Consider the following 96,952-nt stretch of genomic DNA (forward strand, 5'->3'; position numbering starts at 1 on the left):
CCCGGTCGGGACCGCCATTTATGTTTTGGCTCGGTAGCTCAGTCGGTAGAGCAGAGGACTGAAAATCCTCGTGTCGGCGGTTCGATTCCGTCCCGAGCCATATTTTTTTTTGGAAAGCCGGCTTAGCTCAATTGGTAGAGCAACTGACTTGTAATCAGTAGGTTGGGGGTTCAAGTCCTCTAGCCGGCACCACTTAGGGGCATAGTTTAAAGGTAGAACAGAGGTCTCCAAAACCTCCGGTGTGGGTTCAATTCCTACTGCCCCTGTTTTGAAAGATATGGGCCTATAGCTCAGCTGGTTAGAGCGCACGCCTGATAAGCGTGAGGTCGATGGTTCGAGTCCATTTAGGCCCACCATATTCCGCAGTAGCTCAGTGGTAGAGCTATCGGCTGTTAACCGATCGGTCGTAGGTTCGAGTCCTACCTGCGGAGCCATGGCCCGTTGGTCAAGTGGTTAAGACACCGCCCTTTCACGGCGGTAACACGGGTTCGAATCCCGTACGGGTCATACAAAAGAGTCAGCAATTAGCTGGCTCTTTTTTCTTATGAAAATTTTCTCCTTTTTTATAAGGTAGCATCGATCTGAAATTCCCTTTATTTCATAATAAATAAAGGGAATTTGGAAAAGCTATAGTATGTATAAAAAGGAGGGAATAGAAATACATGACAACAGTTAGAGAATGTATGAGTACTGATATTGTACAGTGTACACCGCTAGATAATGTATATGAAGCCGCTGTGAAAATGAAAGAAGAGGACATTGGAATGATTCCAGTTGTAGAGAACAATCAAGTGGTTGGTCTTGTTACAGATCGTGATTTAGTTGTCCGTGGAATTGCTGAGAAACATCCTGGGTCTAATAAAATTACAAATGTTATGACTACTGGAATTGTTTACGTTTCTCCTAATGATCCTATTGAAAAGGCTACAGAGTTAATGGCACAGCATCAAATTAGAAGATTGCCTGTAGTTGAGAATGGGCAGCTTGTTGGGATGCTAGCGCTAGGTGATTTAGCAACAGCAGAGAAAACAGATGATCAAGCAGGATTTGCTTTAAGTGAAATTTCCGAGCATATGGAATGAAGTGTTTTTTGTCTAGAAAACACACTGCATTTAGATGCTAGAGAAAATGGAAAAGTGGATACGTTTTACTAATACCGATATAAAATTACGTTGTTAATAAAACGTATCCAAATGTACATAGGAAAAAGTTAGCGAAGTATATCTGAAGAATGACAGACATTAAGTTCATTTGAAATTTTGATTAACAATTGCTATTACTAATTTTTGTTAAGTTTAAAAATGATATAATGATAGATATAAGATTAATAATGATTTTTGAATATATTAATATTAGTAACTTAAACGATTAAGATTTCATATATAAATGGAAACGGAGGAGAAATGATATGAAGGATGTGCAGAGTAATCCGAATTGGAATTTGGTTACAGATGTCTATGTGGAACCAAATAATTTTGCGGATTTACTTTCTTTACTTGTACCAGATCATCCAAAAGGCGAAGGAAAAGAGCGAACAATTTTAGCCTGGAAAGAAAAAGAATTTTATAAACAAGAAAATTTAGCCCCGTTTATTTTATATGGAATGAATAAGGTGAAGGATTTGCCACAGTTTCATAAAGATGAAATCCCAACTTTAGTTCGCATTGTTCGTTTGTGTCAGGAGATTGGTTGGTATAAGGAAGCTTATACATTTATGGTGAGCCATAATTTAGAGGGATTTGTACATACATCTATGGAATATGAGACGTGGGATATTTTAACACAAGTTGTGGCATGGAACTATTTAATCATAAAATATCGTATAGGAAGACTAGAAGATTCGGATATAATGATATGGGAAAGAATTAAATTTAATGAAGAATGTATTGAAAAATGTGAGAACATATTATCACATAAAGAAGTAATGGAACTGACATTCTTTTATATTTGTAAACAGGCAAAACTATTGTCTAAAGAAGAATTAGATCAAGAAATGATGAACTTAGCGATATACTGTAATACATACGTTTATGACCTATACATATATGACTTATTAAAAAAATATCGTAAGTGTACAGACTTTTTAACATATTATGGACCAAGTCGCTCTGTTGTTGCATGTCAACGGGCTGTAATTGCTCAAATTTCTGACCGCCTTAATCCGTTAAAAACAACTCATGTAGACGATTATCTTTATGTAATGAAGGAAATGATGGAGCATATGTCGTTTGAGTTCATGAGCCGATACGAGCACTTCATTGGAAAACTATTATCCTATGTACCATTCTTTGAAATGATTCAAGTTCCGCAACATGCATATTATTGTGAAGAGTTGATGTATGTTTGCAAAGGAATTGAATATAAGGAAGAAATTTTACGGAATTATATCTTTATACAATTACATGATTGTTTGCCATCATTTATTAAACAATTTCTAAAGAATAAGCGCTATGCAACGATCCATGATATTTTATTTTATTGGTGCGATAATGAACAACGAATGGGATTAGAAAGGAAGTATAACTTAAGCTTTATTTATGAACGATATGCGTGCGGATAAAGAGCAGTTTTTTATAGTGTAGTATGAAAAAAAGATCTCATTTCAAAAATGAGATCTTTTTTTCATAAATGTAGAAAGGTGTTCTAAGCTTCTTGCTGTTTTTTACCGTTTTGCTGTTTTTTTCGGTGTTCAGGAATGTAGATATATTGGGAAATAATGATTAGCACTCCCATGAAAAATACAGGGAGTATAGCAGCCATATGAAAACCACTATAAATAATATTGGTTTTCAAGCCACTCATCATAATAAGTGCAGTATATATATGAGAAATTTTTTTCTTTAGTCGGATCTTGAATGTTTCCATCAATGACTCAATCGCAACAAATGCAATGACAATGCTTAAAAAAACAAGGTTTGTGTTGTAAATGACTAAGCAACAGATTAGACCGAGAAAAGCTAAATATTCGATTATTAAGGGAATATTAATGTTACGTGGCATATCGGATTATCGAACCAAATAAGGCAGTGGATTGACTGCATTGGTCTTTTCAAAATTCCATTCACCATTATGTAATTCAAAATGGAGATGCTGGCCGAATGAATGCCCTGTATTCCCCATATATCCTAATAAGTCCCCAGTTTGAACTAAATCCCCAACTTGCACTGAACGGTCTTTCATATGAGCATAAACGGTTGTATATAGTTTACCTTGAATATGGTGTGCTATAAATACGACATTTCCATAGCTAGCAGAGTAATAGGACTTTATAACTCTCCCTGCAGCAGCTGCATGAATTGGAACATTACCTGGTGCGGTAAAATCTATACCATAATGCATTTGTTCCCAGCGCACATCAAATGTCGAACTAAGTGTTCCTTTAGTCGGAAATTTAAAAACAGCAGGAATAGAAGGAGCGGTTTGTCGCGTTTGTGGTTGTTTTTGAATGATATAATGTTTTGCTACAAATCCATAAGTTGTTCCGAAACGGATTTTATACCAAGTACCGACTGTTTCCACAATTTTTATTTGTGTTCCATTTTGCAAAGAGCCAATCACGGCAGTGTTTGTTCCGGCACCGCTGCGGACTTTTAATGTAGGGGTAGCAACATAAAAGGAAGGTTCCTTTTGCGTAGTAATTCCTTTAACTAGCGGTTCTGATGTATGAGAGACAAATTCTTTTTTTACATATCCCACTTGTTCATTATATGAGATTTTATACCAATCCCCTGTTGTTTCTTGTACAGAGATGAATGCTCCATTGGGTAATCTATCAATAATCGAGGAATTGATAGTGGGTTTAGAACGAATGTTTAAAACGTTGGCATTTACGATATAATGGTTTTTTTGTTCAGTAGAGTGAGTCAATGAACGGTTTTGTTTTTTTAAGGAGTTCGTTTTATTACTTGTGCCTATCTCGTTATCTGAATATAATATTTCTGAGTCAGATTTTATATGTTGAATGTGTTGAGTAGGTAATTGTTGAGCTGCTACAGTACGTGTATCTACTTGATTTATGGATGGAAGTAGAGAGGTGACTGCGACAGTAGTTGCTGTTAAAGCTGTAGCTTTCTGTTTCATCTAATATTAGCCCTCCCATAGATGTATTAATATATCTTTTATTATAGTATAAAGGTATAATATTTTGTGCGTTATTCACATAACTGTAATATGATATGTGAAAAAATAACAATTTTTTAATAGAATCGAAATATATTATAAGAATAACAAGTAAATAATTATGATACATATAAAGTGATACTTTCATTGGTGTGTATCTTTATCCATAACCAATCTTGATTTTTGGAAGGATCTATTTCCCATGGGAGTGTTACTGCTCGTAAATAGCGGGATAAATCGAACTTTTTGCTTCCTGTTTTTATGTTGTATAGGGCAGGAAGAAGTGAAAACAGTTGCTGATGCCTCATGACAGTGTTATACTGACAATGTTAATTTTATATTATGCTAGGAGAGCTGGTGTTGCCAGCTGAGAGTAAGACCGAGAGTCTTTTATCCTTTTCATCACCTGATCTAGATTATGCTAGCGTAGGGAAGCAATTCGGACATGAACATTCAGTCCCCGTTTCTTTGCGCAGAGAAACGGGGCTTTTTTATTTGATAATTGAATAGTAGAAACCACTAGGGGTGCTTTATGTGCTGAGAGAGGAATTGTCCTTAACCCTTACTGACCTGATCTAGATTATGCTAGCGTAGGGAAGTGGAGCAACGAATAAAAATATTTTTATTTGCCATAACCACTTCTTATATAGAAGTGGTTTTTTATTTTAATAAATAGATATAAAGGAAGGGGAAATATAAATGAAATTTTGTGAGAGGTTATTTGAAACTGTACAGCCTGTTTGGGAGAAAAGTCATAACCATCCGTTTGTAACTGGAATGGGGGATGGTACGTTAGAAAAAGATAAATTCCAATATTACATCATACAAGATTATTTATATTTGCTAGACTATGCAAAACTGTATGCAATAGGAGTTGTAAAAGCAACGAATCCGCAGGTGATGGGCAAATTTGCAGAACAAATAGATGGTATTTTAAATGGAGAAATGACGATTCATAAACAGTATGCAAAACGTCTTGGTATTTCTATACAAGAGATGGAAGAGGCAAAGCCATCTGCTAAAAATTTAGCATATACAAATTATATGATGTCAGTATCTCAAAATGGTACGCTTGCAGAGTTAATTGCGGCTCTTCTTCCATGTATGTGGAGCTATTGGGAAATTGGAAAACGCTTAAATGACATTCCTGGAGCAAGAGATCATGAATTTTTTGGTGAATGGATTCAAGGGTATAGCTCAGAAGAGTATGGCAATCTTTGCACTTGGCTAATGGATTTATTAAATGAACTAGCTGAAGGGAAATCTGAACAAGAGCTCGCTAGATTAGAAGAAATTTTCTTATATTCCAGCCGGTTTGAGTATCTATTCTGGGATATGGCGTATCGTAAGGAGATGTGGGGTTTTGAAGAGCAAGAGCATACTACAATTTCATAATGTTTCCTTTCATTATGATGAAAAGCCAATCATAAACGGTCTAGATGCTTCCGTGCAAGAAAGAGAGTTTGTTAGCGTTATTGGGCCGAGTGGCTGTGGCAAAAGCACATTGTTTCGTTTAATTACAGGATTAGAAGAACCGACGGCTGGAAAGATTCAGCTAACAGAAACAACGAGTCATCCTGTAGGGTATATGCCACAAAAAGATATGCTCTTGCCGTGGAGAATGATTATTGAAAATGCGGCATTACCGTTAGAGTGTCAAGGAATAAAGAAAAAAGAAGCGCATGTAACAGCCAAAGGATTGTTAGAGAAATTTGGTTTACTAGGATATGAGAACAAGTATCCGAAAGATTTATCAGGTGGTATGCGGCAGCGAGTATCCTTTATTCGAACATTGTTAACAGGCGGGGACATTTTATTGTTAGATGAACCGTTTAGCGCATTAGATGCCTTAACGAAGGCAACGTTGCAAGAATGGTTGTTTGAACAATGGAAACAGTGGAAAAAAACAATTTTATTTATTACACACGATGTGGAGGAAGCACTTTTTCTTTCTAATCGGATTTTAGTTGTGACAGAGCAGCCTATAACAACTTTGACGGAACGTACTGTACCACTTGGACCAGATCGCACAAGGAAAGATTTGCATAAACCTGAGATATTAGCTTTAAAAGATGAATTGCTTAGCATGCTACAAAGGCAGGTGCTCGTATGAAGCGTGTGACAGAGTTATTGCCTGCATTGATTTTAAGCAGCATACTGCTCATCGCTTGGGAAGTGGGGGCTAGGATTGTAGATGAGATGTATATTTTGCCATCTCCTACTGCAATTCTAGCTAAAATATGGGCGCTACGAGATATACTACTTACAGTTCATCTACCGGCAACATTATATGTTGTCTTAATCGGTGTTGTTATTTCTATTGTACTAGGTGTGGGACTCGCGATGGCAATGAATGCGAGTAAATGGATAGAAAGAGCTTTTTATCCGTTATTAGTCGCTTCACAAACGATTCCGATTACTGCTTTAGCACCACTATTTGTTTTATGGTTTGGATATTCAATTTGGAGCAAGGTAGTTGTTACGGTTTTAATTACATTCTTCCCGATTGCGGTTAATACGTATGACGGATTACGTAGCACGAAAAAGGAATGGGAGGAGCTTTTAGTAACATACGGTGCAACGAAAAAAGATATTTTTCTCAAGTTAAAGTTACCCTCTGCGCTCCCATACTTTTTCTCTGCTTTAAAAATTGCTGTTCCGCTTAGTGTAATTGGTGCAGCGATTGGGGAATGGCTCGGAGCACAAGCGGGCCTTGGGTATTTTAGTAAACGAATGATGACGCAGCTAGACGGAGCGGGCGTATTTGCACCGATAGTATTGTTATCATTACTCGCTATTTTCTTTGTATTACTTGTTTCTATATTAGAAAAGAAATTCATTAGTTGGAGGAAACATTCATGAAATTATTCAAACGCATCTTTGTGTTTACATTATTAGTTGCAATGATTGCAGGGTGTTCTAGCAATTCATCATCAGAGAAGAAAAAGGCTGAGAAAGAAGTAACGGTTATGCTCGATTGGTATCCAAATGCAGTGCATAGTTTCATCTATGCGGCAATTGAAAAAGGATACTTTAAAGAAGAAGGTATAAAGGTAAATATTAAATTTCCATCTAACCCGACGGATCCATTAACGTTAGCAGCAGCAGGGAAAGTAACAGTTGGCCTATATTATCAACCAGATGTTGTTATCGCGAGAGCAAATGAACAAATTCCAGTAAAATCAATTGGAGCTGTCGTTCGCTCTCCATTAAACCATGTTGTATCACTAAAATCAGCAGGCATTCAGTCTCCGAAAGATTTAGAAGGGAAAACAGTTGGTTATTCTGGAACACCTTTAAGTGAGGCATATTTAAAAACAATGGTTAAAGAAGATGGTGGTAATCCTGAAACTGTAAAAGTAGTAGATGTTGGATTTGATTTAGTTCCAGCGTTAATTACGAAAAAGGTAGATGCTGTAACGGGGGCGTACATTAACCATGAAGTTCCAGTTATGCGTCATGAAGGGCATGAGCCAGCGTACTTTAATCCAGCTGACTACGGTGTACCAAATTATCATGAACTTGTTTTTGTTACAGGTGACAAAACATTGAAAAAAGATAAAGAATCATTGCAAGCATTTTTACGTGGTGCGAAAAAAGGATTTGACTTTATGAAGAAAAATCCAGATGAGGCACTTAATATTTTATTAGATCATCAAGAAAAAGAAAACTTCCCACTTGTTCCAGAAGTTGAAAAAGAAAGTATGAAAATTTTATTAGAGAAAATGGAAACGAAAGATGAGCCATTTTTATCAGATTCAAAAGAGTCATGGGAAAAACAAAATAAATGGTTGAAAGACAAAGGAATGACAAAAGAAAGTGTTCCTGCTAATGAGTTATTCGAAAACATTTTAAAGTAGGCGAAGGAATATGAAAGATGAGCTCCATGTTATCTCAAATGGTCAGATGACATTCGAAGAGTTGGCGAATGTAGCGATGCAAATTGAGAGTGAGATTGATTATTTGCATATTCGTGAGCGTGAGAAAAGTACGAAAGAGTTGTATGAAGGTGTGGAGAGTCTCTTAAAAAGAGGCTTTCCAGCATCTAAGCTCGTGATGAATGATCGGATTGATGTTGCGATTCTATTACATATCCCTCGCGTACAATTAGGATATCGAAGTGCCGATATTAAGTCTGTGAAAGAAAAGTTTTCGTATTTGCATGTTGGATATTCTGTGCATTCTTTAGAAGAAGCGATAATAGCTTTCAAAAACGGCGCAGATTCACTTGTTTATGGCCATGTATTTTCGACGGATTGCAAAAAGGGGGTCCCGGCAAGAGGACTAGAAGAAATTTCAGATATAGCAAGGCGGTTAACGATACCAATTACGGCTATTGGTGGGATAACGCCTCAAAATACAGCAGAGGTTCTTAAATCGGGTGTGAGTGGTATTGCTGTTATGTCTGGAATTGTAAGTGATCGTAATCCATATGAGAAAGCAAGATTGTATAAGGAAACAATAAGAAAGTGGGCGGAAAATCATGAGTAAGAAGTATGATGTAGCCATTATTGGCGGTGGTGTAATTGGTAGTTCAGTTGCACATTTTCTAGCAGAACGAGGTTGCCAAGTTGCAATTGTTGAGAAGCAAAGGATTGCATCTGAAGCTTCAAAGGCAGCGGCAGGTTTACTTGGTGTACAGGCGGAGTGGGATGCGTATGACCCACTATTTGAACTTGCTAGGAAAAGCCGTGAAATATTTCCACAACTTGCAGAAACGTTACGTGAAAAAACGGGTATTGACATTGGGTATGAAGAGAAAGGTATCTATCGTATTGCTCAAACTGAAGATGAGAAGAGAAGAATACTAGATATTATGAATTGGCAGCAAGAAACAGGTGAAGAATCATATTTTATGAATAGAGATGAGCTTCACGAGAAAGAACCATTTCTTTCTTCATCTATTATAGGTGCTGTATATTATCCAAAGGATGGTCATGTTATTGCCCCGGAACTTACAAAAGCATTTGCACAGTCAGCAGCTATTTCTGGTGCCGATATATATGAACAAACAGAAGTGTTTGATATTCAGATTGAACATAATCAAGTGACTGGAATTGTTACAAGCGAAGGATGTATTTCTTGTGAAAAGGTAGTCATTGCAGGCGGTTCTTGGAGTACAAAACTCCTTCATTATTTTGATAAAGACTGGGGTACATATCCTGTAAAAGGAGAAGTAGTCGCTGTGAAGAGTCATAAGCCATTATTGAAGTCTCCTATTTTTCAAGAACGATTTTATATCGCACCAAAACGCGGGGGACGCTATGTGATTGGAGCAACAATGCACCCTCATACATTTAACAAATCTGTACAACCAGAAAGTATCACTTCAATACTAGAGCGTGCTTACACAATCTTGCCAGCTTTGAAAGAAGCGGAATGGGAAAGTGCGTGGGCGGGGTTACGCCCGCAATCTAATCATGAAGTCCCTTATATGGGAGCACATGAGGAAATAAAAGGGCTGTATGCTTGTACGGGGCATTACCGCAATGGAATTTTATTAAGTCCTGTTTCTGGTCAATATATGGCAGATGTAATAGAAGGAAAGCAAGGGAATGATTTATTAGATTCGTTGCTTTCAAAGTCATTTTAGCTAAATGTAAATAAAAAACTACCTTTTTTAGGTAGGAGAGAGTATCCAGCCATGCATAGAAGCGGTCAGGTCCTTTTCCTGCCCCATGCCAAATGAAAACAAAGAGAGAAAACGAGAGCAAACCACCTTTTGTTCTTTATAGCCATGACTTATATGCTTGAAAAAACAAAATGGATTTATAGAAAGGGGATGGAAGTTTGGACTTAAAAATTAATGGTAAGCAAGTAGAGGTGCCGGGAAGTGTTAAGACAGTAGCAGAATTGCTTACGCATTTAGAATTAGATACAAAGATTGTTGTAGTAGAACGCAATGCAGATATTTTAACAAAAGAAGACCATCAGGATACATCTGTTTTTGATGGAGACCAAATTGAGATTGTAACTTTCGTAGGAGGCGGTTGATTATGTTAAACATTGGACCATTTACATTCAATTCTAGACTTTTATTAGGAACAGGGAAATTTTCAGATTATGATGTACAAAGAAAAGCAATTGAAGTATCAGAAGCAGAAATTTTAACATTTGCAGTACGCCGTATGGATATATTTGATGCACAGCAACCCAATTTATTAGAAAAAATTGATGTGAAAAAATATACATTACTTCCAAATACAGCGGGAGCGAAAAATGCTGAAGAAGCAGTTCGTATTGCAAAATTAGCAAAAGCTTCAGGGCTTTGTGACATGGTAAAAGTAGAGGTTATTGGGGATGACAGAACGTTATTACCAGATCCAGTAGAGACTTTAAAAGCGTCTGAAATGCTTTTAGAAGAAGGGTTTATCGTTCTTCCTTACACATCAGATGATGTTGTATTAGCTCGTAAGCTACAAGAACTTGGTGTTCATGCGATTATGCCTGGTGCATCACCAATTGGTTCAGGACTTGGTATTGTGAACCCATTAAACTTAAGTTTTATTATTGAACAAGCAACTGTACCAGTAATCGTGGATGCAGGTGTTGGTAGCCCAGCAGATGCTGCGTTTGCAATGGAACTAGGAGCAGACGGTGTGCTATTAAATACAGCTGTATCTGGTGCGAAAGATCCTATTAAAATGGCGGAAGCAATGAAACTAGGTATTCATGCAGGACGTTTAGGATTTGAAGCAGGGCGTATTGCACGTAAACGTTGTGCAACGGCAAGTAGTCCTTTAGAAGGAATGAGTGTAGTTGAATAATCGATATTCTCGCCAAGAATTATTTTCTCCAATTGGAGAAACAGGACAGCAAAAGATCGGAGAAAAGCATGTACTAATTATCGGTGCAGGAGCGCTTGGTAGTGCGAACGCAGAGATGCTTGTGAGAGCTGGCGTTGGCCGTGTAACAATTGTCGATCGTGATTATATTGATTGGAGTAATTTACAGCGTCAGCAGTTATATTGTGAGGAGGATGTGAAAAATAATCTTCCGAAAGCCGTAGCAGCGCAAAGGCGTTTGCAGGCCATTAATAGCAATGTAATTGTAGAGGCTTTTGTTCAAGATGTAACAGCAGAAGAGTTGGGAGAGCTTGTTACAAATGTCGATGTAATCATTGATGCGACTGACAATTTTGAAACACGATTTATTGTAAATGATATATCGCAAAAGTATTCAATTCCGTGGGTTTACGGAGCATGCGTAGGAAGCTACGGCCTTTCTTATACGATTTTACCAGGAAAGACCCCGTGTCTCTCTTGTTTATTACAATCCATTCCACTTGGCGGAGCGACATGTGATACAGCAGGGATCATTTCACCTGCTGTATCTATTGTTGTTTCTCATCAAGTAACAGAAACGCTTAAGCTTTTAGTTGAGGATTACGAATCACTTCGGGATGGGCTCGTGTCTTTTGATGTATGGAAAAATGAATATTCATGTATGAATGTACAAAAGCTAAAAAAACATAATTGTACATCGTGTGGTGCAGAAGCTATCTATCCTTATTTAAATAAAGAGAATACATCGAAAACGGCAGTTTTGTGCGGGAGAAATACAGTTCAAATTCGTCCACCGTATAAAGAGAAACTTGATTTTGGTAGATATAAAGAAATATTGAAAGATCGTGTAGCTGATTTCATGGTGAATCCATATTTATTATCATTTTCGGTTGAAGGTAAGAGACTTGTTGCGTTTCAAGACGGCCGGGTTCTTGTACATGGCACGAAAGATATAGTAGAAGCAAAAACGGTTTATCATCGTTATTTTGGATGAAAAGGATGAGTGAAATGAAAGTGAATAAAGCTTTAACAATTGCTGGATCTGATAGCGGCGGCGGTGCAGGTATCCAAGCAGATTTAAAAACATTTCAAGAGCTAGGTGTATACGGAATGACAGCTATTACTGCGATTACAGCCCAAAATACACTCGGCGTTCAAGGTGTATACCCTGTTGCACTCGAAGGCATCCAGGAACAATTACATTCAATTGGTGTAGATTTAACGCCGGATGCTGTGAAGCTTGGAATGTTATTTAATAGTGAAATTATTCAGGTCGTTGCAGAGAATATTAAAAAGTTTGGCTGGAATAATATTGTGCTAGATCCTGTTATGATTGCAAAAGGTGGTGCATCGTTATTACAGCAAGAAGCGGTACAAGCATTAAAAGAGTATTTATTGCCACTTGCAACAGTTGTGACTCCAAATGTACCGGAGGCCGAAGTATTAACTGGGATGGAAATTCATAGTATTGAAGACAGTAAGAAAGCTACAAAAATGTTGCATGAATTAGGAGCAAAATATGTTCTTATGAAAGGTGGACATGCGGATTATCAAGGAAAGGAAGTCATTGACTTCTTATTTGATGGTGGGCAGTTTATCGAATTTAGAAGCGAGCGAATTGATTCTAAACAAACACATGGTAGCGGTTGTACATTTGCATCTGCGGTAACAGCAGGGCTTGCAAAAGGATATGAAATGGCAGAAGCAGTACGAGAAGCGAAACAGTTTATTAGTATAGCAATTGAAGAGCCGTTACATATCGGAAGTGGTCATGGACCAACGAATCATTTTGCTTATAAAATGAAACTTTAATCAGTGGGGAAGCAGGAGCTAGCAGGCTCCTGTTTTTTGTCGTTATTTGTTGTATGGTCGATAACCTTTGTCGGATCGCCGATATATTGAAAAAATCGCTGATAGATTTTGATTTGCACCGATAAAATTTCATTTACTATTTTTTCTACTACGCTATGGCTAAAAATCCTATTTCTTCTGTTCAATGGTTATAATAACCAGCTTTTTTTATTATTTACTTTTTCCAAATTTAGGAGTAACATATCAGCCAGAATTACATTTTTTGTAACGCTGAGTCCAGCATATGGAGCGGAGGAACCAAATTGTGCATGGTCACTAGGGGTGAATCTTTCATGATGAAAGTAGGGCTACTCTCAAAGTCCGAATCCGACAGCTAACTTCGTAAGCGTATTGGGAGAGGATGGTGCATGAATGGATACATCGCTTCATCGGTCTGATTAGTATAGGAGAATATCAATCTATATTTGAATTCTTTTTATACTAAGGAGGATGATGTACATGGATGAGGGAAAAGAAGTAACGCTCATTTGTGTAGGAGAAGAAAATAAAGTAAATAGTTTAAGAAAGTTAATATCTTTTCAAAGGGATTTAATCATTTTTACAGCAAATGAACAAATAGCAGATGAAGTGCGAGCGTGTGGCTTTGAATCAACGTATTGCTGCAATACAGGACTAAATATAACAAGTGTTTGCAGTGGAATAAAAAAAGTAATCTTACTAGGAGATGAGCTTCCGATCGTTAGCTTTTTTACCGAACGTATTCGTTTTTCTTTTCAGGCGCCTATTACAGTTGTCACAAGAAATAAAAGATATCCAGTCAGGCTCTATCAAACAATTGGAGCTAAATTTGTAGTGTTTACAAATTGTGATAATATTTCTTTTTTATTTTTTGAATAGGGCGGGGAAGTGATGATGAAAGTGTTATTACGTGAGGATATAGCGAATCGTTGGGCGGTATCAGTAGAGCGAATTCAAGAATTGGTTGCACTAGATCCTATTTTTCCAAAACCATATATGATATTGCTATCAGAAGAGAATTTGTATTTAGAAACGGATATTATTGCGTATGAAATGTTGCATGTGGAATTAACACGAGTCTATATTCGTGGGCGAAGTTTGCGTACATTTTTATAAAACAAAAAGAGAATGAATTTAGGGTATTACTATAACGGTACCCAAATTCATTCTCTTTTTATGTTTCCTATTAAAAGTCGATTTTGATGAAAATAAGAGAAAAGACAAGGAAACAGATGATAAAATATTAAACTTAATCAATGTAAGCGTTTAAATGGTTGGATTTTTTCTAATTTTAGGTAATTCTACTCTTTACAAGTCAAATATAGAGGAGTATATTTACATTCATAAATTGTTTATAAAAATTTCCAAAAACAACCTGATATCGCTGAGTCCAATTATTTGGAGCGGGGGAACCAATTTTGTGCATTGTCACTTGGGGTGAATCTTTCATTATGAAAGTAGGGCTACTCTTTAGGCCCGAATCCGACAGCTAACCTCGTAAGCGTTTAGAGAGGAGGTTTACTTTTGTGTTGTTCATTTTTGAACACTGAGTAGAGCCCCAGTGTTCTTTTTTTGATGGATAAATGGTAAAATTTGACATTTTAGAAATGAGGGATTGGGATGTTAGATGGAGTGATGATCGGAATCTTTGTTGTATTAGTGGCATCTATGATGGGGCTTACAAGTTGGTCAGATAAAGTTGTGAAAGAAGGGAAGCAATCATGATGATTGCCTTATCAGTTATTGTAGCAGCGATTACTGTGTATTTAGTTTATGCGTTATTAAATCCGGAGAAGTTTTAAGTAGGAGGAAAAAGCGATGATGGTATGGGTGGCAGCTATCGTAACGATATTATTGTTTGTACTACTAGCGAAACCGATGGGGGCTTATTTAGAAAAAGCGTTTCAAGGTAGTAAAAAGTTAGATAAAGTGTTTGGGCCAATCGAGAGACTTATTTTTAAAATGGGTGGTATAAAACAAAATAATCAATCTTGGATACAGTACGCATTAGCGATGCTGTTAACAAATGGATGTATGATTCTATTTGTTTATCTTGTTTTCAGATTACAAGGTATTCTCCCATTAAACCCAAGCAAAATAGAGGGTATGGAACCTACACTTGCGTTTAATACAGCAATTAGCTTTATGACAAATACAAATTTACAGCATTATAGTGGTGAAAGTGGTTTATCTTATTTATCACAAATGATCGGGATTACGTTTATGATGTTTACTGCACCAGCGACAACGTTAGCTTTAGCAATTGCATTTATTCGTGGTCTAGCAGGTAAGGAACTAGGAAATTTCTTCGTTGATTTTGTTCGAGCAATTATACGTGTATTAATGCCAATCGCATTTGTTATGGCACTTATATTCGTAGCACAAGGAATGCCACAAACATTTAGTGGCACTGCAGTAGCGCATACACTTGAAGGTACAAAACAGATGATTCCGCGCGGTCCGTTAGCATCTTTAGAATCTATTAAAATGCTAGGAAATAACGGTGGTGGGTTCTTTGGAGTTAACTCGGCACATCCTTTTGAGAATCCAACTGCAATTACAAATGTACTACAAATGATGCTTATGATGTTGATTACAACATCGCTTCCATTCACATATGGAAGAATGATAGGTAGTAAGAAACAAGGAAGAATTTTATTTGTATCAATGCTTATGATGTTTATTATTGGATTTGGTACAGTTGTAACGGCTGAATTACAAGGAAATCCAGTATTAAATCATTTAGGAATGGATCGTACAGAGGGGAATATGGAAGGAAAAGAAGTTCGCTTAGGAACAGTAATGACATCTTTATTCGCGACAGTAACAACTGCTTCTGAAACAGGTGGGGTTAACGCGATGCATGATACATTTACACCGATTGGCGGGATGTTACCACTTGTGAATATGCTACTAAATACAGTGTTTGGCGGTGTTGGAGCAGGATTTATAAACGTTATCATGTATGCGATGATTGCGGTCTTTATTTCAGGTTTAATGGTCGGACGTACACCAGAGTTTCTTGGTAAAAAGCTAGAAGGAAAAGAAATGAAGTTAATCGCAGTAACATTATTATTCCAACCATTATTAATTTTGGGAGCATCAGCGATTGCTTTTTCTACAAATTTAGGAACAGATGCAATTACAAATTCAGGATTCCATGGTATTACACAAGTAATCTATGAATTTACTTCATCGGCAGCAAATAATGGTTCTGGTTTTGAAGGATTAGCAGATAATACACCGTTTTGGAATATTTCAACCGGACTTGTGATGTATTTAGCTCGTTTCTTCGGCTTAGTCACAATGCTTGCAGTGGCAGCTTCATTGAAAGAGAAAACATTAGTACCGAAAACAGTCGGAACATTCAGAACAGATAACGGTTTATTTGGTGGGATTTTCGTTGGCACGATCTTTATTGTTGGTGCATTAACATTCTTCCCGGTATTAGTATTAGGACCAATTGCAGAGTTTCTAACTCTATAAGAAAGAAGCGAGGGGAATAAACATGAGACCAGCTATGGCGAAAGAGAAGCATATACAAGCTGTGCCATCTCCAAAACGAGAAGATGGTGAAGTAAGAAGTGCGAAAACAATGGATCGTGATATTGTATCAAATGCTTTAAAACAATCCGTTGTAAAGTTAAATCCGAAGCAAATGGTTAAAAATCCAATTATGTTTGTTGTAGAAATTGGCTTTTTCATTACATTGATTTTATCAATTGTGCCGAGCTTATCAACAAACGTTCCGTTATGGTTCAATATAACAGTTACACTCGTTCTTTTATTTACAGTTCTCTTTGCAAATTTTGCAGAAGCGTTGGCAGAAGGACGAGGAAAGGCACAAGCTGATTCGTTAAAACAGTCGAAAAAAGATGTCTTTGCTAATATTGTAAAAGAAAATGGAGAGGTTACGAGAGTTTCAGCATCTAGTTTGAAAAAGGGTGACATCGTTCTTGTGAAACAAGGCGAGATGATCCCAGGTGATGGAGAAGTTATACGCGGTTTAGCATCTGTAGATGAATCCGCTATTACAGGGGAATCAGCCCCAGTAATGAAAGAAGCAGGCGGAGATTTTTGTTCTGTGACAGGCGGAACGATGGTTGTGAGTGATGAAATTACGATACAGATTACAAGTAATCCAGGTGAGTCGTTTTTAGATAAAATGATTTCGTTAGTCGAAGGAGCAACACGTCAAAAAACGCCAAATGAAATTGCGTTAAATACAGTACTAACGAGCCTAACATTAATCTTTTTAATTGTAGTTGTCACACTGCCGTTATTTACGAATTATTTAGGTTTTCAAATTGATACATCGATTCTCGTTGCCTTACTTGTTTGTTTAATTCCAACAACAATTGGTGGGTTATTATCTGCGATTGGGATAGCCGGGATGGATCGTGTCACAAAGTTTAATGTACTTGCAATGAGTGGGAAAGCAGTTGAAGCAGCAGGTGATATCAATACGATTATCTTAGATAAAACAGGTACCATTACATTCGGTAATCGTATGGCACATACGTTGTTACCTGCCGGAAATGAAACAATTGAAAAATTAGCAAAATGGGCAGCGCTTAGCTCTGTATTAGATGAAACACCAGAAGGGCGCTCCGTTATTGAGTACGTAAACTCAAAAGGTCTTTCTTACAATGCGTTAGAAGCAGAAACAGGAGAATTTGTTCCATTCAAAGCAGAAACAAGAATGAGTGGTGTTGATTTAAACGATGGAGTGAAGGTAAGAAAAGGAGCAGTTGGAGCGGTCGTTGATTGGGTACAATCCCAAGGTGGGACGATTCCGAAAGATTTACATCAAAAGGCAGATTTGATTGCAAAAGAAGGTGGCACACCACTTGCGGTTGCAGCGGGAGATCGTATTTTCGGTTTAATCTATTTAAAGGATACTGTAAAGCCGGGTATGCGTGAGCGATTTGAGCAACTTCGTCAAATGGGGATTAAAACTGTAATGTGTACTGGTGATAACCCATTAACGGCGGCAACGATTGCGAAAGAAGCGGGTGTAGATGAATTTGTAGCAGAATGTAAGCCAGAAGATAAAATAGCTGTTATTAAAGCAGAGCAAGAAAAAGGAAAATTAGTTGCGATGACGGGTGATGGTACGAACGATGCACCGGCACTTGCACAGGCTGATGTTGGTCTTGCGATGAATAGTGGTACAGCGGCGGCGAAAGAAGCAGCGAATATGATTGATTTAGATTCCAATCCAACGAAAATTATTGAAGTGGTAGCAATTGGGAAACAGTTATTGATGACGCGTGGTGCATTAACGACATTTAGTATCGCAAATGATATTGCGAAGTATTTTGCGATTATACCTGCAATGTTTACAGTGGCAATTCCGCAAATGGAAGCATTAAACATTATGGGGTTACATTCGCCATTTTCAGCAATTCTTTCAGCGCTCATTTTTAACGCAATCATCATTCCGATGTTGATTCCACTAGCAATGAAAGGAATTTCTTATAAACCGATGAGTTCCAATGCATTGCTTTCTCGTAACTTATTTATTTACGGTTTTGGTGGTGTACTTGTACCATTTATCGGTATTAAACTCATTGATTTGGTCGTTGGACTATTCATTTAATAGAGAAGGGGACATACTCATGACAGAAAAACAAAGTTTCTTAGGACCCGTCGTTCGTTTAACTGGTGTGCTTGTTGTGTTATGTGGATTGATTTATCCAGCTGCGGTAACTGGGGTTGCACAAGTAACGATGAAGGATAATGCAGAAGGAAGTTTAATATATGATAAAGGTGAAGTAATTGGTTCTAAATTAATCGGTCAAGAATTTAAATCTGCAAAATATTTTCAAGGGCGTGTATCCAGTATTGAGTATAAAGCAGAAGGTTCTGGATCTAATAACTATGCTCCTTCTAATCCGGAATTACTACAACGTACAGAAAAAAGTATTGAAAAATGGAAGGAAGATAACCCTTCTGTACCGGTAACAGAGGTGCCAATGGATTTAGTGACAAATTCAGCTTCAGGACTTGATCCACATATTAGTCCTAAATCAGCATATGCACAGGTGGATCGTGTTGCGAAGGAAACAAAAATTTCAAAAGATAAATTGAAAGATATGATTGCTTCCCATACAGAAGGTCGTGCACTTGGTTTATATGGGGAAGAGCGTGTCAATGTATTAAAGCTAAACATAGAAGTGCAAAAGCTAACAAAATAATAGATAAACTACCTCAATCTATATCGATTGAGGTAGTTCGTTTTGTAAGGATGTGATAAGAATATGTACGCTGAAAATGATGAACCGACATTTCAAAGAAGATCACCAGAGGAATATTTAGAGGAAATAAGGAGAATGAATCAAGGAAAACTGAAGTTATACGTGGGAGCGGCACCGGGTGTGGGAAAAAGTTATAAAATGTTATTTGATGCACGGGAAATGAAAAAAGAAGGTACTGATATTGTAATAGGTTTAATTGAAACACACGGAAGAAAAGAGACAGAGGAAGCAATTGCTGATTTAGAAAAAGTCCCTTTGAAAGAAATAAAGTATAAAGGAAAAGTATTTTATGAGCTTGATGTAGAGGCAATTATAAAACGAGCGCCTCAAGTGGTGGTTGTGGATGAATTGGCACATAGCAATATACCGGGATCAAAACGTAAAAAGCGTTATATGGATGTAGAGGAATTGTTAGATGCTGGAATATCAGTGTTATCAGCGTTTAATATTCAACATTTAGAAAGCGTTCATGACATTGTAGAACAAATTACGAATGTAAAAGTGCGAGAGCGTATTCCAGATTTTATTTTACAAAAAGCAGATGAAATTCAACTTGTTGATGTAACTCCAGAAGTGCTGCGGAAACGATTAATAGATGGAAAGATATATAAGGAAGAAAAAATTCAACAAAGCTTACGAAACTTTTTTACAGTTAATAATTTAGGGGCTTTACGCGAGCTGTCACTTCGCGAAGTTGCAGATGATATGGATGATAAAATTAGCCAATCAGTAACAGAGCCCATTGGTGTAAAAGAAAAAATTCTCGTTTGTGTGCAATATAGTTCAACGGCAGAGAAGTTAATAAGGCGTGGTTGGCGTATGGCAGATCGGTTAAACGCTGAATTATATGTATTAAACGTTGAAAGAGAAAAGATAGAATCATTATCGGTAAGCAAAAGACAAACAATTGATGAATGGAAGTCGTTGACGAATCAATTTTATGCGACGTTCTTGCTAGAAGAAACGAAAGGAAGAAAACCTGCAGATGTCATTATTGAAGTAGCGAAGAGATTGCAGGTCACTCAAATTTTACTCGGGCAATCGGCAAGAACAAGGTGGGAAGAAATTCGAAAAGGTTCCATTGTAAATGAAATTATGAGAGAGACGCAATATATTGATATTCATATTGTGGCGGATCAGAGAGTATAAATTATTTTTTGAAATAAAGGTCTATGTATCCCCATTTTGTATCCCTATAAATAGGTAACTGAATAGGATAAAGTGAAACTTCCATCAGTGGGGGGCTTCATCCCCACTGATGGTTAGTTGAACCAATCGGGCTTTTACGGGCAGTTATCCCCCACCTATCTTCTTCGTTTCTCTCTGAATATTAAGGTGGGGGTCTTACTGCCCGTTAATGCGGGATAAAAGGTAAATGAAATCATGAGAGGAGCATGAATATGTACCGTAAATCATGGCATCACTATCAATGGGGAAATCCAATGCATAGCAACTGGAATTATAACAATTGGATGTATAATTGGAATCATTATTATTGCGATAGGTACAATAACAACTGGAATCCGTATTACGGAAGCATCAGATTAACAGATTATGGGCCAAAACCATTTGTAGTGAATATTAACCAAGCTACTAAGCAAAATAACACGTATCGCACGGCTTTATGGACGGGGAAGAATTTACAAGTGACTTTGATGAGTATTAATGTTGGAGATGATATCGGTCTAGAGGTCCACCCGACAACTGATCAATTCATACGTATTGAAGAAGGTCAGGGACTTGTTCAAATGGGTGATAGCAAAGATAAATTAGATTTTCAGGAAATGGTCTATGACGATTATGCGATTATGATCCCTGCTGGAAAATGGCACAATGTAACCAATATGGGGAATATACCACTTAAAGTTTATTCTATCTATGCGCCGCCAGAGCATCCATATGGTACAGTCCATGAAACAAAAGCAATTGCCATGTCTACTGAAGAAACCCGCTATTACTAATCAACTAATAGGTGTTAGTGTTCAACAAAATGTATCTTAAAACGATTAAACTTTTTATAAAAAAACTTAAACTTGCATAAGAAGAATCCATTTTGATCAATCTTTTTTTAAATGGATTCTTCTTATGTACTTTAAAATAGGAGTTTGTGAGCTGTTCTCGGACACGCTCTTTTTTGCCTGTTATTTAGCCTTTTGAATTTCTGCGTTTCTTGTAGGATGATGAGCTAGTTTTTTCATCGCATATAAGACCACGATTAGAAAAAAAATTGCCCCTGTAAAGAAGATCCAAAAGTAATTTTGATTAAATAGTAGAAAACCACCTACAATTGGCCCTGTACCCATGCCAATATAACGAATAAAGTTATAAATTCCAATGGCAGTTGCTCTTTCTTCTACAAATTCTTCTGTCAATAAAGTGGTATGTGTCGGCATGGATAACCCCATGCTAAAACCGTATAGGGATGTGACAAGAAGAACCAGAGGAATACTTAGATCGTATGTGAAAGAGAATAGAATGACGCATATGATATTGAAAAAGCTAGTAATCAGTAAAGATTGTTTTGTAGGAAGGAATCTTTGTAAAAACTTGTAGCAATAGCTTCCTAGCATAATGAATAGGGACATTGGTACAAACACCATTCCGATTTCATCTGCGTTTAGATGGAATAGATTTGTTAATAAGGCGGGTAAAAAAACGAGAAAACAAAAGTAAATACAAAACTGCATAAAACCAATGAGAGCAATAGAAAAACCAATCCTGTTTTGTAAGATGCGCCAATAATTATTTGTTGCTTTGGACTTTTTAGGTATAGATGGTTTCGTTTCGGGAAGCAATATAATATTGATAAGTAATAAGATTACACTGATTGTGGATAAAAAAAGAAAAATAGATACGTGACCGTTTATACTGCCGAGGTAGCCGCCCATGAGAGGAGCTACTGCAGGCGCAAGAGCAAGTAACATTTGATAAAGGCTCATTGCTTTTCCGCGCTCTTTTCCGTCAAATAAGTCACCGATAATAGTAGCAGCTACAACAGGAATGGCTGCTATGCCTACTGCTTGAACGGCTCTGAAAATAAGAAATATATAAATATTTGTTGTAAAAGCGCAGCCAATGGAACCGATTGTACTAATAAATAGACTAGGAATTAAAATATATTTTCGTCCCTTTGCATCAATGAATGGCCCGTAAATAAGCTGCATGATGGCAAGGACAAAGGTGAAAAGTGAGACGGTTAAATTTACAAGATAAAGAGAGGTGTGAAAGGAATCTTGAATCATTGGTAAAACAGGCGTGTAAATATTTTGGGTAAAAGAACCTAATAAAGCACTAATACAAACAATATATAAAATGGAGTTTAATCTTGATGAAGATAATGTAGATTTCATAATAAACCCTCCTTATTTTGTTTCTTTGGAAACTAAATAAATTGTAACATTATTTTCTTACTTGTAAAGATAAAAAAATGATTTTAAAATGGTATATAGTTAAATTGTTTCCGCAGAAACTTATAAAGTATTATGGAGGGGATCGGATTTGGATCGTACATTAAGACAAATAGAAATACTTTCGGATATTCGTACACTTGTTCATAAAAAAGAAGAGCATATGAAGGAAAAGAATGAGCGGTTTCTTCGTGATACAGATGTAAGCGGGATGTCTCTATCAGAACTACACGTAATTCAATGCATAGGAGCAAAAGGTTTAATGAATGTGACAGCGATTACGGAAGAGATGGGAATGACAAAGGGAGCCATTTCTAAAATTTGTACCAAATTGTTTCAGAAACAATTTGTTGAAAAGATGAAAATGCTAGATAATCAAAAAGAAATATTTTTCCGTTTAACAGATAAAGGGAATGAAATTTATATAGCACATGAGACACTTCATCAACAAGCTGAAGAGAAGTGGCTATTACTTTTAAATCAGTATACAGAAGAGGAATTGTCATTGATTCAAAGGTTTATAAAGGATGTCGGAGCGCATTTAGAAAAGTAGAGGAATAATTTTGGCTCGCATGAAGTCTTCTGAATATGGTTTTTGGAAAGACTCATATATAATAGAAAGAGATACTTAACAAGATGAATAGTTAAAGAGTCTAGGTATATAAATGGAAATTCTAAAACTATTCTTTTAGGGTGATAGAGAAGATCCGCCGGTGGATAGAAGCGGTCAGTGCCTTTTTTGGTCCCATGCCATGTAAAAACAGAAGGAGAAAATGAGTAAAAGTCTCTTTCTGTTCTTCATAGCCACAATGTATATGTTAGAAAATCGAATTGGATTTATATATAAATGGAAATTCTAAAACTATTCTTTTAGGGTGATAGAGAAGATCCGCCGGTGGATAGAAGTGGTCAGTGCCTTTTTTGGCTCCATGCCATGTGAAACCAAAAGGAGGAAACGAGTGGAGGTCACTTTTTGTTTTCGTAGCCACGACTGATATGTTGGAAAATCAAAATAGATTTATCCCGCATTAACGGACAGTAAAACCCCCACTGATTAAAGTTTCACTTTATATAAAGAGGAGAGAAGGAAATGCTTGAAAATACGGGTTTAGTATTAGAAGGCGGCGGTATGCGTGGCGTATATACGGGTGGAATACTAGAGTACTTTATGGAACAGGATTTATATTTTCCATATATTATTGGTGTTTCAGCAGGAGCTTGTCATGCGGCGTCATATATTTCAAGACAGAGAAACAGAAATAAGACAGTAAACATTGATTATGCAACACATCCGAAATATTTATCCTATAAAAATTTATGGAAGAAACGACAGCTATTTGATATGGATTTTATTTTTCGTGAAATTCCAGAAAAGCACGTACCATTTGATTTTGACACATATTTTAATAGTACAGAGCGTTTTCTAGTAGGAACGACAGATTGTGAAACAGGTAAGCCAATGTATTTTGAAAAAGAAGGTACAAATGAAGATGCGTTGACGTTATTACAAGCATCTAGCTCATTGCCATTTATCGCACCTGTTGTAAATTATCGTGGTAAACAATTATTGGATGGCGGCATTTCGGACCCAATTCCAGTTCGGAAAGCGCAAAACGATGGCTATAAGAAATCAGTTGTTATTTTAACGAGAAATCATGGATATGCTAAGAAAAAATCAAAATTTGGATGGATTGCAGCGAAGGGTTATAAGAAATATCCTAACCTTGTTAATACGATGTTGTCACGTTATGAGGTATATAATGAAACACTTCATTATATTGAGAAAGAAGAGTTATCGGGTAATTTATTTGTCATTCGTCCAGAAGTGCCACTTCAAGTAGATCGGATGGAAAAAGATCAGCAAAAACTGCAAAATTTATATGATCAAGGATATAAGGATGCAGCGAGACAGTTTGCGGATCTGCAGGCGTTTTTGCGGAGTTGATGGATGTGAAACCTTTTTAAGGGGTTTTTCACAAATGAATAAGGAATATGAGAAAAGCATTGGTTCACATAGTTGTGAGCCAATGCTTTTCTTCATTAATGCGGTAAGAAAATCAATTGATAAGCGAACAAAATACCAAATACGTATACAAGTGGATGTACAGCACGGAATTGTCCTTTTGCCATTTTCATAAGTGGATATGAAATGAATCCAAGTGCAATACCTGTTGCAATGCTTGATGTAAGTGGCATGCTTAAGATTACTAAGAATGCAGGGAATGCTTCGTCAAATGTATCCCAATCGATATGACGAACAGATCCCATCATTAAGCTACCAACGATAATTAAGGATGGAGATGTAATCGCTGGGACACCTGAAACAGCACCTACTAGAGGCCCGAAGAATGCAGCAAATATAAATAACACAGCAACTGTAATTGTTGTTAAACCAGTGCGTCCGCCAGCTGCCACACCTGCAGATGATTCAATATACGCTGTTGATGGTGTTGTTCCGAACATCGATCCAATTGTTGCTGAGAAAGAATCAGATAAAAGAGCTCGTCCTGATTTTGGAAGTTTCCCGTCTTTCATAAATCCACCTTGTTGGGCAACGCCAAGTAGTGTACCTGTTGTATCGAATAATGTAACAAGGAAGAGCGAGAATACAACGCCATATAATCCATAATCAATAACATCAGAAATAGCTGTAATTGGATTAGAAACAATAATTCCTTCTGGTAATCCAGGCATTGATGTAACGCCGTTTGAGAATGTTAATTGTCCTGTGAAATAAGCGATAATACCTGTTAATAACATTCCGAAGAATAGTGCTCCGTTTACATTTAAAGACATAAGAATAAGTGTGATCCCAAGACCAGCTAAAGCTAGTAGTACTGGAGCAGAATGAAGGTCTCCAAGTCCAACTAAGTTTGATTCATGTTTCACTACAATTCCTGTCATGCGTAAACCGATAAAAGCAATAAAAAGACCGATACCAGCAGTAATTGCATGCTTTAAGTTATCAGGAATAGCTTCCATTAATTTTGTACGGAAAGATGTGAATGATAGCAAAATTAAAATCATACCTGCCACGAATACAGCAGAAAATGCAATTGTAAATGTCATACCTTCATGCGCTTTTACAACAGAGTAAGAGAAATAAGCATTTAGTCCCATACCTGGTGCGATTGCAATTGGTAAGTTTGTAAAGATTGCCATAAATAATGTTCCGACAACAGCTGCAATAATTGTCGCTGTAAATGCTTGTTCAAATGGAACACCTGCATCACCAAGGATGATAGGGTTTACGACAATAATATATGCCATTGTTAAGAAGGTAATGATACCTGCCATAATTTCAGTTTTAATAGAAGTTTTATGTTTTGAAAGGTTAAACATATAAACATCCTTTCTGTTTACGAATAATAATCACAACAGTTATATATAATATTCGTTTTTAAAATGTTTTGCAAGAGTTTTGCAAAAAAAAATGATAACAGTTCATATTTTATGTCTTAATTTCGAATGTTAATCAAGAAAAAGTACGGATAATTCGGTTTTTTACGTATAAGTACTTTTTTTAATTGTGTATATCATAAGAAAGAGAAAGAAGAAGGAGCTGGAATGTGTATGTCTGAGCAAAAAAAGTTTTTAACATTACCACCACAACATCAAAATAAACAACCGGGGATTGAATCGATTATGAATCCTCTTCCGAAGTATGAAGATCCTCATTATCGAGGGAGTGAAAAATTAAAAGGAAAACATGTGCTTATTACAGGAGGAGATAGTGGAATTGGAAGAGCGGTATCCATTGCGTTCGCAAAAGAAGGAGCGAATATAGCGATTGCTTATTTAGATGAACATGAAGATGCAAATGAGACAAAAAGTCTTGTTGAGAAGCAAGGCGTGAAGTGTATCTTACTTCCGGGAGATTTAAGTGATGAACAACATTGCCAACAAGTTGTGAAGGAAGCGGCCTCGGCGTTAGGAGGGCTAAATATTGTTGTGAATAATGTCGCACAACAATATCCACAGCAAAGCTTGGAATACATTACAGCGCAGCAACTTGAAAAAACATTTCGTATTAATATTTTTTCTTATTTTCACGTTACAAAAGCTGCACTCGCGCATTTAAAAGAGGGGGATGTAATTATAAATACGGCTTCTATCGTTGCGTATGAAGGGAATGAGCAACTCATTGATTATGCTGCAACAAAAGGGGCGATCGTTGCTTTTACTCGTTCACTTGCAAAATCGTTAGTTCAAAAAGGGATTCGTGTAAATGGTGTTGCACCAGGACCGATTTGGACACCACTTATTCCGGCAAGTTTTGATAAGAAGAAGGTATCTGAATTTGGAAGTAATGTTCCGATGAAGAGACCTGGACAACCATATGAATTAGCACCTGCATATGTATATTTAGCTTCAGGGGATTCAACATATGTATCAGGACAGATGATTCATGTAAATGGTGGTGTAATTGTAAATGGATAAAAAGAAGAAGAAAGGAGATTTGTACTTTCATTCATAAGAATAGAAAGCATAGTAAAAGCTAACATTATGCCATCATATATTATGGTCAACTTTAAAGGGGAATGCTTGGGGGGATATGAATGAAAAAAGTATGTTTCGTTGTAATACTCTTTTTCTGTCTACCAATGAGCGCTTTTGCCAGTAGCGACCATTTAATACTTATTAACCTTACGACAAATCAATTATCTTTTTTTGAAAATGGAAATTATATAAAGACCTTTCCAGTTACAACTGGAAAGCGTCAAACGCCGACACCTGAAGGGACATTTTGTATTATTAATAAATATAAAAATAAAGAATACCATCGTAAGAAAATTCCGGGCGGTGCACCGAATAATCCGCTTGGAACAAGGTGGCTCGGTTTAAATGAAAAAGAATATGCAATTCATGGTACAAATCGAGAAGGAACCATTGGGAGAAGGGAATCTAATGGTTGTATTCGTATGCATGATCGCGATATACAATGGTTATATGAACGGGTATCTTTACAAACAAAAGTGATTATTTCACAGTTTTATACGTCTCCTGAATATGCAGCACATCAGCTTGGATATCGTGTTACAAGCTGGAATGGTCGTACAATAGAGGAAGAACAAATTGGAACGTTAACACTTGTGGATCGTATGGAGATATTTTGGCAGGAGCCTAATGGTCAATTTACGAAAGTAAAAACAGTATTACCGAATGAACGGTATGCCGTCTATTCTCGAGGGAGAAATGGTAACTATTATATAGGAAATAATTTGTATATTATGGATGAAACAGGTGAGAAAGTTCGTTATGAACAAGTTCCTTATTCTGTTTTAAGTAATATTTATAAACGTAAATATAATGTGCAGTAAAAATTATTGTAAATGTGATAGCTTATTTATTGATTATTAGCGTTCACCAATCGGGCTTTTACGGGCGGTTTATTTCCCACCTATCTTCTTTAGCCGCTAGAGCTGGACCTTGCTTTTGTGAATTTTGAGGTGGGAGTATGACTGCCCGCAAATAGCAGGATAAATTAGCCTGCCCAATCGCAACTATTATGTTCTTGTGAATATAATACAGTACAGATTGGGGGGCGGCGTATTATGAGAAAAGGGAATAGTCAATTTGCATTTAAAGTTTTTTTGTTAACGAATTGCTTATTTATTATTTATTTGTATATCTCATTTATGTTTAGTCTGTACATTCCCTATATTGATTTATTACTTTTTGTTGGCTTTATTTGGTCCTTCGTAGAAGCGAGAGATGGAGAAGATGGGATGTATCGTAGGATAACGTTGTTTGGAACAGTTTTTATATTGATTGTGTATATAACAATAATGCATGATGCATGGAAATATGGGTTTGTTATGATGTAGAAGCATATCTTTGATGGTATGCTTCTATGTCGTTAATACATATTGAGGCAGAGAGAAAACCCCCATCTCAAAAGGAGATAGGGGTAAGTATTAATATTTCGGTTGAAACGTTTGACAGCATGTTTCAACGCTTGTTGTGGCAGAACTTTCAAGTGTTTCACCTGTTAAGGCAGAATTTGTATAAGAGTCAGTATCTGATTGATTTGTGTTTTGATCATCAGGCTGAACAAAGATTGAAGTTGCCTGACAAAAGTTCCCTTGTCCCCAAAATGAACAATTGGAAACAGAACATCGTACTTCTGGCATGAAAATCCCCTCCTTATACATTAGTGTGAGAGTTTCCCGACGCTTTCATGTATAGAAGGAGTTTCCTTTTCTCGTTACTTCTTGTTTTCTTTAAACCATTTTTCAAAATCTTCTTTTGACTGTTCGCCGTGAATACGACTTACTTCTTTACCATCTTTAAAATGAATAATTGTTGGCGTTCCTTCAATTTTGTACTCATCCCAAGTTGGGTTGTCGTTTAAAATATCAATAACTTTCATATCAATGTTCATGTCTTTCGTCATTGGAACAACAACAGGGGTAACTTTTTCACAATGTACACAACCTGTTTGATAAAAATAAATTGTTTGTTCCTTTTTCTCTTCGTTATTTTTACGGATCTCATCGGAAGAAATTTTATTTGTATAATAACTTTTTTCCTTGTTAGATTCCATTTTCGTTACAGCGAAAATAGCTGCAAATAAGACGATAATGATACCGCCGAAGATAAGCATTTTTTTCATAATTTCATCTCCTTATTTGTTTTTGATTACAATAAGGCTACAAATTGCAATCGTGATAAATCCGATAAGTGCTAAAAACGGGATTGTGACGAATCCAAACCAGTTTATGTATTCTCCCGTACAAGGTACGCGGCCACAAGCTGCTCCTGCTTCTGAGAATGCAGAAACTTTTTGAATCGCATAATGATAAAGTGAAATACAGGCACCGATACTTGCAATTGGTAAAGAGTATGTCGCAATGCGGTAGTCTTTTTTTACAACTGCAATGCCGAGCCATAAAACAAATGGATACATAAAAATGCGTTGATACCAACAAAGTACACAAGGCTCAAACTTCATAATTTCGGAAAAATATAAGCTTCCGAGTGTAGCGATAAAAGACGCTCCCCAAGCAGTAAACAATGCATATTCGCGTTTTGTTTCACGTGTCATGTTTTTTACCTCTCTTATAATAGTTACCTACTAAATTATAGTACGGATTGGACAAAAAAATAAAGAGAAAAAGTGTTAATTAAGAGAAGTTTTATGAGGAGAAAAGTTGGAAATGAAAAAAACAAGGTGTATATACCTTGTTTTTTAAGGGTGATTTACAGCTTTTGTCACATTGAAAAAATTTTGAATGGCTTCTGCATTCGCTTCTTGATTTATTTTTAAAACGGAACCAGCATGTGGAATCAGAGCAGATTCGTATTCTTTGTCGATTGGAATTCGCATCGTTTCCATTGTAGTAATGGGCTGAAATAGCATGTGATTTCCGATTGTAAATAGAGCACCTATATCTAAGTTTGTTTTTACATAAGGAGAGAGTTCATGTGCCATACTTGGTAAGCTTAGTACCCCATCCATAGAATGAACTTTATTAGTAAGGGTGTGCTTTAACGCCTGAAGCACTTCTTGTTGCCGTTTCACCCGGCCAAAATCACTTTCAGTATCATGACGAAAGCGGGCATACTTTAATAAATCTTTTCCGTGGAGAGCTTGTAAACCTGGTTGTAAAGATAAGCCCATATCATCGATTATTGTCTGTGTCACATTGACTTTAATTCCTTCGGGGGCAATTGTATCTACAATTTTCACAAAGGCTTTAAAGTCAATTGTAATGTAATGAGATACGTTGATTCCGAAATTATGTTGAATTGTCTGTCGTAACAATTCAGGCCCGCCGTAATAATAGGCAGCATTGATTTTATTATATTTTTTATCATAAGAAGGAATTTCTACATAACTATCTCGCATAATGGAAGCGAGTTTTACTGTATTTTCTTTTTTATTGTACTGGGCAATCATAATTGTATCAGCACGAGCTTCTCGTTCGCCCCGTGAATCGCTACCGATAATTAGTATATTCCATACGTTTTTTTCCTGTTTTGCTCCTTGAAACGAATGGGGGTTATTTGTTTTTTCACAGCTAATAAGCAATATAATCATGCAGAAAAATACGGGTAAGGATTTATGCAAATGATCACGTCCATCCACTATTGATATATGTATTATGAGTAAAATGGTGGAAAAATATTCAAAAAGCGCTATTCTCGAGAGAGAATAGCGCTTCATTTACATTTGCATCTGATCTATTTCTTCTATATGTGACTTTTGTGAGGCGTGGTCAATATATTGAAATAGAAGTTGCAATTGTTTATCCACTTCTGGTAGTTCTTTTCCATATTTGTAAGCATGTAAAAAATGCTCGATTCGTTTAGAAAATAATTGATCATCAGTTTGTACCATTAAAACAAGCAACTTATCCCAATTACAACAATACGTGTAATAGAGAGCTTTATCGTAGTCGTTATATGTTTGCATTGTGTACCCTCCTTACTGAGGAGTTACATATAGTGTGTGACAAGTGAGGAGAAATACACTTGAAAGAATTTGTTAAGGAAAATGTTATGTGAAAAATAAAAAACGAGGAATTTCCTCGTTTTTACGATTTTGGCATTGGGGTAGGCGTTGGTTTTGCGTAGCCTTCTTTATATTTATTATCAATGTAATTTCGAATTTCAAGAGTGGATTTTCCTTTTTTCTGCATCGATGCAGATTCGACTGCAATTTCTAAACAGTTTACACAGGTTGTTGCATGAGAATCCCAAACAACTTCTCCATTTGGTTTAATTTCTTGGATAAAACAGTTTTTATTATTTTTATGTCCAACACTTTCACCACAGCCGCAATAACAAGGTATCCAATTTAATAATTCGGCATTTTTTCCTGCAATAGCATAAATGTCTTTCATTTGAGGATCTAGCTTGTCCAAAAATGTTGGGAGTGTGTCAACGCCTTTTGTTGTTTCTTGGATGTCACCTTGCTGCGTATGAGAAGCGTGTTCTTCTTTATGTTCAGATATTTCTTTTTTGTCTGCGCCGCCGCATCCAGAAAGCGTAAGACTGCTTATTACAAGTAGAGAGAATAGATATTTTTTCATCTGCATTTCTCCTTTTATTTTTGTATTAGTAAAATTGTACCAAACTCTCTAATGCTTTCCTACGGTGAAGTTTGATTACGTTTATTTTTCAAGCGCCATCGAATGGAATGCCATAGAAAAAGGAGAGGGATATAGACATATACAATGTACATACCCGTTTGGGATAAAACTGTATTTAATGTGTTGATACTTTCTCGGTTTGTAAAAAATAAGGAAGCGATGTATACGGCAACGGTAAAAAAAGGAAGTGTGATTTTAAATGGGATATGGAATGAACGCTTCATAGACTGACAAGAGGACCATATTGTTAAACAGAGATTCGGTAAAATGATAAGAAACCATATAAAAATAATAATATATTCAAACCGCTGAATAAAAGGGACTTTAATAATTTTTAACATTGTTAACGTAGGCCAAATTGTATGCTTTAATAATCCTTCACTATAGTACATAAAAGAGATAAGCGCTAAAAGTACATAAAGGATGGTTGTGAAAGCAATGCCACCATGTGCCCATCTTTTTAAAGATTTTCCTTTTTCAATAAGTGGATAAAAGAAAAGTAGCGCTTCAAATCCTAAAAATTCTAAAGCAGAGTCTTTCGCTGATTTCGCAATATCTAAAGGTGAATGGGTAAAAATTGGTAGAATATTACGAACGTGTGCATATTTCATTGGGAAAATTAAAAAGAACAATACGAAAATAGGTAGTACAATTCCCCAAAAACATATTCCGGTTACAGAACGGAACCCACCTTTTATAATATAGTAAGTGACTAATAAAAAGATTAAAGTTAGTTTCCATAATTCAATGGTCGGGAATACCCAAACTTGAATTACTTCGATATATGTACGAAGGACAGTGAGACAAAATAATAAAAAATAAATCGTAACAAGCAAAGAGAATAAGGAACCAATCCATTTTCCAAAGCATGTTGTATGAATATTGATTAGGTCGTTATCTTTTTCCAACATTTTTAGCATACAATATAATACAATGTGAGTTGCAATTCCTGCAAGAATAAGGGAAATCCAAGCATCATAACCGGCACTTTTTATAATAAGGCGTTGGTAACCTAAAACTCCGATTCCAACTTGAAGAGAGTGAATCAAAAAAAATACTAAGTAAGGGGAGACAGTTATTTCTTTACTGTTTGTATCCATCTTATCACCTCACTATTCTCCGATACCAGATTGTACAACGTTAACATCAGCTTCAACATTAATATCTATAGATGGATACATTGCTTGAATTTGTTGTATGGTCCATTTTCTTGATTGACTTCTAATTTGGTCGCGTATTCCTAAAGGGTCTATTTTTTTTTGCTGAAATTGCTGAATCAATTTTTGAGACTGATTTTTAATATTTTGCTCTACTTGATTTTTAACAGATCTTATATTTTCCTTTTTTGATAAATCAATCCAACTAGGAGCGTTTTTTATTAATCCATTCAATTTTAAACGGATAGTTACTTTAGGCGTAGCGCCTGTTTGATCAACATAATGGACACTTTTTCCGGATAAATTTTGTGTTACGACAAGACCTTTATGATTATCTTTTTTTATTTGAGTTTCATAACGACCATTTTTAGTCGGATTAAGGAGCAATTTTACTAAAAACGAGTCTTTTTTATCGGTATACATCACCACTTTATCCTCTTTTAAAAAGGCAAGACCTTTTACAGAAACCGAGTGATTATCAGCGATTTGAATGTAAGGAAGAAATGGATCACATACAAATGAATAATAATCATATAAAAAAATATTCAAAGCTGTCCGAGGAATATTTTCATTCATTATATTTTGTTCAAGTAAGTCAGATAGATACAATGAACCGTTTGGTGTGACATATTTTAGAAGTTCTTCGACTGAACCATCTACAAGTGCTAATTGTACATCTCGTCCAATATTAGGATCGCGTTGTAAATTGTTGATGATTTCATCAATTCCATGTGAACCAATAGATTTTCCAAATAACACGACACGCATTTGCCCTAAAACAACATTGTGAGGTGATTTTGCATTCAAATGAGAAGCAATCGTTTCAAGAGATCTTGCAGTGGTTGACTGAGTTTTTGGTTTTGTTTTTACACCAAGCGTGTAGTCAGGGTATAAGATAGCGCCTTGGAATTTTTTGTCTTTTGTTATATCGAATCCAGCTACGTGAATGATTCTTTGCGAATCTACTATATTTGTTTGCGTACAAGCAGTTTGGAAGCATAACAGCACCGTTAGGAATAAAATTAGAATGTTTCTCATTTTTCTCCACCATCACGTTTTTGTTTTGCTTTGTTTGGGTTATAGCGCCAATTTGCTTTTGGTCGCAGAAAAGAAGGGCGCTGGGCCGTTTGACTAAACGGCCAGCGGATGAAACCTTCTGCTGAACCTAAACCACGAAATGGATATAAGGGTAATAAGTAAGGTGATCCAAGTGATTTTAAATGTAGCAGATGTGCCAATATAAAAACAAACCCTATAATAAGACCAAGTCCTCCGAAGGCACCCGCTAAAAGGATGAGTGGGAATCGAAGTAAACGAATGGTAGTAGACATTTTCACAGTTGGTGTTGTGAAAGAAGCAAGTGCGGATAAAGCCACAGCGATTAATAGAATTGTGCTTGTTAAAGCAGCTTCAACAGAAGCTTGTCCGATTACAATTCCACCAACAATACCGATTGTTTGCCCAACTTTTGTAGGTAAGCGGGCGCCGGCTTCGCGCAATAACTCAATTGTAATTTCTAAAAAAAGTGCTTCTAGAATTGGTGGAAAGGGTACATTGGCTCTCGAAAAAATAATGGGTCCTAGCAAATCCGCTGGAATCATTTGATAATGAAATGTTAATACAGCTGTATAGATTGCTGAGGAAAATAGAGAAAATATAGCTCCAAAAAAGCGAACCAATCTAAAGAATGAGCCGATCATCCATGGCAAATAGTAATCCTCTGGTGAAATGAAAAAGTCTAATAGTGTTGTCGGTCCAGCTAATGCATAGGGAGAACCATCTGTTAAAATTAACACTTCACCATTGATTAAAGCAAATACAGCTCGATCAACTCTCTCTGTTGGTAAGAGTAACGGAAAAGGTGAGTTACTATTATCACTAATAAATTGTTCAATCATTGTTGCATCAAAGGGGACATCGAAATCAATGTCCTCTAGACGTTGTGTAGTAGTGTTAATATGTTGCTCATTCGTGATTCCGTCTATATAGGCCACTACAACTTTCGTCTTGGATATAGATCCAACAACAATTTCTTTGAAAATTAATTGCTCTGTTACAATAGCGCGACGTAATAAATGTAGATTCGTATCAATGCTTTCCACAAAACCAATTTTCGGTCCAATTACGCTATATTCATTTTCTGTATCGTTATATAAACGCTTACCAAGAACGGTACTTTCTGCTCGAAGTAGGGCATATTGTGCAGGCTGTGATATATTTTGTAGTTTCATGAGCACATATCCGCCCAATAATTTTTCACGAATATCATCAATGGAAGGAGAGATGATAATGTCTTCAATAGAGACGATGTTCGTCAAGTCGGCGATGTCTTGGATTTGTTCTAATTGCTTTTTGACAGGTACTAAAATATATCGTTTAATAATAAGTTCTTCTACGACAGATTTATAATAAAAAAGACATAGTGCATCGTTTTCTGTAATGCTATAAGAAACAAAATCAGTAGATTCCTTCATCGTATGAATGAATTTTGGAATGGTACAGCCCGTTTTTTTGTTTTTAGCTTTAGCATTTTTTCGTGGTAAGCCGAACATAATTTTCACCTCTCCCCCATATATGGAATACTCTTGTTATTGTTTGGGGTAGGCAAAATTTTATACAGGAAACATAAAAAAGCTGTCCAAAAGTTATACACTGTGTATCTTTTGAACAGCTTTTTCTATATTCGCTGAGAGAGGGCAAGCAGTTGTTCCCGGCCTTTAGAAATATGCGGGTGAAATTGAATTGTTGCATTTTCTCGCGTTTTTTTCACATCTTGAATCGCGCGCTGTAGTAAAGAATCGAGTTGTGAATGAGATGGTAGTAGTTCTTTTGCAATGGCGGTTCCAGCAACGGTTCCTTGGGCCATCGCAACCTTCGCGCTTTCAATTCCTGTAATATTACCAGCAACATACAAGCCAGGAAGCGGTGTAGCCATTGTTTCATTATGAAGTGGAACATGTCCGCCAAGTTCTTCGATGTAATGAAATGGGCATCCAGCGACCCCTGCTAATTCTGCTAATGGATAAAGTCCTCCAGCAATACAGACAAAATCAACAGGACGTATTTCTTCCGTTCCAGGAATGATATCCCCATCTGGTGTAATCGCAGCAATTTTTACAGCTTGGGCTTGCTTGTCTCCGATAATTTCAACAGCAGCTTTTCTTAAGTGAAGCGGTACATTCCAAATTTTCATTCCTCGCTTTGGATAGAATTGAATAGCTAATTTTCGCATCGCATGCTGTTTCATAAAGTGGCTCCCGATTTTTAATAAAGGGGAGGGAGCGATATGGGCAACATGAAGTAAAGAATTTAAAACGTGAAGCGGTTGTGCACTTTGCTTTGTTACTGCATGTTTTGGCGGTAAGACAATGCTGTCAATTTCCAGTCCAGCAAGCTGTAATTCATGCATAATCGCAAATGATAATATATTTGCCCCAATAATGATTCCTCTATTACCGACTTTGACGCGGTGTACGTTCGTCATCACTTGTGCAGCCCCAATGGACATAACGCCTGGTAAAGTCCACCCGGGAAGCGGAGTTGGGAACTCAGCTGCTCCTGTTGCAAGAAGGACGTGTTTTGTTTGGAAGGCACCGATGTTTGTATGAACGACCCAATTATTTTCACCTTTTTCTAAATCATGTACGGTTATACCACATTCAATAGAAAGTGATACGTCTTGCAATTGTTGTTGTAATTTCTTTGTTTCTTCTATACCATTCCACCATGTACCGTTTGGTTCTTGATGAAGTTGTCCAAGAAGGCGGCCTCCAGGTTTGATAAATTCATCAAAAACTTTAACGGATAATCCATATGTTTTGCAGGCGATGGCTGCACATAATCCAGCAGGACCGGCGCCGATAATGATAACATCATTCATATGTGATCCTCCTTTTTTAAAGGAGTGGGTTGCTGCAAGCCACTTTGTACGACCATTTGATCTTCAACTACAGTCATGCATGCACGCACATTTGGTTTGCCATTTATTGTGACGCGGCATTCAAAGCAATGACCAATATTACAATAAATAGAGCGCGGTGCTCCTGTTTCTTCATGAACACGGAAAGTTCGGATATTATTTGCGAACAGGGAAGCTGCGACTGTTTCCCCAGCGATTCCTTCATACTTCGTTCCGTTAAATGTAAAAGAGATGGTTGTACTGTCTGATAGGTTACCGAGAATTGGGTGATGTAGGATACGATTACTCATGTTCTATCACCTAACAAGTCAAAGGTAATGGGACGAACTGGCGGTTGATGTTTTAATTGCTGATGGTTCTGCTCCTGGGATGATATAAAACTTTCTAGTGCACATCTACATGTGCGGCCCCCGCAAAATCCCATTCCTGCTCGGGTACGTAGTTTTAATTCTCGTGTAGAGCAGTTATATGTGTTCGCTGTATGAAGTAGTTCCTTGTATGTTACTTCTTCACAACGACAAATGACAAAATCGTCTGCAATGTTCATGACAAAGCCCCCTTGTTAGATTGGTTGTTTGCTAATTTATATGCAAAATACATGCCAATCTATATATCCATTTTGATTTGTAGGCATATAAGTCGCTGCTATGCAAATAAAATGGGCTCTTCACTTGTTTTCTCCTTTTGTTTTTACTTGGCAGGGGGCAGGAAGAGGGTCTGACCGCTTCTATGCATGGCGGGTGCTCTCTTCTCACCCAAAAGGAAAGGTTCTATGTTTTTTTCAATTTGTATTTATAGAGACAAGGATTAAAAAGGGATACTTAATTTTTTCATGCGATTATATAAGGTTGCCCGTGTAATGCCAAGCCGTTTTGCACAAGCGAGTTTATTGCCATTCTCTAATTCGAGTGCATGTTGAATGATATTTCGTTCATATTTGTTTAAAGCATCATCAAGTAGTTCGCCTTCTGTTATATTTACGCTAAGAGGAACAGACGGTTGTTCTTTTATTGTTTTTGTAGAGAAGGGAAGGTCTTCTCGTTTTATGATTCCATCTGTCGCAAAAACGACAATTCGTTCAATGGCATTACGAAGTTCACGAATGTTGCCGGGCCATTTATGTTCAAGCAATTCATACATAACATCTTGCGGTATATTTTGAATTGGACGGTTATATTGAATCGAAAATTCATATAAGAAAGAGTGGATGAGCTCCACAATGTCTTCTTTTCTTTCGCGAAGTGGCGGTACATCAATACTTACAACGTTTAAACGATAAAATAAATCTTCGCGAAATTTCCCTTGCGCAACTTGTTCTTTTAAGTTTCGATTCGTAGCAGCAATAATATTAAAATCGGCATGTAATTCTTTTACACCGCCCACGCGGTAAAAGGTTTTATCTTGCAGGACACGAAGTAGTTTTACTTGCATTTCCATTGGCATTTCACCAATTTCATCTAAAAATAAGGTACCCCCTTTTGCTAATTCAATTTTTCCTTTTTTTCCTTTCTGATCAGCTCCAGAAAAGGCTCCTTTTTCATAGCCAAAAAGTTCACTTTCAAATAATGATTCAGGAATTGCGCCGCAGTTAATAGAAATAAACGGTGCATGTTCATTTTCGCGCGCTTCATGAATAGCTTTCGCAAAAAGCTCTTTTCCGACGCCGCTTTCACCTAAAATGAGCACAGTTGATTTCGTTGTACATATTTTTTTTGCAGTTTCAATTGTTTGATGCAGTGCGGTGCTGTTTCCTTTAATCGCATGAAAAGGATCAACCGACGGTGTTAATTGAGCGACTTGTTTTTCTAATTGATGCATTTTAGTAGAAACGGAGAAGAGTTCCTGATTCAGCCGAACTTGGCTCGTAATATCCGTTTCAGATACAACAGCTCCAATAATTTTATTGCGCAAGTAAATAGGGTTGGAGTTAATGAGTACAATTAAATCTTCTCTCGGTTGATGTTGGTGCTTATGTAGTGAGCGACCTTCTTGCAGTGTTTTTAGTATTTCTAGCATGTCTTCATGAAAAAAAGATGTAATTGGTTTTCCTAAAATATCTTGTCGTCTGACGGAAAAGATTGCTTCGGCCCCGTTTGTCCATACATTGACATTCTCTTTTTCGTCAATGACAGTAACTGAAGCATCCGTTGTTTTGATAACGGTTTCAAAATAAACCTGTAAATATTCATAAGACTGAAAAATGGTTTCAGCTAGCATAACAGCTGTAATAAAGCCGATTGGTTTGTGAGAAGCGTTCATAAAAACAACTGCAGGATAGTTTTTTAGTTTCTTTAATATATGTGAAATAGAAGAATAGTAGGAAGTTGTATAACAAGGTTGATACATATTGTTAGCAGTCAGCATATATATATCATTGTTTTTTTCTACGAGAACGGTAGTGTCTTCATAATCTGTTTGTTTATGTTGTTCCCATTCTTCTAATGATGGGAAGAAGAAAAAGTCTTTATTCATAAGTTGGTCTATAGAAGGAAGTGCGATTGTCATACTGATGCCTCCTTGTTGGATTGAATGTGTAAGTTTTTTATACACTATTTCATTATTTTTACACAGTTTTAAAGGAAATGTAAATTTTTTTTTAGAAAAGTTAGACAACGATTTTAAATGACGATGTGAGTACAGTGATATTAGCTTCTATGAGGTGTAAAAAGTTAAGAGATTAGAATTTTGGCGAATGATTGTTTTTAATCCCGCACGAATGGGTAGTAATACTCTCATCTCAAAACTCGGAGTAAGAAAGACTTTATGAGGGAGTTGATTATATTAAGTTGGCATTTTAATTGCAAGTAAAAAAATGTATGAACAGGAGAAAGTGATAGGTGCTATCAGTTTCACTTTATAAATAGAAAAGAGGGGGAGTTATGAAACAGCATTGTGATGTTCTTATCATTGGCGGAGGCATTATTGGGAGTGCGATTGCTTATTACGTTTCAAAATGCGGGAGAGAGGTGACTTTACTAGAAAGGGGAGAGCTTGCGAGTGGTACATCCTCACGATGTGATGGGAACATTTTAGCAATTGATAAAGATCCCGGGTTTGATAGTCAAATGTCTCTTGAAAGTCAAAAGCTCGTTGATCAACTAGCGAAAGAGTTACGCCACTCTTTTGAATATCGTGCACCGGGCAGCATTTTAGTATGTGAAAGTGAAGAAGAGATGATTGCTGCAGAGAAATGGGTAAAGCGGCAAAAAGATGCGGGTTTACCATTTCGGATGTTAGACAGGCAAGATATTCGGCAGGAGTCACCTTATTTTGCAGATGATTTATTAGGTGGTCTAGAATGTGCAACGGACTCGACTGTTAATCCGTATTTATTATCGTTTTCTTTACTAGATGAAGCGAAAAGACAAGGGACAGATGTACATCTTCATACAGAAGTACGCAGTATTCAAAAAGATGGAACTGGTGTGTTTGTTGTTGAAACGAATAAAGGGACATTTACAGCGAATAAAGTTGTAAATGCAGCGGGAGTATGGTCGCCTCTTATTGGTGAGATGCTCGATGTGAAAATTCCAATTCAGCCTAGAAAAGGTCATATTATCGTGGCTTCGAGACAAGAGCCAGTTGGAACGAGAAAAGTAATGGAGTTTGGTTATTTAATTAGTAAGTTTGGGGGCAAACGCCATGTGGATGAGGAAACAGAGAAGTATGGAGTTGCTCTCGTATTTGAACCGACAGAAAGTCAAAATTTCTTAATTGGAAGTAGCAGGCAGTTCGTTGGTTTTCAAACGAAGGTCGATACAAGTGTTATAAAGTGTATTGCAAAGCGAGCGATTCGCTTTTATCCGAAAATGGCAGATATGTTGCTTATTCGAACATATGCAGGATTGCGCCCATGGACGGCAGATCATTTGCCAATTATTTCTCATGTTGAAGAAGTGCCAGGTTTTTATATTGCAGCTGGTCATGAAGGGGATGGAATTAGTTTGGCAGCTATTACAGGAAAGCTTATTGCGGAAATGATTGAGGAGAAAAAGACAACCGTACCGATTGAATCATTAAGCCACAATCGTTTTCGAGAAAGGGTGGAACGCGTGTGAATGTAAAAAAAATGTTTACGACAATTGATACGCACACGGGAGGGAATCCAACAAGGACAGTCATAAATGGTCTTCCAAAGCTAGAAGGGAATACGATGTCAGAAAAGATGCTATTTATGAAAGAAAAGTATGATTGGATTCGTACATTTCTTATGTTTGAGCCACGCGGGCATGATGTCATGTCAGGGGCATTATTAACAGATCCATGTGACCCAGAAGCTGATATAGGTGTTATTTATATAGAAACAGGCGGGTATTTACCAATGTGTGGTCACGATACAATTGGTGTTTGTACCGCTTTAATTGAAACGGGTATGGTTGAGGTGAAAGAACCGTATACCTATATTAAATTAGATACACCAGCAGGGCTTGTCGCAACAAAAGTGTATGTGGAAAATGGGAAAGCAAAAGAAGTAACGTTTTGTAACGTGCCCGCTTTTTTATTAAAGTCTGTAGAAGTACATATCGAAAATATAGGGAATGTACAATGTGATATTGCTTATGGTGGTAATTTTTATGCAATTATAGATGCGAGAAAATTAGGGGTGCAGCTAACGACAGATAACTCCGCAGAGATTATAGAAAAAGCGATTCGGATTCGTGATGCTATTAATGCAGCGGTACCTATTTCACATCCGGAATTTTCTTTTATCGAAGGAGTGACGCACGTCGAATTTTTCTGTGACCCAACAGATGAACGTGCGGATGTGAAAAATACAGTAATTGTACCACCAGGCGGGATTGATCGTTCGCCGTGTGGCACAGGAACGTCGGCTAAGCTTGCTACTTTGTATGCTCATCAGGAAATTGCTATGGAAGAATTGTTTATACATGAAAGTATTGTTGGTTCACTATTTAAAGGGAAAATTGTTAGCACAACAAATGTAGGGGAAATAGAGGCTGTAATTACTGAAATCACTGGGTCAGCATGGATTATGGGGATGCACCAATTTTTATATCATGAGGACGATATTTTGAAAGATGGATTTATTCTTATTCCACCAATGGAAGGACATTAGTATAACCATATTGATACGAGCTAAATAACAGGAGAAATGGAAGACGGGGGAGATAGGATGAAGTTCGTAAAAGCAATTACAACAGTTGATGCACATATGGCCGGGGAGCCACTACGCCTAATTATGAACGGTGTACCTCTATTACAAGGGAATACGTTGCAAGAAAAACAAACAGAACTAGTTGAAAACTATCAAGCATTTCGAAGAATTCTTATGCAAGAGCCACGTGGTCATGCAGCAATGAACGGCTGTATGATTGTACCACCTTGTTCAGAAAAAGCTGATTTTGCAGCGTTGTTTATGGATGCGAATGAATTTACTTCTAGTATAGAAGAGTTTGTGATGATAGCTGCTGTTGTTATGGTGGAAATGGGAAATATACAAATAAAAAATGATGTAGTAGCAGTGGAAACAATTGATGGGATATTTTCTGTGAACATTTGTATGGAAGACGGAGAGATACAAGCTGTTTCATTGCAGAAAAATTGTGAATACGAACTTCAACATCATGCTTCTCAATCAGTCGTTTCATTTGGATCCAATGAACACTACGTAATCAGTCATACAAAGCATTTAGGTGCCAAACTAGCCATGGATGAATTTATAGAATTAAAGAGCTGGGCGCATAAGATAAGAACGTCATTATCAACTGAATGTAGTAGTATTTTAATAGATGCGGCGCATATTGAGAGAAAACGATTTAAAACGATGGTGCAGAAGAAGAATGGACTTGTAAGTCGCTCTCCATATGTGAGAGCAACATGTGCATGTTTGGCACTCTTTAAAGAGGAAGGTATGTTGCAAGAAGGAGAGAGTTTGCAACATGAAAATATTACAGGCGGGACATATGAAGCAAAAATAATGGAATACACGCAAAATGCCATGACGGTACAAATTACAGGAAAGGTCTTTATTACGGGAATGCACCAATTTTTATTAGACCCATCTGATCCATTGGCGGATGGCTTTATTATAGTAGGCTCATAAAGAAAAGGAAGAGTAGCTGTCTCTTCCTTTTCTTTTTGTTTAGCTTGTCTTTTTTTGTTTTACAGACTGTATTAATTTCATCATCTCGGCTTTTATATCTTCTCTTTTCACATTTAATTTTTCGGCGATTTGTTTGACATGCATGCCATCTTTTTTCATTTGTAATACGTCATTGAACGGTGTATTACTTTTTTGTGCAATGATGGTTAAAACTGCGAGGTGATGCAAGCGAAGGTGGTTATCTTCCATTGTTTTCTTCATTTGCTCTGGAGTCGTTTTTTGCATGTCAGCTATTTTTTGTAGCAATGCGTCTTTCATCTCTTTACTCATATGATGTTTATGCATTTTCTTCGGATCCACACCAAAATGTTTCGCCGTTTCTTCCCAAGATTTATTTTGTTTATAGTACGATAAAACGTCATTGATATCTTTTTTACTTATTTTCGCAATGCGTGCAGCTTTCCAAATTTCATGTTTGTTGTAACCTTGTTTTTCTAAAGATTGTAGTTGTTCATCTGAGATTAATTTGTGATGATGCGCCGTGAGCTCTTTTGGTGAGGCAGCAGAAGCAGGGAAGACTGCGATTCCGCATAAAAGCCCTGTTGCTAACATACTTGCTATCAATTTTTTGTACATATAATGTATCCTCCTAATTGAACAAAGTGGAAAACTTTATATATAGAGTGTCCCGAAGTTGTGGAGAAGTTGTGAAGAACATGTGAACATTGCGAGTTTTAATAAAAAAGTTTTTTGTTAGTTTTACAACATAAAACATTGATTAATGGTAGAAAACTGCGATATAATCGAAATTGAAAATCAATATCAATAAAAAGATGTATACATATAGATGAAAATAAGGGAGAGAAACATATGGCTACATATACTTCCATTGCGAATATTATTACAGAAAGACGTTCCATTCGTACATTTACAGATAAAGCAGTAGAAAAAGAGTTATTAATTGAATTATTAAATGATGCAACGTGGGCACCAAATCATAAACATCGTGAACCATGGAAATGTAAATTATACATTGGAGAAGGACGTCAAAAATTAGTTGACGCTGTCTTGCATTCTTTTACAGAAGAAGAAAGAGCAAAACGAGGTAAAATCTTATCCGATCGTTTCTTAAGTACACCAGCTCAAATCGTTGTGTATATGGATGAAGATCCACGTCAAATTCAGCGTGATGAGGACTACGCGGCAGTATGTGCATTCATGCAAAACTTCCAATTACTAGCTTGGGAGCGCGGATTAGGTTGTGTTTGGAAATCAGGCGGATTGAATTATAATCCTTTATTTATAGAAGGACTTGGATTAACAAAAGGACAACGCATTGTTGGGATTCTTCACATTGGCTATTTTGATAAGAAGCCAGAAGGAAAAGAGCGTACGCCGATTACGGAGAAGCTTGAAGTGATTGAGGGATAATAGATTAAGATGAGAAGCTGGATGCAAATGGTTTGAAATTTGTGTTCGGCTTTTTTGTGGATTTAATAAATTATCTTGCAACTTTGTAGTTCATGTTTTATTCTATAATAGGAACGAATGTTCTTATTGCGTTTAATATCCTCACAAGTAGGTCCACAAATAAAACTACTTCTAACATCCTTTATTTAACACCCATCATTTTTTAGTAACTTTTCATATGTAATTGAATAAAAAGAGGGATGTACGTTATAGTACAACCGATTACGTCGTATGCCACTTTTAGTTTGGGAAAAAACAAAGAAGGGTTGGTTTTATATGATGAAAGATGTAATTTTGAAAAAGAAAGATGCAAGAAAAGAGAGATCAGATGAACCAAAGGAAGCGTTTTTGAAAAATGAAGTGTTAGCTGCCTATTACAACTATGAACCACCGCACAATACTAAATATCATTTGCATATTGGGCCAACAAATGCAGGGAAAACACATGCAGCTCTTGCTAGGTTGAAAGAAGCAAATACAGGAGTATATTTAGCGCCACTTCGTCTATTGGCTTTAGAAGTATATGAGTTATTAAATGCGGAAGGTATTCCCTGTAACTTACAGACGGGAGAGGAGGAACGCATTGTAACGGAAGCATTTCATTTATCGTGTACGGTTGAAATGTTACAAACCAATCGAGAATATGATGTCATCGTTGTTGATGAAGCGCAGATGATTACAGATCGAGACCGGGGATTTGCTTGGTATCGCGCTATTATGAAGAGTCGTGCCCGCGAAGTGCATGTAGTCGCAAGTATTGATGCAAAGCCGTTACTATTACATTTGCTAGTAGAACAAGAAGTTATTATTCATGAATATGAGAGACTTACACCATTAAAGATTGAAGAGAAGCGTTTTTCTATGAAAAAGGTAGAAATTGGAGATGCGCTTATTGTATTTTCTAAAAATCGTGTACTACAAAGCGCTGCACAACTCAAAATGCTTCATAAATCTGTAAGTGTTATATATGGGAGTATGCCTCCAGAAGCACGCCAACAACAAGTAGAACGTTTTCAAAGGGGAGAAACAACTGTGCTTGTGGCAACAGATGCAATTGGTATGGGTCTTAATCTCCCTATTCAACGTATTGTGTTTTTAGAAAGTGAAAAGTTTGATGGGAAGATGCGCCGGTTGTTGACTGGACAAGAAGTAAAGCAAATTGCAGGACGAGCTGGACGTAAAGGAATGTACGATGTTGGAAAAGTACTATTTTGTCAAAGGCGTAGACAAATGAAAAAGTTACTGCGTACATCTGATATACCGCATGAAAGATTTACGATTTCACCGACACGAGAGCTTCTTGAAAGGTTTACTCGATACTCTTGTGATATGGGGCAATTCTTTCGTTTGTGGAAAGAGTTTGAAGCGCCGGTTGGAACACAAAAAGTCACTCTTATACAAGAAAAGCAACTATATGGGCTAATCAAAGGAAGTGAGATTGAACAGCGTATGAGTTTGCCTGATTTATATGAAGTACTGCATCTTCCATTTGCAGCTCATGAGCGAGGTCTTGTAAAGCAGTGGCGGGCAACTTTGTATGCGATCGTCAGAAAAGAAGAATGGCCAGAGCCTATGCAGAAAACAAGTTCTTTAGACGAGATGGAACTTTCTTATAAAAGCATGGGACTGCATGTTATTTTCTTATATCGCAGTAACCAACGAACATTGGCGCAAATATGGGAGCGTGAACGAACAATAATGGCAGAACGAATCGATGAATACTTAAGGAAACATTTAATTAAACATCGGAAAAAGTGTAAATCCTGTCAAACACATATGCCGTGGGATTATCCCCATAACATGTGTCAGCGTTGTTATGAAAAGCAGCTTCTCTCATATGATTATGAAGAAGATTACTGGTAAAAGAAAATAACAGACTATCTATTTTTCATCATTTCTCATGAAAGCTTGGCTCTCCTCATACACTGTCTTAAGGGAAAGTGTAAGGAGGGAAAATAATGAGAGCTAGTGATGATAAAGCACTGCAATATGCAATTGCTGAAATTACTGAAATTGCAACGGGGTTTGGGCTTGATTTTTATCCGATGCGTTATGAAATATGCCCAGCGGAAATTATTTATACATTTGGTGCATATGGGATGCCGACGAGATTTTCGCATTGGAGTTTTGGAAAGCAATTTTTCAGAATGAAATTACAATACGATTTAGGATTGAGTAAAATCTATGAACTCGTTATTAACTCTGATCCATGTTACGCCTTTTTATTAGATACAAATTCTTTAATTCAAAATAAATTAATCGTGGCGCACGTTTTAGCGCACTGTGATTTTTTCAAAAATAATATTCGTTTTTCGAATACGAAACGAGACATGGTGGAGAGTATGGCGGCAACTGCTGATCGTGTGAAAGCATATGAGCATAAGTACGGAAAAGAAGAGGTGGAAACATTTTTAGATGCAGTGCTCGCTATTCAAGAGCACATAGATCCGTCACTTATGCGCCCAAAACTCGCATGGAGTATGGATGATGTAGAGGAAGAAGTAGAAAAGAAAAAAGTATCACAGTACGACGATTTATGGAATTTAGATGATAGAAATACGAAGAAAGAACGTCCTAATATACGGAAAAGAAAAAAAATCCCACCACAGCCAGAGAAGGACTTACTACTTTTTATTGAACAATATAGTAGAGAGCTAGATGAATGGCAACGTGATATTTTAACAATGATGAGAGAAGAGATGTTGTATTTCTGGCCGCAATTAGAAACGAAAATCATGAACGAAGGTTGGGCTTCGTTCTGGCATCAGCGCATACTTCGTGAAATGGATTTAACATCAGATGAAGCGATCGAATTTGCGAAATTAAATGCAGGAGTTGTGCAGCCATCAAAAACAAGCATTAACCCATACTACCTTGGTATTAAAGTATTTGAAGATATTGAAGAACGCTACAATAATCCAACGGAAGAGATGAAACGCAGGGGCGTAAAGCCAGGATCAGGCCGTGAAAAAATCTTTGAAGTGCGGGAAATCGAATGGGATGTATCGTTCCTACGAAACTACTTAAATAAAGAGCTAGTGATGAGAGAAGATATGTACTTATTCCAGCGCCAAGGAAAAGAGTACAAAGTCGTTGATAAAGAGTGGGAACACGTTCGTGATCAACTCGTTAATATGAGAACAAATGGCGGATTCCCATACTTAGTAGTGGAAGATGGAGACCATTTAAAGAACGGTGAATTGTATATTAAACATTGTTATGAAGGAATTGAACTTGATTTAAAATACTTAGAGAAAGTGCTGCCGTATATTCATCAGCTATGGGGAAGAACAGTTCATATGGAATCGTTTGTGGAGAATAAAGGTGTTGTGTTTTCTTATGATGGGAAGATGGTGCACCGGAAGTATGTGTAAAGCCGCTGGGATCAGCGGCTTTTTTGAATTGGTAATTTAATGAAATGATTAAGTTTGTATGTGATAATAGTATTGGCTGTTTAGATTTGTTTTTTATTTTAAAGGGAGTTTAACTAAGTAAGATATAAAAATTACAAAGAGGACTGGAGAGGTTCAAGTGAGTAAAGTAGGGGTATGTAAGGTGGATATTACACCTCCTTTAGGTATTGATTTTATTGGATATCATAGGGAAACGGGTATTCGTAATATTGAAGAACGCATTTATGCGACCATATACGTGTTTGCAAATCATCAAGCAAAGACGGTATTTATTAGCATTGATAATATAGGGATGCTAATAGAAGATACAATAATCATTCGCGAACAAGTAGCAAATGAGCTGAATGTTCCATTTGAAAACATCACGGTTGTTTATACTCATACTCATTCTGGTCCCGAAACAGTTGGCGATGATCCATTAGTAAAGTCTTATAAAAAGATTTTAATTACGAATGTAATCAAAGGAGCCGTTTTAGCGAATGATAATATGCAATTATCTGAAGTGGGTTGGAACGTAACGACGGGTGAAATAGGAGTAAATCGAAGAGAAAGAACATCTGATGGAAAAGCGAAAATGGGTATAAATGAAAATGGTGTTGTAGACAAACGAATTGGCGTTCTAGCAATTAGAAACTACAAAACAAAGAACTTAATGGGAGTCATTGTCTTTTGTACTGCCCATCCTAACGTTTTAAAGTCAGATAGTGATAGATTATCAGCTGATTATCCTGGCTTAACAAGGGAGATTCTAGAACAAACATTAAACTGTCCCGTAACGATTGTTCAGGGGGCAGCTGGGAATGTGAATGCAAAATATCGTGGTTCTAAGGAAGCGTTAAAACAAATGGCTTACATATTGAGTGGCAGTGTCTTAACTATGTTACCAACAGTTACTTACAACTTAATTTCAGAGCTAAAAACTATTTCAACTACAATGAAAATGAAATTAAAGGATATTCCTGAAATGGAAGAGATAAAACGAATGGCGCTACTGGCTAAAAAACAATGGGGGGTGAATACAGATCAGTGGGTTAATGTCGTTGTAGCTAAGCATAAAGAGAATATTAGACAGTTAACAATTGATTTGGAAATTCAATTATTTCGGATCAATGAGGGGTCATTCACGGGCATACCGATGGAACCTTTCTCAGAAACAGCGTTAGCTATTAAAGAAAGTCTAAACAATGAACGAGCTTTCTTTGGTGGATATACGAATGGTTATATAGGTTATTTACCAACGAAAGAGGAATATACTTATGGAGGATATGAAGTGGAATTAAATCCTGTAGTGTATGGACCTATTACAAACTTATTAATGCCACCAGAAGAAAATACTGCTGAGTTGGTAGTGAACAGAGTTATGGAGCTATACAATAATTAAAATAAATTGGGGACGTAGTGGAATAAAAAAGAGTCTAGTGGCAATAGTAGGAGCTTAGAAATAATCTGAGCTCTTGTTCTAAATTTTACTTAAAATAAATGATGTTATTTCAAACGAATTGGCGAAGCTAAAAGCAGGCGTAATATGTTCTTATGATAGAAATATGTGTAAAGTCGCTGGAATAAACCAGTGGCTTTTTTATACCAAGTTTGTTTCAATTTGGTGAACAAGTATAAAGTTTGAGGTTTATATATTGTCATTCTATTTTTTTATGTTTATTATATACCTATACGGGTATATGTAATTTGGAGTTTATATATATCCGTAGTAGTAATCAAAGATAGTTATGGAGGTTAGGAAAATATGAGCAAAAAAATCGTTGTAGTCGGTGGAGTTGCCGGCGGAGCATCAGTAGCAGCACGTCTTCGTCGTTTGAGTGAAGAGGATGAAATTATTATGTTTGAGCGAGGCGAATATATTTCGTTTGCAAACTGCGGATTGCCATATTACATTGGCGGTGTGATTCAAGAGAGACAGAAGTTATTGGTGCAAACAGTTGAAAAGATGTCAAAGCGATTCCATTTAGATATTCGTATTTTAAGTGAAGTGATAAAGATTAATAAAGAAGAAAAAACAATTATTGTGAAAAATGTAATGACAAATGAAACATACGAAGAATCTTATGATGTTTTAATTCTTTCACCAGGATCTAAACCAATTGTGCCACCTATTTCGGGAATTGAAACAGCAAAAGCTTTGTTTACACTGCGAAATGTACCAGATACAGATCGTATTAAGGGATATATTGACGAGAAGAAGCCACGCCATGCGACTGTCATTGGTGGCGGATTTATTGGTGTCGAAATGGCCGAGAACTTGAGAGAAAAAGGGATTGATGTAACGCTTGTTGAGATGAATAATCAAGTCATGCCACCAATTGATTATGAAATGGCCGCATATGTACATGAACATATGAAACAGCATGGTGTTCAGCTCATTTTGGAGGACGGGGTAGAGGCTTTTGAAGAAGATGGGGCAGTCGTACGCTTAAAAAGCGGCTTGAAAATCAATACAGATATGATTATTCTATCTATCGGTGTCCAACCAGAGAGCCCTTTAGCAAAAGAAGCAGGCTTAGAACTTGGAGTACGCGGGACAATTAAAGTAAATGAAAAACTACAAACTTCTGATTCGTCTATTTATGCCATTGGTGATGCGATTGAAGTGAAAGATTTTGTAACGGAAACAGAAACAATGATCCCGTTAGCATGGCCAGCAAATCGACAAGGGCGTCTATTGGCAGATATCATTCATGAACGTGCAGAATCTGTATACAAAGGAACGATGGGAACATCGATTGCGAAGGTATTTGAATTAACAGTTGCTTCAACGGGAGTAAATGAAAAGGTATTGCAACATTTAAACATACCCTATGAGGTAGTACATGTACAAGCGAATTCTCATGCTGGTTATTATCCGAATGCATACCCTGTTTTATTAAAATTGATTTTTAATAAAGAGTCAGGCGAAATTTATGGTGCGCAAGCTGTTGGACGTGACGGTGTAGATAAGCGTATTGATGTCATTGCAACGGCGATGAAAGCTCATTTAAAAGTAATGGATTTACCGGATTTAGAACTTGCATACGCGCCGCCGTATTCTTCTGCGAAAGACCCAGTAAACATGGTGGGGTATGCTGCAAGTAATATAATTGAAGGGCTTGTAGATACAGTACAGTGGCATGAAATTGATCAAATTGTCAAAAACGGTGGCTATTTAATTGATGTTCGTGAACCTAATGAACTAAAACAAGGGATGATAAAAGGTTCTGTTAATATCCCATTAGACGAATTGCGTGAGAGATTAAATGAAGTACCGTTAAATAAAGAAGTATATATTACATGTCAACTTGGCATGAGAGGATATGTTGCTGCACGTATATTAATGGAAAAAGGATATACTGTGAAAAATGTAGACGGTGGATTTAAGTTGTATGGCACAGTGTTACCAAACCGCGTTGTATATTAATGTTTTACGCGGTTTGGCATATATTTCTACAAATGAAAACGATATTTTTTAAAAAAGGGGGTTTACATTATACCCTGTAGGGTATAATATGTTGTTATAAGTTAGAAAAAGTTACAACATAATATTACCGAGGTGATTGTACGTTGGAATATAATCAAGATATCAAAAATAGATTGAAGCGTATTGAAGGGCAAGTTCGCGGTGTACTTCGAATGATTGAAGAGGAAAAGGATTGTAAAGAGGTAATTACACAATTAACAGCATCACGCTCTGCTATGGATCGTACAATTGGATTAATTGTAGGAACGAATTTGGAAAACTGTTTGCGAGAACAATTTGCAAAAGGTGATACATCTAATGAAGATTTAATTAAAGAGGCTGTACAATTACTTGTGAAAAGTAGATAATCTGTCAAACGAATGCGTTGACAGATTTTAAAAAACATTTTATCATACCCGTACAGGTATATGTATGCTGGTGTTAGGTGAAGAATCTACAGAATGTGTTAGGAAGGAATGAAAATTTTTTTAAACAAAAATATACCGTAGGGGGTAAGGTAGTGAGTGTTCTATCATTACAAGCAAAGGATGTTGCTGAGAAAGTTTTATTTGAAGAATTATATATTTTAGATGTACGTAATGAAGTTGATTATATGGATTGGAAAATTGAAGGGAAGCAAATTTCTTCTATGAATAAACCATATTTTGATTTATTAGAAGGCGTAGAGGGCATCTTGGAAGAGTTGCCAAAAGAAAAAGATATTCTTGTTGTATGTGCGAAAGAAGGATCTTCTAAGTTCGTGGCGGAACAGCTTGTAGAATCTGGCTTGAATAATGTTTACTATTTAGCTGGCGGGATGAAGGCTTGGAGTGAATATGTAAAGCCGGTGAAAGTAGGAGATTTAAAAGACGGCGGAAGTATATATCAATTTAATCGCCTTGGAAAAGGATGTTTGTCCTATATGGTGATTTCAAATGGAGAAGCAGCTGTTATTGATGCAGCACGAACAATTGAGACGTATGAAGAGTTTGCAAAAGAGCAAGAAGCTGTCATTACAAATGTGATGGATACGCATTTACATGCAGATCATATTTCTGGTGGACGTAAGCTAGCCGAGAAAGTGAACGGTACGTATTGGTTACCTCCAAAAGATGCAGAAGAAGTTGTGTTCTCTTATGAGCCTCTTGTAGAAGGTGCTGTTATTACAGTAGGAGAGACGAAAATTGATATTGAAGCCATTTACTCACCAGGACATACAATTGGAAGTACGTCATTTATTGTAGACGATGCTTATCTTTTATCAGGCGATATTTTATTTGTAGATTCTATCGGTCGCCCCGATCTTGCAGGAAAGGCGGAAGATTGGGTAAGTGACTTACGTAACACTTTATATAAACGTTATAAAGGATTATCTCAAGATTTAATTGTATTGCCAGCTCATTATTCAAAGATAAGTGAAATGGATGAGAGAGGCATTGTTAGTGCCAAGTTACAAGACTTATTCGAAAGTAATGCAGGTTTAAATATTGGGGATGAGGCAGAGTTTCGTAAAATCGTTACAGAAAATTTACCGCCTCAGCCAAACGCATATCAAGAAATTCGCCAAACGAATATGGGGAAATTGAATCCAAGCACAGAAGAAGAACACGAAATGGAAATTGGCCCAAATCGTTGTGCGGTGCATGATTAAGTTTACAGTTTTCAAATAGTAGATATAAAAAATGGAGGTATAGATTATGAATGTAAAACAAGTATTAGATGCAAAAGGGTTAGCATGTCCAATGCCGATTGTAAGAACGAAGAAAGCAATGGAGGCTTTGCAATCAGGAGAAGTATTAGAAGTTCATTTAACAGATAAAGGATCAATTAAGGATATTCCAGCATGGTCAAAAACAGGTGGTCATGAAGTATTACACCAAACAGAAGAAGATGGCGTATTGAAGTTCTGGATTCAGAAGGCGTAAGCAATTCATAACCAGTGGAGGAGAGGGTTGTTTATATGGATGGAAATACAATATTAAATGTAATTTTAATCGCGCTTGTCGGTGGGTTTCTTATTTCTCGATTCTTACCAGTCAAAGGTGTTAAAAATATAACTGGAAAAGAATTAAAAAGTATACTAGGTAAACAGCATAAACAATTTATTGATGTTCGTACATCAGGTGAATATAGAGGAAATCATATGAAAGGTTTTCGTAACATCCCGTTAAATGAACTAGCTAACAAAGCGAGTCAATTAGATAAAAATAAAGAAGTAATCGTGATTTGTCAAAGTGGGATGAGAAGTAAACAAGCAACAAAAATTTTAAAGAAACTAGGTTTTCAGCATATTACAAATGTTTCAGGTGGCATGAATACTAGGAATTAAGGAGGAAATGACAAATGAAAGAAATGACAGCAAAAGAACTAGAAAATAAATTGATGAACGCTGAAAGGTTAAATATGATTGATGTTCGTGAAGTAGAAGAAGTGGCGGAAGGTAAGATTCCAGGAGCTCTTCATATTCCACTTGGTTTATTGGAATTTCGCATGCATGAATTAGATAAAAACAAAGAATATATTATGGTATGCCGCTCCGGCGGGAGGAGCTCACGAGCTGCACAGTTTTTAGAAAGCAATGGTTTTCGAGTGATAAATATGGCTGGTGGTATGTTAGAATGGGAAGGAAAAATAGAATAATACTATATAATGCTTTTATAAATAAAGGGTTTCGTATATTTTATAGAATACCCATGTAGGTATATAGAGGCGAGGGAGCTAACATGGAGAACAAGAAAAAAACAACGATCGTTTTGTTTAGCGGAGATTACGATAAGGCGATGGCAGCTTATATTATTGCGAACGGTGCAGCAGCGTATGATCAAGAAGTAACGATTTTTCATACTTTTTGGGGGTTAAATGCGCTTAGGAAAGATGAATATATAAAAGTAAAGAAAAATTTCTTAGAGAGAATGTTTGGAAAGATGATGCCACGTGGTGCAGATAAGATGGGCTTATCTAAAATGAACTTTGCGGGTATGGGTCCTAAAATGATACAGCATGTTATGAAAAAGCATAACGCAATGCCACTTCCGGATTTAATCGATATGGCAAAAGAGCAAGGTGTGAAGCTTATAGCTTGTCAAATGACAGTTGATTTATTAGGGTTAAAAGAAGAAGAGATTATGGAAGAGGTTGAATTCGCTGGTGTAGCAGCTTATTTAGCAGATGCTTCTGAGGGGAATGTGAATTTATTTATCTAGGGTAATGACAGAACGCCTTCTTGTTAGAGGGGAGAAAAATAAAGATGAGCTTCAGTTTTATAATTGTAATCTTTCTTATTGGCTTTGTTGGTTCATTTATTTCGGGGATGGTTGGTATTGGTGGTGCCATTATTAATTATCCAATGATTTTATATATTCCGGTGCTATTAGGGTTTACTGGTTATACGGCACATGAAGTAAGTGGTATTACAGCTGTTCAAGTGTTTTTCGCAACGTTTGCAGGTGTGTGGGCTTATCGAAAAAGTGGTTATATAAATAAAACATTGGTGTTATATATGGGAACGAGTATTTTAGTAGGGAGTTTTGTTGGTGGTTTAGGTTCAAAAGTATTAGAGGAAGGGCAAGTGAACATTGTATATGCTGTTTTAGCTACAGTAGCAGCTATTATGATGTTTGTTCCGAAAAGGAATAAGAGTGATCTCTCATTAGAAACATTGACGTATCATAAAGGATTAGCTAGCGTTTTAGCATTTATCGTAGGTGCTTCTTCTGGTATTGTTGGAGCTGGTGGTGCATTTCTACTTGTGCCAATTATGCTTGTCATTCTCAAAATCCCTACACGTATAACAATTGCCACTTCATTAGCAATTACGTTTATTTCATCTATCGGGGTTATGATTGGAAAAGTAACTACAGGACAAGTAGTGGTGCTACCGTCTATCACGATTGCGATTGCAAGTTTACTTGCTTCACCACTTGGAGCTAGTGTGGGGAAGAGGTTAAATCAAAACGTATTGCAGTGGATATTAGCGATATTGATTGTTTCAACATCTATTAAAATTTGGGTAGATATTGCATTGTAATATGTTTTTTTTGAAGTGTAGATATCTTAAGGAGAATGTAAGAACGCCACTGGATCTTCAGTGGCGTTTCATTATTAAGCCCAAATAAGCTTCATTAAATTTTCATACTCATCATTCGCAGCTTTATATAGTAGTCTCGTATGTTCAAATACAAGAGCAGGGTTAAAGTATGGTTCGGTAAATACAAGGGACGTTGAAATGGTGATGGAGTCATCTTTACTAATTGTAAATTTTGCAAATCGATATGCTGTGTTTAAATCGTTGATCACAGGCAATAATTCACTTTTCTTAGCTGCATCATGAACTTGAGCGACATTGAAGCAATATATATCGACAGTAGGATGCTCGTTATGAAAGGCAGCGATAAGACGAACTTTTGCACCGCTCTCTGTTTCTAAGTTTACTGAGAAAAAGACAGAGCCATCATTTTCATCTATGTTTTCTTCCATATGTATTTCATTGGATTTTAGGTAATCTTTAAAGTCTGAAACGTTATGTTTTACTGCGGCTTTCATATGTTTTTGCCCCCTGTTAATTAGAATATAAATCTACCCTTTATTATAATTTAAAGATATGGAAATTGATAGTTTAAAAAGTTAGAATTTTTAATAATCTATTATAGATAGAAGGCTAGAATAAGGTGAAACGTTAATCAACCTTCACGAATCGGGCTCTAAAATAGCAGGATAAATAAGAAAAACGCGGCTCTATAGAGCCGCGTTTTTCTATTCATTTTCATTTGATGTAGTTTCTGTATCTTCATCACTATTGTTATTTTTTTTGTTAGAAGAATTTTGCTGATTATCAGTATCCTGTTTTGTATCTTTTGTTTCTTCATTCGATGTAGTCTCTGTGTCTGCATCGCTATTTGTATCTTTTGTTTTTTTGTTGCTGTCACTATCATCAGAATCAACTTTTTTATACGCAGGTAATCCGAGATGAGTACGCAGTTGGTTTGTTAAATCTTCTAAGTCTTTTTCTACTGGTACATAATAATATGTGCCACCATCACTTGCACGGCCACATTCTTTATCGCCAGGTGACATGTAGCAATCTTCACCGTTGAGTTGTAATTTTTCAATTGAAGAATCTGCCCCGTATTTATAGAATGATAACATATCGTCAAATGTTAAGTTTGTAACGAATTGCCCATTAATGTCATCAATAATATTGCCTACTTTTGTTACAGAATCAAGGCTTGTTACTTTTTTCAGAATAGCTTCAATAACAAGCTGTTGACGTTGACCACGCATAGCGTCACTGTCAATATGGCGTGTTCTAGCAAGAGCAAGAGCTTCTTCACCGTTTAATTTTTGAACGCCTTTTTTCAAGTGAATTGCATCAGCATTATCGTGGCTATCTTGTTCGGTAAATTCAACAGGAACATCTACTTCAATGCCACCTAAATCATCCACAATTGTTATAAATGAATTAAAGTTGAATTTTACGAAGTAATCAACGGGTACATTCAGTAATTTTTCTACTGCATCAATACTTGCTTGAGGTCCACCACTTTTTCCATTTTTAGCAGAACCATATGCATGTGCATGAGTAATCTTATCTTTTTTCTTTTCTATTGGGATATAAGTATATGTGTCACGTGGGATACTTAAAAGTTTTACAGTTTTACTATCTTTATTAAAAGTTGCAAGTAACATTGCATCTGTTCTTACCGCTGGACCGTATTTTTTACCACGTACATCACTTTCATCAACACCCATTATTAATACAGATACATTATTAGAAATAGGCTTAACGGCTTTATCACGTAAATCTGATTTATCACCACGTGCTAAATCATGAATAGCATTTCGAACAGCAGAGGATGCTTTATCTACTAAAAACCAAGTATAGCCGCCTCCTATTACTAAAAATAATAAAAGGGCACTTATAATGATTTTTGTTTTTTTCTTTAGTTTTTTCTTCCCATTTCGTGTATTTTCTTGTAAAGATCGGTTTTGATCCATTTCTTATACTCCTTCATTTGGATTGAAATACGACACTCATATCACCTAATTATAATGAAATTTAGTGAAAAAAAACATTACAAATCATTTACATTTCGCAAAAATTCAATTTATTTTGCCAAAAATCAGATTTTTAGATCTTTGGCAAATTGGATTTTAGAGGATTGAGCAATAGAACAAGTATAATCTGTTGTATTGAAAATAGAAATATATACTATGAGAAAATAATAAAGAAGTAAGATTTGTTGAAATATGTTCATGAGGAAGATTATATGACTTTCTATAAGTCTAATATAATGAAGTAGAAAGACTTTTTGTTAGGAGTAAAGGAGATAGACATAATGAATCATACATCATTTCGAGCAATTCTTATAAATGAAAAGGAAGAAAATCAATTTGAAAGAACTTTTGTTGAGAGAGAGATAACAGATTTGCCTGAAGGAGAAGTATTAATACGTGTTCATTATTCCTCACTAAATTATAAGGATGCTCTTTCAGCTACTGGAAATAAGGGAGTTACAAGGAAGTATCCACATACACCAGGAATTGATGCGGCAGGAGAGGTTATTATGAGTAGTAATTATTCTTTCCAGCAAGGTGATCAAGTAATTGTAACGGGGTACGATTTAGGAATGAATACCTCTGGTGGATTTGGTCAATATATCCGCGTCCCTGCATCATGGGTTATTCCGTTACCAGAAGGACTTTCTTTGAAAGAGAGTATGATGTATGGAACAGCAGGTTTTACAGCAGCTTTGTCTGTACATAAGTTAATGTTATCAGGAGTTACACCTGACATGGGGAACATTCTTGTGACAGGAGCAACAGGTGGAGTTGGAAGTGTTGCAGTTAGTATTTTAGCAAAATTAGGATATGAGGTTGTAGCTGCAACTGGAAAAATGGAAGAGAAAGAAATGCTGCTTCATTTAGGAGCGAAAGAGATTATTCACCGCGATGAAATGAATGATCAATCGGGAAAACCGATGTTAAAAGGAATATATGCGGGTGTAATTGACACAGTTGGTGGAAATACATTAGCGACGGCTTTAAAGATTGTGCAATACGGAGGCAGTGTAACGACGTGTGGTAACGTTGCGGGACATGAATTTAAAGCTTCTGTATATCCATTTATTTTGCGTGGTATCAATTTGTTAGGAATAGATTCTGTACAATGCCCAATGACAGTAAGGAAGCAGATTTGGTCAATGTTAGGGGATGAGTGGAAAAATCTAAACTTATTATCCTATACGACAGAATGCACATTGGAAGAATTAAATGATAAATTTGAACGTATATTGCAAGGAGAATTAAAAGGAAGAACGATCGTGACGTTATTATAATATTTAAATGTGAGGCATGATAGAGAAATAGTTTATTTCTTTATCATGTCTTTTTTTGTCGAAAGTATATATATTATGAAAGTCGTTTATTAAAATATATATTGTTGTCTGAAGCTATTTGGATGGTATTGGAAATAAGAGGAGATAAGTTTTTTGGGGGGAAGAATCAATATGTATGTGAAAAAAGTTTTATTTTTAATTGGGCTGGCATTATTACTTATGGGATGTAGTAATAATGCATTTGATCAAGCGGTAGAAAAGGGGAAAGGATATATAGAAAGCAGGGAATATGATAAAGCGATTGCGACATTTGAACTTGCTTTGCAGGAAAAAGATGATGAAAATATTAAAACATTATTGAAGCAGACGAAAAACATGTCAAAAGCAATACAAACAAAAGAAGAGCAAAAGTATGATGAAACACTAGTTTTATTACAAAATGTAAAAGATGAAAAAAATGGCATGGAATCTGTTAAAAAAGAAGCTACAAAGTTAGAAGAGGAAATAAAAGGTGAGCAGAAGGTTATTAAAGAAGTGAATGAAGCATTGAAAAGAGGGGAGGAATTGATAGAGAAAAGTGAGTATGGTGATGCTGCACATGCGTTAGAAGAAGTAATCACTCTTTCGGAGAATAAACCAATTGTAAATAGTCAGCGTGAACAAGCGAACAAATTACTGATACCGGTGAAAGAAAAACTGGCTACATTCCAGGCAGCTGAAGACGAGAGAAAACGGCAGAAAGAACTTCAATTGAAAAACATGTATGTGAATGAAGAATATCGTTTTTCTATAAAATTTCCTACTAGCTGGGTATCAAAACATAGAGTAAAGGAAACGAATTTAGGCGGATTTAAAAAGGTATTTGCTGTTCAATATCAGCTAAGTGATAAAAAATATTACGATGTATTTTATGTAGGGATTGTTCTTGATGGGCAGGGGAATATAGAATCATTAGAACCTGAATGGACATTTATCGGAAATTCGCGTGAAAAAAATCATTATTACCGAATGATAGGAGAAATGCTACCAGAGTTAGAAGATAAGCCAAAGTTGAAAGATGAATTTACAAATGTAGTTCGCCAGCATATCACAAGCTTTTCGAATTGGATTGAAGTATATCCTCATCCAACGCAAGGTACAGAAGATCCAATGAAAAATGTACTACAAGATTAGGTACTATACATTCATTTTGATTTGTAAGTATATAAGTCGCTGCTATTATGCACTTGTTTTTTCTTTTTGTTTCACTTGGCAAAGGCTCTCTATCATCTGAAATTTGTAAGAATAGAAGAAGACGATCTTATCATTAAGATCGTCTTCTTCTATTTATAGTGTTTGTTTTAAAGCGAATTTTCCTTGTTCTCCTAAAACGCCATCTGCAATATTTACAGCATGATCACCGATACGCTCTAAGTTACTTACCATATCAACATAAATGATACTTGCATCACCTGAGCAACTACGTTCATTTAGGCGTAGTACGTGGCGTTTACGTAACACACGCTCCATTTGATCAATTTTACGTTCTTTTGTAATAACTGTTTGTGCAAGTGCTGTATCAAAGTTTGTTAAAGCATGAATTGCATCTTGCAATGTTGAAGTTGTTAGTTCAAGCATTTCGTTTAGTTCTGCCATTGCCTCATCTGATAGTGTGACGCGATTAGAAATTTGAGAGTCAACAAGCTCCACAACATTTTCTACATGGTCTCCAACTCGTTCAATATCACCGACAACAGATGCCAAGACAGAATGCTTTTCTGAATCCATTGGTGAAAGTGGTTTTTCAGAAAGTAATACTAAATAATCGGTAATTTTTCTATCTAAGTTGTTAATAGCACCTTCTAATTGAGCTGCCATATCAGCATGTTTCTTCTCTTTTGTATTTAAAAATAGAGTTGCTTCTTTTAGTCCGTGTAATGAGAACTCTGCCATACGAATAATTTCTTTTTGTGCCTCTGTTAAGGCGATGGCAGGAGATTGTTCAATAAAGATTGGATTTAAGTGCTGTGGTTTAAAGTCAATCGCAGCATCTTCTCCGCGAATAATCTTTGTTACAATCCATGCTAACACTGCGATGAATGGGAACTGAATAATCGCATTCGTTACGTTGAATGTCCCGTGAGCGAAAGCAATTGTCATTTCTGGATTTAAGTTTAATGATGTTTGGAAATATTGAATTAAATTTGTAAATGGTACTAATAAAATTGTAAAGATGATCGTACCAACGATGTTAAAGATAACGTGTACTAATGCTGCTCGTCTTGCTGCAATAGAAGTACCAATCGCTGCTAATACAGCTGTAATTGTTGTTCCAATATTATCACCAAATAGTACAGGTAGAGCTGCTTTTAAATCGATTGCACCTTGACCAAATAATTCTTGTAAGATTCCAATTGTTGCACTTGAGCTTTGTACAATTAATGTAAAGACCGTACCTACGATAACTCCTAAAGCTGGGCTGTTACTCATACTAATAGTTAATTCTTGGAATGATTCTAAAGAGCGAAGAGGTTTCATACCTGTGCTCATTAATTCTAAACCGAAGAATAACATACCGAATCCGAACACGACTTGTCCGAGAGATTGAACTTTTTTATTTTTAAAGAAGAATAGTAAGATTGCCCCAACTGCCATAATTGGAAGAGCATATTCTCCGATTTTAATTCCGATAATAAATGCTGTAACGGTCGTACCGATATTCGCACCCATAATAACACCAATTGCTTGTCTTAGTGTCATAAATCCAGCACTTACAAGTCCAACTGTTAAAGCAGTTGTTCCTGAACTAGATTGAATGAGTACAGTAACTAACATACCTGCTAGTACGCCCATAAGTGGGTTAGTTGTAAAGCGATCGAGAATGTCGCGGAGGCGATCACCAGCTGCTTGTTGCAGTCCGTCTCCCATGTATTTAATCCCGAATAAGAAAATACCTAATCCACCAATAAACTGGAAGATCATGTCTTGAACATTTAATTCCACACATTTCACTCCTTAAATTTCATGTACGGTGTAATTATTAACTAAAAGTTGATTAACTGTAAACGGTTTACTTATAAAATTTACACTAAATTTACAAAAGGATAAAAAGTTTACATTTATTTAAAAAACAACCTGGATTTAATTGGTTTTGAGGGAATATATAGGATTATTTTGTAAAGAAACAACATACGATTGCGAAGCTTATTGTATATTCTGGAGTTGATGCTAGAAAAATATGCGAATCGAAGTTAACTTTCATCGGTGTAATCGTTTGTTCATATACGATGCGTGATGTCTTGAAAATCTATCATTTGATTATTTATATATCCTTATGAAGTTGTTATAATATAAGTTGGTTCTGAAAAGAGAAATCTGACTTAAAGATTTTATAATAAGGTTAAACACTAAAGATAGGTGGGGGAGAAAATAATGAAACATATATCTACTGTTTTCATGATATTACTTATATTATGTGGAACGATTTTATCAGGATGCGATTCGGAAAAAAAACAGGATGATACGAAAGTTGCCAATGAAAAGAAGGTGACAAAGGAAGATCAATTTGAAGAAGTTCCAGTACAGGCATCTATTACTGCTCAAGATCCAATGGAAATTGATTTAAAACATAAAATTGATCCAGGTACAGTAACAGCTGAATCCGTCTATGTAATGGATGAAGAAAATGCTAAGGTGGATACAAAATTAAAAATTGATGGTACAAAACTTATTATTGAATCCAAGGATAAAGAGAAGCAAAAAGGTACATATACAGTATTTGTAACAAGTAAAGTGAAAAAAGCAGATGGGTCAGAAATTGGAAAGCCGTTGAAAGTAGTTTTTAACGTGAAAGAAAGCCAAAAACAAAGTACAACGGAGCAACCGGAAAAGAAAAATGAATCGAAACCTGAACCGCAGGAAGATGTCCAAAAAGAAGTAGTGCAAGTAAAAGACTTTACATCGTATGATGGTACTTGGACAGATTCAGATGATTATTGTGGAAATGGAATTTTTGCTATACTGCAGTTTACTGATAAAAATGTAGCGAAAGTTCAATTAGGTGCACAAATGCATGGACAAAAAGCGAGAGATTGTGGAAATGCCAAGCCGGATGGAGCACAAGAGGCGCCTCTTGTTACGTTTGATAACAATGGAGTTGGAACATTTTCATTTACAAACATAAGAAGTAACGTGCTGCAAAAAGCGACAATCCAATTAGCTGGAGATAAAGTGTTGTTAACGACAAAAGTAGTTGCTGTTGGAGAGTATGGATCTGAAACTTATTTTGGGGATAATGTGACAACAAAATTAAAGTATCATCGAAATAGATAAAAAGCTGCTGGTTTATCCAGCAGCTTTTTCATGTTTTTTATCCAGCTGTTTTTGCTTTCGTACATTTATAATGTAAATGAAGAGGAAGGCAATAAGTAATACAGAGGAATAACGATACACTGTTGCATAATCTGTAAAGTGTGCGATGAATCCGAATATAATCGCACCTGCTCCAATGCCAAGGTCAAATGCCGAAAAGAATGTTGCGGTAGCAACGCCGCGGCGATGGGAATCGACACGGTCAATCATCCATGCTTGTAAGGCTGGCTGAATAGCACCGAATCCACTTCCGTAGCAGCTTGCGGCAATAATTAAACTCGGGATTGTCGTTGTATACGATAATAGGATAATTCCTGTAAATGTTAAGATCACACCAGGAATAATAACAAATGTATGTCCTTTTACATCATATAGTCTACCTGAGAAAGGTCGTGTTACTGCGATAGCAAGAGCATTAAATAAGAAGAAAAGGCTAATATCAGCGATACCGACTTGCGCGGCAAATAACGTAATGAAACTACCAATACCTCCGTACATTAATGTAATACATAGTATTAATAATGAAGGAAGTAAAGCTTTCTTTTCGATAAATCCATCTAAAAACGTTTCATGTGCTTGGCGGACCGGTTTTTCATTCGCTTGGATTTGAAGAAGTTTTGTAAGGATTAAAGAAACGACTGTACAAGATAACGCACATAAAAAAAGAATAGTAAAGTTATACGTTTGCATGAGCCATAGTCCGATAAGAGGCCCAAGTGCCATAGCAATCGTTCCAGAGAGGCCGAAATACCCCATTCCTTCACCGCGCCGCGATGCCGGAATTAAGTAGGATACTACAGTCCCATATGTTGTTGTTGTAATCCCAAAACCAGCTCCGTGTAAAATACGAACAGCGAGAAGAAGAAAGATAGTAGAGGCAAACAAGTAGCTCCCCATAGCAAGTAGGCAAATGGCAGTTCCAGTCATTAAAATGAGTTTTTTACTAAATTTTTGTAGTGCATTTCCAGTGAATGGTCGAACAATTAAAGCTGCTACAGTAAACATTCCAACGACAAATCCGATGTTTGAACTTGTGCCTCCAATTTCTTTCACATAAACAGGAAGCGTTGGAATTAACATTTGAAACCCTAAAAACATACATAAGTTTGCGAAAATGAGCGCAATAAATTCTTTTGTCCATAATGGTTCTCGTTTTACGAGTGCTGCTTCTCCCATATATTCATCCCCTAAATATTTTTTCTCTGTTCTTTCGAGTATATGTAGTGGTCAATGTAACAGTCAAGAAAGGTGAACTAAAATGATATAACAATTTTTTATGCGAAAAAATTTACAAATTTGTGTAATTACTACACAAATTGCCGAAAAAATAGTAAAGTATAGATGTATAGTCTGCTAGTTGTTATGATTGATAGAGACTTTTTTTCTCTAAAAAGAAAGCGGATTCAAATGAGTGGTAAAGCAGAAGGCACTTTATACAATTTTACTACGTATATTTGAAAAGGTTTACAAAACGAAGAAGAAAGAGGCGCATACGCATGAGACGATTAGGCATTTCTATTTATCCAGAACATTCTACAGTAGAGAAAGATAAAGAATATTTAACATTAGCGCATCAATACGGTTTTACACGTGTATTCACATGTTTATTATCAGTCGATGGAGAAAAAGAGAAGATTGTTGAAGAGTTTAAGGAAACGATTGCACATGCGAATGAATTAGGTTTCCAAGTACTTGTTGATATTAGTCCAGCCGTTTTTGAACAGCTTGGTATTTCTTATAATGACCTTTCATTTTTCCACGAATTAGGTGCATACGGCATTCGACTAGACGTTGGATTTTCAGGATTAGAAGAGTCAATTATGACATATAACCCGTACGGATTGAAAATTGAGATTAATATGAGTAACGGTACGAAATATGTTGATAATATTATGAGTCATCGTCCGAACCGCGAAAATTTAATTGGTTGTCATAACTTCTATCCACATCGCTATTCAGGTCTTTCTTATGAGCACTTTATAAAATGTTCAAAACAATTTAAGGATTATGGAATGAGAACAGCAGCTTTTATTTCGTCATTTGATGCAACGTATGGTCCATGGCCAGTAACAGAAGGTTTATGTACGTTAGAACAACATCGTGAATTACCGATGACAACGCAGGCAAAACATTTATTTACGACAGAACTAATTGATGATGTAATTATTGCGAATGCATATGCATCAGAAGCAGAGTTAAAAGCAGTTGGAGAGATAAACAAAGAAAAACAAACATTTGATGTGGAAATTTATGATACAACAACAGAGTTAGAACGAAAAATTGTCCTAGAAGAACCTCATTTTTATCGCGGGGATGTATCGGAATATATGATTCGTTCTACACAAAGTCGTGTGAAATATAAAAAAGAAGACTTTAAACCGCATAACACAAGAGAAATTAAACGTGGTGACATTCTTATTGATAACGAACAATATGGTCAATATAAAGGAGAATTGCAAATCGCTTTAAAAGATATGGTTAACACAGGGAAAACGAACGTAGTTGGCCGGGTTGTAGAAGAAGAAATCTTCTTATTAGATTATTTACAAGCTTGGGATAAGTTTGGATTTGTGTGTAAGAAATAATATGTTTATAGGTATGAGGCCATCATGTATACATGATGGCCTTTTCTATTATTCATATCGTAAACATTCAATCGGATCAAGTTTCGCAGCTTTGTTAGCTGGTAGTAATCCGAACAGAATACCGATTAGCATCGATAATGCGACTGAGATTAAACCTAATTTTATAGAAACAACGAGCGGCCACCCTGCAAAGATCGCAACAATCCAAGCGAAGAAAATACCGAGCAAGAAGCCGATGAATCCGCCTAGTGCTGTTAGAATACAAGATTCAATTAGGAACTGCATTAATACTTTCCCACGCGTTGCACCGAGTGCTTTACGAATACCAATTTCACGCGTACGTTCGGTTACAGATACTAACATGATATTCATAACACCAATACCACCAACGAGTAGGGAAATAGCAGCGATGCCACCAAATACGCTTTTTAGAATACCTGTGAAGCTATCGATTTCTTTTAACATTTCTTTTGGATCTGGTACTTCAAACTTCCCTGCATCCTCTGGTTTTTTCGCATCATTTAACGATTTTACAACGGCATCTTGCACAGTTTTCTTATCTTGCCCTGGAGCAAGTTTGACTGTAATACCATCATAGTTGTTTTTGCCGAATAATACAGGCCAGTTTTCTGCCGAGATAGCACCTTCTTTAAATTCCATGCCACCCATCATTGCTGTTGATTTGTTAGAATATACACCAATTACTTTATAGGGAGTACCTTTTATATCAACATACAAGTTTGATTCCCATGAAGAGAATAATTTATCAAATGCATCTTTGTGTAATACGATTGTGTGCTGAGGTTTATCTAAATCAGCTGCCGTAAACAATCTGCCGTGTTCAAGTACGAACCGAGAAGTATCTTCAAAGTAATCACCTTTTGCGCCAGTGATATCAAGGTCTAATTCTTTTTTTCCTGCATATACTTTTTCTTTCCCTCTTACATCTGGATATACTTCTTGTACGCCAGGGATTTTAGAGATATTTTCATACATGCTGGCGGAGATTTTTCCGTCCATATCAGAATAATCTTCAGTTGTGTAGTTTACGGAAAACTGATCTTTCTTTTCTTTCCCAATTTGTTCACGGAATTTAGCGTTCGTACCATCACCAATTGAGATGATGGTAATAATCGCACTAACGCCAATAATAATTCCTAGCATCGTTAATATAGAGCGCATTTTATGAGCAAAGATAGAGGAAAGGGCCATGCGTATATTTTCACTTGTGTTCAAAATTAACCTCTCCAATCTTGGACGATATTTCCGTCACGAATTACAATTTGGCGTGCTGCCGCTTCCCCAATTTCTCGATCATGAGTAATCATAATGATTGTTGAGCCTTGTTTGTTTAATTCGTAAAAGAGATCCATAATTTGTTTACTTGTCTTTGTATCAAGTGCACCAGTAGGCTCATCGGCCAAAATAAATTTCGGATTGTTTACAATCGCACGGGCAACAGCAACACGCTGTTTTTGACCGCCAGATAATTCATTTGGTAAGTGGGTTGAGCGGTCTGCTAAACCTACTTTTTCCAGTGCAGCTAATGCGCGTTCACGGCGCTCTTTTTTATCTACACCAGCATAAATAAGAGGTAATTCTACATTTTGCATCGCATTTAGGCGAGGGAGTAACATAAAGTTTTGGAATACAAAACCGATTTCTTTATTTCGAATATGAGCTAGTTCTGTTTCAGACATATTTGAAATGTTTTGTCCGGCTAATGAATACGTACCACCTGTCGGTTTATCTAAGCAACCGATAATATTCATTAATGTTGACTTACCAGAACCAGATGGTCCCATGATAGAAGTGAATTCGCCCTGATTTAGAGTTACATCAATACCGTGTAAGATTTGAACTGTTTCTTCACCGTTTTGAAAGGATTTCGTGATGCCTTTTAAATCAATCATTGGGCACTAACCTCCATGCCATCTTTTAAGTCTTTTTCTGGTTTAGAGATGATTTGGTCCCCTTTTTTGACACCAGAAACTTTTGCTTCGCTATCTGTTTCAAATTCAACAGTAACCGCTTGTTCTTTTGCTTTTCCGTCTTGGATGACGAATACAACATTTTTATCGCCTTTCTTCACGATACTGCTTTTTGGAACGACTATACCAGTTGCTGCGCCAGATTTACTTGTTACGTATACGTGGAATCCAGTTTGCAATTCTTCATTATTATCTAATGTAACGATAAATTGATAGTTAGAAACGGTCTTGTTTTCATCCATGCTTTTTACTGGTGTTGTGCCAATTTCTGTGACTTTTCCAGTCCATGTTTTTCCTGGTACAGTTTTTGATGTGACAGTTACTTCTTGCCCAACTTTTACGTTAGCTAGTTCATATTCTGATAGCTGTCCTTTTACTTTTAATGGACCAGCGTGACGTAACGTAATGCCGCTCATACCTGTTTTTTCATCAGCGTTCTTTGCAATCTCTTCAATTACGCCATCAGTAGGGCTTGTTACAGAAAGTGTAGTGAGTTTTTCTTTGCTCGTTTGAATCATTTGATCAGCTTTTTCAACTTCAAACTTTTTCATTTCCAGTTGTGATTCAAGTTGTATGATTTCAGTTTCTGTTGCTCTTAACATCTCTCCAGGTGAACCAGCATTTTTATCTTTTTGCAGCTTTTGTTTTGCTGCATTTAGTTGTTTGTTTAATAATTCAACTTCTTTATTTGCAAGTTTCTTTTGCATTTCTGCTTCTGTTACACCTAACTTCATAGTAGGATCATTGTATTTAAAGAGTAGCTGTCCTTTTTTGACTTCAGCACCTTTTTCTACAGCTAATTCATACGTACCTTTTGATGGGTCAAATGCGATTGTTTCGATTCCATTTGGAATGACTTCGCCACCAAATTTTTGTGCATTTTCAATTTGTTTTTCTGTTACTTTATAGCTGCTGTATGCCATAGCTACGTCAGAACCGCCACCAGCAAAAGCAAAATATGAACCCGCTGCAATCCCAATTGTTATTAAACCAGTAATGATCACTTTATTTTTCTTCTTCATCTATTTATCACCTTTTCGCTCGTTTTTGTATCTACTTTTAGTATAGAAGAGAGGAGAAATGTGACAAATCGTTTTAGCTTACAATAGTCTTACAGTTTTGTAAGGTTTGTTATGTTTAGAAAACGAGGAAGTTAATAAGGTGAAGCAAATTGTTTGACGCGCCTTTTCTTTCTTACAATAATATTGTATGAAGGAAAGGAGTGAGGAATATGGAGGCGTATTTTGGAGCATTTCCATCAGAGGCATTTGTTCCGTATTCAAAACAACATGCCATTATACTTTTTCTTATCGGTGTAGGAGTTTATTTTCTTTACCATTATCAAGACGTACTTCGTGAGCAACAATGGAACGTAGGAGTTCGATATACAATTGCTTTTTTATTCATTGGAAGTGAAATCGGACTTGATGTATGGCAAGTGAAAGCTGGGATTTTTCAGTTAAGTACATCATTACCACTTGAGTTATGTACAATTAGTCTACTATTAGCTACAGTAATGGTTATTACGAAAAGTTACAAAATATATGAGATTGTCTTTTTTACTGGGATTATTGGGGCATCACAGGCGATCTTAACACCGAATTTACAGTATGCTTTCCCACATTTTCGTTTTATAGAATATTTCATTGCACATGTACTATTAATATGGGCGCCGCTCTTTATGACGTGGGTGGAAGGGTATAGACCTACATTTCAATCAATTAAGCGTACTATGATTTTTTTAAATGCCTTGATTCCAATCGTTTCGTTTGTCAATTACAAAACAGGTGGGAACTATATGTTTTTAGCACACAAACCTGAAACAGCTTCATTGCTTGATATGTTAGGCCCGCATCCGTACTATATTATTTCATTAGAAGTTGCTACGTTTATAGGATGTCTAATCTTGTATATGCCATTTGCTAGAAATGAGAAACATATGCATAAAGAATCACTAGAGTCTTAAACTAGTGGTTCTTTTTTTGTGTAGAAAATATTTACAATTCTGAAAATTATTTATAAAATAAAGTGAAACTTTAATTAGTGGGGGGTTTCTTCACCCCTCACTGATTATTAGTTGAACCAATCGGGCTTTTACGGGCAGTTGATCCCTCACCTATCTTCTTTAGCCGCTAGAGCTGGACATTCGTCTCTCTCTGAATATTGAGGTGGGGGTCTTACTGCCCGTTAATGCGGGATAAAACGTAATATAGATAGAATGGAATTTTATATAGAGAGAAGGGGGAAAATGGCAAGAAAGGTCATTTCAAATGGGATAGAGGTTACAGTGCAATTTATCCTTTCCATTATAGGGATTATTTGTTTAGGTGCTCTTCCAAAGTTATTCGAAGACTTACATATTAATTTTTCGCAGTATGTACAGGCTTTAAAGATGTTAGTTATGAAGCTGATAGATATTCCAAACTTAACGTATGGGATGAATCGGCCGTTATTTCCGCAACTATTTATTCATTACAAAGAAACGATGATTATTTTTTTATCTTCATTTTTTATTTCATTATGTATAGCTTTCTGCATTGTGTATATGATGATGAGAAGTCGTTCGCACATACAGCGGCGCATGAAAACATTCCTGCTTTTTCTTGAGTCCATTCCAGACATTTTACTTATTATTGGATCACAAATTCTTGTCGTATGGTTTTTTCAAAAGACAGGCTTTTTACCTGTTAAAATTGCTGCGCTAAGTGGAGAGTCTATTCGGGGCTTACCTATTATTTGTTTAAGTATTCCCACTACAATTATGTTTGTAAAGTTATTACTCCTTCGTTTTGAAACAGAATTAGAAAAAGATTATGTGTTATTTGCACGGGCGAAAGGGTTTGATCGCTTTTATATTTTAAATCGTCATGTATTGCGGAATGTGTTGCTTAGTACATTATTTTTTGCGAAAGCAAATATTTGGTTTATGTTATCAAATTTGTATATTATAGAATGGCTTTTTAACACACATGGTATTTTTGTGTTCATTAAAAATTATCAACCGGTTGAAGTTTTTACAGTGAGTATCTTACTTATTTATATCCCGATCTTTATTCTATTTAAGTCGTTTCATTATTTCGTTCCAGATGCGATGAAAGAGAGGGCGTAAGAGATGTGGAAATATATAAAGCGCGATAAAAAGTTTTGGTTTAGTATTTTATTTCTTGTTGTGTTAGTTGGACTTAGCATTGGGAATACGTTATGGAATGGAGGACATATTCGCCAAGTTTCAATACAATATGATGCGCAAGGAAATGTAGAAGCTCCACCATTTGCACCTTCATGGCAATTTTTACTTGGTACAGATCGAAAAGGTTATGATTTGTTAAATCTAGTTATTGAAGGAGCAAAGTGGACCATTGGTATATCCGTTTTTATTGCGATGCTGCGGATGGCTTTAGGTGTCTTTTTTGGTGTTATATTAGGAACCTATGTAAAAAGAGGATTCTCAAAAATTGAAGCGTTTTTTGATAGCTTTACAGTCATTCCAACAGTTATGATTGTGTATTTTTTTCTTCAGTTTGCAACCAGTTTTGTGAATGGAGAAGAGACGACTAGTTTTTTTGAGAGGGCATCCTTTCAAGTCATATTGCTTGTTGTCCTAGCGGTTCCAACAATTTCTCTTTATGTTGCAAATGAAGTGAGGAAATTACGAAAGGAAGAGTTTATAGATGCTGCTCGTATATTAGGCGGAAGTAGACGGCGTATTATTGTGAAACATTTGTTTCCGCACTTATATATGACATTTGTACTTGTATTCATGCAGCAGTTTATTCAAACGCTTATTATCTTCCTTCACTTAGGATTGCTTCAAGTGTTTTTTGGAGGGTCAGTGAGCTTTGGGGGGGGGACTGAGATAGATTCTTACACACATGAATGGTCTGGTTTAATTGGCGTATATTTTCGTTCTCTAACAGTACATCCGTGGATTCCGCTCGTACCAATTACTTTTTTCGCACTCACTATTTTCTCAGGAAACATGATTGTAAGAAGTATAGAGGATGCGATAGCAAAAGTGAGATTAGGAGAAATGAAGAAAGACAAAGAAGTAGAAGAAGTGAAGTCTATTTCACTTCCTAAAGAAGAGTTATTTACATTTAAACATACGATGTAAAAAACATAGGAAACGATTCTCTTTCCTATGTTTTTTCTTTTGGTTACTATATGTTAATCGTTCGTGCTTATACTAACATTGTACGAGGTGATAAAAATAAAAAGAAGCAAGCATTTCTGAATGCTTGCTTCTTTCATTATTTCGTAGAAACTTCACCTTCTGTTTCTGTTTGCGGGATGAAATATCCGACAATACCGCCAATGATCGCTGGGATAATCCAACCAATTCCTAAGCTATAAAAAGGAATTGCACTTGCGATAGATGTGATAGCATGTGGCATCATTCCCACATTATCAAGTGCATGAATACAGCTAGTAATGAACGCAGCAATCATTGCACCGATGTATACAGATGGTTTGCGCTTCGTATATTTATCAATAAATGATACAAAAATTAAAATGATTGTAATTGGATACAAAATAATTAACACAGGTAACGTAATTTTGATTAATAAGCTTAATCCTAGATTTGAAATGATAAAGCTGAAAATACAAACATATAACACAAGCTTTTTATACGAAACATTTGTTAGTACATTTGTGAAGTAGTTGGCAAATGCACTAACTACGCCAATAGCTGTCGTTAAGCAAGCAAATATAATTGCAATGCTGAGCATGATGTTACCGCTTGTCCCAAATAATTGATACATAACAGTTGCTAAAAGCTGACCGCCATTTTCGAATTGACCTAAATTTCCATTTGATGCCCCGATATAGCCAAGTAAGAAATAAACGATTGTTAAAAAGAAAGCAGCAATACTTCCGCAAATAATCGTATATTTTGCGATCGATTTTTTTTCGGTAACGCCATTTTGACGAATCGCATTTACGACAATTGTCGATAAAACGAGAGCGCCAATCGCATCTAATGTTAAGAAACCTTCTAAAAATCCTTTGAAAAATGGAATTTCTTTATAATCACCGACAGGGGCTACAAAGGAACCAGTTGGTGACAGAATTGCTTTTGTTGCCATAACGGCAATAATTCCAAGTAAGATTGGTGTTAATATCTTTCCGATGTGATCAACTAATTTGGATGGATTTAATGATAAGAAGTAAACAACCGTAAAGAAAATTAAGCTAAATAGTAACATGGAATACCATTGATCTTGAAATAGTGGTGCAATTCCAATCTCGTAAGAAACAGATCCAGTTCGTGGGATAACAAATAGTGGGCCGATGGAAAGGTAGATAATAATGGCTAATACTGCTGCGAATTTTGGATGAACACGGCTCGCTAAATTTTTAAAGCTTCCTCCTGCAAGGGCGACTGCAACGATTGCTAATAATGATAAACCTACATCTGTAATGATAAATCCTGAAATAGAGACCCACATATTTTCTCCTGAAGACAGTCCGAGAAGAGGCGGGAAGATCATATTACCAGCGCCGAAAAACACTGCAAATAGCAATAAGCTAATCGAGAGAATTTGCGATGGCTTTAAAGTTGTACGCATATATAGAAAAGCCTCCTAAATATCATTTTTTGTCGAAAATTCAAACAATTTGTCGAGTAACTGTTATAATTTTAATCGTCTGATGACTAGAAAGCAACAGGAAATTTTAAATAATTTTAAAAATAATTCGTTAAGTCGGATAATTATACGTTCATCTTAAGATCATCACCTCAAAATTTAGAGAAAAACGAAAAGGATGCAGAAAACTCCGCTGATTAAAGTTTCACTTTATATTTTTCGAATCTATGGTGGCATACTATATGCAAAGGTATTTTGGATTAAGAAAGTAAAACTGTTACTGGTAAGGTGAAGGGCTTAGTGCCTAAGGATAGCGGGATAAGATGTGTGGAGTAGAGAAAGGTGACACAGTATGGATTATGTAGAAATCTTTATTGAACTGCTATTTGGATATGCCGCGTTGTTTTTAGTCGTTAAAATTCTTGGGAAAACACAAATGAATCAAATTACACCATTTGATTTTATTTCAGCACTCGTTTTAGGAAATTTTTTAGGGGATGCGATTTATAATAAAGACGCTCATATAGGAAGGATTATCTTTGCGGTTGTTGTGTGGGGAGCATTCATATTAATCACAGAAATTATCACGCAAAAATGGAGAATTGCTCGCTTATTCCTTGAAGGAAAACCATCAATTTTAATTGCGAATGGAAAACTAGATTGGAATGAAATGAAGAAAAATCGTTTAGATGTTGATCAACTGCAGCAGTTGCTTCGTGCAAAGGATATATTTTCCCTGCAAGATGTAGAATTTGCGGTTTTAGAAAATGATGGATCGATAAGTGTGATGAAAAAATATGATGTAGATATACCGACAAGAAAAGATTTGAAAATAAAGGGAAAGGAAAATGTATTACCGATTCTTCTTATTAGTGATGGGGAGTTTATTACATACAATTTAAAAAAGTTTGGGTTGCATGAGGTATGGTTACAAAAAGAGCTAAAGAAGCAGAAAACAGATTTGAAAGAAGTATGTTATGCGGAGTGGAGTAAAGGAGGGAGTCTTTTTATTCAAAAATATGAGTAAGAAATGTGCACATACCGTTTTTGGTATGTGCACGAAATATTTAAAAATATATTTTCTTATCCCGTTCTTCTTTTAAAATTTCTACAGCTTCGCGGAAACGCTGGGAATGAACGATTTCGCGCTCACGTAAAAAGCGAAGGCTATCATTTATGTCAGGATCATCTGACAAATCAATTAACCACTGATACGTTGCTCTTGCTTTTTCTTCTGCCGCAATGTCTTCATACAAATCTGCAATTGGGTCGCCCTTTGCTTGTATGTACGTGGCTGTAAAGGGAACACCACCTGCATTATGATAAAAGAGCGCACTATCGTGATTGGCGTACTGAGCATCGAGTCCTGCTGCTTTCATTTGTTCTGGAGTAGCATCTTTTGTTAATTTATAAATCATTGTAGCAATCATTTCAAGATGGGCAAATTCTTCTGTACCGATATCTGTTAACAAGCCGACTACTTTATCAGGAATGGTGTAACGTTGGTTTAAATAGCGGAGCGCCGCTGCCAATTCACCATCTGCGCCGCCATACTGCTCGACTAGTAGTTTAGCGAGCGCTGGATTACAAGTACTTACTTTAACCGGGTACTGCAATTTTTTTTCATATATCCACATTGTTTTTCTCCTTTATATTTGCCATGGCCAAGGACCTTTGTTCCATTCCCACGGAGCGTTAGAGTAACTATTTCCAAACTGTTGAAGCGGGCCATATTTTTCCTCGATTTTCTGCTTTTGTAACCTTCTTTTATAGGAAAAATCATTAAATTGATTGATAGCTGAGGCGTCATCAGGGTGGGTATCTAAATAAAGCGTGAGTTCGACTAATACAAAATCGAGTTCTTGCAGTTCTTCTATCCACTTATAATATTCATCTGGCAATGTTTGAGCCACGATTGTTGTCACCGTCCTTTTTTGTATGGATTTTCATAGTAATCATAAAAAGCAGGCCATAGAGTGCCTTTTCTTAACGCTTCGCTAGGCGAGAATTGCGGCAAGTTTGGTGGTTGGAATCCCATGAATAAATGAGGAGGGGTTGAATAAAATTTCTTGCCAATCGGCGGGCAAGGATCGTTTGGACCATGGAAAGGTGTGTAAGATCTCATAAATTTGTCCATCACATAAGCCCCCTTTACAAGTGAAACATTCATCACTACGTATTGTATTCAGACATAATTGTCATTTATGACTCATATAGAAAAACTAGTAGGGTCGAGGAGGAAATATATGTGGAGATGATTACAAATCGTATTGTATTAGAAGTAAGGAATTTAAAAGAAACATTATATTTTTATGAAGGGGTTTTAGGAATTAAGCCGAGTAAACACCGACCACAATTACATGTACCTGGTGTTTGGTATGATGTTGAGGAAACGAGAATTTGCTTCGTTTTAAATCGTGATAAAGGGCAAGGTGTTGGCGAGGCACAATCTTCGAATATACATTTTAATTTGCCATTTGGCGATATAGAAAAGGTGCGGAAAAAACTAGCATTTTATTGTGTTTCATTTGAAGAAGTAAAGAGCGGGGGGATTGTTGTACATGATCCTGACGGGTATAAGATTTTAATTGAGCCGAGAGAGTAGTTAAGGGGGAGTTAACCGGATGAATAGCACGTATGAAGAAAATGCTTTGTTTGAACATAAATTTTGGCTTAAGATTCTTGGGGATCATGCTCAGTTTCTTTTGGATGCCTTATCGCCAGATGAAAAAGAAGAGATTCAAAAAGCGGAATATTTTGTACAACTATTCGATAGATTCCTCAATGATATTCATAAGGTGAACTTAGTTGCATTTGCGAAAGATGCGCATGAGGCCACAGAGGAAATTAGAAAACTTAAGTTGCATATTATACAAAAGCAATTAGAAGGGAAAATCAAACTTCATTTTACACCAACTTTCATTAACCATATGGTAAACGAAGTGGAAGAATACATAACGGTATTAGAGTATTTAATCAAAGGGGAAGTACCACCTATTTTCCACGAGTTACATTATCATCTTGCTTGGCTAACGGATGCAGCAGGGCATGCAAGTTCTATTTCAGGTGGGCTAGATCTTGTCGAAAAACGACTGAAAGAAAAGTGTGAGGAATATGAAAAGCACTTTGAACAATTTTACTTGAAAGCTGTGGAAATGACGGGTTACTTACGGACGGAACTGCACTCTTTTCCAGCCTTAAAGAAATTTACAAAAGATGTTTCATTAGAACTAACACTATTCTCACGTTTCCTTCACGAATTAGAGGAATTAGAGTTATCTGATCAAATATTAACCATCATCTCTGCAAGAATGGCAGATCATATGGCAAGGGAAGAATGTTATTATTTATTGAAATTAGCACAATCTTCTGGATTAGAGATGCCGAAATGTAATCCGCTTTAATTCATACCAATAAAAATTCGCAGTGATGTGGATTTTTATTGGTATTTTTGTTTTTTTAGGAAATGCTAGGAAGGAATTATAGAAGGGAGGAGTAGCGAATGCAATTGGCTACGCATGAATTACGTGACTTAAGTGAACTGATTGCTGGAGATTATAACACGATTAATACAATGTCTACATATATACAACAAGCACAGGATCCTGAGCTGAAACAACTGTTGCAGAGACATTTTCCTTTTCATGTACAAGCGTATAACTTGAAGGTGGAATTTGTACAAAAGGAATCTTCCCCTAATATTTCAAAGTTTCAGCCATCCAGATTAAATCCATTGTTACCTTCGTATACAGAGGCACTTTCACAAGAGTACTTGCCAGTTACGCCAAGTGTAGCTACAAAGCCTCCTAATGATCGATCTATTGCACTTGGATATTTATTGAATCAAAAATCTTCTGCATTTAATTGTGCAGGTTCTTTATTAGAAATTGCGAATCCTGAGTTAAGAATGCTTTTAGAAAATACGTTTTTAAATAGTAGTCACCATGCTTATGACATTTGGCAGTATATGGTGAAAAAGGGGTATTATCAGCTATCGCCAGCACCGAGTTCTGAAATGCAAGCGATAGCAAGTATGTATCAGCCTATTAATGAAGGATAACCGAAAAAGATTGACAAGTGCTATCAAATATTTTAAGGTAATTTTATAAAATTGCGTATACAAAGGGGAGTAACTTATCACAATAAAGTCGTCATTACAGGGAGAAACCCTCGGCTTTATTGGCAACATTTTTGTTGTTAGTGAGACCTTTACCAGCAATGGTAAAGGCCCCTTATTGTCTTTTTAGGACCTTTACTATGTTTGGTAAAGGTCCTTTTTGTATGCAGAAAGAGGAGAGGTAGAAAGTGAAAAAGTTTATAAATCGATTTCGATTGATGTTTCATTTTCGTCGGTTTGGCCCATTCTTATATGATTTTTTCACATCAAAAGAAGTTGTAGTGAAGAAGAAAATTCTATCCATTGCTTTATTAATCGGGTATGTCATGTTCCCATTTGATCTTATCCCTGATTTTCTACTGTTTTTTGGAGTATTAGATGATGTTGCTGTTGTACTCTTCATTTTGCAGCGAATTGTGAAAATGGCACCAGTGCATTTACAGGAAAAATATGATTTGAATAGAGGATAGGAGTGCATATATGGAACAATTTATTTTAGATGTCATTGAGTATTTAAAGCAGTTTTCTTACTTTGGTGTGGCTTTAGCATTAACATTTGAGTTTATCCCAGCAGAAGTTGTGTTGCCACTTGTTGGATATTGGGTATATGAAGGGGATATGAACTTTTGGCTTGCGGTACTGGCGGGAACAATTGGGGGAACGACTGGACCATTAACGTTATATGCACTCGGTTATTATGGAGGGCGTCCGTTATTATTGAAGTATGGAAAATACTTTTTTATAAAAGAAGAACAGATTCAAAAAGCAGATTATTTCTTCGGAAAATATGGACCAGCTGTGGCATTCCTTGGACGTTTTATTCCAGGAGTTCGTACGCTTATTTCTGTTCCGTGCGGAATGGCGAAAATGAACGTTTGGAAATTTAGTATATACACATTTATCGCGATGTTTCCACTTACGGCGCTGTATGTATATGTAGGGTTAAAGTTAGGACCGCATTGGCAGAAAGCGGGCGGGATTTTAGATCAGTATATGTTGCCGATACTTGGAATCGCTTGTTTTGCAGTAATTGGTATTCTAATCTATAAATTTATGAAAAAAAGAAAGAATGTAGAATCTGTATAGAGGGTGCATGTATTTCACCTTGTAAGTAAGTTAAAAAGGTTTGCGAAAGTAAAATGAATAGGAAAAAATCCGAACTGATTACAGTGAAACTGTAATCAGTTGTTTTTTGAAAATAGATGAATGATACAAGCAAATAAAGGGCAAGGGCATACATATATAGGGAATATAGAGAGAGGAGACAAAGATACTATGTCTTGTAATTGCTCAGTAACAGCGTTAACTTGTTGCCCAGATGATAGTAGTAATTATGTGCAAGATAAAGTTTGTAACCCGTGGTCTAGTATAGAAAATCTTACATTTACGGTCTATGGAAATAATGTAAATCAAAATATTGTTGGGACTGGTTATATAACGTATGATGTGGGACCTGGAGCAAGTCCGGCAAATGATATTACAGTAACTGTATTGGACTCAGGGGGAGGGCCAATTCAAACTTTTACGATGGTAGAGGGAACAAGCATTGCGTTTACGTTTCGTCGTTTTAATACGATTCAAATTACAACGCCAGCTACAGCAGGTACGTATCAAGGGGAATTTTGTATTACAACACGTTATGCCATGTCATAGAGAGGGGAATAAAAATGGGGAATTGTGGTACGAATCTTTCATGTTGTGCAAATGCACAAAAAACGATTGTACAAGATAAGGTATGTATTGATTGGACGATAACAACAATAGCGGCGCCCGGACAAATTATTTATGCAGACAACATTTCACAAGATATTTATGCCTCAGGATATTTGAAGGTGGAAACGGGAACAGGTCCAGTTACCATTACGTTTTATAGCGGTGGCACGGGTGGAACAGCTGTAGAAACAATTATTGTTGCTTCAGGAAGTAGCGCCTCTTTTACAGTAAGACGTTTTGATACAGTTGCGATTTTGGGGACAACGTTAGGAGAAACAGGCGAATTTTGTATGACAATCCGATATTCTTTATCATAGTATATGTAATTATAAGGATTTATAAATAAGAAATATGCGAATGTATTTATATATTCGCATATTTTTTTACAATATGTGAATTGACAACAATAACGCCCCTCGATATAAGTGTTATTGCTTACTAAAATGTCGACTAATGAAAGGGAACGGAAATGATACCGTTAATGTGGGAGTTTACATGAAATAGACAGTATATTTACAAAAATTAAATATTATTCATAGCAGATTTAAATGCAGTTAATACGTGATAGGTATAATGTTCCTCGTATGATAGGAAATCAGTTATGAGGGGGATTTACGTGAGCAGGAACATGTTTCAGAAAGTAAGAGGTCTTATTGGTTTACTAGCAGTCTTTATTCTAGCATTTGTATCATTTCCATGGAACGCTTCTGTACAAGCAGAAGAGAAGAAAGAGGAGAAGAAGCCGGAAGAGAAAAAACTTGTTTTTCCGGTTGTAAGTGACGTACATATTAAAAATAGCGGAACAGATGATACGTTTCGTTGGCAAAGAGCGATTGAGCAGTTTAATACGCTTGCACCAAAGCAAGATGCGTTTGTGATTGTTGGTGATTTTACCGATTCAGGTTCGAATCAGCAATACGATCGTTTTATGCAAGTGTATAATCAATATGCAAATAAAGATGCAGTGAGAATGAACTCACTTGGAAACCATGATTATTGGAACGGTTTATCAGTAGAAGGGGCACAAAAACGTTTTTTAGAAAAAACAGGTATGGAATCTATTTATTATCATAAAGTAGTGAAAGGATATCACTTCCTTGTTATGTCTCCAGAAGATGGAACAACACATGGTTATTATTCTGATCAACAAATTAATTGGTTGAAAGAAGAAATTGCAAAAGCGCAAGCAGATGATCCAGAAAAACCAATTTTCGTGTTCTTACATCAGCATATTAAAGAAACTGTGTACGGTAGTCATGAGTGGGGAACGAAAGATAGTGCGAAAATTAATGAAGTATTAAAAAATTACCCACAAGCCATTACATTCTCTGGTCATTCGCATTATCCGTTAGATGACCCAAGATCGATTCATCAAAAAGACTTTACATCCGTTGGAACATCTTCTGTAAGTTATATGGAAGTAGAGGGCGGGAAAGTGCAAGGGAATATTCCTCCTGGTGCAAGCGAATTAAGCCAAGGTTTATTAGTAGAAGTCGATGATAAAGAAGTAACAATTAATCGTCGTGATTTCCATACAAATTCTTGGACAGGCGAACCGTGGAAAATTCAATTGCCATCGAAAAAAGAATCATTTACACATGTAGAAAATCGTGATAAAGAAAAGCCATCTTTTGATGGAAATGCGAAGTTAAAAGTTTCAAATGTAACAGAAACGTCAGTAACAGCGACGTTCCCGCAAGCACAGGATAATCTTCTTTTACATTCTTACCGCCTGCAAGTACGCGATAAAGAAACAGGAGAAATTAAAAATAAGCTATTAGCATTCTCAGAGTTTTATCGCGATCCAGTGCCGAAAGAGCTTACATTTACATTAGGCGGGCTAGAGAGTGGGAAAACATACAACTTAGAGGTGGTTGCGATTGACTCATTCGGAAATGAAAGTGAACGACCGTTACAAGCAGAAGTCACAACGAAAAAAGAAATCATCGATCCGAATGTAAAAGTACCGAAAGCTGATGTATTCGATGTGAATTTCTTAGATGGTACATTTAAAGATTACTCACCATTTGGCACAAAAGGTGATGTAAAAGGAAATGTAACGATTGAGTATGATAAAGCATTAAAAAAACATGCGATGAAATTAAATGGTGCAGCTAATACGTTTGGTTATATCCCATTTTCAGCAGATCAAAAGGCTAAAGTAGCAAATGCATTTACATTAGAAACAGTAGTTACAATGAATGAAATTCGTGGTCAAGGTATTTTGCAAAATACAGAGAGCGGCGGAATTGGGTTTGAATCTACAGGAGATGGATATGTGGAATTATGGGCTCATATTGGCGGCAGTTATAAACGCGTGGGTACGCAATTGGAAGCAAATAAAACATATCACTTAGCAGGAACATATAACGGAAATGAAATCGCAATCTATGTAGATGGTAAAAAAGTAAATAGCCAGCCAGCAACAGGGAAGGTGTATCATCCAAATGTACCATTTGCGATTGGGGCAGATCCAACAAGTAATGGTAATGGTGGTATTCCATTAAATGGACAAGTTGCGCTTGCGAAATTATACAGTAAATCGTTAACGTCTTCTGAAGTGTTAGCGGCATATAACGAATTTTCAAATCGTACAAAGTTAGAAGAGTTAAATGTTTTATATGAGGAAATCGGTAAAGTAAAAGAGACATTAGCTGGTTCTTATGAGTTTGGTGACAAGCCAGGACAATATTCACAAGCAGCATTTACAGCATTACAAAAGAGCTATAATGAAGCAAAAGTTACTTTTGAAAATATGGCGACTGCAGGGGAACAAGCAATTGGAGCATATCATGATGTGAAAACAGCGCATCAAGCATTTTTACAATCAAAAGTAGCTGAGCAACAACCAGAGGCACCGAAAGAAAAATTACAAAAAACAATCGATGAAGCAAAAGTTTTATTGGCTAAAGCTCAAGTAGGACAAAATCAAGATGGTTCTGTTCAAGCGTTAGAAAAGAAAATTAAAATTGCAGAATCAGTAGTGAAAGATAGCAAAGTGAAAGATCAGTATGTAGAAGCAATGAATCGTACATTAGAATATGCGATGCAACTTGTAGAAAAGAGTGTAAATAAATAAACAAAAAAGAAGCTTGTCATGGCAAGCTTCTTTTTTGTTATACTAAAAGTAGAAAGACAGGATAAGGGAGCGAAAAATTTGGAACAGAAAAAGCTAAAAAGAATTCTTGAATATGTATGGACTGCAGTTGTGCTCCTTGTTGGATATTATTTTTTGAAAGACAAAAGCCTATGGATTCTATTTTTAATGACATTCGTATTAGCGGGGCTAGGAACGTTGTTTATTAACTTTTTCTTTGATAGCTTAAATGTATGGAGAAAGAAAAAGAAAGAAACAAAATAGAGTAGAATGGAAATGTGGAAATGGAAGCTTGTGTATCAATTGTTTTACAGCTTGCATCGGTATATTTTTAATTCTATAGACGTTAAGAGAAAACAGCTCGCTATATGGCGAGCTGTTTTTCTATGCTTCTTTTTGTTCATCATTATTTTTTTCAGTCAGTAAATGGCTATTACGCCTAGAATAGAAGAAATATACGCATAGTCCAATGACAAGCCAAACGGCAAAGCTTTTCCACGTTGTTGCAGACAGATTAATCATTAAATACAGGCAGCAGCAAATTGCAACGATTGGTAATATAGGGACGAATGGGGCACGGAACCCTCTTTGTAAGTTTGGATGTGTTTTACGTAAGATAAGTACAGCGCAGCAAACAAATACAAAGGCTGTTAACGTGCCGATATTCACTAAGTTTGCAAGTAAGTGTAAGTCTAGTAATCCTGCTAGTAAAGCTGCTGCAATTCCCGTAATCCATGTATTCAATAATGGGATTTTCACTTTTTGATTGACGCGAGATAATGCTTTTGGAAGTAAACCGTCACGGCTCATTGCATAAGAAACACGAACTTGTCCATACATAACGACTAAAAGGACAGTTGTCATCCCTGTCATGGCACCGACAGCTAATAATCCAGCAATCGTATCTTCACCAACAAAGTGAAGGGCGAAAGCAACTGGGTCAGAAACATCTAATTGTGTGTAAGGAACCATCCCAGTTAAAACAAAGGATACAATCATATATAATACGGTACAAATAAGAAGAGATCCGATAATTCCAATTGGTAAGTCGCGCTGTGGTTTTTTCGTCTCTTCAGCAGCTGTTGCGATGGCATCAAATCCTAGAAAAGCAAAGAATACAGTTGCTGCCCCTGTAATAATGCCATCATATCCAAATGGTAAAAATGGTGTCCAGTTTTCAGGTTTGACGTATTTTGCACCTGCTACGATAAAGGCGATAATGACTGCCAATTTAATTAATACCATAATGTTATTAATACGAGCACTTTCGCGTATACCAAAGCTAAGAAGCATTGTAATTAAAAGTAAAATACATACAGCTGGTAAATCGATAATTCCGCCTTTTCCCATTCCGGGGGCGGAGGCGATAATGGCTGGGAGATGGATGTTAAATCCAGAAAGTAACGATTGTAAATATCCTGACCATCCGACAGCTACGGCTGCGACGGCTAACAAGTATTCGAGCATTAAGCACCAGCCAACAATAAAGGCAACGACTTCTCCAACTGTCATATAGGCATACGTATAAACGCTTCCTGACATCGGAATGGAAGAAGCAAATTCTGCATAACAGAAGGCCACGCATGCACAGGTAAATGCGGCAATAAGAAAAGATAACATAATACCAGGACCGGAATGTTTGGCCGCAACAATACCTGTTAATACGAAAATACCTGTCCCAATTACAGCACCAATGCCTAAAAAGGTTAAATCTAATGCAGTTAATGTTCTTTCTAATTGCCGTGGTGATTCAGTCGTAAGTGGCTTCTTTCGTAATAATGATTTCACTTGGACTCTCCTCTCATTCTTCAATCTTCACAACTGCGAGTATAGTATGAGCCAACTGTAAGAGAGTATGTAGGTGAATAGAGGTACAGTTGCTGTAGTAATTTTAATATAATTCAGAATATTGTGTCAAATATAATTTTGACAAATAATATTGTAGATGTAAGGAAAAACTACCATCAGAAATAGATGTACTTTATAAAGTAGGAGAAGATAATATGCTATTTTATTTTGAACTTGTCGTTATTTTACTTTGTACGAAATTAGCTGGTGATATAAGTGTGAGGCTGGGACAACCATCCGTATTAGGTAAATTGATTGTAGGAATTATCATTGGACCTGCTATGTTTGGAATCATTGATAGCTCTGAATTGATTGATGAACTGAGTGAAATTGGCGTTTTGTTACTGATGTTTATGGCGGGACTCGAAACGGATTTAGAAGAGTTAAACCGTAATTTGAAATCTTCATTTGCAGTAGCAATGGGAGGTATCATTTTTCCTTTTCTCGGTGGATATTTAGCAGGTCTTGCTTTTGGACTGCTGCAATCTCATGCCATTTTTCTAGGGTTATTACTCTGTGCGACATCGGTGAGTATTTCTGTTCAAACATTGCGTGATTTAGGAAAAATGAATACGAGGGAAAGTACGACGATCTTAGGCGCTGCTGTCTTCGATGATGTAATTGTCGTCATTTTATTAGCGTTTGTTATGAGCTTTTTAGGGACACAAGATGTAAATATTACACTCGTCATTGCGAAGAAAATTATCTTTTTTGTAAGTATTGTTTTCATTGGCTGGAAAGTTGTACCGTGGATTATGAGAATGTTAGTACCACTTCGCGTATCAGAGGCGTTAATTAGTGCAGCACTCATTATTTGTTTTTCATTTGCGTATTATAGTGAGAAAATGGGGATTGCTGGTATCATCGGTGCATTTGCTGCTGGGATTGCGATTTCTCAAACAACATATAAACATGAGGTAGAACATAAAATAGAGCCGATTGCGTATGCGATTTTTGTTCCAATTTTCTTTGTGAGTATCGGAATGGAAATTACATTTCAAGGAATTGGGAGCCAAATTTGGTTTATTGTTATTATGACGCTCATTGCCATCTTCACAAAATTAGTAGGATCTGGATTAGGAGCAAGGTTAACAGGATTTGATTTGAAATCCTCGATTAGTATTGGGGCTGGGATGGTATCGCGCGGAGAGGTAGCGCTTATCATTGCAGCAAACGGATTAACAGCGAATTTGTTAGCGAAAGAAAATTTTACTGCGATTGTCATTGTTGTGATACTTACGACGATTATTACGCCGCCTTTACTAAAGAAGTATTTCGTATAAAGAGTTTATCCTATGTGGATAAACTCTTCTTTTTAGGCTGTCAACACGGATTATTGTAATCCCTTATAGCTAAGATAAGAAACAATAAGAGATCAATTTAAAAAATCATTTTAATTTACTATTTTTTGCTGTATTAACCATTTCGTAAATTCAGATGTCCCTAAATTATAATCCAAATCCTCTGTACGAATCGAAAAAATATGAACACCATGGTTTTCATAAGATTGCTTACTATATTCTGCAGGTAATGCTAACATATACATTTTAAAATCAAAAAATATATCCCAAATGTTATTTTCTTTTTGTTTATAAGCAATGGCTTCAAAATCATATTTATTTTCATAATAACCTAAATGTAAATGATATCTTGGGTCGTATAAAGAACTCATATTTTAATTTAATCCTCCTATCTATTGGTTAGAGAAAATAATGTTTTTTCATGTATTTCCCTCCTGTTAATCTCCCAATATAAATATTGAAATATACAGAAAAGTTAAACAAGACTATAAAAAAAGGGGATACCCCGTTATGATTAGTTATAATATACTGAATTATTAATAATATGTACTGTTTATCACGTAAAATAGCTTTGTTTTTCGCGTACAAAATGTAGTGTTCATTTACTTTGAAAGATTCTATATAATCAGTAGTTATGTTAAAATTTTCATATTATAGAAAGAAATCGATTGTTTTTGTATAAAGGAGGTATGTATACTATATGAAGTTTACGGGGGAGAAGATTATAGTTATTGTTCTTATACTTGCAATATGCGTACCATTTACACTAACGAAAGAATCAAAAATTAAAGACTTTCCCGTTTCTATTTTTTCGAATTATGTTGAAGATGATAATCCTAGGGACTATCAGTATACATCATTTCTACCACCTATTGGGTTAAGACTAAAAGGATGGAAAGAAGGAAGTTCTGAGGGAGAAACGACTTCCTATCATAAAGGTGAGCGTACTGTAATTGTAATACATCCGCCTGGAGATGATAGTTTTTATCTTTTTGAACTTGAGAAATAAAGTTGAATCAACCAGGGTCTTACTGCCCGTTAATGCGCGATAAAAAATCGCCGGATCTATTTGAAGATACCGGCGATTTTTAGTGGCTACGTGCCAGACTAGTATGTGCGCGAGGTACGGCGGTTTTGAAATGAGAAAATAAATAGCATCCAGTAACGACAATGACAGTCCCTAAAATTTGTACCCACGTTAATGCTTCTCCTAAGAATAAAAAAGCTAAAATAGCGGTGAAGATTGGATTGAAATTTAGGAAGATTCCTGCTGTAGTTGCTCCTAATTTTTGAACGCCAATATTCCAAAATACCATACAAACTACAGTTGAGATTAAACCTGTATATAACAGAGAAGTGATAAATGAAGCATTGATATTGGAAACAGTAAAGCTTGGTATGTTAAATGGAAGTAATAGAATGACACCGAAAACGCCAGAATATAAGGTTGCCATCATCGGTGAGGTCGTTTTTGTTGCCCATTTACTACAAACAGAATAAATGCCCCAAATACAAACTGCTGCAATCATCCACAAATCTCCGCTATTAAACTGTAATGAAAATAAAAGTGCGATATTGCCTTTTGATAGAACGAGAAGAACGCCGAAAAAAGAAAGAATCATAGATAGGATTTGAAATCTATTTATTTTTTCTTTTAAGAATAAAGATGAGAATAAGGCAATTGAAATCGCATTTAATGTGGAAATAAGCCCAACATTTGTTGCGGATGTTTGTTCCAGTGCTAAAAACTGAAAAATGTTAAAGAGAACAACGCCGGTGACTCCCATAATAAGTAAGGGAAGAATCGCAGCGCGTGGTGGGAACAGTCTCTTTTCTTTCAACCAAACAATTGGGAATAAGCAAAGAACGGCAATGATCCATCTTAAACTTGTAAGCGTCATTGGAGAAGCATGATCTACAAGTGATTTCCCAACGACAAAATTCCCACCCCATAATAAGCTTGTTAGCAATAATAAAAAGACATAAAAATAAGGCATAGCTTGTGACTCCTTTTAAGTAGTGTGTAAATAAAAAAACGACAAGCCCTTTCTTTTTTTGATGGAAGAGAGGATCCGGTCATGCATAGAAGCGGTCAGAGCCTTTTTTGGCCCCATGCTGAGTAAAAACAAAAAGAAAAAACGAGAGCGGGTCCTGTTTTGTTTTCATAGCAGTAATTTATGTGTTGAAAACCCCTGCTGATTAAAGGTTCAATTTATATCATGTGAATTGTAAATAATTTTAGCATTTTTCTTGTTTATCTAATATGTTATTTTGTATAATTAGTAAAATTCAAAATAATAAAAGGTTAATAGCTGCATATAAAGAATTTTATTCAAATTTACTAAGCGTTATATATGCTTTTTCGAAGAATCATCGGTTAGAAAAGAGGGGTTTTATGGAATCGTCTGTTATTAAAGTGTTAGATGATGTGGATTTGCAAATTTTAGATGTACTGCAAAAGGAATCGCAAGTTAGTAATGCGGAACTTGCTCGTCGGGTTAATTTATCGCCACCTGCTACACATGCGAGAGTAAAACGATTGGAAAGTGAAGGTTTTATCGATAAACAAGTCGCGATTTTAAATCAAGAGAAGCTTGGATTTGATTTATTATGTTTTATTTTTATGAGTACGAATATTCATCAATCGGAAAAGCTGGAAGTCTTGGAAAGAGAACTAGAATCCATGCCTGAAGTATTGGAGTGTCATTGTTTAACAGGGGAGTATGATTATTTATTAAAGGTTGCAAATCGGGATCGAAAGGAACTGGAGCATTTTATTAGGAAGTTAAATAAGCTTGGGATTACACGGATTCAAACGAGTTTAGCGCTCCGTGAAATTAAGTATTCTACAGTATTACCAATAAGAGATTCGAAAACAAGTACTGAATGAGATCAGTGCTTGTTTTTTTATATATAAAATTCAGAATAATAATTGACGCAAGTAAGGAGTGGGTGTATTATTATATAAATTTATGAATTAATATACATTTAAGGTTATAAATATTTAATGCAAGGAGATCAATTATGCAAATTTCTAACGCAATTACAAGTGATGTGAAAGATGTATATAACTTAATTGAAGTATATTCGAAGGAAGGGGTTGTTCTTCCTCGTTCTCTTTTATCTTTGTACCAGCATTTGCAATCTTTGTATGTGGTAAAAGAAGACAAGGAAGTTTTAGGTGTTGCTGGGCTACATGTTTTAGGAGAAGACCTTGCGGAAATTCGCTCATTAGTTGTACGAGATACATGTGCCGGGCGAGGATTAGGGCGTATGTTAGTGAATCATGTTATGAATGAGGCTGCTAAAATAAAAGTAAAAAGGGTGATTTCTTTAACTTATCAAACGACGTTTTTTGAAAAGTGTGGTTTTGATTTTGTGGATAAGGAATTGTTGCCTGAAAAAGTGTGGGTGGATTGTAGACATTGTCCAAAGTTTGATTGTTGTGATGAAATTGCGATGATTCGGTATGTAGTGTAAGGGGAGAGTGGATGCGGCACATACTCAGTTGAGTATGTGTTTTTTATAGCAAGGCACATATTTGAATTTGAGGAGTATATAATTGTTATAAAGCAGAATTTTACGCGTTGTATGAAGTACAGTAGGTTGACATTTTATCAAATATGTATATACAATATAAGTGAATGACATTCAGTCATTTTTGCGAAAGGGTGTAGATAATGTCCAAAAAAGAGAAAATTGTATATGCTGCTATCGAATGTTTTAGGGAAAAAGGGATTGAAAAAACGAAGATTTCAGACATAGTGAAATCTGCTGGTATTGCGCAAGGAACTTTCTATTTATATTTTTCTTCAAAATTGTCTGTAATACCTGCTATTGCAGAAGTTATGGTGGAGAAGATGATAGGCGCAGTGGAAGAAAAAATACAAAATCGCTCTTCTTTCTTAGATACATTTTCGAAAATTGTAGATGCAATTTTTGATTTTATAAAGGAACATCATGACATACAGGCGTTAATATATGTCGGTCTAACAGCAACGGAACATGTGAAAAAGTGGGAGCGTGTGTATCAACCTCTTTATATTTGGATGAAAGGTTTTTTAGAAGAAGCGAAGAATGCGAATGTAATACGGAGTTGTATTCACGTGGAAAGAACGTCGAAACTTTTTATCGCTTTAGTTGAATCGGCAGCGGAGCAAATGTATTTATACGATCAAACAAAAGAGGAAGAGGTTTATTTACAAAAAGCAGAGGTTTTGGATTTTGTCATGCATGCATTACAAAATGGTAATAAACTCTCGGTTAAAAATGAATGATAGTCAGTCATAAGAGGTGGAATGTATGAAAAATAGCGGTTGGTTATATGTAATATTAACATGTTTGTTTGAAGTTTTTTGGGTATTTGGTTTTAATACAGCTCATGCATGGTGGCATTGGGGAATCGTTGTAGGAATTATTATTATCGATTTTTATCTTCTTTCTAAAGCTTGTGAAAACATTGCGACGGGAACAGTATACGCTATTTTTGCTGGGGCAGGAACTGTGGGAACGTTCTTAATGGATGTGTTTCTTTTTGGTGGAAGTTTTAGTTTTGGAAAATTATTCTTTATCGTTATGATCGTAGCTGGCGTTATTGGCTTGAAGTTAGCTGATAATAAAGAAGTTGCGAAAGGAGTTGCGTAAAAATGGGATGGATTTTCGTCTTGTGTGCTGCATTGAGTGAAATCATTGGGGTAGTTGGTCTTAATATGTATAGTAAGGATAAATCAGTGAAAAATGCTGCCATTTATGTCGGTGGATTAAGTATTTCTTTCGTATTTCTATACACATCTTTCTTATTTTTGGAAATAAGTGTAGCGTATGCCGTTTGGATTGGGATCGGAACAGCGGGTGCCGTTTTGTTAAATATGCTCTTATTTGGAGAATCTAAAAGTAAGGAGCGTATGGTTAGTGTGGCTTTTATTGTGTGCGGAGTCATGGGATTAAAGGCTCTTTCGTGAATGAAATAAATTCATTCAATCAGGAACAATATATTGTCATTTCCCCCCTTAATAGAACAGTTTTCTATTAGGGGATTTTTTGTCAAAAAGTATAGTAGAAAAACGGGATGACCCCACTCTCTATTGTTGACAGTACAACAAAATCTCATATAGAATGAATGACAGTCATTCTATGTGTGTGAAAGGATTTAGATAATGAATAAAAAAGAGAAAATTGTATATGCAGCTATGGAAGTGTTTCAGGAAAAGGGCGTTGAGAAAACAAAGATCTCTGATATTGTGAAATTGGCTGGCATTGCGCAAGGAACTTTTTATTTATATTTTCCTTCTAAATTATCTGTTATGCCTGCAATAGCGGAAGTTATGGTTGAAAAGATGATATGTGCGGTAAAGGAAAAAGTACAAAATGGTGAGCTTTTTTCACAAAAAATGAAGCAAATTATAGATGCTGTTTTTGATTTTATTGAACAATATCGTGAAATACAAGCATTAATGTATGCCGGTCTTGCATCTAGTGAACATATTAAAGAATGGGAAGCGGTATATGAGCCTCTTTATATGTGGTTAAGTCAATTTTTAAGTGAAGCGAAAGAGTCAGGTGTCATTCGCAATTCCATTCATGTAGAAAGAACGGCAAAGTTATGTATCGCTCTTATTGAGTCAGCGGCAGAACAAGTGTATTTATATGATCATAAACAGGATGATCAAGTCAATCTTCAGAAAGCTGAAGTACTAGACTTTTTAACACATGCATTAGGCATTCGTGAATAAGTCGTTAGGTGGGGGATGAAGAAAACCCCCACTGATTAAAGTTTCACTTTATAGAAATTGAGGTGGGTTCACTTTACTTGAAAATGAATGAAAATCAGTCACCTAAGGGGAGGTTCATGAAAAATAAGATAAAAGGTAAATACTATAAATAAGCCTAATCATTTCATCTATGTAGAAGATATACTGTTTTAGCAATGAGTGACTTCGTTTTATTTTTCCAGAAAGAATCGTCACAAATGAAAAACTTCGTAGACGTTTTTATCGGGAAGGATTTCACATCCATGAATGTTACAGAAAGAGGTGTTAATACATGCAAAAACCAATAAAAGAACAAAAGATGGTATTAATTATTCTGTTAAGTAATATATTTATTGTCTTTTTAGGAATTGGTCTTATCATTCCAGTGATGCCATCTTTTATGAATATTATGCACTTATCAGGACAAACGATGGGGTATCTTGTTGCTGTATTTGCGATGTCGCAACTACTTATGTCACCATTTACAGGCCGTTGGGTTGATCGTTACGGTAGGAAGAAGATTATTATAATTGGTTTATTTATTTTCGGTACTTCGGAACTTATTTTTGGATTAGGAAAAGATGTATGGGTACTTTATTTAGCAAGAGTGCTGGGGGGAATTAGTGCCGCTTTTGTTATGCCTGGTGTTACAGCATATGTTGCTGATATTACATCAATTCAAGAACGACCAAAAGCGATGGGCTATCTTTCTGCCGCTATTAGTACAGGTTTTATCATAGGGCCTGGTATCGGTGGATTTATTGGAGAGTATGGTGTACGTGTACCGTTCTTTGTTGCGGCAGCTATTGCTTTTGTAGCATGCGTCATTTCCATATTTATTTTGAAAGAGCCGTTAACAAAGGAACAGCTTGCAGAAATTTCTAATCAGACGAAGCAAGCAAGTTTTATTGGAGATTTAAAGAAATCATTAAATCCGCTTTACTTCATCGCATTTATAATTGTGTTTGTACTTGCTTTCGGTTTATCAGCATATGAGACTGTCTTTAGTCTGTTCTCGGATCATAAATTTGGTTTCACACCGAAAGATATCGCTGCTATTATTACAATAAGCTCGATTTTTGGTGTTGTTGTACAAATATTTTTATTTGGAAAGTTAGTAGATGTATTTGGTGAAAAAGTGTTGATTCAAATTTGTTTAATTACAGGTGCAATATTGGCAGTCGTATCTACTTTAGTCTCTAATTTTTGGGTAGTATTGGCTGTAACTTGTTTTATCTTCCTCGCATTCGACTTACTTCGTCCTGCATTAACGACATTTTTATCGAAAGTGGCCGGGAAAGAACAAGGATTTGTTGCTGGGATGAACTCCACCTATACAAGTTTAGGCAATATTGTTGGGCCTGCTATGGGAGGCATACTATTTGATATCAACATCCATTATCCATATCTTTTCTCCGCTGTTATTATGGTGGTTGGAATCGGTATTACGGTTATGTGGAAAGAAAAGCAAATGGTAGAAAGTTTAGCGAAATAGAATTCTTGTAAACTAGTAAAAAGGTCAACCTTCGTTGTAAGGTTGACCTTTTATGTTTCTTTCGTGTAAGCCTTTATGATTCTACTGGATGAATCCAGAGTTTTGAAAAATCTGTCCAACCAAAAGAGTCAATCGTTACGTTCTTTAAAGAAGATGGATATGTTTTTTTCTTAAAAACGTGATAATTAAATAGAATAATATACTCTGTTTGAAGGAATTCTTCTATTTCATACATCAGTTTGTAGCGCTTTTCAGTATTCTCTTCTGCTAAGAATGTATCTAGTAAACAATCGAGTTGTTTTTGATAGTGAGGGTGCATGAAACGATTGATAAAGCAGCTTTTATTTTTAAATACATTAAGAAAAGCGATTTCTATATCTGAAGAGAAAACTTCTCCCATCAAAATAATATCAGCGTTCTGATCAATAGAACGATTAGAGTAGTCTGAGACTGAGAAAGGATGCAATTCTACTTGTATACGTAAGTTTTGGCAAATTTCTTTTAGCCAAAGAGCATCACCGGCACTATCTTTAAAGGCGAAGAAATAAATATGTATCGTTTCACCTTGATAGGAACTTTTTTGTAAGTAATTTTTCGCCTTCTGTAAAGACCTGGATTGTTTTTCCGCTATCCGACTTCTTTCTGGAAAGAAGCTACATGCTGGAATCGTGCGTGTTCCTTTTAAATTATGAATGATACATTCAACATCATATAGCTCTCTCCAAGCTTTCCGAAAATAGATATCATGATGTGGACCAGGTTTTGTAAAGTTGAAAGCAGCATATATACAGCCAGTTTCTTCTATTTGTACCTCATGTTCTTTTTCACTATTCGCATTTGGGATTTCACAATGTTTATGTATTTGTGCATGTTCTGGAATACGCCAAAACTCGATACGATCAACTAAAGCACGTTCTTTAAAATAATTAGGAAATGCTTCTAATATCACTTGATCTTCATCATAACAATGTAATGTAAAAGCTCCTGTACCGATATAATGGTGATTTTGCACCTCTACATCATGAGGTAAAATGGCTAATTGCATCGAACTTACATAACGCAAGAAAAACAAGTTTGGCTTTCGGAGGTGAAAGCTTATTTGTAATGGTGATGGTGTTTCAATTTGTACAATTTCTTCTGTGAGCCATGCATAAGGAGATTGTACGTGTTGTAATCTTTCAAACGAAAATTGAACATCTTTGGAAGATAAAGTTGTTCCATGATGAAATTGGATTCCTTTTCGTAAGTAAAAAGTCCAGGTTAATTGATCTTCACTAGCTTCCCATGTATGAGCGAGATGAGACTCAATTTTTTCTGCGCTATAGTTATAAATTACTAATGTATCAAAAATTTGACTAATAAGATGACTCTCAGTTGTGATAGCTGCAAATGCTGGGTCGAGTGGCAATATTTTTCGAGAGCAAGGTATTTTTAACACATCGTACATATCGTTTACAGGTTGGTATCCAAAATGCTGTTGTAGTTTGTCTTCTAAGTTTTTTCGTAGAGGAGAAGGAAAAGGTTGTTTTAAAAGAAGGAAGACTTCTTTTAATTTATCTTGTTGCAAAAGGGATTCAGCATAAGGAATAATGCCTTCTGAAAGCGTATGGAGAAAGAGAATTTCACTTTTATTTCCACGCCCTCGTCCCGGTATCCACGTAATTAATTTTTCTTCACTCATTTTTTTTAGTAAAATTTTCACGTTTTTTGTACTGCAATATAAAATATCGGCTAATTCTTGCAAGCTATTTTGCATGTATTGTTTTTCTGAATCATGTAATCGTAGTTGAATATAATAGTCCATCACTTTCATGTTTTCACGACTCCTTCTTCATAAAAGGGGAAATTCTTTAGAATATTCTAACCTTTTTCTTCCACTTTTTCAAAGTAAAATGAATACACATAAGGAGGCGGGAGAGAAATGGGATTTTGGAGTATGCATCGCAATATAAAAATTAGAATTATTACTTCATTTTTGACACGTACAGTATCTACGATGATCTTTCCATTTATGGCAATTTATTTTTCAGTAAAGCTTGGGAGTGTGTTAGCGGGTGTTTTGTTATTAGCAAACGTAGTAGCGGCACTAGTCATTGGGCTTTATGGAGGGTATGTTGGAGATCGCTTAGGCCGAAAAAAGGTTATGATTATAGGGCAAGTGATACAAGTTGTTTCCATTGCCTGTATGGGAATTGTGAATTCAGATTATATAGATTCACCTTGGCTTACTTTTGTATTTATGCTAACGAATAGCCTTGGTTCAGGGCTTATGAATCCAGCAACAGAGGCGATGTTAATTGATGTGAGTACACCGGAGAATCGAAAAGTAATGTATAGCATTAACTACTGGGCAATTAATTTATCTATTGCAATTGGAGCAATTTTTGGTGGGTTATTATTTGAACATTATCGTTTTCAACTATTTGTATTATTAACAGTTGTCGCATTGCTGACATTGTATTTGATTACTGTATATATGGAAGAAGTATATGTTGCACGGCCAATGACTAAAAAGAAGCATGTACTAAAGGAAATGGTGGAAAGTTATAAAGTTGTTATGATGGACCGCACTTTTTTAATATTTTGTTTGGCAAGTATATGTACGTTATCGCTAGAATTTCAGATCAATAATTATTTAGGGATACGCTTGCAAAAAGAATTTGAAACGATGCATTTCGCATTTGGAAATTTCGGCACGTTTGATTTAACGGGTATTCGGATGCTAAGCTGGATTTCTACTGAAAATACAATTTTAATTGTTTTATTTTCAGCGCTTATGATTAAAATGATGAAGCGTTTTAATGATTTGAAAATACTATATGTTGGCTTGTTTATATACACAATTGGATTTACCATACTTGGATCAAGTAATAGTCTATGGATTCTATTAATTGCGGGGCTTTTTCAAACGGTTGGCGAGATGATGTATGTGCCAGTTCGCCAATCTATTATGGCTGATATGGTTCCGGATGATGCGAGAAGTTCTTATATGGCGATTAACGGAATGGTCTTTCAAGCAGCAAAAATGAATGGAGCGCTAGGGATTATGCTTGGCTCATTCATGGCATCATGGGGAATGAGTGTTGTTTATTTCGTAGTTGGTATAAGTAGTATTTTGCTATTTATGAAAGCAATTAATCGGACAGAATACCGTGAAGAGAACATACCTCATATAGGATAAGGAAATATGTAAAAAGCGAATCGTTTTCATAATGATTCGCTTTTTACATACCGTTATTTTTCTAAAAAACATCTTCTTGAAATAGATCATTGTTAGCATTTGAATTTGTTAAAAGACCTTTCAGCTCACCTACTTCAAAGACTGTTGTGAAGTGATAATAAAGTTGTTTAAAAAAATGTGAGTCATTCTATTCCACAATCGGGCCATATACTTGAACAACCCCTTAAAAAAAACTGGATATTTAAATTAAAATATACATGTGATTGTGAAGGCTTGCACTTAAACTAAAAGGGTAGAAGAGTTGAATAAGGAAGTAGTAATAATGGGAGAATATTGGAAAAAGAAAAGGGGAAATTCTACTTGAATTTTCTACAAATTATTTACATAATAAAATGTTTTAAATGATTTTTAGGAGGGTAATATGGAACTATCTTTATTATTAGAGTATGGATGGGTTTTAATTATTTTGATTCTCTTAGAAGGTTTATTGTCTGCTGATAATGCTTTAGTTTTAGCTGTAATAGCAAAGCATTTACCAGAAGAAGAGCAAAAAAAAGCTATTAATATTGGTTTATTATTAGCTTTTATATTTAGAATTGGTGCAATTTTTATTATTTCGTTCCTTTTCCACGTTTGGCAAGTTCAAGCTATTGGGGCTGCTTATTTAATTTTCATCGCTTTAAAACATTTACTAAAAAAAGACAATGGAGAAAAAGAGAAAAATGGGAAAAGTTATGGTATGACTGTTGCTCAAATTGCATTAGCAGATATCGCATTCGCTGTTGACTCTATCTTAGCAGCAGTAGCTCTTGTCGTTGACTTGCCTGAGACGCCTATGGGTGATATTGGTGGTATGGATGGTGCTAAATTTATTGTTATTATAATAGGTGCAATAGCAGGTTTAATTGTAATTCGATATGCAGCAGGGTTCTTCGTTAAGTTATTGACAAAACGCCCTAATCTTGAAAAAGCCGCAATGTTATTAGTTGGTTGGGTTGGGGTTAAGTTATTAATGCATACTCTTGCTCATCCTTCAGTGCACATTGTTTCTCATGATTTTGTCGAAGGAGTAATTTGGAAGTCAATCTTTTGGTCAGTTATGCTTCTTATTGCTTTAGGTGGTTGGTTTTTATCTAAAGAGAAAACAGAAGAAACTAATGAAGAAAAATAATTATAAAAAATCCCTACTATATTTTTAGTCCTTATAATTAATTGGAGATTTATTCCAAGGTTGACCTGTAAACAAAAAAATGTATTTCCTCAATTAAAGGACGCTATTGTTGAATGTTTGCAAGCTAATTTCTCTTTGGTTTTCCTCAGAGGGATTTGGGGGCGTTGGAGTTTGAGTGTTGTTCATCGTAGGGCTCTCATCTTTTTATTTATATAGGTGTTGAACAATGGTATGACTTATGGATGATAAATAACAAGAATCAAAATCATAGGCGTTTTCACTATATGCGAAATGCCTAAAAAGTGATTAGAAATTAGGGGAAGTGTATTCTCTTTTTGTTACTTTAAAAATTCCCAAGTAATTAAAAATAAACACTCCACTGTTTCATTTAGAATGAAGTGCACCCCAATTGTTAGACACAATTAACAATTGGAGGTGTAGTTTTTTATGGCAAAGTTTTC

Annotated in this window: 102 protein-coding genes, 6 tRNA genes and 4 riboswitches; of the genes, 75 read left to right on the top strand and 33 right to left on the bottom strand. The window is 36.1% G+C overall.

Features of this window, described 5'->3' with window-relative positions; translation table 11 throughout:
- Window positions 1–27: 27 nt before the first annotated feature.
- From CN373_RS00005 to CN373_RS00040, 8 genes are all read left to right on the top strand, one after another.
- Window positions 28–100: transfer RNA gene (locus tag CN373_RS00005), tRNA-Phe, on the top strand.
- Between the two features lie 16 nt (window positions 101–116).
- Window positions 117–192, top strand: a tRNA-Thr gene (locus CN373_RS00010).
- A gap of 3 nt (window positions 193–195) precedes the next feature.
- Window positions 196–266: transfer RNA gene (locus CN373_RS00015), tRNA-Trp, on the top strand.
- A gap of 13 nt (window positions 267–279) precedes the next feature.
- A tRNA-Ile gene (locus tag CN373_RS00020) sits at window positions 280–356 on the top strand.
- Window positions 357–359: 3 nt separating this feature from the next.
- A tRNA-Asn gene (locus tag CN373_RS00025) sits at window positions 360–434 on the top strand.
- Window position 435: 1 nt separating this feature from the next.
- Window positions 436–507, top strand: a tRNA-Glu gene (locus tag CN373_RS00030).
- Between the two features lie 155 nt (window positions 508–662).
- The gene (locus CN373_RS00035) at window positions 663–1,082 is read left to right on the top strand and encodes a CBS domain-containing protein (RefSeq protein ID WP_000214384.1); all 420 of its coding nucleotides are present in this window, start codon (window positions 663–665) and stop codon (window positions 1,080–1,082) included.
- Window positions 1,083–1,408: 326 nt separating this feature from the next.
- A complete protein-coding gene (locus CN373_RS00040) occupies window positions 1,409–2,560 on the top strand; it encodes a DUF3965 domain-containing protein (RefSeq protein WP_000655912.1) in 1,152 nt (383 codons plus the stop codon).
- Between the two features lie 83 nt (window positions 2,561–2,643).
- Here the strand turns inward: CN373_RS00040 and CN373_RS00045 are convergent, their stop codons facing one another.
- Window positions 2,644–3,000 carry a hypothetical protein gene (locus CN373_RS00045; RefSeq protein WP_098358562.1) on the bottom strand — a complete coding sequence of 119 codons (357 nt, stop codon included), beginning with the start codon at window positions 2,998–3,000 and terminating at the stop codon, window positions 2,644–2,646.
- A 6-nt stretch (window positions 3,001–3,006) separates the two neighbouring features.
- A complete protein-coding gene (locus CN373_RS00050) occupies window positions 3,007–4,080 on the bottom strand; it encodes an SH3 domain-containing protein (RefSeq protein WP_098358563.1) in 1,074 nt (357 codons plus the stop codon).
- A gap of 376 nt (window positions 4,081–4,456) precedes the next feature.
- A riboswitch (TPP riboswitch) is annotated at window positions 4,457–4,569 on the top strand.
- Between the two features lie 61 nt (window positions 4,570–4,630).
- Window positions 4,631–4,733: riboswitch (TPP riboswitch) on the top strand.
- Between the two features lie 85 nt (window positions 4,734–4,818).
- On the opposite strand from CN373_RS00050, the gene tenA reads away from it, so the two are divergent.
- The 19 genes from tenA to CN373_RS00150 all read left to right on the top strand — a co-directional run bounded on the left by tenA (window position 4,819) and on the right by CN373_RS00150 (window position 20,955).
- Entirely contained in the window at window positions 4,819–5,514 is a 696-nt protein-coding gene (gene tenA, locus CN373_RS00055; protein ID WP_000666844.1) for a thiaminase II, read from the top strand.
- Window positions 5,483–6,232, top strand: coding sequence for an ABC transporter ATP-binding protein (locus CN373_RS00060; RefSeq protein ID WP_098358564.1), 750 nt, complete (start codon window positions 5,483–5,485; stop codon window positions 6,230–6,232). The genes tenA and CN373_RS00060 overlap by 32 nt, the downstream gene beginning before the upstream one ends.
- Complete coding sequence (locus CN373_RS00065; RefSeq protein WP_098358565.1) at window positions 6,229–6,981, top strand: ABC transporter permease; 753 nt, start codon at window positions 6,229–6,231, stop codon at window positions 6,979–6,981. Before CN373_RS00060 ends, CN373_RS00065 begins: the two co-directional genes overlap by 4 nt.
- Window positions 6,978–7,979: an ABC transporter substrate-binding protein gene (locus CN373_RS00070; RefSeq protein ID WP_098358566.1), complete on the top strand. Its 1,002-nt coding sequence runs from the start codon at window positions 6,978–6,980 to the stop codon at window positions 7,977–7,979. The genes CN373_RS00065 and CN373_RS00070 overlap by 4 nt, the downstream gene beginning before the upstream one ends.
- Window positions 7,980–7,989: 10 nt before the next feature.
- Window positions 7,990–8,610 (top strand): thiazole tautomerase TenI, encoded by a 621-nt coding sequence (gene tenI / locus CN373_RS00075; protein WP_098358567.1) that lies wholly within the window; start codon window positions 7,990–7,992, stop codon window positions 8,608–8,610.
- Window positions 8,603–9,712 (top strand): glycine oxidase ThiO, encoded by a 1,110-nt coding sequence (thiO, locus tag CN373_RS00080; RefSeq protein WP_098358568.1) that lies wholly within the window; start codon window positions 8,603–8,605, stop codon window positions 9,710–9,712. The genes tenI and thiO overlap by 8 nt, the downstream gene beginning before the upstream one ends.
- A gap of 197 nt (window positions 9,713–9,909) precedes the next feature.
- Window positions 9,910–10,113: a sulfur carrier protein ThiS gene (thiS, locus tag CN373_RS00085; RefSeq protein WP_000364404.1), complete on the top strand. Its 204-nt coding sequence runs from the start codon at window positions 9,910–9,912 to the stop codon at window positions 10,111–10,113.
- Between the two features lie 2 nt (window positions 10,114–10,115).
- On the top strand, window positions 10,116–10,886 hold the full coding sequence (locus tag CN373_RS00090) for a thiazole synthase (RefSeq protein ID WP_098358569.1): 771 nt from the start codon (window positions 10,116–10,118) through the stop codon (window positions 10,884–10,886).
- Window positions 10,879–11,898 (top strand): thiazole biosynthesis adenylyltransferase ThiF, encoded by a 1,020-nt coding sequence (locus CN373_RS00095; protein ID WP_098358570.1) that lies wholly within the window; start codon window positions 10,879–10,881, stop codon window positions 11,896–11,898. Before CN373_RS00090 ends, CN373_RS00095 begins: the two co-directional genes overlap by 8 nt.
- Before the next feature lie 5 nt (window positions 11,899–11,903).
- On the top strand, window positions 11,904–12,716 hold the full coding sequence (thiD, locus tag CN373_RS00100; protein WP_113745316.1) for a bifunctional hydroxymethylpyrimidine kinase/phosphomethylpyrimidine kinase: 813 nt from the start codon (window positions 11,904–11,906) through the stop codon (window positions 12,714–12,716).
- Between the two features lie 258 nt (window positions 12,717–12,974).
- Window positions 12,975–13,120: riboswitch (cyclic di-AMP (ydaO/yuaA leader) on the top strand.
- A 94-nt stretch (window positions 13,121–13,214) separates the two neighbouring features.
- Window positions 13,215–13,613, top strand: coding sequence for a hypothetical protein (locus CN373_RS00105; protein ID WP_098358571.1), 399 nt, complete (start codon window positions 13,215–13,217; stop codon window positions 13,611–13,613).
- Between the two features lie 15 nt (window positions 13,614–13,628).
- Window positions 13,629–13,850, top strand: coding sequence for a hypothetical protein (locus CN373_RS00115; RefSeq protein WP_098358572.1), 222 nt, complete (start codon window positions 13,629–13,631; stop codon window positions 13,848–13,850).
- Window positions 13,851–14,106: 256 nt separating this feature from the next.
- A riboswitch (cyclic di-AMP (ydaO/yuaA leader) is annotated at window positions 14,107–14,252 on the top strand.
- A 102-nt stretch (window positions 14,253–14,354) separates the two neighbouring features.
- Window positions 14,355–14,459 carry a hypothetical protein gene (locus CN373_RS00120; RefSeq protein WP_098358573.1) on the top strand — a complete coding sequence of 35 codons (105 nt, stop codon included), beginning with the start codon at window positions 14,355–14,357 and terminating at the stop codon, window positions 14,457–14,459.
- Window positions 14,456–14,536: a K(+)-transporting ATPase subunit F gene (kdpF, locus tag CN373_RS00125; protein WP_000972378.1), complete on the top strand. Its 81-nt coding sequence runs from the start codon at window positions 14,456–14,458 to the stop codon at window positions 14,534–14,536. The genes CN373_RS00120 and kdpF overlap by 4 nt, the downstream gene beginning before the upstream one ends.
- 19 nt (window positions 14,537–14,555) lie before the next feature.
- A complete protein-coding gene (gene kdpA / locus CN373_RS00130; protein WP_098358611.1) occupies window positions 14,556–16,220 on the top strand; it encodes a potassium-transporting ATPase subunit KdpA in 1,665 nt (554 codons plus the stop codon).
- A gap of 22 nt (window positions 16,221–16,242) precedes the next feature.
- Complete coding sequence (gene kdpB / locus CN373_RS00135) at window positions 16,243–18,336, top strand: potassium-transporting ATPase subunit KdpB (RefSeq protein WP_001247106.1); 2,094 nt, start codon at window positions 16,243–16,245, stop codon at window positions 18,334–18,336.
- 19 nt (window positions 18,337–18,355) lie between these two features.
- Window positions 18,356–18,934, top strand: coding sequence for a K(+)-transporting ATPase subunit C (gene kdpC, locus CN373_RS00140; RefSeq protein WP_000136963.1), 579 nt, complete (start codon window positions 18,356–18,358; stop codon window positions 18,932–18,934).
- A 63-nt stretch (window positions 18,935–18,997) separates the two neighbouring features.
- Window positions 18,998–20,143: a KdpD-like non-kinase potassium sensor gene (gene kdpDN, locus CN373_RS00145; protein WP_098358574.1), complete on the top strand. Its 1,146-nt coding sequence runs from the start codon at window positions 18,998–19,000 to the stop codon at window positions 20,141–20,143.
- 251 nt (window positions 20,144–20,394) lie between these two features.
- Window positions 20,395–20,955 carry a cupin domain-containing protein gene (locus CN373_RS00150; RefSeq protein ID WP_000285955.1) on the top strand — a complete coding sequence of 187 codons (561 nt, stop codon included), beginning with the start codon at window positions 20,395–20,397 and terminating at the stop codon, window positions 20,953–20,955.
- A 180-nt stretch (window positions 20,956–21,135) separates the two neighbouring features.
- On the opposite strand, the gene CN373_RS00155 is transcribed toward CN373_RS00150, so the two are convergent.
- Window positions 21,136–22,344 carry an MFS transporter gene (locus tag CN373_RS00155; protein WP_098358575.1) on the bottom strand — a complete coding sequence of 403 codons (1,209 nt, stop codon included), beginning with the start codon at window positions 22,342–22,344 and terminating at the stop codon, window positions 21,136–21,138.
- 148 nt (window positions 22,345–22,492) lie between these two features.
- Between CN373_RS00155 and CN373_RS00160 the strand changes: the two genes are divergently transcribed.
- Together CN373_RS00160 and CN373_RS00165 are read left to right on the top strand one after the other, a co-directional pair.
- Entirely contained in the window at window positions 22,493–22,954 is a 462-nt protein-coding gene (locus CN373_RS00160) for a MarR family transcriptional regulator (RefSeq protein ID WP_000376275.1), read from the top strand.
- Between the two features lie 537 nt (window positions 22,955–23,491).
- Complete coding sequence (locus CN373_RS00165) at window positions 23,492–24,346, top strand: patatin-like phospholipase family protein (protein ID WP_098358576.1); 855 nt, start codon at window positions 23,492–23,494, stop codon at window positions 24,344–24,346.
- 95 nt (window positions 24,347–24,441) lie between these two features.
- Here the strand turns inward: CN373_RS00165 and CN373_RS00170 are convergent, their stop codons facing one another.
- Window positions 24,442–25,743 (bottom strand): NCS2 family permease, encoded by a 1,302-nt coding sequence (locus CN373_RS00170; protein WP_000482707.1) that lies wholly within the window; start codon window positions 25,741–25,743, stop codon window positions 24,442–24,444.
- A 231-nt stretch (window positions 25,744–25,974) separates the two neighbouring features.
- Here CN373_RS00170 and CN373_RS00175 point away from each other — a divergent pair, with 231 nt between their 5' ends.
- From CN373_RS00175 to CN373_RS00185, 3 genes are all read left to right on the top strand, one after another.
- Complete coding sequence (locus CN373_RS00175) at window positions 25,975–26,841, top strand: SDR family oxidoreductase (protein WP_098358577.1); 867 nt, start codon at window positions 25,975–25,977, stop codon at window positions 26,839–26,841.
- 119 nt (window positions 26,842–26,960) lie between these two features.
- Window positions 26,961–27,722 carry a L,D-transpeptidase gene (locus CN373_RS00180; protein WP_098358578.1) on the top strand — a complete coding sequence of 254 codons (762 nt, stop codon included), beginning with the start codon at window positions 26,961–26,963 and terminating at the stop codon, window positions 27,720–27,722.
- 234 nt (window positions 27,723–27,956) lie between these two features.
- Window positions 27,957–28,229: a hypothetical protein gene (locus CN373_RS00185; protein WP_001225416.1), complete on the top strand. Its 273-nt coding sequence runs from the start codon at window positions 27,957–27,959 to the stop codon at window positions 28,227–28,229.
- 90 nt (window positions 28,230–28,319) lie between these two features.
- Here CN373_RS00185 and CN373_RS00190 read toward each other — a convergent pair whose 3' ends face one another.
- The 13 genes from CN373_RS00190 to CN373_RS00250 form a co-directional block, all read right to left on the bottom strand.
- The gene (locus CN373_RS00190; RefSeq protein ID WP_001115489.1) at window positions 28,320–28,535 is read right to left on the bottom strand and encodes a DUF1540 domain-containing protein; all 216 of its coding nucleotides are present in this window, start codon (window positions 28,533–28,535) and stop codon (window positions 28,320–28,322) included.
- Window positions 28,536–28,609: 74 nt separating this feature from the next.
- Complete coding sequence (locus CN373_RS00195; protein ID WP_000738453.1) at window positions 28,610–29,017, bottom strand: thioredoxin family protein; 408 nt, start codon at window positions 29,015–29,017, stop codon at window positions 28,610–28,612.
- Window positions 29,018–29,029: 12 nt separating this feature from the next.
- Window positions 29,030–29,449, bottom strand: coding sequence for a disulfide oxidoreductase (locus CN373_RS00200; protein WP_000196482.1), 420 nt, complete (start codon window positions 29,447–29,449; stop codon window positions 29,030–29,032).
- A 144-nt stretch (window positions 29,450–29,593) separates the two neighbouring features.
- A complete protein-coding gene (locus tag CN373_RS00205) occupies window positions 29,594–30,445 on the bottom strand; it encodes an LCP family protein (RefSeq protein WP_176540895.1) in 852 nt (283 codons plus the stop codon).
- 126 nt (window positions 30,446–30,571) lie between these two features.
- The gene (locus CN373_RS00210) at window positions 30,572–30,820 is read right to left on the bottom strand and encodes a YhdB family protein (RefSeq protein WP_001195457.1); all 249 of its coding nucleotides are present in this window, start codon (window positions 30,818–30,820) and stop codon (window positions 30,572–30,574) included.
- Between the two features lie 121 nt (window positions 30,821–30,941).
- Window positions 30,942–31,439 (bottom strand): PCYCGC motif-containing (lipo)protein, encoded by a 498-nt coding sequence (locus tag CN373_RS00215; RefSeq protein WP_098358580.1) that lies wholly within the window; start codon window positions 31,437–31,439, stop codon window positions 30,942–30,944.
- Between the two features lie 59 nt (window positions 31,440–31,498).
- Complete coding sequence (locus CN373_RS00220; protein WP_098358581.1) at window positions 31,499–32,599, bottom strand: GerAB/ArcD/ProY family transporter; 1,101 nt, start codon at window positions 32,597–32,599, stop codon at window positions 31,499–31,501.
- A 12-nt stretch (window positions 32,600–32,611) separates the two neighbouring features.
- On the bottom strand, window positions 32,612–33,694 hold the full coding sequence (locus CN373_RS00225) for a Ger(x)C family spore germination protein (protein ID WP_098358582.1): 1,083 nt from the start codon (window positions 33,692–33,694) through the stop codon (window positions 32,612–32,614).
- Window positions 33,691–35,208: a spore germination protein gene (locus CN373_RS00230; RefSeq protein WP_098358583.1), complete on the bottom strand. Its 1,518-nt coding sequence runs from the start codon at window positions 35,206–35,208 to the stop codon at window positions 33,691–33,693. Before CN373_RS00230 ends, CN373_RS00225 begins: the two co-directional genes overlap by 4 nt.
- A gap of 125 nt (window positions 35,209–35,333) precedes the next feature.
- Window positions 35,334–36,536, bottom strand: a complete 1,203-nt coding sequence (locus tag CN373_RS00235; RefSeq protein ID WP_098358584.1) for an NAD(P)/FAD-dependent oxidoreductase — start codon at window positions 36,534–36,536, stop codon at window positions 35,334–35,336.
- Window positions 36,533–36,865: a (2Fe-2S)-binding protein gene (locus CN373_RS00240; protein ID WP_000071064.1), complete on the bottom strand. Its 333-nt coding sequence runs from the start codon at window positions 36,863–36,865 to the stop codon at window positions 36,533–36,535. The genes CN373_RS00235 and CN373_RS00240 overlap by 4 nt, the downstream gene beginning before the upstream one ends.
- The gene (locus tag CN373_RS00245; protein WP_001017276.1) at window positions 36,862–37,122 is read right to left on the bottom strand and encodes a (2Fe-2S)-binding protein; all 261 of its coding nucleotides are present in this window, start codon (window positions 37,120–37,122) and stop codon (window positions 36,862–36,864) included. The genes CN373_RS00240 and CN373_RS00245 overlap by 4 nt, the downstream gene beginning before the upstream one ends.
- A gap of 260 nt (window positions 37,123–37,382) precedes the next feature.
- Window positions 37,383–39,080: a sigma-54 interaction domain-containing protein gene (locus CN373_RS00250; protein ID WP_000150650.1), complete on the bottom strand. Its 1,698-nt coding sequence runs from the start codon at window positions 39,078–39,080 to the stop codon at window positions 37,383–37,385.
- 374 nt (window positions 39,081–39,454) lie between these two features.
- Between CN373_RS00250 and CN373_RS00255 the strand changes: the two genes are divergently transcribed.
- From CN373_RS00255 to CN373_RS00265, 3 genes are read left to right on the top strand one after another with little or no spacing between them, the layout of a single operon-like run.
- Complete coding sequence (locus CN373_RS00255) at window positions 39,455–40,633, top strand: NAD(P)/FAD-dependent oxidoreductase (RefSeq protein WP_000809142.1); 1,179 nt, start codon at window positions 39,455–39,457, stop codon at window positions 40,631–40,633.
- Between the two features lie 11 nt (window positions 40,634–40,644).
- Window positions 40,645–41,652 (top strand): proline racemase family protein, encoded by a 1,008-nt coding sequence (locus CN373_RS00260; protein ID WP_002055853.1) that lies wholly within the window; start codon window positions 40,645–40,647, stop codon window positions 41,650–41,652.
- A 57-nt stretch (window positions 41,653–41,709) separates the two neighbouring features.
- On the top strand, window positions 41,710–42,639 hold the full coding sequence (locus tag CN373_RS00265; protein ID WP_165770992.1) for a proline racemase family protein: 930 nt from the start codon (window positions 41,710–41,712) through the stop codon (window positions 42,637–42,639).
- A 39-nt stretch (window positions 42,640–42,678) separates the two neighbouring features.
- Here the strand turns inward: CN373_RS00265 and CN373_RS00270 are convergent, their stop codons facing one another.
- Entirely contained in the window at window positions 42,679–43,275 is a 597-nt protein-coding gene (locus CN373_RS00270; protein WP_098358586.1) for a hypothetical protein, read from the bottom strand.
- 234 nt (window positions 43,276–43,509) lie between these two features.
- On the opposite strand from CN373_RS00270, the gene CN373_RS00275 reads away from it, so the two are divergent.
- The 12 genes from CN373_RS00275 to CN373_RS00330 all read left to right on the top strand — a co-directional run bounded on the left by CN373_RS00275 (window position 43,510) and on the right by CN373_RS00330 (window position 54,997).
- Window positions 43,510–44,070: a nitroreductase family protein gene (locus CN373_RS00275; protein ID WP_098358587.1), complete on the top strand. Its 561-nt coding sequence runs from the start codon at window positions 43,510–43,512 to the stop codon at window positions 44,068–44,070.
- Window positions 44,071–44,385: 315 nt separating this feature from the next.
- Window positions 44,386–45,972: a helicase-related protein gene (locus CN373_RS00280; protein ID WP_165771886.1), complete on the top strand. Its 1,587-nt coding sequence runs from the start codon at window positions 44,386–44,388 to the stop codon at window positions 45,970–45,972.
- Window positions 45,973–46,067: 95 nt separating this feature from the next.
- Window positions 46,068–47,483 (top strand): stage V sporulation protein SpoVR, encoded by a 1,416-nt coding sequence (gene spoVR / locus CN373_RS00285; RefSeq protein WP_001202705.1) that lies wholly within the window; start codon window positions 46,068–46,070, stop codon window positions 47,481–47,483.
- Window positions 47,484–47,640: 157 nt separating this feature from the next.
- Window positions 47,641–48,903 (top strand): neutral/alkaline non-lysosomal ceramidase N-terminal domain-containing protein, encoded by a 1,263-nt coding sequence (locus CN373_RS00290; protein WP_098358589.1) that lies wholly within the window; start codon window positions 47,641–47,643, stop codon window positions 48,901–48,903.
- 363 nt (window positions 48,904–49,266) lie between these two features.
- On the top strand, window positions 49,267–50,931 hold the full coding sequence (gene cdr, locus CN373_RS00295; RefSeq protein WP_098358590.1) for a CoA-disulfide reductase: 1,665 nt from the start codon (window positions 49,267–49,269) through the stop codon (window positions 50,929–50,931).
- A gap of 143 nt (window positions 50,932–51,074) precedes the next feature.
- On the top strand, window positions 51,075–51,338 hold the full coding sequence (locus CN373_RS00300; RefSeq protein ID WP_000456200.1) for a metal-sensitive transcriptional regulator: 264 nt from the start codon (window positions 51,075–51,077) through the stop codon (window positions 51,336–51,338).
- Between the two features lie 152 nt (window positions 51,339–51,490).
- Window positions 51,491–52,621 carry an MBL fold metallo-hydrolase gene (locus CN373_RS00305; RefSeq protein WP_098358591.1) on the top strand — a complete coding sequence of 377 codons (1,131 nt, stop codon included), beginning with the start codon at window positions 51,491–51,493 and terminating at the stop codon, window positions 52,619–52,621.
- Between the two features lie 46 nt (window positions 52,622–52,667).
- Entirely contained in the window at window positions 52,668–52,895 is a 228-nt protein-coding gene (locus tag CN373_RS00310; protein ID WP_001101363.1) for a sulfurtransferase TusA family protein, read from the top strand.
- 35 nt (window positions 52,896–52,930) lie between these two features.
- Window positions 52,931–53,299: a rhodanese-like domain-containing protein gene (locus tag CN373_RS00315; RefSeq protein WP_111901913.1), complete on the top strand. Its 369-nt coding sequence runs from the start codon at window positions 52,931–52,933 to the stop codon at window positions 53,297–53,299.
- A 14-nt stretch (window positions 53,300–53,313) separates the two neighbouring features.
- Window positions 53,314–53,610, top strand: a complete 297-nt coding sequence (locus CN373_RS00320; protein WP_000661805.1) for a rhodanese-like domain-containing protein — start codon at window positions 53,314–53,316, stop codon at window positions 53,608–53,610.
- 83 nt (window positions 53,611–53,693) lie between these two features.
- Window positions 53,694–54,173: a DsrE/DsrF/DrsH-like family protein gene (locus CN373_RS00325; RefSeq protein WP_000428258.1), complete on the top strand. Its 480-nt coding sequence runs from the start codon at window positions 53,694–53,696 to the stop codon at window positions 54,171–54,173.
- Between the two features lie 44 nt (window positions 54,174–54,217).
- The gene (locus CN373_RS00330) at window positions 54,218–54,997 is read left to right on the top strand and encodes a sulfite exporter TauE/SafE family protein (protein WP_000010348.1); all 780 of its coding nucleotides are present in this window, start codon (window positions 54,218–54,220) and stop codon (window positions 54,995–54,997) included.
- A gap of 74 nt (window positions 54,998–55,071) precedes the next feature.
- Here the strand turns inward: CN373_RS00330 and CN373_RS00335 are convergent, their stop codons facing one another.
- Entirely contained in the window at window positions 55,072–55,512 is a 441-nt protein-coding gene (locus CN373_RS00335) for a T3SS (YopN, CesT) and YbjN peptide-binding chaperone 1 (RefSeq protein ID WP_000642370.1), read from the bottom strand.
- 210 nt (window positions 55,513–55,722) lie between these two features.
- Window positions 55,723–56,964 (bottom strand): LCP family protein, encoded by a 1,242-nt coding sequence (locus CN373_RS00340; RefSeq protein WP_000372626.1) that lies wholly within the window; start codon window positions 56,962–56,964, stop codon window positions 55,723–55,725.
- A gap of 341 nt (window positions 56,965–57,305) precedes the next feature.
- Here CN373_RS00340 and CN373_RS00345 point away from each other — a divergent pair, with 341 nt between their 5' ends.
- Both CN373_RS00345 and CN373_RS00350 read left to right on the top strand, forming a co-directional pair.
- Complete coding sequence (locus CN373_RS00345; RefSeq protein WP_001016954.1) at window positions 57,306–58,304, top strand: YhdH/YhfP family quinone oxidoreductase; 999 nt, start codon at window positions 57,306–57,308, stop codon at window positions 58,302–58,304.
- Window positions 58,305–58,475: 171 nt separating this feature from the next.
- Window positions 58,476–59,477, top strand: coding sequence for a hypothetical protein (locus tag CN373_RS00350; protein ID WP_000289376.1), 1,002 nt, complete (start codon window positions 58,476–58,478; stop codon window positions 59,475–59,477).
- A gap of 153 nt (window positions 59,478–59,630) precedes the next feature.
- Here CN373_RS00350 and CN373_RS00355 read toward each other — a convergent pair whose 3' ends face one another.
- A complete protein-coding gene (locus CN373_RS00355) occupies window positions 59,631–61,286 on the bottom strand; it encodes a Na/Pi cotransporter family protein (RefSeq protein WP_000422611.1) in 1,656 nt (551 codons plus the stop codon).
- A 429-nt stretch (window positions 61,287–61,715) separates the two neighbouring features.
- Here CN373_RS00355 and CN373_RS25425 point away from each other — a divergent pair, with 429 nt between their 5' ends.
- The gene (locus CN373_RS25425) at window positions 61,716–62,615 is read left to right on the top strand and encodes an Ig-like domain-containing protein (RefSeq protein WP_165770716.1); all 900 of its coding nucleotides are present in this window, start codon (window positions 61,716–61,718) and stop codon (window positions 62,613–62,615) included.
- Window positions 62,616–62,627: 12 nt separating this feature from the next.
- On the opposite strand, the gene CN373_RS00365 is transcribed toward CN373_RS25425, so the two are convergent.
- Window positions 62,628–63,830 carry an MFS transporter gene (locus tag CN373_RS00365; protein ID WP_098358592.1) on the bottom strand — a complete coding sequence of 401 codons (1,203 nt, stop codon included), beginning with the start codon at window positions 63,828–63,830 and terminating at the stop codon, window positions 62,628–62,630.
- A 320-nt stretch (window positions 63,831–64,150) separates the two neighbouring features.
- On the opposite strand from CN373_RS00365, the gene CN373_RS00370 reads away from it, so the two are divergent.
- Entirely contained in the window at window positions 64,151–65,239 is a 1,089-nt protein-coding gene (locus CN373_RS00370; RefSeq protein ID WP_098358593.1) for a DUF871 domain-containing protein, read from the top strand.
- A gap of 48 nt (window positions 65,240–65,287) precedes the next feature.
- Here CN373_RS00370 and CN373_RS00375 read toward each other — a convergent pair whose 3' ends face one another.
- The 3 genes from CN373_RS00375 to CN373_RS00385 are packed head-to-tail and all read right to left on the bottom strand — an operon-like array spanning window position 65,288 to window position 68,252.
- Window positions 65,288–66,451: an ABC transporter permease gene (locus CN373_RS00375; RefSeq protein WP_002055842.1), complete on the bottom strand. Its 1,164-nt coding sequence runs from the start codon at window positions 66,449–66,451 to the stop codon at window positions 65,288–65,290.
- A 26-nt stretch (window positions 66,452–66,477) separates the two neighbouring features.
- On the bottom strand, window positions 66,478–67,152 hold the full coding sequence (locus CN373_RS00380; RefSeq protein ID WP_000566238.1) for an ABC transporter ATP-binding protein: 675 nt from the start codon (window positions 67,150–67,152) through the stop codon (window positions 66,478–66,480).
- The gene (locus tag CN373_RS00385; RefSeq protein WP_098358594.1) at window positions 67,149–68,252 is read right to left on the bottom strand and encodes an efflux RND transporter periplasmic adaptor subunit; all 1,104 of its coding nucleotides are present in this window, start codon (window positions 68,250–68,252) and stop codon (window positions 67,149–67,151) included. The genes CN373_RS00380 and CN373_RS00385 overlap by 4 nt, the downstream gene beginning before the upstream one ends.
- A gap of 209 nt (window positions 68,253–68,461) precedes the next feature.
- Here CN373_RS00385 and CN373_RS00390 point away from each other — a divergent pair, with 209 nt between their 5' ends.
- From CN373_RS00390 to CN373_RS00400, 3 genes are all read left to right on the top strand, one after another.
- The gene (locus tag CN373_RS00390) at window positions 68,462–69,196 is read left to right on the top strand and encodes a TIGR02206 family membrane protein (protein ID WP_098358595.1); all 735 of its coding nucleotides are present in this window, start codon (window positions 68,462–68,464) and stop codon (window positions 69,194–69,196) included.
- A 282-nt stretch (window positions 69,197–69,478) separates the two neighbouring features.
- Window positions 69,479–70,339 carry an ABC transporter permease subunit gene (locus tag CN373_RS00395; RefSeq protein WP_000101923.1) on the top strand — a complete coding sequence of 287 codons (861 nt, stop codon included), beginning with the start codon at window positions 69,479–69,481 and terminating at the stop codon, window positions 70,337–70,339.
- Between the two features lie 3 nt (window positions 70,340–70,342).
- Window positions 70,343–71,344, top strand: a complete 1,002-nt coding sequence (locus tag CN373_RS00400; RefSeq protein ID WP_098358596.1) for an ABC transporter permease — start codon at window positions 70,343–70,345, stop codon at window positions 71,342–71,344.
- 136 nt (window positions 71,345–71,480) lie between these two features.
- Here the strand turns inward: CN373_RS00400 and brnQ2 are convergent, their stop codons facing one another.
- Window positions 71,481–72,800 carry a branched-chain amino acid transport system II carrier protein BrnQ2 gene (gene brnQ2 / locus CN373_RS00405; protein WP_001260946.1) on the bottom strand — a complete coding sequence of 440 codons (1,320 nt, stop codon included), beginning with the start codon at window positions 72,798–72,800 and terminating at the stop codon, window positions 71,481–71,483.
- A gap of 370 nt (window positions 72,801–73,170) precedes the next feature.
- Here brnQ2 and CN373_RS00410 point away from each other — a divergent pair, with 370 nt between their 5' ends.
- Window positions 73,171–73,845 carry a DUF421 domain-containing protein gene (locus CN373_RS00410; protein WP_098358597.1) on the top strand — a complete coding sequence of 225 codons (675 nt, stop codon included), beginning with the start codon at window positions 73,171–73,173 and terminating at the stop codon, window positions 73,843–73,845.
- A gap of 40 nt (window positions 73,846–73,885) precedes the next feature.
- Here the strand turns inward: CN373_RS00410 and cotJC are convergent, their stop codons facing one another.
- From cotJC to CN373_RS00425, 3 genes are read right to left on the bottom strand one after another with little or no spacing between them, the layout of a single operon-like run.
- The gene (cotJC, locus tag CN373_RS00415) at window positions 73,886–74,455 is read right to left on the bottom strand and encodes a spore coat protein CotJC (protein WP_000265284.1); all 570 of its coding nucleotides are present in this window, start codon (window positions 74,453–74,455) and stop codon (window positions 73,886–73,888) included.
- 12 nt (window positions 74,456–74,467) lie between these two features.
- Window positions 74,468–74,731, bottom strand: a complete 264-nt coding sequence (locus CN373_RS00420; protein WP_000079465.1) for a spore coat protein CotJB — start codon at window positions 74,729–74,731, stop codon at window positions 74,468–74,470.
- A gap of 8 nt (window positions 74,732–74,739) precedes the next feature.
- Window positions 74,740–74,955: a spore coat associated protein CotJA gene (locus CN373_RS00425; protein ID WP_000357175.1), complete on the bottom strand. Its 216-nt coding sequence runs from the start codon at window positions 74,953–74,955 to the stop codon at window positions 74,740–74,742.
- Window positions 74,956–75,066: 111 nt separating this feature from the next.
- On the opposite strand from CN373_RS00425, the gene CN373_RS00430 reads away from it, so the two are divergent.
- From CN373_RS00430 to CN373_RS00470, 9 genes are all read left to right on the top strand, one after another.
- The gene (locus CN373_RS00430) at window positions 75,067–75,423 is read left to right on the top strand and encodes a VOC family protein (RefSeq protein ID WP_000425249.1); all 357 of its coding nucleotides are present in this window, start codon (window positions 75,067–75,069) and stop codon (window positions 75,421–75,423) included.
- Between the two features lie 19 nt (window positions 75,424–75,442).
- The gene (locus CN373_RS00435; protein ID WP_001089488.1) at window positions 75,443–76,222 is read left to right on the top strand and encodes a DUF2935 domain-containing protein; all 780 of its coding nucleotides are present in this window, start codon (window positions 75,443–75,445) and stop codon (window positions 76,220–76,222) included.
- A 98-nt stretch (window positions 76,223–76,320) separates the two neighbouring features.
- On the top strand, window positions 76,321–76,878 hold the full coding sequence (locus CN373_RS00440; RefSeq protein ID WP_098358598.1) for a spore coat protein: 558 nt from the start codon (window positions 76,321–76,323) through the stop codon (window positions 76,876–76,878).
- A gap of 245 nt (window positions 76,879–77,123) precedes the next feature.
- Window positions 77,124–77,405 (top strand): YkvA family protein, encoded by a 282-nt coding sequence (locus tag CN373_RS00445; protein ID WP_000713544.1) that lies wholly within the window; start codon window positions 77,124–77,126, stop codon window positions 77,403–77,405.
- Window positions 77,406–77,415: 10 nt separating this feature from the next.
- Window positions 77,416–78,021 carry a DedA family protein gene (locus CN373_RS00450; protein WP_000434548.1) on the top strand — a complete coding sequence of 202 codons (606 nt, stop codon included), beginning with the start codon at window positions 77,416–77,418 and terminating at the stop codon, window positions 78,019–78,021.
- A gap of 189 nt (window positions 78,022–78,210) precedes the next feature.
- Window positions 78,211–78,588: a DUF3992 domain-containing protein gene (locus CN373_RS00455; protein WP_001277723.1), complete on the top strand. Its 378-nt coding sequence runs from the start codon at window positions 78,211–78,213 to the stop codon at window positions 78,586–78,588.
- Window positions 78,589–78,602: 14 nt separating this feature from the next.
- Entirely contained in the window at window positions 78,603–78,965 is a 363-nt protein-coding gene (locus tag CN373_RS00460) for a DUF3992 domain-containing protein (protein ID WP_000525992.1), read from the top strand.
- A 311-nt stretch (window positions 78,966–79,276) separates the two neighbouring features.
- Window positions 79,277–81,727 carry a LamG-like jellyroll fold domain-containing protein gene (locus CN373_RS00465; protein ID WP_113745318.1) on the top strand — a complete coding sequence of 817 codons (2,451 nt, stop codon included), beginning with the start codon at window positions 79,277–79,279 and terminating at the stop codon, window positions 81,725–81,727.
- A 78-nt stretch (window positions 81,728–81,805) separates the two neighbouring features.
- Window positions 81,806–82,009: a hypothetical protein gene (locus CN373_RS00470; RefSeq protein ID WP_033664628.1), complete on the top strand. Its 204-nt coding sequence runs from the start codon at window positions 81,806–81,808 to the stop codon at window positions 82,007–82,009.
- 120 nt (window positions 82,010–82,129) lie between these two features.
- Here CN373_RS00470 and CN373_RS00475 read toward each other — a convergent pair whose 3' ends face one another.
- The gene (locus tag CN373_RS00475) at window positions 82,130–83,533 is read right to left on the bottom strand and encodes an amino acid permease (RefSeq protein ID WP_098358600.1); all 1,404 of its coding nucleotides are present in this window, start codon (window positions 83,531–83,533) and stop codon (window positions 82,130–82,132) included.
- A 215-nt stretch (window positions 83,534–83,748) separates the two neighbouring features.
- Between CN373_RS00475 and CN373_RS00480 the strand changes: the two genes are divergently transcribed.
- Entirely contained in the window at window positions 83,749–84,876 is a 1,128-nt protein-coding gene (locus CN373_RS00480; protein ID WP_098358601.1) for a cation:proton antiporter, read from the top strand.
- Between the two features lie 110 nt (window positions 84,877–84,986).
- Here CN373_RS00480 and CN373_RS00485 read toward each other — a convergent pair whose 3' ends face one another.
- Window positions 84,987–85,265, bottom strand: a complete 279-nt coding sequence (locus CN373_RS00485; protein WP_098358602.1) for a DUF3986 family protein — start codon at window positions 85,263–85,265, stop codon at window positions 84,987–84,989.
- A gap of 329 nt (window positions 85,266–85,594) precedes the next feature.
- Here CN373_RS00485 and CN373_RS00490 point away from each other — a divergent pair, with 329 nt between their 5' ends.
- A complete protein-coding gene (locus tag CN373_RS00490; RefSeq protein WP_098358603.1) occupies window positions 85,595–85,903 on the top strand; it encodes an outer surface protein in 309 nt (102 codons plus the stop codon).
- A 79-nt stretch (window positions 85,904–85,982) separates the two neighbouring features.
- Here CN373_RS00490 and CN373_RS00495 read toward each other — a convergent pair whose 3' ends face one another.
- Entirely contained in the window at window positions 85,983–86,891 is a 909-nt protein-coding gene (locus tag CN373_RS00495; protein ID WP_098358604.1) for a DMT family transporter, read from the bottom strand.
- Between the two features lie 398 nt (window positions 86,892–87,289).
- Here CN373_RS00495 and CN373_RS00500 point away from each other — a divergent pair, with 398 nt between their 5' ends.
- The 7 genes from CN373_RS00500 to CN373_RS00530 all read left to right on the top strand — a co-directional run bounded on the left by CN373_RS00500 (window position 87,290) and on the right by CN373_RS00530 (window position 92,139).
- The gene (locus CN373_RS00500) at window positions 87,290–87,784 is read left to right on the top strand and encodes an Lrp/AsnC family transcriptional regulator (RefSeq protein WP_000446115.1); all 495 of its coding nucleotides are present in this window, start codon (window positions 87,290–87,292) and stop codon (window positions 87,782–87,784) included.
- 134 nt (window positions 87,785–87,918) lie between these two features.
- Entirely contained in the window at window positions 87,919–88,374 is a 456-nt protein-coding gene (locus tag CN373_RS00505; protein WP_001167292.1) for an N-acetyltransferase, read from the top strand.
- 197 nt (window positions 88,375–88,571) lie between these two features.
- Window positions 88,572–89,171 (top strand): TetR family transcriptional regulator, encoded by a 600-nt coding sequence (locus CN373_RS00510; RefSeq protein WP_113745319.1) that lies wholly within the window; start codon window positions 88,572–88,574, stop codon window positions 89,169–89,171.
- 25 nt (window positions 89,172–89,196) lie between these two features.
- The gene (locus CN373_RS00515) at window positions 89,197–89,538 is read left to right on the top strand and encodes a DMT family transporter (RefSeq protein ID WP_000797866.1); all 342 of its coding nucleotides are present in this window, start codon (window positions 89,197–89,199) and stop codon (window positions 89,536–89,538) included.
- Between the two features lie 2 nt (window positions 89,539–89,540).
- Window positions 89,541–89,855: a DMT family transporter gene (locus CN373_RS00520; RefSeq protein ID WP_000539705.1), complete on the top strand. Its 315-nt coding sequence runs from the start codon at window positions 89,541–89,543 to the stop codon at window positions 89,853–89,855.
- A 192-nt stretch (window positions 89,856–90,047) separates the two neighbouring features.
- Window positions 90,048–90,626 (top strand): TetR family transcriptional regulator, encoded by a 579-nt coding sequence (locus CN373_RS00525; protein ID WP_033663995.1) that lies wholly within the window; start codon window positions 90,048–90,050, stop codon window positions 90,624–90,626.
- A gap of 310 nt (window positions 90,627–90,936) precedes the next feature.
- Window positions 90,937–92,139, top strand: coding sequence for an MFS transporter (locus CN373_RS00530; protein ID WP_098358606.1), 1,203 nt, complete (start codon window positions 90,937–90,939; stop codon window positions 92,137–92,139).
- 73 nt (window positions 92,140–92,212) lie between these two features.
- On the opposite strand, the gene CN373_RS00535 is transcribed toward CN373_RS00530, so the two are convergent.
- Complete coding sequence (locus tag CN373_RS00535) at window positions 92,213–93,952, bottom strand: SgrR family transcriptional regulator (RefSeq protein WP_098358607.1); 1,740 nt, start codon at window positions 93,950–93,952, stop codon at window positions 92,213–92,215.
- A 108-nt stretch (window positions 93,953–94,060) separates the two neighbouring features.
- On the opposite strand from CN373_RS00535, the gene CN373_RS00540 reads away from it, so the two are divergent.
- Together CN373_RS00540 and CN373_RS00545 are read left to right on the top strand one after the other, a co-directional pair.
- A complete protein-coding gene (locus tag CN373_RS00540; RefSeq protein WP_098358608.1) occupies window positions 94,061–95,320 on the top strand; it encodes an MDR family MFS transporter in 1,260 nt (419 codons plus the stop codon).
- A gap of 421 nt (window positions 95,321–95,741) precedes the next feature.
- On the top strand, window positions 95,742–96,491 hold the full coding sequence (locus CN373_RS00545) for a TerC family protein (RefSeq protein WP_098358609.1): 750 nt from the start codon (window positions 95,742–95,744) through the stop codon (window positions 96,489–96,491).
- Window positions 96,492–96,952: the final 461 nt, after the last annotated feature.

The organism is Bacillus cereus (assembly GCF_002561295.1).
GTDB lineage: Bacteria > Bacillota > Bacilli > Bacillales > Bacillaceae_G > Bacillus_A > Bacillus_A cereus_S.

What these genes read in the sequence shown, in the direction of transcription:
- CN373_RS00035 (WP_000214384.1), top strand. Translation starts at nt 663, where the DNA reads ATGACAACAGTTAGAGAATGTATGAGTACTGATATTGTACAGTGTACA.
- CN373_RS00040 (WP_000655912.1), top strand. Translation starts at nt 1,409, where the DNA reads ATGAAGGATGTGCAGAGTAATCCGAATTGGAATTTGGTTACAGATGTC.
- CN373_RS00045 (WP_098358562.1), bottom strand. Translation starts at nt 3,000, where the DNA reads ATGCCACGTAACATTAATATTCCCTTAATAATCGAATATTTAGCTTTT.
- CN373_RS00050 (WP_098358563.1), bottom strand. Translation starts at nt 4,080, where the DNA reads ATGAAACAGAAAGCTACAGCTTTAACAGCAACTACTGTCGCAGTCACC.
- tenA (WP_000666844.1), top strand. Translation starts at nt 4,819, where the DNA reads ATGAAATTTTGTGAGAGGTTATTTGAAACTGTACAGCCTGTTTGGGAG.
- CN373_RS00065 (WP_098358565.1), top strand. Translation starts at nt 6,229, where the DNA reads ATGAAGCGTGTGACAGAGTTATTGCCTGCATTGATTTTAAGCAGCATA.
- CN373_RS00070 (WP_098358566.1), top strand. Translation starts at nt 6,978, where the DNA reads ATGAAATTATTCAAACGCATCTTTGTGTTTACATTATTAGTTGCAATG.
- tenI (WP_098358567.1), top strand. Translation starts at nt 7,990, where the DNA reads ATGAAAGATGAGCTCCATGTTATCTCAAATGGTCAGATGACATTCGAA.
- thiO (WP_098358568.1), top strand. Translation starts at nt 8,603, where the DNA reads ATGAGTAAGAAGTATGATGTAGCCATTATTGGCGGTGGTGTAATTGGT.
- CN373_RS00090 (WP_098358569.1), top strand. Translation starts at nt 10,116, where the DNA reads ATGTTAAACATTGGACCATTTACATTCAATTCTAGACTTTTATTAGGA.
- thiD (WP_113745316.1), top strand. Translation starts at nt 11,904, where the DNA reads ATGAGTGAAATGAAAGTGAATAAAGCTTTAACAATTGCTGGATCTGAT.
- CN373_RS00105 (WP_098358571.1), top strand. Translation starts at nt 13,215, where the DNA reads ATGGATGAGGGAAAAGAAGTAACGCTCATTTGTGTAGGAGAAGAAAAT.
- CN373_RS00115 (WP_098358572.1), top strand. Translation starts at nt 13,629, where the DNA reads ATGAAAGTGTTATTACGTGAGGATATAGCGAATCGTTGGGCGGTATCA.
- CN373_RS00120 (WP_098358573.1), top strand. Translation starts at nt 14,355, where the DNA reads ATGTTAGATGGAGTGATGATCGGAATCTTTGTTGTATTAGTGGCATCT.
- kdpF (WP_000972378.1), top strand. Translation starts at nt 14,456, where the DNA reads ATGATGATTGCCTTATCAGTTATTGTAGCAGCGATTACTGTGTATTTA.
- kdpA (WP_098358611.1), top strand. Translation starts at nt 14,556, where the DNA reads ATGGTATGGGTGGCAGCTATCGTAACGATATTATTGTTTGTACTACTA.
- kdpB (WP_001247106.1), top strand. Translation starts at nt 16,243, where the DNA reads ATGAGACCAGCTATGGCGAAAGAGAAGCATATACAAGCTGTGCCATCT.
- kdpC (WP_000136963.1), top strand. Translation starts at nt 18,356, where the DNA reads ATGACAGAAAAACAAAGTTTCTTAGGACCCGTCGTTCGTTTAACTGGT.
- kdpDN (WP_098358574.1), top strand. Translation starts at nt 18,998, where the DNA reads ATGTACGCTGAAAATGATGAACCGACATTTCAAAGAAGATCACCAGAG.
- CN373_RS00150 (WP_000285955.1), top strand. Translation starts at nt 20,395, where the DNA reads ATGTACCGTAAATCATGGCATCACTATCAATGGGGAAATCCAATGCAT.
- CN373_RS00155 (WP_098358575.1), bottom strand. Translation starts at nt 22,344, where the DNA reads ATGAAATCTACATTATCTTCATCAAGATTAAACTCCATTTTATATATT.
- CN373_RS00165 (WP_098358576.1), top strand. Translation starts at nt 23,492, where the DNA reads ATGCTTGAAAATACGGGTTTAGTATTAGAAGGCGGCGGTATGCGTGGC.
- CN373_RS00170 (WP_000482707.1), bottom strand. Translation starts at nt 25,743, where the DNA reads ATGTTTAACCTTTCAAAACATAAAACTTCTATTAAAACTGAAATTATG.
- CN373_RS00175 (WP_098358577.1), top strand. Translation starts at nt 25,975, where the DNA reads ATGTCTGAGCAAAAAAAGTTTTTAACATTACCACCACAACATCAAAAT.
- CN373_RS00180 (WP_098358578.1), top strand. Translation starts at nt 26,961, where the DNA reads ATGAAAAAAGTATGTTTCGTTGTAATACTCTTTTTCTGTCTACCAATG.
- CN373_RS00185 (WP_001225416.1), top strand. Translation starts at nt 27,957, where the DNA reads ATGAGAAAAGGGAATAGTCAATTTGCATTTAAAGTTTTTTTGTTAACG.
- CN373_RS00190 (WP_001115489.1), bottom strand. Translation starts at nt 28,535, where the DNA reads ATGCCAGAAGTACGATGTTCTGTTTCCAATTGTTCATTTTGGGGACAA.
- CN373_RS00195 (WP_000738453.1), bottom strand. Translation starts at nt 29,017, where the DNA reads ATGAAAAAAATGCTTATCTTCGGCGGTATCATTATCGTCTTATTTGCA.
- CN373_RS00200 (WP_000196482.1), bottom strand. Translation starts at nt 29,449, where the DNA reads ATGACACGTGAAACAAAACGCGAATATGCATTGTTTACTGCTTGGGGA.
- CN373_RS00205 (WP_176540895.1), bottom strand. Translation starts at nt 30,445, where the DNA reads ATGATTATATTGCTTATTAGCTGTGAAAAAACAAATAACCCCCATTCG.
- CN373_RS00210 (WP_001195457.1), bottom strand. Translation starts at nt 30,820, where the DNA reads ATGCAAACATATAACGACTACGATAAAGCTCTCTATTACACGTATTGT.
- CN373_RS00215 (WP_098358580.1), bottom strand. Translation starts at nt 31,439, where the DNA reads ATGAAAAAATATCTATTCTCTCTACTTGTAATAAGCAGTCTTACGCTT.
- CN373_RS00220 (WP_098358581.1), bottom strand. Translation starts at nt 32,599, where the DNA reads ATGGATACAAACAGTAAAGAAATAACTGTCTCCCCTTACTTAGTATTT.
- CN373_RS00225 (WP_098358582.1), bottom strand. Translation starts at nt 33,694, where the DNA reads ATGAGAAACATTCTAATTTTATTCCTAACGGTGCTGTTATGCTTCCAA.
- CN373_RS00230 (WP_098358583.1), bottom strand. Translation starts at nt 35,208, where the DNA reads ATGTTCGGCTTACCACGAAAAAATGCTAAAGCTAAAAACAAAAAAACG.
- CN373_RS00235 (WP_098358584.1), bottom strand. Translation starts at nt 36,536, where the DNA reads ATGAATGATGTTATCATTATCGGCGCCGGTCCTGCTGGATTATGTGCA.
- CN373_RS00240 (WP_000071064.1), bottom strand. Translation starts at nt 36,865, where the DNA reads ATGAGTAATCGTATCCTACATCACCCAATTCTCGGTAACCTATCAGAC.
- CN373_RS00245 (WP_001017276.1), bottom strand. Translation starts at nt 37,122, where the DNA reads ATGAACATTGCAGACGATTTTGTCATTTGTCGTTGTGAAGAAGTAACA.
- CN373_RS00250 (WP_000150650.1), bottom strand. Translation starts at nt 39,080, where the DNA reads ATGACAATCGCACTTCCTTCTATAGACCAACTTATGAATAAAGACTTT.
- CN373_RS00255 (WP_000809142.1), top strand. Translation starts at nt 39,455, where the DNA reads ATGAAACAGCATTGTGATGTTCTTATCATTGGCGGAGGCATTATTGGG.
- CN373_RS00260 (WP_002055853.1), top strand. Translation starts at nt 40,645, where the DNA reads ATGTTTACGACAATTGATACGCACACGGGAGGGAATCCAACAAGGACA.
- CN373_RS00265 (WP_165770992.1), top strand. Translation starts at nt 41,710, where the DNA reads ATGAAGTTCGTAAAAGCAATTACAACAGTTGATGCACATATGGCCGGG.
- CN373_RS00270 (WP_098358586.1), bottom strand. Translation starts at nt 43,275, where the DNA reads ATGTACAAAAAATTGATAGCAAGTATGTTAGCAACAGGGCTTTTATGC.
- CN373_RS00275 (WP_098358587.1), top strand. Translation starts at nt 43,510, where the DNA reads ATGGCTACATATACTTCCATTGCGAATATTATTACAGAAAGACGTTCC.
- CN373_RS00280 (WP_165771886.1), top strand. Translation starts at nt 44,386, where the DNA reads ATGATGAAAGATGTAATTTTGAAAAAGAAAGATGCAAGAAAAGAGAGA.
- spoVR (WP_001202705.1), top strand. Translation starts at nt 46,068, where the DNA reads ATGAGAGCTAGTGATGATAAAGCACTGCAATATGCAATTGCTGAAATT.
- cdr (WP_098358590.1), top strand. Translation starts at nt 49,267, where the DNA reads ATGAGCAAAAAAATCGTTGTAGTCGGTGGAGTTGCCGGCGGAGCATCA.
- CN373_RS00310 (WP_001101363.1), top strand. Translation starts at nt 52,668, where the DNA reads ATGAATGTAAAACAAGTATTAGATGCAAAAGGGTTAGCATGTCCAATG.
- CN373_RS00315 (WP_111901913.1), top strand. Translation starts at nt 52,931, where the DNA reads ATGGATGGAAATACAATATTAAATGTAATTTTAATCGCGCTTGTCGGT.
- CN373_RS00320 (WP_000661805.1), top strand. Translation starts at nt 53,314, where the DNA reads ATGAAAGAAATGACAGCAAAAGAACTAGAAAATAAATTGATGAACGCT.
- CN373_RS00325 (WP_000428258.1), top strand. Translation starts at nt 53,694, where the DNA reads ATGGAGAACAAGAAAAAAACAACGATCGTTTTGTTTAGCGGAGATTAC.
- CN373_RS00330 (WP_000010348.1), top strand. Translation starts at nt 54,218, where the DNA reads ATGAGCTTCAGTTTTATAATTGTAATCTTTCTTATTGGCTTTGTTGGT.
- CN373_RS00335 (WP_000642370.1), bottom strand. Translation starts at nt 55,512, where the DNA reads ATGAAAGCCGCAGTAAAACATAACGTTTCAGACTTTAAAGATTACCTA.
- CN373_RS00340 (WP_000372626.1), bottom strand. Translation starts at nt 56,964, where the DNA reads ATGGATCAAAACCGATCTTTACAAGAAAATACACGAAATGGGAAGAAA.
- CN373_RS00345 (WP_001016954.1), top strand. Translation starts at nt 57,306, where the DNA reads ATGAATCATACATCATTTCGAGCAATTCTTATAAATGAAAAGGAAGAA.
- CN373_RS00350 (WP_000289376.1), top strand. Translation starts at nt 58,476, where the DNA reads ATGTATGTGAAAAAAGTTTTATTTTTAATTGGGCTGGCATTATTACTT.
- CN373_RS25425 (WP_165770716.1), top strand. Translation starts at nt 61,716, where the DNA reads ATGAAACATATATCTACTGTTTTCATGATATTACTTATATTATGTGGA.
- CN373_RS00365 (WP_098358592.1), bottom strand. Translation starts at nt 63,830, where the DNA reads ATGGGAGAAGCAGCACTCGTAAAACGAGAACCATTATGGACAAAAGAA.
- CN373_RS00370 (WP_098358593.1), top strand. Translation starts at nt 64,151, where the DNA reads ATGAGACGATTAGGCATTTCTATTTATCCAGAACATTCTACAGTAGAG.
- CN373_RS00375 (WP_002055842.1), bottom strand. Translation starts at nt 66,451, where the DNA reads ATGGCCCTTTCCTCTATCTTTGCTCATAAAATGCGCTCTATATTAACG.
- CN373_RS00380 (WP_000566238.1), bottom strand. Translation starts at nt 67,152, where the DNA reads ATGATTGATTTAAAAGGCATCACGAAATCCTTTCAAAACGGTGAAGAA.
- CN373_RS00385 (WP_098358594.1), bottom strand. Translation starts at nt 68,252, where the DNA reads ATGAAGAAGAAAAATAAAGTGATCATTACTGGTTTAATAACAATTGGG.
- CN373_RS00390 (WP_098358595.1), top strand. Translation starts at nt 68,462, where the DNA reads ATGGAGGCGTATTTTGGAGCATTTCCATCAGAGGCATTTGTTCCGTAT.
- CN373_RS00395 (WP_000101923.1), top strand. Translation starts at nt 69,479, where the DNA reads ATGGCAAGAAAGGTCATTTCAAATGGGATAGAGGTTACAGTGCAATTT.
- CN373_RS00400 (WP_098358596.1), top strand. Translation starts at nt 70,343, where the DNA reads ATGTGGAAATATATAAAGCGCGATAAAAAGTTTTGGTTTAGTATTTTA.
- brnQ2 (WP_001260946.1), bottom strand. Translation starts at nt 72,800, where the DNA reads ATGCGTACAACTTTAAAGCCATCGCAAATTCTCTCGATTAGCTTATTG.
- CN373_RS00410 (WP_098358597.1), top strand. Translation starts at nt 73,171, where the DNA reads ATGGATTATGTAGAAATCTTTATTGAACTGCTATTTGGATATGCCGCG.
- cotJC (WP_000265284.1), bottom strand. Translation starts at nt 74,455, where the DNA reads ATGTGGATATATGAAAAAAAATTGCAGTACCCGGTTAAAGTAAGTACT.
- CN373_RS00425 (WP_000357175.1), bottom strand. Translation starts at nt 74,955, where the DNA reads ATGGACAAATTTATGAGATCTTACACACCTTTCCATGGTCCAAACGAT.
- CN373_RS00435 (WP_001089488.1), top strand. Translation starts at nt 75,443, where the DNA reads ATGAATAGCACGTATGAAGAAAATGCTTTGTTTGAACATAAATTTTGG.
- CN373_RS00440 (WP_098358598.1), top strand. Translation starts at nt 76,321, where the DNA reads ATGCAATTGGCTACGCATGAATTACGTGACTTAAGTGAACTGATTGCT.
- CN373_RS00450 (WP_000434548.1), top strand. Translation starts at nt 77,416, where the DNA reads ATGGAACAATTTATTTTAGATGTCATTGAGTATTTAAAGCAGTTTTCT.
- CN373_RS00455 (WP_001277723.1), top strand. Translation starts at nt 78,211, where the DNA reads ATGTCTTGTAATTGCTCAGTAACAGCGTTAACTTGTTGCCCAGATGAT.
- CN373_RS00460 (WP_000525992.1), top strand. Translation starts at nt 78,603, where the DNA reads ATGGGGAATTGTGGTACGAATCTTTCATGTTGTGCAAATGCACAAAAA.
- CN373_RS00465 (WP_113745318.1), top strand. Translation starts at nt 79,277, where the DNA reads ATGTTTCAGAAAGTAAGAGGTCTTATTGGTTTACTAGCAGTCTTTATT.
- CN373_RS00480 (WP_098358601.1), top strand. Translation starts at nt 83,749, where the DNA reads ATGCTATTTTATTTTGAACTTGTCGTTATTTTACTTTGTACGAAATTA.
- CN373_RS00485 (WP_098358602.1), bottom strand. Translation starts at nt 85,265, where the DNA reads ATGAGTTCTTTATACGACCCAAGATATCATTTACATTTAGGTTATTAT.
- CN373_RS00490 (WP_098358603.1), top strand. Translation starts at nt 85,595, where the DNA reads ATGAAGTTTACGGGGGAGAAGATTATAGTTATTGTTCTTATACTTGCA.
- CN373_RS00495 (WP_098358604.1), bottom strand. Translation starts at nt 86,891, where the DNA reads ATGCCTTATTTTTATGTCTTTTTATTATTGCTAACAAGCTTATTATGG.
- CN373_RS00500 (WP_000446115.1), top strand. Translation starts at nt 87,290, where the DNA reads ATGGAATCGTCTGTTATTAAAGTGTTAGATGATGTGGATTTGCAAATT.
- CN373_RS00505 (WP_001167292.1), top strand. Translation starts at nt 87,919, where the DNA reads ATGCAAATTTCTAACGCAATTACAAGTGATGTGAAAGATGTATATAAC.
- CN373_RS00515 (WP_000797866.1), top strand. Translation starts at nt 89,197, where the DNA reads ATGAAAAATAGCGGTTGGTTATATGTAATATTAACATGTTTGTTTGAA.
- CN373_RS00520 (WP_000539705.1), top strand. Translation starts at nt 89,541, where the DNA reads ATGGGATGGATTTTCGTCTTGTGTGCTGCATTGAGTGAAATCATTGGG.
- CN373_RS00530 (WP_098358606.1), top strand. Translation starts at nt 90,937, where the DNA reads ATGCAAAAACCAATAAAAGAACAAAAGATGGTATTAATTATTCTGTTA.
- CN373_RS00535 (WP_098358607.1), bottom strand. Translation starts at nt 93,952, where the DNA reads ATGAAAGTGATGGACTATTATATTCAACTACGATTACATGATTCAGAA.
- CN373_RS00540 (WP_098358608.1), top strand. Translation starts at nt 94,061, where the DNA reads ATGGGATTTTGGAGTATGCATCGCAATATAAAAATTAGAATTATTACT.
- CN373_RS00545 (WP_098358609.1), top strand. Translation starts at nt 95,742, where the DNA reads ATGGAACTATCTTTATTATTAGAGTATGGATGGGTTTTAATTATTTTG.